Raw genomic sequence first — 115,343 nt, 5'->3', positions numbered from 1 at the left:
CAACGACGTTCGGGTGATCACCATGCCACTCGTCGTCGCCGGCCAGGTTCCGGGCAGCAGCCCGGTCCTGGTCCAGGACGCGTCCTTCCTCGTGGCCATCCCCCTGAAGGGCACCCAGGCCACCCTCAACGACCTCGCCCTCGTCCTCCTCCTCGTCTCGGGCATCGGAGTCGTCGGCGCCGGAGCCGCCGGCCTGGCCGTCGCCCGCGCGGGTCTGCGCCCGGTGGACAAGCTCACCGAGGCCGTGGAGCACGTGGCGCGCACGGAGGACCTCTCCGTCCGCATCCCCGTCGAGGACGACAGCGAGGACGAGGTCGCCCGCCTCTCCCGCTCCTTCAACTCGATGACCGAGTCCCTCGCCAACTCCCGCGAGCTGCAACAGCAGCTCATCGCCGACGCGGGCCACGAGCTCCGTACGCCGCTCACGTCACTGCGTACGAACATAGAGCTCCTCACCCGCAGCGAGGAGACGGGCCGCCCGATCCCCCCGGCGGACCGCAAGGCACTGCTGTCGTCGGTGAAGGCGCAGATGACGGAGCTGGCGGCGCTGATCGGCGACCTGCAGACGCTGTCGCGTTCGGACGCGGGCCAGTCGGGCGACCGCATCCAGGTGGTCGACCTCCAGGAAACGGTCGAGGCAGCCCTCCAGCGCGCCCGCCTGCGCGGCCCCGAGCTGACGATCACGGCGGACCTCCAGCCCTGGTTCGTACGGGCGGAGCCGTCCGCGCTGGAGCGGGCGATCGTGAACATCCTCGACAACGCGGTGAAGTTCAGTCCCGAGGGCGAGGCCATCGACGTCATCCTCAAGGGCGGCGAACTGACCGTCCGCGACCACGGCCCCGGCATCCCCGCCGAGGAACTCCCGCACGTCTTCGACCGCTTCTGGCGCTCCCCGTCCGCCCGCGCACTGCCGGGCTCGGGCCTGGGTCTGTCGATCGTGGCCAGGACCGTGCAGCAGTCCGGCGGCGAGGTGTCCCTGCAACCGGCGCAGGGCGGCGGAACGGTGGCGACACTGCGGCTGCCGGGCGCGCCCACGCCGCCTCCCGAGGCTCCATAGGCCCACCGTCTCCACAGGTTCCGTAAGCCCTCCGACAGCGCCGGGCACCGCGCGCCCCCGTCCCTCACCGGACGGGGGCGCGTTCGCGTTGCTTCACCGCAGCAACCTTTCCTCCCCCGGTGGCGACTGCCTCGTGACGGACGCCCTCCACAGCACTCGAACGGGACCACCACGTGACTGAGATCCGCAAGGCGCGCCACCGCAGACGCAGAACCGCCCTCGTCGTCGGTGTGCCGCTGGCCCTGACCGCCGCCGGAGCGATGGCGTACGGCACGGTGTTCGGACTCTTCGGCGACGACGCCCAGCCGAAGGCGTCGGCCGCGACGAACACCCCGGCCTGGGCCACCGAGGCCGCCGACGGTTTCGCCTCCGTCCACGCCATGGGGCAGAACGGGACCTACGGCGGGCGCGACGGCAGGACCGTCACCGTGAAGACCCTCGCCGACCTGGAGAAGTACGCGACCTCGGCCGACCCGTACGTCATCGTCGTCGCCGCGACGATCACGATGGACCCGGTCGGCAAGGAGATCAAGGTCGCCAGCGACAAGACGATCGTCGGCTCCGGCACCGCCGGGCAGATCGTCGGCGGCGGCTTCTTCCTCGGTCAGGGCGTGCACAACGTCATCATCCGGAACCTGACCATCCGCGACGCGTACCAGGGCATCTGGAACGACAAGGAGCACGACTTCGACGGCATCCAGATGGACGGCGCCCACCATGTGTGGATCGACCACAACGACATCCGGCACATGGCCGACGGGCTCATCGACAGCCGCAAGGACACCACGTACCTGACGGTCTCGTACAACAGGCTGAGCAACGAGAACAAGGCCTTCGGCATCGGCTGGACCGCCAACACCACGGCGGACATCACGATCCACCACAACTGGATCCGCGAGACCGAGCAGCGCAACCCGTCCACGGACAACGTCGCCCACGCCCACCTCTACAACAACTACCTGGAGGACGACGCGGGCACCGCCATCACGTCCTCGTACGGCAACTACGCGCGCGGCAAGACCAACATGGTCCTGGAGAACAGCTACTTCCAGGGCATGAACAACCCCGTCATCCGGGACAGCACCGCGACCCTCGTGCAGCGCGGCAACGTCTTCTCCGGCACCACCGGCCGCAACGAGAGCGGCGGCAGCGGTACGCCGTTCGACCCGAAGACGTACTACAAGTACACGCTGGACAAGGCCGCCGACGTGCCGGCGCTCCTCAAGTCCCTGGCCGGGCCGCGGACTTCGCTCGGCACCACGTCCGCCACGCCGACCAGCAGTACCCCGACCGTCACCGGCAAGGTCCTCACCGTCGCCCAGGACGGCTCCGGGCAGTACAGGACCGTGCAGGCCGCCGTCGACGCCGTACCCTCGAACAACACCGCGCGCGTCACGATCTCCGTCGAGCCGGGCACGTACCGCGAGACGGTGAAGGTCCCCTCGAACAAGCCGCACATCACCCTCCAGGGCTCGGGCGGCAGCCGCAAGGACACGGTGATCACCTTCGGCAACGCGGCCGGTACGAAGAAGGCCGACGGATCCACGTACGGGACCACCGGCAGCGCCACCGTCGCCGTCGAGGGCGACGACTTCCAGGCCCGCAACCTCACCATCGCCAACGACTTCGACGAGGCGAAGAACCAGAGCGTGCTCGGGCACCAGGCCGTGGCCCTGCGCACCGGTGCCGACAAGGTCGTGCTCGACGGTGTCATCGTCAGCGGCGACCAGGACACCCTGGAGATGGAGACCCCCGGCTCGGACAAGCCCGGCCGGGTCTACGTCACCAACTCCTACATCACCGGCAACGTCGACTTCGTCTTCGGCCGCGCCACCGCCGTGATCAACAAGTCGGTCATCAACCTGAAGAAGCGCTGGGACGGTTCGTCCGCCGGTTTCGTCACCGCGCCCAGCACGCAGGCGGACCGCAAGGGCTTCCTGATCACCCACTCCACGGTGACCGGCGATGTCGCCGCGGGCTCCTTCTCCCTCGGCCGCAACTGGCACGCGGGCGGCGACGCCGCCCTCAGGCCGCAGACGACCGTCCGTAACTCCACGCTCAGCGCCGCGATCCGGTCGAACCCGTGGTCCGACATGGGCGGCTTCTCCTGGAAGAACGACCGCTTCGCGGAGTACAAGAACAGCGGCGCCGGCGCGGGGGCCGCGAGCGGTGAGCGGCCGCAGCTGACGGACGCGCAGGCCGCGGGCCAGTCGATCGCCGACTGGCTCGGCGACTGGACGCCCACCGCGTCCTGACGTCCACCGGGACCTCGTGACGTCCCTCGCTGCTTCTTGACGTCCATCGCTGTCTCCTGACTCCCCGGGAGGCCGGAGGGCCTCCTGGGGAAGGCCGGGTCTTCCCGGCCGGGGAGGCTGGGCGCGGACACCGCCCAGCCTCCCCACACCCCTCTCCAAGCCCTCCCACAGCGCCCCGTTACACGTTGGGGGGATGGCGCGGAAGATCCTGCTGGCCGATGACGACGAGGCCGTACGTGAGGGGCTCGACCGGCTGCTCAGGTTCGAGGGGTACGAGACCGTCCTCACGGGGGACGGCCGCGAGGCCTTCGAACTGGTGGCCGGAGTGGACGAGCGGCCCGACCTGGTGCTGATGGACGTCACCATGCCCGGCCTCGACGGGCTGGCCGCGACGCGCCGGATCAGAGCCTCCGGGTCCACCGTCCCCATCCTCATGATCACCGGCCGGGACGCGGTCGGCGACCGTATCGTCGCCCTCGACAACGGCGCCGACGACTACCTCATGAAGCCGTTCGCCGCCGAGGAACTCCTCGCCCGGGTCAGGGCCTTGCTGCGCCGCAGCCCGCAGCCGAAACAGTGCGCTCCCCGTCTCGACGACCGGCTCGCCTTCGCGGACCTCGCCATGGACCGACCCACCCGCACCGTCACCCGCTCCGACCGCCCCCTCGACCTGACCAGGACCGAGTACGCCCTGCTGGAGTATCTGCTCCGGCATCCCGCCAAGGTCCTCAGCCGCGCCCAGATCCTCAAGGAGGTCTGGGGCTTCGACTTCGAGCCGACGTCGAACACACTGGATGTGTACGTGATGTACCTGCGCCGGAAACTGGAGAGCCGCGGCGAACCGCGGCTCATCCAGACCGTGCGGGGGCTCGGCTACACGCTCCGCGCCGCCAAGTAGTCGAGTTCCGGTGTCGCGAGCCGGGCGTACGCCCCGCCCCACGCCATCAGCTCGTCGTGCGTGCCCGCCTCCACCAGCCGGCCGCCGTCCACCACCAGGATCCGGTCGGCGTCGGGGGCGAGGCTCAGATCGTGCGTGATCATGATGGTCGTACGGCCCGCCATCAGCCGCCGCAGCGGCTGCACCACCCGGCGTGCGGCGATCGAGTCGAGCCCGGCGGTCGGCTCGTCGAGGACCAGGACGGGCGCGGCGCGCAGCATCGCGCGGGCGATCGCGATCCGCTGGAGCTGGCCGCCGGACAGGGTGGCGGTGCCGGGCGCGATCTCGGTGTCGTATCCGTCGGGCAGCGCGCTGATGAAGTCGTGCGCGACCGCGTCCGTCGCCGCCCGCTCGATGTCCGCCTGGGACGCGCCCGGCCTGCCGCACTCGATGTTCTCGCGGATCGTGCCGTGCAGGATCAGCGTCTCCTGGGGCAGCAGCGCCACGTTCTCGCGCAGGAACTCCAGGGACACGTCGGTCAGCGGGACGCCGTCCAGGCAGACCACGCCGGCCGTGGGGTCGTAGAAGCGGGTGAGCAGTTTGGAGAGCGTCGACTTTCCGGCGCCGCTCGGGCCGGTGACGATGACGAGTTCGCCGGGGCCCGCGGTGAAGGTCACATCGTGCAGGGACTCGCACTCGGCGCCGGGGTAGCGGAACGACGCGCCGTGGAAGCTGACCCAGCCGTGCACGGGCCAGTCCCGGACGGGCTCGGCGGGTTCGGTGACGGCGGGTTCGGTGTCCAGGATCTCCTGGATGCGTTCCGCGCCTGCGGTGGCGGCGGTGAGGGTGAGGCCGAGCTGCCCCAGATTGCGGATCGGCGGGTACAGGTAGCCGAGGAACGCGGCGAAGGCGAGCAACTGGCCCAGCGACATGCGCCCCTGCGAGATCTCCCAGGCACCGAGGCCGATCACCGCGAGCACGCACAGCGTCTCGACGACCTCGACGAACTGTTCGTACATCTCGCTCGCCCGTGCCCCGCGCACCGACGCCCGCATCCAGGCACGCGCCTCGCGGTCGAGCCGCTTCTCCTCGGCGCGGCGGCGGTTGTACGCCTGGGTCAGCACCACGTTGCCGAGGGACTCCTCGACGACCGAGGTGATCGCGCCGTCGGCGGCCCGCTCCTCCTGGGAGGCGGTCTTGATGCGGCCGGCGAACCGGCGGGCGGCGACGAGGAAGAGAGGGGCGAGGAGGAAGGTGACAAGGGCGAGATCCCAGCGCAGCCAGAGCGCGGCGGTGGCGTAGAAGACGGCGGAGAAGGCGGCGGAGACCGTCCCGACGACACCCGACACGACCATCTGCTCGATGGCTTCGACATCACCGGTGAGCCGTTCGACCAGGTCGCCCTGGCGGTGCTTCTGGAAGAAGTCGGGCGGCAGGTCCTGGACGTGCCGGAAGACACTCGCACGCAGGCGCAGCACGAATCTCTCCGCGGTCCACACGGCGAGCGAGTTGCCGAGGTAGCCGACGATCGCGCCGATCACGGCGACACCCAGCCAGGCTCCGGCCGGCTCCCAGAACGCGGAGAGCGAACCGGCCTTCAGGGCGTGGTCCGTGAGCTGTGCGAAGAGCAGGATCGAGGCCGTCTCGGCGAGCGCGGCCACGACCACGCAGCCGATGATCAGAAGCAGCCATTTGCGGTCGCCGCGCGTCAGCGGCCAGAAGCGTGCGAATGCCTCCCGTACTTCCCGCATATCAAATCAACTTCCCTTTCCGGTCCGGAACATGGCCGAGGCGGGGCCGCCGGAAACCGATAATTCCCGGGGACCCCGCCTCGTGCGTGCTGCTACTGGCCCTGACGGCTGACCGGGCGCTTCTTCGGAGCGACGGCCTTCTTCGCCACCGGGGCCGGCTCGGCCGGTCGGCGCTTCGCGACCGGGGCGGCCTTGTGGTGCTTCTTGACGGGGGCGATCTTGTGGAAGCTCATGAGTTTCCCTCTCGTAGCTTTGACTGATCCGCTGGTCGCGGGTGGATCTGTTAATCGGGGGTGGATCTTGCTTACTTGTTGCCGACAGGGCGGCGCCCGGGCTTCTGCGCGATCGGGGCCGGCTCCGCGGGCCGGCGCTTCGCGGGCTTCTTCGGGGCCGGAGCGGGCTTGTGGTGCTTCTTGACCGGGGCGATCTTGTGGAAGCTCATGGGTGTCTCCTTGTTCCCTGCGGGTGAATTCCCTTTGCCGTTTGCGCTGTTCGCTTTCGACATGGAAAACACTACGGGACTCCGGATCCTGAAATCGCCAATTCGGATAAGACCTCAATGAATTACAGCTGAAACAAATTTTCAGGTGGGCCGTGGAACCAATCCACTACTCACACAGAATTTAGGTCGAAAAAAGCGGGGCCGGTACGCGTCCGCGTACCGGCCCCGCCTGTTCCGTAAGGGACTACCGCACGACCGTGATCCGGTCCGCCGTCGGCACCGGGTAAGGCGCCGTGGCCGAGGAGTTGGCCGTCAGGTAGGACTCGAAGGCCGCCAGGTCGTCGCCGCCGACCAGGACGTCCGCGCCCTTGCCGAGCTCGGCGAAGCCGTCGCCACCGCCCGCGAGGAAGGAGTTCATCGCGACGCGGTAGGTGGCGGCGGGGTCGATCGCCGCGCCGTTGAGCTTGACCGAGTCGGCGACCACCCGTGCCGCGCCGGACTTCGTCAGGTCCAGCGTGTAGGTCAGGCCCTTGGAGATCTGCAGGATCTTCGGCGCGGCCTCGTTGGCCCCGCTGACCTGCTGCTGGAGTGCCGTGATCACCTGAGCGCCGGTGAGGTTCACCAGGTTGACGGTGTTGGCGAACGGCTGGACCGTGTACGCCTCCCCGTACGTCACCACCCCGTCGCCCTCACTGCCGCTCGCCGCGTAGGTGAGCCCGGCGCGGATGCCGCCCGGGTTCATCACCGCGAGGTCGGCCTCGGGGTCGACGGACTTGGCGTACGCGAGCTGCGCGTCGGCGATCATGTCGCCGAGCGGAGACTCGTTACCGGTGTTGCCGATCTCGCCCGCGATGTAACCGATGGGACGCGAGGCGATCGGGGCGGAGAGCGTCTTCCACTTGCTGATCAGGGAGGTCATGTCGGCGGCCTTCGCGACGTCACGGGTGACCACGTGGTTCGCCGACTTCACCGCCGTACGCGCGATGTCGCCGGTCCAGCGGTCGTACGTCAGCGTCGTGTCCGTGTAGAGGCGGCCGAAGGACGAGGCCGACGTCACCATGCGGGGCTTGCCCGACGGGTCCGGGATGGTGCAGGCGTAAGCCTGGTGGGTGTGACCGGTGACCAGGGCGTCCACGGCCGGCGTGACGTTCTTGGCGATGTCGACGATCGGCCCGGAGATGCCGTCACCGGCGCCGGGGCTGTCGCAGTCGTAGTTGTACGCCGTCGACGCGGGCGCGCCGCCCTCGTGGATCAGCGCGACGATCGACTTCACGCCCTGGCGCTGGAGCACCTTGGCGTACTTGTTGATCGTCTCGACCTCGTCGCCGAACTTCAGTCCCTTGACTCCGTCGGCCGACACGATGTTCGGGGTGCCTTCCAGCGTCACGCCGATGAAGCCGACCTTGACGCCGTTCTTCTTCCAGACCCAGTAGGGCTTGAGGATCGGCTTGCCGGTCTTCTCGTCGGTGACGTTCGCCGCGAGGTACGGGAAGTCGGCTCCCCGGAACTTCGCCTTCTTGTCGTAGCAGCCGTCCGTGGGGTGGCAGCCGCCGTTCTGCAGGCGGGCCAGCTCCTTGGCACCCTCGTCGAACTCGTGGTTGCCGACACTCGTCACATCCAGGTCGAGCTTGTTCAGCGCGTCGATCGTGGGCTCGTCGTGGAAGAGCCCGGAGATCAGCGGGGAGGCGCCGACCATGTCTCCGGCGGCGGCCGTGATGGAGTACTTGTTGCCCTTGCGGGCCTCGCGCAGATGCGTGGCGAGGTACTCGACACCGCCCGCGTCGATCGACTTCGTCGTGCCGTCCGCCTGGAGCTCCGTGACCCGGCCGGACGATCCGGCCGGCGGCTCCAGGTTGCCGTGCAAGTCGTTGAAGGACAGCAGCTGTACGTCCTGGTAGCGGCCGCTGCCGGGGTGGTGGTGCGGGGTCGACCTGTCCTGCCCGGCGCTCGCGGGCATCGCGGCGGCCAAGGCGCCGACCGTGGCCAGCCCAGCGGCGGCGGCGAGGATGCGATGGGTACGTCTGTGCCGGGGCGTCGGCGGCATGGGTTCCCCCCTGGGAGCTGTCGGAGCCGTCGGAGCTGTCTGAGCCGTGGGTGCCGCGAGAACGGCAAGAGCTGTGAGAGCTGTGGGACGGCTGTGGTTTTACGCGCACTTTAGAATCAACGCGCGTAGCGCAACAGGGGGTTCGGGGTTACAGACTGGTTGCCATCGCCTCACCACCACCTGACGGAAGCCCCTCCGCACCCCGCCACGAGCCACATCGACTCCGCGCAACTCCTTGTCCGCAAAACACCGCGCCGTACCCTCGTATCCATGACCAGCGACGACACCGCGCCCCACGCCCTCACCCGCTCCATCGAGACCCACACCGCGCTCTCCCCGGCCCAGGCCGAGGATGTGCTCCGGCTGCTCGCGGAGGCCGCCCGGGCCGACGGGCAGCAGGCGGTATCCGAGCAGGGCCGGCTCCAGCTGAAGGGCGGCGCCCGCGAGGGCGTGCGCCATCTGCTGCTGACCCTCGGCGACGAGCTGATCGGGTACGCGCAGCTGGAGGACACCGACCCGGTGGAGGCCCCGGCCGCCGAATTGGTCGTGCACCCGGCGTACCGCGGCCACGGCCACGGCCGGGCCCTGGGCTCGGCCCTGCTCGCCGAGTCCGGCAAGCGGCTGCGTGTGTGGGCGCACGGCGGTCACTCCGCAGCGCGGCATCTCGCCCAGGTCCTCGGCCTCACCCTCTTCCGTGAACTGCGCCAGCTGCGGCGGCCGTTGACCGACCTCGACCTGCCCGAACCGAAGCTCGCGGACGGCGTGCACGTCCGTACCTTCGTGCCCGGCCAGGACGACGCGGCCTGGCTCGCCCTGAACGCCGAGGCCTTCGCCCACCATCCCGAGCAGGGCTCCCTCACCCAGCGCGACCTGGACGACCGCAAGGCGGAGGTGTGGTTCGACCCGTCCGGGTTCTTCCTCGCCTTCCGCGGCGACGAACTCGTCGGCTTCCACTGGACGAAGGTCCACGCCGAGGAGGGCCTCGGTGAGGTGTACGTCCTCGGAGTCCGACCCGGCGCCCAGGGCGGCGGCCTCGGCAAGGCCCTCACCACGATCGGGCTCCGCCACCTCGCCCGGCAGGGTCTGCCGACCGCCATGCTCTACGTCGACGCCGACAACAAGGCGGCCGTGACCGTGTACGAGCGGCTCGGCTTCCGCACGCACGAGACGGACCTGATGTACCGAAGCGAGTCCTGACCGTCGGTCCGCTGTCCTTGTCGGTCCGGTGTCCCTGCCTGTCCGCGCCCGCGTCTTCAGGTCACCGGTGAGCGAAGACGGCGGGCCGCCACGTCCTCAGGGGTTCCACGCTGGACCACGCCCCGGCCAGCGCCGCCGTGACCAGGACCACCGCCCATGCCTGGTGTGCTCCGTCCCAGCGCGGGTCGGACGGAGCGGGGAAGAGCGTCCACCGGTGGGGGAGCAGCAGGGGTGCCAGCACCGCCATGGCCAGTAGTCCGACGCACACCGCGCCTCCCGGCTCGGCCCGGTTGGTGAACCGCACCATGACCGCCGCGGCCGCCGTCGCGAGCAACGCCGTGGCGGCGGCCTCCAAGGTCACGGCGCCCACCGGCGGCCGGGCCTGCTCCGGTATGAGAAACAGCGCGGCCGTCCACCAGAACACGGCCGACGGGGCGACGAGCGCCACCCGCAGGCCGACCCGCACGGGACGCCGGGTCGGCACCGCCGCGGTGATGTGCCGGGCCGGATCGTCCAGCAGGAAGGCCAGACCCAGAGCGAAGGTGAGCGCGGCGGCCCGCAGAAGGTTGAGGCCGGCCCCCGTGTCGAGCCGGAGGGAGAACAGCCGCGGCATCCCGGCGAGCAGCAGCCCCAGTACGGCACCGGTCACCAGCGCCCTCCGGGGGAGGGTGCGCCAGAGGGGACGGAGAAGGGCGCGGGCCACGGTGAACGGCCGCCCCGGGGACGGAATGCCGCCCGCGGTCACCCCACTTCCCACCGTTCCCACCGTTCCCGCCTTTCCGGCGTTCTCCGCACCCCCGGTGCCTCCGGCACTCTCCGCGCTTCCGGCCGTAACTGCGTCGTCGAGCACGGTCACTCCTCGCATGTCTTGACGTTCAGCGCGCCCGGGCCGGTCGGCGCCCGGACTCCCAGCAGCTCAGCCACCTGGGCCGTCGTCGCCTTGGGGGATGTGAGCTCCGCCCAGTGGGCCTTCACCTTGGGGATGACGCTGTAGCGGGGCTTGCGCAGCAACTCCTTGATCACCTCTGTCTGTGCGGCGTTCATGGAGACCGGGTTCGTGGGCGCGAGGGCGACCCCTCCGCCGTCGATGGAGTCGTCGATACGAAGATGGCGCAACACGGTCAGCGGGTGGGACTCCGAGCCCAACGCCAGCCACATGATGATCACCGCGCGGGCGTCGCACACTTCGCCGCTGGACGTCTCGTCCCCCGTCACCAGAACCGAGGCCACCCCCACAGCGAACTCCGGGATCCGGTTGCCGCCCCAGCGTGTAGTGACAGTCACCACCCCTGGCGCTTTGGCCGGGTCGAGCGCGGAGTCGCTCTCCAGGCCGTAGCCGGCGTTCACCCGCTGCCGTACGGTCAGCCGCTCGGCCGCGGCCGGGCCGCCCGCGAGGGACTGAACGCGCTGGACCACCTCGGCCCAGTCGGCGGTCTGGCCGGTCCACTCGGGGTAGGCGCAGTACGTCGACCTTTCGTGCGCGACGCAGGTCTGCACCTTCTCCGAGGTGGCGGACACCTTCGCGCGGGCCGCGATCAGCGCGGCCGAGTCACCCGGGGCCTGCCCCGCGATGCCCTGGGCCATCGCAGCGAGGGCGAGGACCGTGATCGCCTTGATCCTGGGCGTACGACCGCCGTTGATCAGCAGTGCGAGGCACAGCAGCAGCACGATGAGCCCCACCAGATACAGCACGTGCCAGGCGGCCGGGCGGCCCAGCAGGTCGGAGGGCAACGGGTGGGCGCCTTCCTCGGTGACCACCGGTGCCAGCCATCGCACCCAGTGCGTGCCCTGTGTGCTCGCGGACACGAGGGTCGTGATGACGTACATACCGATGATGAAGGGCGGGACGACGAACGCGAAGGGGATCGACCGTGCGACCAGGACGCCGAGGACACCGGCGAGGAGTATCGACAGCGGGCCCACGAGCAGTTCGGCGACCGAGCCGTGGCCGACCGCGCCGGGCTTCAGGGCCGCCCAGATGAACTCGAACCCCACGACCAGCGCGGTGAGGACCGCGAACGGCACGGCCGACAGGGCGTGGGCCAGCGAGCGCCGCCACGGCTCCATGACCAGCACCTCGAAGTGCTGGTCGGTGCCGTGCCGGCGGGAGCGGAGCACGGCGCGGTTGATGCTGACGAACAGCACGAGGGCGAGGAGCAGGGGGGCGCCCTGGGTGGAGCGGTCGACATCCTGGAGGACGGGATAGTCGTCCATGCCCTCCCGGCCGTTGAACATCCCCCAGCCGGTGTAGGCGACGTACAGGAGGAGGAAGACGAGTACCGGGATCTGCATCAGCAGTTCGCGTGCCTCGAAGCGGGCGAGGGCGATGACGGCCCTCGTCCTGTTCGGGTGCAGGTCCCGGGCGGGCGGCTCCACCCCCGTGGGGGCCGCCTCCTCCACGACCGTGCGGGTCACCAGCTCGCTCACGCCGCCACCTCCGCCGGCTCGCCGTCGAGAGTGAGCAAGTAGCCGTCCTCCAGCGTCGGTTCGAGGAGATCGGCGCCCTTGGGCGGGTCGCCGACATTGCGGAAGGAGCCCGTGCCCGTACGCCAGCCGGCTCTCGCGCCGGGGTCGCGGGCCGTACTGCTCCACACCCGCCCCGCCGCCCGCGCGGTCAGCTCGGCCGGGGTGCCCTCGAAGCGGATGCCGCCGCGGACCATGACGATCACGCGGTGGCAGAGCATCGCGACGTCCTCGGTCTGGTGAGTGGAGAGCAGGACCGTGCGTCCCATGCCCGCCTCGGCGATCATTTCCCTGAACCGCATGCGCTGTTCGGGGTCCAGGCCGACGGTCGGCTCGTCCAGGACGAGGAAGCCGGGGTCGCCGACCAGCGCGGCGGCCAGCCCGACCCGCTGGCGCATACCGCCCGACAGCCTCTTGATGCGCTTGCCCCGTACGTCGGACAGGTCCACGGTCTCCAGCACGCGCCGCACCTCCCGGTGCCGGGCGGAGCGGTCCGTCAGCTCCTTCAGGATCGCCACGTAGTCGACGAACTCGAAGGCCGAGAAGTCCGGGTGGAACGCCGGGGTCTGCGGCAGATAGCCCAGCGCGCGCCGCACGTCCAGGCGGCCCGAGGACGTGCCGGGGTCGTGCCCGAGCACCGTGAAGGCTCCCCGGTCGGCGGGCACGGCGGTGGCGAGCACCCGCAACAGGGTGGTCTTCCCGGCGCCGTTGGGCCCGAGCAGCCCGGTGACGCCCTCGCTCAGGCGCAGGGAGACGTCGTCGAGGGCGACGGTCCCGCCGTACCGGAGGGTGAGCCCGGAGGCGGAGACGGTGGGGGTCATGCGGCGCTCCTGTCGGAGAAATCGGAGTGGTCGGCGAAGAGGGTGTGCGCGGGGGAGAAGTCGAACCGGTCCCGCACGAGATAGAGCAGCCCGGCGGCCAGTACCGCGACCGCGCCGGCGACGCCCTGGCCGAGTGCCGTGAACGGCGCGAGGGTGCCGCCGTCGGCCTTCGCGTGGGCCACCATCAGCAGCGTGACCCACGCTCCGCCGACCAGGCAGGGCGGAAGGACCGGCCCCCAGCGGGCGGTCAGCGCGAGCCCCGTCCCGGTGAGGGCGAGGGCGGGCAGCAGCCAGGCCAGCGCGCGCAGCCCGTAGGCGGGGAGTGCGAGGGTCGCGAGGCCGTTCAGAACGAGGCCGGTGGTGAGCACGGCCACCGTGCGGATCATCAGCAGCCGGAATCCGTGGAGGGGTGACACCACGGCCATCTCGTACGTCGGGTCGAGCACCGGTCCGTAGGACAGCGCGACGCCGGCGAGCGGGAGCAGAGGAGCGAGGGCGAGGAACAGCGTGGGCGAGGGCGCGACCCGTCCGGCGTCGGTCGCCACCACCGTCATGAGGAGCACGAGGGCGACCGCGGCCAGCCAGGAGCGGCGCAGCACGGGCGTGGCCGCCAGCAGCCGTGCCGTGTGGTCGGCGACGCCGATCCGCACCAGCAGCGACTCGAGCAGCCGTGGTCGTGGCGCGTCCAGCTCGGCGTCGAGCCGCTCCCATCCGGCGTCCAGGACGACCGGATCGCTCACGGTGGCGAGCGCCTCCCGGCAGGGCGCGCATGCCACGAGGTGGGTGTCGACGGACCAGAGCCGGGGCGGCGCCAACTCGCCCCGCGCATAGGCCCGGAGGTCCTCGGCGTCCGCGTGCCAACGCCCGTCCGGGGAGCCGCCGGCGCCGGGCGCGGGCCGATCGGCGTCACACGCACCGGACGCGCCCCGACCGGCGGCCGGGTCCAACCCGCCACCGCCCGTGCCACCCGTACCGGATGCACCGCCCGTACCGGACGTGCCGAAGGTGGCCGCGTCCTCGTCCAACCCGCGCATGTTCTCTCCACCCCCATCCATGTCCCGGCGGTCTCCGCCGATGGCCTCGTCATCTCCGCCGCTCATGCCAGCTCCTCCCGCAGCTGCTTGCGCGCCCGCAGGGCCCGCGTCTTGACCGTGCCGGGTGGAATGCCGAGCAGGACGGCCGCTTCCCGGGTCGTGAGTCCGTCGATCACCGTGGCCTGGAGGACCGCGCGCAGCTCGGGCGAGAGCCGTATCAACGCGCCCGCGAGGTCGCCGTGTTCGACCCCGGCGAGGACGCGCTCCTCGGCGGAGGCCTCGTGCCGGTGGCGGAAGCGGGCCAGCGTCTGGCGCAACCGGCCGCGCGCGCCGTCGCCACGCAGTGTGTCGATCAGCCGCCGCGAGCCGATGCGCCACAGCCAGCCCGCCGCGTCGCCCTCCTCCCGGTAACTCGCGGTGCCGCGCCAGATGGCGAGGAAGGTCTCCTGCACGACGTCGTCGACGACCCCGGTATCGGCGCACCGGCCGCGCAGCCGCGCGGTCAGCCACGGCGCATACCGCCGGTACAGCTCCTCGAAGGCGCGACGGTCCGTGTCCGCCGCGATGGCCCGCAGCAGCTCCCCGTCGCTTCTCGTTTCCCTCACATCCCCTCATCGGACGAGCCCCGCCGATCGGTTCACGCATCCGGCATCGAATTTTCCGGGCCCGCCTCAGCGACTTCCCGGCTCCCCTCCGGGACGTCCCGGCTCCCCTCCGCGACGTCCCGGCTCGCCTCCGCGATGTTCGGGCTTGACTCCGGACACTCCCATGCACCACCCTTTCACTACTCAATTAGTGAAAGGGTGGTTGTCCGAGTGGTCGAGTACCGCATCGACCGGCGCAGCGGTGTCGCCACCTACGTCCAGATCGTCCAGCAGACCAAACAGGCCCTGCGTCTGGGCCTGCTGGAACCGGGCGACAAGCTCCCCACGGCCCGCGAGGTCGTGGAGGCCACGGCGATCAATCCGAACACCGTCCTGAAGGCCTACCGCGAGCTGGAGCGCGAGGGCCTGGTCGAGGCCAGACGCGGCCTCGGCACCTTCGTGAAGCGCTCGCTGGGCGCCGCCCCCGCCGACTCGCCCCTGCGCGCGGAGCTCGACGACTGGGCGGCCAGGGCCCGCGAGGCCGGGCTCGATCACGACGACGTGGCGGCGCTCTTCACCGCCGTACTGGAACAGTTCAGCAAGGGAGACAAGGAATGAGCGACACCGCCATGGAGGCGGCCGGCCTCGGCAAGCGGTTCGGGCGGCGAGGGGGCTGGGCACTGCACGAGTGCTCCTTCCGGCTCCCCGCGGGTCGCGTCTGCGCCGTCGTCGGACCCAACGGCGCGGGCAAGTCGACCCTGCTGGCCCACGCCGCCGGACTGCTCGCCCCCACCGAGGGCTCCCTGACCGTGCTCGGCAGCCACCCGGCCGCCGCCCGCGAACGCATCGCGTACGTCGCCCAGGACAAGCCGCTGTATCCGCAGCTCACGGTGGCCCAGACGCTGCGCCTGGGCCACGAGCTCAACCCCGCCCGCTGGGACGCCTCGGTCGCCGAGCGGATCACGTACGAGGTCGGCGGGCTGGACCCGAAGGCCAAGGTACGTACGCTCTCCGGCGGCCAGCGCACCCGCGTGGCGCTCGCCCTCGCGCTCGGCAAGCGCCCTGAACTCCTGCTCCTGGACGAGCCCATGGCCGACCTCGACCCGCTCGCCCGCCACGAGCTGATGGGCACGCTGATGGCCGAGGCCGCCCAGTACGGCACGACGGTCGTGATGTCCTCGCACGTCGTCGCCGAGCTGGAGGGCTCCTGCGACTACCTGTTGCTGATAGGCGGCGGCCAGGTGCGACTGGCCGGCGACCTGGACGACCTGCTGGCCGCGCACACCCTGACCACCGGGCCGGTCCGTGACCTCGCTCCGCACACCGTGGTCGAATCCCGCACCACAGGGCGTCAGTTGACCGCCCTGATCCGCCCGCAGGGCCCGTTCTCCGGCGGACTCGACGCTCGCACCACCACGCCCTCCCTGGAGGAACTGGTCCTCGCGCACCTGCGTAACCCCGAGGCCCCCGCGCTGATCCTCGCCTCCGCCCGCACCGCCGCCCAGGAGTCCGCCGCATGACCACGCTGACCGCCCCCGGCACCACGGCGACGCCCACGCGCCGCCCGTCCGCCACACGCGGCCTGGTGCGCACGATGCTGCTGCTGCATCGTCCGGCGCTCTACATCTGGGCCGGTCTGTTCGTCGCGCTCGCGGCCCTGTTGCTGTGGCTGTACGGCCCGGGGACGGACGCGGCCGCCGCGGCGTGGCGGGAGTACGACCGCTGCACGACGGCCACCTGCGCCTACGACCAGGACGCGATCCTCAGGTACAAGTCGTACTCCCTGTACGCCTCCCTCGCGCTGACCTTCCTGCCGTTCCTGGTCGCGGCCTGGGCGGGCGCCTCGCTGATCGGCCGCGAGATGGAGAGCGGCACCGCGCAGCTCGTGTGGACCCAGTCGGTCTCCCCGGTCCGCTGGCTGGCGGTGAAACTGGCCGTGCCGGCCGCGCTCGTCACCGTCGGGACCAGCGTGCTGGTGGTGCTGCACCGGCGGATGTGGGTGCGGAGCCAGGACCGGATCGACACCGCCAAGGGCTGGACCGACGTCTTCGTCTTCCACGCCAACGGCCCGACCACCGTCGCCCTCGCCCTGTCCGGCCTGGCCGTCGGCGCGCTCGCCGGCATCAGGCTGCGCGGTTCCCTGAACGCACTCGTCGTGTCGGTGGTGTGGACGGTCGGCGTCCGGTCGGCCATCGCGCTGGTCCTGCCGTACCTGTGGCCGACGGTGCGGACGGTCACCAGCCTGACCCACGACGGCCCCACCAGCCTCGGGATCACCGTCCACGCCGGTCTCCTCACCTCGACCGGCGCCCGGCTGCCCGACCCGCAGTGCGGCAGCAGCCACAGCACGGAGTGCAGCGCCCTGTACCACCGCCTCGACGCCGTCAGCTTCTACACCGACTCGCACCCCGAATCCCACTACTGGCCCCTCCAGCTGATGGCGACCGGCCTGGTGCTCGTCCTCACCGCACTGGTTCTCCTCGTCACCTTCCGGCTGTTGAAGCGCCTCACCGGTACCGCCCCGAAGGAGGCCCGCCGGTGAGCGCCGCCGTCAACGGCCTGCCATGGACCGTCCTCCGCCTGCACCGCGCGGCGCTGCTCGGCTGGGGCGCGTTCGTGGCCGCCGTCACCGGGCTCCTGCTGTGGGCGGTCGAGGTCAAGGAGGACGCCGCCCGCGCCGAGCTGGCCTACTGCTCACACCACGGCACCTGCACCATCACGGCCACGCTCGACTACGACGACACCATCGGCCTGGCCGCCCTCTTCCTGTGCTACTCCTTCCTCGCCGTCGCGGCCTGGGCGGGCGCCGCCCTGGTCGCCCGCGAGCTGGAGACGGGCACCGCGCAGCTCGTCTGGACCCAGTCGGTGACCCCCGTGCGCTGGCTGGTCGCCAAGCTCGCCCTGCCCGCGCTGCTGATCACCGTCGGCGGTGCGGTGCTGGTGCCGGTGTTCCGGCACGCCTGGTGGATCAACCCGGACCGGACGGACAGCAGCTGGGCCTCCGCCAACGTCTTCGTCGCCCGCGGCCCCACGATGGTGGCGTACGGCCTGTGCGCGCTGGCCGTCGGCGCGCTCGCCGGACTGGTGCTGCGCCGCTCACTGCCCGCGCTCGGTGTCTCCTTCGCTGTGATGCTCGTGCTCCACCAGCTCGTGCAGAGCTGCCGCACGGACCTGTGGCCCTCGGTCACCCGTACCGGCACCGCCCTGTTCACCCCGCCCGACACCGCCTGGCAGCTGGCCAACGGGGTGATCGTCCACGGACAACGCGTGGCGAACCCCGAGTACGGACACTGCAACGGCACAGGCACGAAGGCCACACAGTGCCTGGCCGACCACGGGATCACCGGGTACTACTCCGTCTACCACCCCGCCTCCCACTTCTGGCCCCTCCAGCTGGTGGAAACCGGCATCGTCCTCACCGTGACCGCCGCGGCCACCGCCGCCACCTTCCGGCTGCTGCGCCGCCGCACCGCATAGCTCCCCCCATGCCGGGGCCGCGTACGCCCCCCACGGGGGGCGGGGCGTACGCGGCTCCCCGGCATGTAGACGTCCGGGAGCCGCTCCCCGATATCCCGCACGTCATGTCGCCGTAACCATCGATTCAGACGGGCTTGCGACGCTCAGCCAATGAAGCCCGCCGTGCCAGAGCCGTCGCCTCCACCGGAGCACGAGACCTCTCCGACGACGGGGAGCAAGGCGGTACCGGGGACGCGGAACGGGAACATCCGCCTCACCCCGCTGCCGCTCGCGCTCTCCGACGCGCCGGTCTCGCTCCCGGCGCGGAAGAATGGGTCCATGAACCAGCCCAGCGCCCAGGCACCGGTGCAGCACCCGCAGCCCTCCGTCGGCTCCATCGCCGCGCACCGTCCGCACACCGTGGCGGCGAACGTCTCCGACCTCGAGCCCGACATCGACGCCGACCTCGACGCCTACGAGGACCTGGTGCAGGACGGCATCATGTTGCCGCAGGGCCGGTTCCTCGACCGCGAGCGCAGCTGGCTTGCGTTCAACGAGCGGGTGCTGGAGCTCGCCGAGGACCCGAGCACGCCCCTGCTCGAAAGGGCGAACTTCCTGGCGATCTTCGCCAGCAACCTGGACGAGTTCTTCATGGTCCGGGTGGCCGGACTGAAGCGCCGCATCGCGACCGGCGTGGCCACCAAGTCCGCCTCCGGCCTGCAGCCCCGCGAGGTCCTGGAGATGATCTGGGCCCGCTCGCGCGAGCTCATGGCCCGACACGCGGCCTGCTACCAGGAGGACGTCGCCCCCGCGCTCGCGGAGGAGGGCATCCACCTGGTCCGCTGGAGCGAACTGACGGAGAAGGAGCAGGCCCGCCTCTTCACCCTCTTCCGGCACCAGATCTTCCCGGTCCTGACCCCGCTGGCGGTCGACCCCGCGCACCCCTTCCCGTACATCTCGGGTCTGTCCCTGAACCTCGCGGTCGTCGTACGGAACCCGGTCAGCGGCCACCGGCACTTCGCGCGCGTCAAGGTCCCGCCGCTGCTCTCCCGCTTCCTGGAGGCCTCCCCCAACCGCTACGTCCCCATCGAGGACGTGATCGCGGCACACCTGGAGGAGCTCTTCCCGGGCATGGAGGTCCTGGAGCACCACACCTTCCGGCTGACCAGGAACGAGGACCTGGAGGTCGAGGAGGACGACGCCGAGAACCTGCTCCAGGCGCTGGAGAAGGAACTCATGCGGCGCCGCTTCGGGCCGCCGGTGCGCCTGGAGGTCGAGGAGTCCATCGACCGGTACGTCCTCGATCTCCTCGTACGGGAACTGAAGATCTCCGAGGCGGAGGTGTACCCGCTGCCGGGTCCCCTGGACCTCACCGGCCTCTTCGGCATCGGCGCCCTCGACCGGCCCGAGCTGAAGTACCCGAAGTTCATCGCGGGAACGCACCGCGACCTGGCCGAGGTCGAGTCGGCGTCCGCGCCCGACATCTTCGCCGCCCTGCGCGAGCGCGACGTCCTGCTGCACCACCCGTACGACTCCTTCTCCACCTCAGTGCAGGCCTTCCTGGAGCAGGCGGCGGCCGACCCGGACGTGCTGGCCATCAAGCAGACGCTGTACCGGACCTCGGGCGACTCGCCGATCGTCGACGCGCTGATAGACGCCGCCGAGTCCGGCAAGCAGGTCCTCGTCCTCGTCGAGATCAAGGCGCGCTTCGACGAACAGGCCAACATCAAGTGGGCGCGGAAGCTTGAGGAGTCGGGCTGCCATGTCGTGTACGGACTGGTCGGGCTGAAGACCCACTGCAAGCTGTCGCTGGTCGTCCGGCAGGAGGGCGAAACGCTCCGGCGCTACTCCCACGTCGGCACCGGCAACTACCACCCGAAGACCGCCCGGCTGTACGAGGACCTCGGCCTGCTCACCGCCGACCCGCAGGTCGGCGCGGACCTGTCGGACCTCTTCAACCGGCTCTCCGGCTACTCGCGCCGCGAGACCTACCGCCGCCTGCTCGTCGCCCCCAAGTCCCTGCGCGACGGTCTGATCGCGCGGATCAACAAGGAAGTCCAGCACCACACCGCCGGACGCCCCGCCTACGTCCGCATCAAGTGCAACTCGATGGTGGACGAGGCGATCATCGACGCGCTGTACCGCGCGTCCCAGGCCGGAGTGCCCGTCGACGTGTGGGTGCGTGGCATCTGCGCGGTCCGGCCGGGCGTCACGGGCCTGTCCGAAAACATACGCGTACGGTCCGTGCTCGGCCGCTTCCTCGAACACTCCCGCGTCTTCGCCTTCGGCAACGGCGGCGAGCCGGAGGTCTGGATCGGCAGCGCGGACATGATGCACCGCAACCTGGACCGGCGGATCGAGGCCCTGGTCAGGATCACCGACCCGGCTCACCGGGCAGCCCTCAACCGGCTGTTCGAGACCGGGATGTCCGACACCACCGCCTCCTGGCACCTGGGCCCGGACGGCGAGTGGACCCGGCACTCGACCGACGCGGATGGCCAGCCCCTGCGGAACGTCCAGGAGATGCTCATAGACGCCCGGAGGCGCCGGCGTGGCACAGCAACACCTTGAACCCCCCACCGACTCCCCTGCCGGGCCCATGTCAGGAGAAGCCCTCGCGGGCTACCTGAGGGCCCAGGCCACGGAGTTCCTCCGCTCCCTGCGACAGCACCGGGAGAACGGCACCGACGCGGGTACCTCCGCCCGGGCGAAGCCGAGAGCGGAGTCGCGCGTCGAGTCGCGTGCCGAGTCGCGAGACGTTTCACGAGACGTGTCGCGGGCGGGGGAGAACGGCTCGGGGGAATCGGTCGACGCGGCGCGCGCCCTGCGCCGCTCGGCCCGCCGCATCAGCGGCACCCTGCACACCTTCCGGCCGCTGCTCGACGCGGAGTGGTCGGAGGGCATGCGGCCCGAACTGGCATGGCTCTCGGGCACCCTGGCCCGTGAGCACGCCTACGCGGCCCGCCTGGAACGGCTGCTCGGCGCGCTGAACCGGCTCTCGGGCGCGGCCGGCTTCCCGGCACAGGCCGCGCAGAACACCGGGGCGCCGTCCAAAGGCAGTCTGACCGTCGGCGCCGCGAAGGCGGGCGCGCTGCTCGACCGCCAGCTGACGCTGGCCCGCACCCGGGCCCACTCGGCCGCGCTCCAGGCGCTCGGCTCCTCCCGCTTCCACGCCGTCGCGGACAGCGTCGCCGTGCTCGCCAGCGAGGTGCCGCTCACCCCGGCGGCCGCCACGGCCGACCTGCGCCCACTGGCCGCCGCCGCGACGGACCGGCTGACCGACGCGGTCACCGCGCTGCCGCTGGTCACCGCGGGCCACCCGTACAACGCCGAGGCCCTCGTGCACGGCCTCTCCGCGGACACCGCGCCCCATCCCCAGGACGCGCCCTGGCACCAGGTCCGGCTGCTGCTGCGCCTGCATCGCTACGCGTGCGAGGTCCTCTACGGGGAGGACGCCCCCATCGACGTACGACTGCTCCGTGCGGGTCAGGCCCTCAACCGGCACCGGGACGCGGCGGAGGCGGCCGCGGCCGCCGCGTCGGCGGCCCGCACCCCGCGCATCGCCCCGGCCACCGCGTACGCGCTCGGCGTGCTCCACGCCGACCAGCGGCACGAGGTGGAGGCGGCACGGTTCGCGTTCCAGCAGAACTGGCAGAAGGAAACCGTGCGCACCCCGTGAGGGAGGCCAGATGACCGAGGACACCTTCAAGGCCGTACGGGCGGCGGGCTGCGTCCTGTGGCGCCGCTCGCCTCTCGGCGGTGAGCTGGAGATATGTCTCGTCCACCGGCCGAAGTACGACGACTGGTCGCATCCCAAGGGCAAGCTCAAGCGCGGCGAGGAACCGCTCGCGGGGGCGCTGCGGGAGGTCCAGGAGGAGACGGGGTACACCGCCGCGCCCGGCGCCGCCCTGCCCACCGTCCGTTATCCCGTCGCCGGCCGCCCCAAGGAGGTCCGCTACTGGGCGGCCGAGGCGACGGACGGCCGCTTCGCGCCGAACGACGAGGTCGACCGCGTCCTGTGGCTCTCCCCCGCCGCGGCCCGCGACCGTCTGACCCAGCCCAGGGACGCCGATCTGGTTGACGCCCTGCTGAGCGTGCTTCACCTGACCTAGCCAAACCGCCCGGTCATATACGTACACACGCGGTCACATGCGGTTAGCTCGATCGGGATCCCACCGTGTCCTCGACGTAAGCGTTCCGTGACCTCACCGCACCGCCCACAGGGGTTCACCCTCCGTTCACTTACGGCCATCGACGCCTTCACCTGATCTGCCTAATTTCGGCCTTACCCGGTGCGGAACGCCTCCTGCGTGTGGCCTCCGCATCACACAGACCTCGCACGCCGCCAACCAGACGGCGGCTCCTGGAAGGAACACCCCAACAGTGAAGCTTCAGCGCAAGAACCGGCTTCGCGCCCTTTCGCTCGGTGCAGTCGCCGTCTCCGGCGCCCTGGCCCTCACGGCGTGCGGCTCCGACGACACCGGCACCAAGAGCAGCGCCACGGGCGGCTCGACCACCGGCTCCGCCAGCTCGATCAAGTGCGACAACGCCAAGGGTCAGCTGCTCGCCGACGGCTCGTCCGCGCAGAAGAACGCGATCGACGCCTGGGTCAAGGAGTTCAGCGCCGCCTGCTCCGGCGTGCAGATCAACTACAAGGGCGGCGGCTCCGGCGCCGGTGTCACCGCGTTCACCCAGGGCCAGGTCGCCTTCGCCGGCTCGGACTCCGCGCTGAAGCCCGAAGAGGTCACCGCCTCCAAGAAGATCTGCACCGGCGGCGGCCAGGGCATCGACCTCCCGATGGTCGGCGGCCCGATCGCGGTCGGCTTCAACGTCCCGGGCGTCGACAAGCTGGTCCTGAACGCCTCGACGATCGCCAAGATCTTCGACAGCAAGATCAGCAAGTGGAACGACGCGGCGATCGCGAAGCTGAACCCGGGCGTCCACCTGCCCGACCTCAAGATCCAGGCGTTCCACCGCTCGGACGAGTCCGGCACCACGGACAACTTCACCAAGTACCTGATCGCCGCGGCTCCCTCCGACTGGAAGTACTCCGGCGGCAAGGCCTGGCAGGCCAAGGGCGGCCAGTCCGCTCCGCAGTCCTCCGGTGTCGCCCAGCAGGTGAAGCAGACCTCCGGCGCCATCGGTTACATGGAGCTGTCGTTCGCCAAGGACGGCATCAAGGCGGCCAGCATCGACACGGGCGCCAGCGCCCCGGTCGACGCCACCGTCGACAACGCCACCAAGGCCATCGCGGACGCCAAGGTCGTCGGCACGGGCAAGGACCTCTCCCTCTCGCTGAACCGCGCGACCAAGGCCGAGGGCGCCTACCCGATCACCCTGGTCACGTACGAGATCGTCTGCGACAAGGGCAACAAGTCGGACACGCTGGCCGCCACGAAGTCGTTCCTGACCTACATTGCGAGCGAGGACGGCCAGAAGGTCCTCTCCTCCATCGACTACGCGCCGATCCCGGCCGACATCATCGCCAAGGTCCGCACCACCATCGCGGGCCTGAGCTGACCTAAGTGTGCGGCCCGGCCCCGAACCGGGGCCGGGCCGCACCGTCCGGTGCACCGCCGCCAGGAGCCGCACACCAAGTACGGCTCTGCAGACCGGAGATCCCGATGGACATATCGACACAGAACACAGACGAAGCGCCTCCCCCCACCCCCCAGCCTTCCGTGGCCGTGCAGAAGCGCGCGAGCCGCGGCGCCACCCGACCCGGTGACCGGATCTTCCTCGGTCTCTCCCGCGGGTCGGGCATCTTCCTGCTGGTGATCATGGCCGCCATCGCGGTCTTCCTCACCTATCGCGCCTCGCTCGCGATCAGCAAGGACCACGGCAACTTCCTCACCACCTTCGAGTGGAACACCAACACCATCCCGCCGGTCTTCGGCATCGCCGTCCTGGCCTTCGGCACGGTGGTCTCCTCGATCATCGCCATGGCCCTGGCGGTCCCCGTCGCGGTCGCCATCGCGCTGTTCATCACGCACTACGCACCGCGCAGGCTGAGCGGCCCGGTCGCCTACGTGATCGACCTGCTCGCCGCCGTGCCGTCCATCGTCTACGGCCTGTGGGGCGCCCTCGTCCTGGTGCCGCACATGAACGGCCTCTTCGGCTGGCTGGACAAGTACCTCGGCTGGACCGGCATCTTCAGCTGGCAGGGCGGCGCGCCCCGCTCGATGCTCACCGTCAGCATCCTGCTCGCGATCATGATCCTGCCGATCATCACCAACGTGAGCCGCGAGGTCTTCCGCCAGGTCCCGCAGATGCACGAGGAGGCCGCGCTGGCCCTCGGCGCCACGCGCTGGGAGGTCATCCGCATGTCGGTGCTGCCCTTCGGCCGCTCCGGCGTCATCTCCGCGTCGATGCTGGGTCTCGGCCGCGCGCTCGGTGAGACAATGGCCGTCGCCACGGTCCTCTCACCGACCTTCGACATCAACGCCAGCCTGCTCGACCCGGGTGGCGGCACCTTCGCACAGAACATCGCCAGCAAGTTCGGCGAGGCGACCGCGGACGGCCGTGACGCGCTGATCGCGTCCGGTCTGGTCCTCTTCGTCATCACCCTGCTGGTCAACGGCGCGGCCCGGGTCATCATCGCCCGTCGCGCGGAGTACTCGGGGGCCAACGCATGAGCCACTCAGCACCCGTCGCGGACAAGCGTCCCAGCACCCTGCGCGGCGCGACCCTGCCCAAGTGGTCCCCGTGGGCGATCGCCGCCGGCGCCGTCGTGGTCGCCGTGCTCATCGGCCTTGTCGGCGGTCTCGACAGCAAGGTCCAGTGGGGCCTGATCGCCGGAATCCTCTTCGTCCTCGGTACGTACGGCATCGCCGCGCGCGTCGAGGGCCGCCGCCAGGCCAAGGACCGCATCGCGACCAGCCTCGTCTGGGTCTGCTTCCTCATCGCCGTCGTCCCGCTGGCCTCCCTGATCTGGACCACCGTCAAGCGCGGTGTGAAGGTCTTCGACGTCTACTTCCTGACCCACTCGATGGGTGTGGTCGCGGACTCCGAGCCCGGCGGTGGCATCTACCACGCCATCGTCGGCACGCTGGAACAGGTCGGCCTCGCCACCCTGATCGCGGCGCCGATCGGTGTACTCACCGCGGTCTACCTGGTGGAGTACGGGCGCGGCAGGCTCTCCACGGCCATCACCTTCTTCGTCGACGTGATGACGGGCATCCCCTCGATCGTCGCCGGTCTGTTCATCCTGAGCCTGATGCTCATCCTGGACCTGCAGCCCTTCGGCTTCGCCGGTTCGCTGGCCCTGGCCATCCTGATGATGCCCGTCGTGGTCCGCTCCACCGAGGAGATGCTCAAGCTCGTACCGAACGAGCTGCGCGAAGCCTCCCTGGCGCTCGGCGTGCCCAAGTGGCGCACGATCCTCAAGGTGGTCCTGCCCACCTCGATCGGTGGCATCACGACCGGCGTCATGCTCGCCGTCGCACGCATCACGGGCGAGACCGCCCCGGTGCTGCTGCTGGTGTGGGGCACGAACTTCATCAACACCAACCCGTTCTCCGGAGCGCAGGCCTCGCTGCCGCTGTACATCTACCAGCAGTACGCGAACAGCGCCGGTTCGAACGCGGCGTACGACCGCGCCTGGGCGGCGGCACTCGCCCTGATCGCCTTCGTGATGATCCTCAACCTGGTGGCCCGCGGCATCGCCCGCTGGAAGGCACCGAAGACAGGTCGCTGACGCGGCCATATCAGCGACCAGCAGCATCCCCCTCGAAAGAAGCAGTGATTGACATGGCCAAGCGAATCGACGTAAGCGGTCTCACCGCCTACTACGGCTCCCACAAGGCGATCGAAGACATCTCGATGACGGTCGAGCCGCGCTCGGTGACGGCGTTCATCGGCCCCTCCGGCTGCGGCAAGTCGACGTTCCTGCGCACGCTGAACCGTATGCACGAGGTCACCCCCGGCGGCCGGGTCGAGGGCAAGGTCCTCCTCGACGACGAGGACCTCTACGGCCAGGGCATCGACCCCGTCGCCGTGCGCCGCACGATCGGCATGGTCTTCCAGCGCCCCAACCCCTTCCCCACCATGTCGATCTTCGAGAACGTGGCGGCGGGTCTGCGTCTGAACGGCTCGTACAAGAAGTCCGAGCTGAACGACGTCGTCGAGAAGTCCCTCAAGGGCGCGAACCTCTGGAACGAGGTCAAGGACCGCCTCAACAAGCCCGGTTCGGGTCTGTCGGGTGGTCAGCAGCAGCGTCTGTGCATCGCGCGGGCGATCGCGGTGGAGCCGCAGGTCCTCCTCATGGACGAGCCCTGCTCGGCCCTGGACCCGATCTCGACCCTCGCCATCGAGGACCTGATCGGCGAGCTGAAGGAGCGCTTCACGATCGTCATCGTGACGCACAACATGCAGCAGGCCGCGCGCGTCTCCGACCGCACCGCGTTCTTCAACCTGGCCGCGGTGGGCCAGCCGGGCCGACTCATCGAGATCGACGACACGGAGCGCATCTTCTCCAACCCGTCGGTGCAGGCCACGGAGGACTACATCTCCGGCCGCTTCGGCTGAGCCGTTTCCCCCATACCCCTCGCGGTGCTGCATGGCGGTGCCACCGCGAGGACGAGAAGGGCCCGCCCCTGGCTCCCGGGGGCGGGCCCGCTCGTCTTCGACGAACACCAAGTCCGCCGCAAGCCTTCCGGCTACGGACCGACAGGGACTTGCCACGCAGGTCCTGCGACTACCGGCCGGTGGGGGCTTGTCGCGCAGTTCCCCGCGCCCCCTGAAACGGGGCTTCGCCCCGAATCCCCCACCCACCCAGAGACCTTCGGCTGCCGGCCGGTGGGGGTTACTCGCGCGGTTCCCCGCGCCCCTGAAGGAGCGCTCCGCGCGTCTCCGGCCCATCCGGCATTTGAGAGCGAGCCCGCCCAGGCCGATGCGGAGTCCTGCGGGGGGGCTGGGGCGGCAGCCCCCGATGGGGTTCGGGGGCGGAGCCCAACGGGGGGCTAGGGACAGTACCTCCCCGGGGGCGGCAGCCCCGTAGGAGGTCCGGGGCGGCAACTCCCGATGGGGTGCAGGGGCGTCGCCCTGCGGGGGGCCGGGGGCAGAGCCCCGTAGGAGGCCCGGGGACGACGTCTCCCGATGGGGTGCAGGGGCGGCAGCCCCGCGGGGATCCGGGGGCGGAGCCCCGTAGGGGTCCGGGGGCAGACTCCCGCGCGGGGGCCCGGGGCGGAGTCCCCGGTGGGGTTGGAGGGGCGGAGCCCCTGGGATGGGGTGGGTTGGGGCGGCGGGGGCGAGGGGCGTTGGTGCGGCCGCGGCCTACAGGAACGCCAGGTCCACGATCCAGAAGCTCGCGGCAGCCACCAACGCCGCCGCCGGCATCGTGATGAACCACCCCATGACGATGTTCTTGGCGACGCCCCAGCGAACCGCGTTCACCCGCTTCGTCGCCCCGACACCCATGATCGCCGAAGTGATGACATGCGTCGTCGAGATCGGCGCCTTGAAGAGAAACGCCGTGGCGAACATGATCGACGCCCCCGTCGTCTCCGCGGCGAACCCCTGCGGCGGATCCAGCTCAATGATCTTGCGCCCGAGCGTCCGCATGATGCGCCACCCACCGGCGTACGTACCCAGCGACAGCATCACCGCACAGACGATCTTCACCCACACCGGGATCGGATCGTCCGACTTCTGGACGTCACCGATGACGAGCGCCATCACCACGACACCCATCGTCTTCTGGGCGTCCTGAAGACCGTGCCCGAGCGCCATCCCCGCCGCGGACACCGTCTGCGCGATCCGGAACCCCCGCTTGGCCTTGTGCGGATTGGCCCGCCGGAACAGCCACATGATCGCGCACATGACCAGATAGCCGACGATCAGACCGACGACCGGCGACAGGAACATCGGAATGATGACCTTGTCCACGACCCCGGACCACAGCACCTTCGTACCGCCCGCGAGCGCGGCCCCCACCAGCCCCCCGAACAACGCGTGCGAGGAGGACGACGGAAGCCCGAAGTACCAGGTGACCAGGTTCCAGACGATCGCCCCGACGAGCGCGGCGAAGAGGATTCCCATCCCCTTCGACCCCTCGGGCGTCGCGATCAGCCCCTTGCTGACGGTGTTCGCCACCCCGCTCCCGAGAAACGCACCGGCGAGGTTCATCACCGCGGCCATGGCGAGCGCGGCCCGCGGGGTCAGCGCCCGCGTGGACACCGACGTGGCGATGGCGTTCGCCGAGTCGTGGAAGCCGTTCGTGTACGTGAATCCGAGCGCGACCAGAATGGTCACGACCAGCGCAAAGGTGTCCACGAAGTTCAGGACTCCTTGACGGCGATGGTCTCCACCGTGTTCGCCACATGTTCGAACGCGTCGGCCGCTTCCTCCAGCACATCCACGATCTGCTTGAGCTTCAGGACCTCGATGGCGTCGTACTTGCCGTTGAAGAGATGGGCGAGCAGCTTGCGGTGGATCTGGTCGGCCTGGTTCTCCAGCCGGTTGACCTCGATCCAGTACTCGGTGAGGTTGTCCATCGTCCGCAGGTTCGGCATGGCCTCGGCCGTCAGCTCGGCGGCCCGGGCCAGTACCTCGATCTGCTGTTCCACACCCTTGGGGAGCTCCTCGACCTGATACAGCACAACCAGGTCGACGGCCTCCTCCATGAAGTCCATGATGTCGTCGAGGGAGGAGGCCAGGTTGTAGATGTCCTCGCGGTCGAACGGCGTGATAAAGGAGGAGTTCAGCTGGTGGAAGATCGCGTGAGTGGCGTCGTCACCGGCGTGTTCGGCGGCCCGCATGCGCTCTGCGATCTCGGCCCGAGCGGAGGCGTCCGCCCCGAGCAGTTCCATCAGGAGTTTCGAGCCCGTGACGATGTTGTCCGCGGAGGCGGAGAACATGTCGTAGAAGCTCGTCTCCCTGGGGGTCAGACGAAAGCGCACTTGAGGTCCTCGGGGTCCTTTTGTTCGGTCAGGCTGATGCTAGGCGCATCATCCGGCCACGGCTAACCGGCCGTCCCCCAGTGTCGCCCATCAGGCACAGTGATCAGCACAGGGTCCGGTCCCGGCATCCGGCAAGGGCCCTATACCCAGCAAAGTTCGTTACCATATACCCGCCAGGGGTATATATACCGGACCATCAGGAGGACGCGATGACGACCACCGAGGCCGGCGCGACGGCGCCCTCCGACAGGGCCGAATCGGCTCAGGACGTCCCGGACATTTCGAACATCCAGGCCCCCACCGAGACCGAGGAAGCCGGGAGCGACGGAGCCGGGAGCGAGGACGTCGCGGGCGGGGGAGCCGAGACCGGAGGCGTCGAGGCCGGAGGCGTCGTCACCGACCACGACCGCGGCATCCACGGCTACCACAAGCAGAAGGGCGAACACCTCAAGCGGCTGCGCCGCATCGAGGGCCAGATCCGCGGTCTGCAGCGGATGGTCGACGAGGACGTCTACTGCATCGACATACTCACCCAGGTCTCCGCCTCCACGAAGGCCCTCCAGTCCTTCGCACTCCAGCTCCTCGAGGAACACCTGCGCCACTGCGTCGCGGACGCGGCCCTCAAGGGCGGCGAGGAGATCGACGCGAAGGTCGAGGAGGCCACGAAGGCGATCGGCCGCCTGCTGCGCACATGACACACGCACACGGGGGATACCGAAGTGCGCACGTGAAGCGGGCCTACTCCCCCGTGCCGCTCCCCCGGGTGCGCTCTTCGGCCACCTTCAGTACCTCGTCGATGCTCTCCAGGCTGAGCCGCTCCTCGTGAGCGGCCGAGGCCGCGATGATCAGGTCGCCGCACAGCTCGATCTCGGCGAGGGCCACGTGGTCCTGAACTGCCGTACCGCCGACCGGAGCCACGTGCATCACCTCTTCCTGCCGTCACCGACTTCCTAGAGTAGGGAGCGGCCTACACACCGCGCATGGCACGGAAGGGCCATTTCCAGCCCTCAACTCCTCCTCGTACACGCACCGGCAGCCGCGCCGACGGACGGACGTCTACGGCTCCGCGATCTTCCCCGCGAAGATGTCCTCGGGTTCCGGCAGCCGTACGTGGGCGGGGACCCCGAAGTCGTACAGCAAGGTCGTCGAGGCGACCGCGACGGTGCCCTTCTGCCGCCCGTTGATGAAGCTGAACCGGTTCCGGAGCTTGCGGACGCGCCCCTGGTCGTCGAGGTAGGCGTCGAACGGGACTTCGGCAGTGGCGAACCCTTTCGCCGCCGCCGCGAGTGCCTTCCGGTTCCCCCACGAGGCGCTCCGCGCGGCGATGTCCAGATCGGCGGTCCCGCGATAGTGCCGCACCGGCGTCCCGGCCACCTCCGTCCTCCCCATGTACGTCACCGTCCGCGCGCCCCGCAACAACTCCGCCGCGGCGAAGGGGTCGGTGGCGCCGCCGGTCACGAGATTTCCGTCGGAGAGGGTGGCCGTGTCGACGCGGACCCATTTGTCGGCGGGCACACCGGCGCCGCGGTTCTTCATGAACAGGGCGCCCGGGGCGAGGAGTTCGGTGATCGGCCGGTGCTCGACGGCGCCCGCGGGATCCTGCGGCAGCAGCACCTTCAACTGCCCCAGCTGCTTCTTGAAGTCGTAGACACCCTGGCCGCGGATGGTGACCCGGGTCCCGCCGGTGGCCATCTCCATCGACGTGCGCGTCTTGGCGCTGCCGGCGCGCTCCAGGGTGGCGGCGGCCCGGTGCAGTACCTCGACGGAGGTGACGCCCTCACGCGCGTCCTCGGCACCGGCCCGGCCGGCGGAACATCCGCCGACGCAGACCATGAGCCCCGCCATCGCGACCGCGACGACGCCCGTGCCCGTCCGACTCTGCTGCTGCGCCACCATCGTCCGCCGACCCCCAGCCGGTCCGTCCCGGGCCTCCTGTCGTTCCGGTTAACGACGGGTAGGGACGGCCGTCACGCGGCGGCGATTCATTTGCTTGCCTTGGGTAACGTTGTCGGTGTGGCGCAGCCGGAGGAGACCCATCCCGTCCAGGAACACCGGACGACAACGATCGAGCAGGGTCGCTTCTGTCTGGCGCGCTGCACCTGCGGCTGGCGAGGACCGGCCCGCCGCGCCCGCAGCCTGGCCCGCACCGACGCCGAGGGCCACATGGAGAACACCCCGCTCGCATAGCGCCCCGTAAGCCGCGTGACCAACCTCTCGCCCAGCCTCGGCCGAAAAGACCCACCCCAGGTTCAGGATGGGGGCGAGATCCGCGCGGGATCACGGTCACGTCCCGGTTCCGTCCCGCGCCCGTCCGCCGCGGAACCCCCAGGACCCGGCACACGTCTCGTCCCACGCACGGGAAGCAACGGGAGGCGCACATGCAACGGCGTACGTTCATCGGTGGCGGCGCGGCCGCACTCGCGGCGGCGGCCACGGCCGGGTGCAACGGCAAGAGCGGCGGGGGCAGGGCGGCGGCCACGGAGACGGCCGGCACCTCGATACGCACGGCCACCACCAGCACGGGCACCGGCACAACCGCCCACGCCGCCGCCAACTGGACGGCCCTCGCCAAGGACCTCGACGGCGCCCTGGTCCGCCCCGGCGACCGCAGCTGGACGGCGGCCCACCAGCTGTACAACACCCGCTTCGACTCCCTGAAGCCCACCGCCGTCGCGTACGTCGCCCACGCGGACGACATCCGTACGACCATGGCCTACGCCCGCGCCCACAACATCCCGCTGTCGATCCGCAACGGCGGCCACTCCTATGCGGGCTGGTCCTCCGGAAACGGCCGGCTGATCCTGGACGTGTCCAAGCTCAACACCATCCGGGCGTCCGCGAACGAGGCGGTGGTCGGCGCCGGTTCCAAGCTGATCGACGTCTACCGGGCGCTCGCCGCGAAGGGCGTCACGATCCCGGCCGGCTCCTGCCCGACCGTCGGCGTCTCGGGTCTGACCCTCGGCGGCGGCCACGGCGTGGTGTCACGGGCGTACGGCCTGACCTGCGACAGCCTCACCCAGGCGACGCTGATCACCGCGGACGGCAAGCAGCTCGTGGCGAACGCGAGCGAGAACAAGGACCTCTTCTGGGCCCTGCGTGGCGCCGGCAACGGCAACTTCGGCGTCGTCACCGAGCTCCGCTTCAAGACGCACGCCGCCCCGCAGGCCGTGTCGGCGTACCTGACCTGGCCCTGGGCGAAGGCCGCCGCCGTGGTGAAGGCCTGGCAGGAGTGGGGCCCCAGCCAGCCGGACGAGATCTGGTCCTCGCTCCACCTGGAGAACGGCAGCGGCACCCCCACCGTCGCCGTGGCCGCCTTCTCCCTCGGCACGTACGGCGAACTCCAGAACGCCGTGGACCGCTTGGCCACCAAGATCGGCGCCCCCGCGCGCAGCGTCTCGCTCAAGAAGCACACGTACAAGGAGTCGATGGAGGCGTACGCGGGCTGCTCCTCCTTCCCCACCGAGGCCCAGTGCCATCTGCCGGGCTCGACGCCGGGCCGCTCCCCGCAGGGTGCCCTCAGCCGCGATACGTTCGCGGCCCGCTCGGACTTCTTCGACCGGTCCATCTCCGCGGCCGGCATCCAGACACTCCTGAACCAGATCTCCTCGGTCCGCGGCGGCGCCGGCAGCATCGCGCTCACCGCGCTGGGCGGTGCGGTCAACCGGGTCTCGCCGACCGCGACGGCCTTCGTGCACCGGCGTTCCCGGATGCTCGCCCAGTACTTCGCCTCCTGGGGCGCCGGGGCCTCCGGCACCACGGTCCAATCCTGGCTGACCTCCGCCCACTCGGCGATGGCCCCCTACTCCTCCGGTGCCGCCTACCAGAACTACACGGACGCGAGCCTCACCAACTGGCGCAAGGCGTACTACGGCGACGCGGCGACCCGCCTCGCGGCCCTGAAGAAGCAGTACGACCCGAACCGCTTCTTCACCTTCCCCCAGGCGCTCTGAGCGCCCCGTAGGGGAAGCACCCCGAGAACACCCTGTAGGGGAGCGCCTACGCCGCGAGGTCCGGCTCCTCGGGCCGCTCCGCCCGCGCCTCCGAAATCAGCGCCTCCTGCCCCGCACGCCCCGCGCTCCGCGCCCGGATCAGCCATCCGGCGCGCGGCGAGCGCTCCACGGCCTTCATCACCGGGGTCAGCAGGGCCATGGCGAGCGGGGACAGCAGCAGGGCGACGGCGGTGCCGAGGGCGAAGCCGCCGATGACGTCCGTCGGGTAGTGCACGCCCATGTAGACCCGGCAGAAGCCTTCGAGCAGTGCGATCCCTATCCCGACGAGCCCGAACTTCCGGTTCGCGACGAACAGCCCGACGCCGATCGCCATGGTGAGCGTCGCGTGGTCGCTCACGAAGGAGAAGTCGGTCTTGCCACTGACCAGGACGTCGAGCCCCTGGTGGTCCACGAAGGGGCGGGGTCTCTCCACGAAGCCCCGTATCGGCACGTTCACCAGCACCGCGACGCCGGCCGCGAGGGGTGCCCAGACGAGCGCGGCCACCGACGGGGCGGCGTTCTCGTCGCCGCGCCGCCGCACGGTCCACCAGCACCACAGCACCAGCAGGACCATGGCGAGCAGCAGCCCGTACTCGCCGACGAACTCCATGCCGCGGTCGAACCAGTGCGGCGCGTCCTTGGCGAGGCCGTTGATGTCGTACAGCAGGTCCACGTCGGGGTTCGAACCGGATTCGGCGAGTCCAGCCATGGTGCTGCGGCCCCTTCGTCGTCTTTCCGCGGGCGCAGCCTTTCGTGCGCCGCCCGATCCACCCCCGTGGTCGTAGATCAGCTCTACGTCAACAGGAACGCACATTCCCCCTCAGTACGTTCCACCCTCCACCGAATGATCACGCAGACGTTATCGAAGAGAGATACATCGCCGCAGCTCAGGGGTGGGATCAAACCGTCGTCGGCAACGCTTTCGCGCCATCTTCGGTCACGCGCGTGGCGCCGAAGTAGTCGGGGGTGTCGATGGGGTCGAAGCGGATGACGGCACCCGTTCGCGGTGCGTCGATCATGTACCCGCCACCCACATAGATACCGACGTGCCGAATGGCCCGCGAGTTGGTGAGGTCGTCGGAGAAGAACACCAGATCGCCCGGAAGCAGTTCCGCGCGCGCGGGGTGTGCTCCGGCGTTGTACTGGTCGTTGGCGACGCGCGGCAGGGTGACTCCGACGCTCTCGTACGCCGCCTTGGTCAGACCCGAGCAGTCGAAGCGTCCACCCTGGTCAGCGGTTCCGTTGCCGCCCCACAGGTAGGGCGTGCCGAGCTTCTTCTGTGCGTAGTAGATCGCCGCGGCGGCCTGCTGCGAGGGATCCACCCGGCTCACCGGCCGCGCGAAGCTCTTCTCCAGAGTTGTGATCGTCTTCACATAATTCTGGGTCTCCTTGTACGGCGGCACGCCCCCGTACTTGATGACCGCGTAGGCCCCCGCGTTGTAAGCGGCGAGCATGTTCTCCGTGACGTTCCCGGGCGCGTCCTTCACATAGGACGCGAGCTTGCAGTCGTAGGAGGCCGCCGACGGAATCGCGTCATTCGGGTCCCATACGTCGCGCTTGCCGTCCCCATTGCCGTCGATTCCGTGCGTGGCCCAGGTGCCGGGGATGAATTGCGCTATCCCCTCCGCCGCCGCCGGACTCTTGGCGTTCGGGTTGAACCCGCTCTCCTGATACAGCTGTGCGGCGAGCAGCGCCGGATTGATCGCGCCGCACAGATTGCCCCACTTCTGTACGAGCGTCTGGTACGCGGCCGGCACGGCGCCCTTGGCGAGACCGACCGATCCGCCGCCGACCCCGTTGGCGAGGTTCCCGGCCACCATGTAGACGCCGACGACCAGCGCCGACATGAAGGCGAGTCCCACCCCGGCGACGGCGGTCACCACGACCCACGTCTTACGCACCGTCAACCGCCCCTCGCCGCCCGGGAGTCCGCCGGACGTCAGTCTAGAGGCGACCCCCGCGCGAGGAAACGATCACACACGACAAGAAACGGGGGCGTGAAGTGCGCCCCGATCCCCTACCGCACACCCCGATCCCCTCCCGCACGCTCCGAACCCTCCCGTGCGCCCCCAACCCGCCCCGCGCGCCCCTAACCCGCCTTGCGCGCCGCCTTGTACAGCGTCGCGGCCTCTTTCCCGAGGACGATGCTGAACGAGACGTCGTCGGTGTCCCCGCCCGCCTCGTGGCCGCCGATGACCCCGACGACCGCCCCGTCGCCGTTCACCCAGGGGCTGCCGCTGGTGCCGCCGGCGAAGGCGGGGCACTCGATGCGCTGCTGGGTGCGGCTGTGGACGGTCGGTTTGTTCGTACAGGTGATCGGCGCGTCGAGGGTACTGGGATAGCCGGTGACCGTGACGGCGGTGGCCCCGGTCTCCCGCCCCGTGGCGAGGGCGTTCCCGCCGACGACGTCCTCGATGTCCTTCGCGCCCTGCTTGGCGACCTCGGCGAAGGCGACGTCGCTGTCCTCGTCCTGACCGCCGGTCCAGGCGTCACCGACGAAGGTCTTCTTGACGTCCCAGATCCCGTACGGCGCCTTGCCGTCCCGATAACCCGGGACAAACCGCAATTTTCCGCCCCCGTCAAGACAGTGTGCGGCGGTCACCAGGAGGTCCCGCCCCTCGCTGTGCACGACGGAGGCGGTGCAGAAGTGCCCGCTCAGGCCGTCACCCGCGCCGAACAAGGCGCCCACACGGGCGCTCGCCTTGTTCGTGTCGGCCTGCACGGTCACGCCGAACGGCCCGGGGCCGTCATCGGCGGACGCCACGGACGCGGACGTGACGGCCAGCATCACGACCACGACGAACAAAGCGTTCCGCCGGTTACCAGGGGGACGAGTGGTGCGCTTCATCGGTTCACACTCTGGCCCACGGAATTAAGAAAAATCCTGGAACCACACTGAGAATCTCCTATGAGTCACCGGTGGGAGCCAACGGAGTCACGACGGCAGGTCCACCGTACGGCCCATCTCCGGCCCTCGCACAGACACTCGACCCATCACATTGCCCCCCATATTGCCCACAGCCTGTGGACGAACATCGCCGAACCCGGCCGGGACTTGTGGATCCGATGGTTCGGACGGTTCGGAGGGGGGCGAGGCGCTCAGGTAAGAAGGTGGCGGCGAGCGGTAAACTCATTCACCGGTTTGCAGAGATCGGGTTCACTACCACTCGTGCGGACGACCGGTGACATCCAGGAGACGGAGGCGTCCGTGAGGAGCAACCCGACGGGTCGCCAACTCCGCTTCGGCGCGGAGCTGCGCAAACTCCGGGAACGCGCGGGCCTGACCGCCACCGGGGCCGGTCAACTCATGGGCATCAAGCAGACCCAGGTCAGCAACATGGAGGCCGGACGTGTGGGCGTGAGCGCCGAACGGGTGCGCGCGCTCGCCCGCCACTACGACTGCTCGGACAAGGCCCTCGTCGACGCGCTCAGCACCATGACCTCCGAGCGCTCGCGCGGCTGGTGGGAGGAGTACCGCGAGATCCTGCCCGCCGCGCTGCTGGACCTCGCCGAGGTGGAGCACCACGCCAGGCGGCTGCGTACCGCGGCCACGATGCACATCCCGGGCCTGTTGCAGACCACCGATCACGCCCGTGAGCTGTTGCGGCACGTCGTGCCCGAGCTCTCACCACCGGAGATCGAGCACCGGGTGTCGTTCCGCGTCAAGCGCCAGACCGTCCTCTTCGAAGACGCCCCGACCACTCTGGTGGCGATCATCCACGAGGCGGCCCTGCGCATGCGGTTCGGCGGCCTCACCGTGGCCAAGTCCCAGTTGCGGCATCTGCTGGACATGAGCGAGCGGGACCACATCACCCTCAGGGTGATCCCGTTCGCCACCGGATCCTTCCCGGGTTCCGGCCAGTCGGTCTTCTACGCCGGCGGACCGGTCCCCCAGCTCGACACCGTGCACCTCGACCAGTCCCACGGCCCGGTGCTCCTCGACGCCGAAGCCCAGTTGCAGATGTACCGCGCCCTCCTCGACCGGATGGAATCGGTGTCCCTCGCCCCCGAACACTCGCGAGACTTCATCCACAAGCTGATCCACGATCTGTGAAAGGGACCGAGACACTCACCGCCACGCCCGCCACCTCACCCCTTAAGGAAGCCCCCCGTGGCTGACGTCCCCCCGGACCTCCACTGGGTCCGCGCCGCCCCGGACGACGCGACCGGCCCCGGCCCCTGGATCGAACTCGCCTTCGGCGCCGACGACCTGGTCCACATCCGCGAAACCGGCGACCCCACCAACATCGTCACTACCACTCAGAAGAAGTGGGACGCCTTCGTCCTGGGCGTACAGGCGGGCGAGTTCGACCACTTCGTGGAAGGACTGGAGGACGAGAGATCTTAGGGACCACGACAACACGCCGCACCCTGCTCACCGCGGCCACCACCACCGCCGCCACCCTCGCGCTCGGCGCGGGACCGGCGTACGCGGAGGATCCCCGACACCGGGACACCCGCGCCCGGCTGCGAGAGCTGGAGGCGCGACACGGGGCGAGGATCGGCGCGTTCGCGTACAACCTGAGGACGAGGGCCACCGTGCGCCATCGCGCGGCGGAACGCTTCCCCATCTGCTCGGTGTTCAAGACGCTCGCGGCGGCGGCCGTGCTGCGGGATCTGGACCGGCACGGGGAGACACTCGCCCGGCGCATCCACTACACGGTGGCGGACCTCGCCGGGTACTCACCGAAGACGGGTGAGCCGGAGCACCTGGCAGGCGGCATGACCGTCGGGGAACTGTGCGACGCGGCGATCCGCTACAGCGACAACACGGCGGCCAACCTGCTGCTGCGCGAGCTGGGCGGCCCCACGGCGATCACGCGCTTCTGCCGCTCGCTCGGGGACCCGAAGACCCGCCTGGACCGCTGGGAGCCGGAGCTGAACACGGCCGAGCCCTGGCGAGTGGAGGACACGACCACCCCGGGTGCCATCGCCGGCACGTACGCCCGGCTCGTCCTCGGCGACGCGCTCCACTACCGGGACCGCGACCGTCTGACGACGTGGCTGCTCGGCAACACCACCAGCGGCGACCGTTTCCGCGCGGGCCTGCCCGAGGACTGGACGATCGCCGACAAGACCGGCACCGGCGACTACGGCACCAGCAACGACGTGGGCATCGCCTGGACCCCGGACGGAGCCCCCGTGGCCCTCGCCGTCCTCAGCACCAAACCCGCGCAGGACGCCGCCGCAGACAGCCCCCTCGTCGCCGCCACGGCCTCGGTCCTGGCCGCGGCCGTGGGCTGACGCGGGCCCCCGGGACTGTCGGCGGCCCCGTCGACACTCGGCCGGCGCCGCCCCCGTGTACCCCGCGGTCGTACGATCCGCGGCCCCACGGGCGGCGGCGTCCGCCGTCACCACCCGCGCCTCGCCCGATGCACACCGATCCGCGAAGCGAGTCAAGCCGACGTCAACTTCCAGCCATCGAGGAGCCATTGAGGGGTAACCCGATCACCCGGGTTCGGTATGGCGGAAGTCAGAATTCCAGATCTCCCTTGTTTGTCGCGTACTCAACAAGCGAGTGTCTACGCGGGTCACACGGCCCGGCCGCCGGGACACCACACCGACGGCAACAGCACCCGCACCGCCCCTGTCAACCTCTCTCAGGAGCTGTACGTTGCGTACTACACCCCCCATACCCCCCACACCCGGCAACAGATCGGCCGCACGCACCAATTGGCGCCGCATCGGCTCCGCGGCCGCCGCCACCGCCGCCCTCCTGGTGGCCGGTTTCGGCACCGCCGTCGACGCGAGCGCGGCGGCCGGGACGACCGCGACGAAGACCGTCGCGAGCAAGGCCACCGCCGCCACGGCCGGTTCCACCAAGGTCACCTGGACCCGTTCCTGTGCCGAGCCCAAGAAGAAGGGGGAGATGGCCTGCAACGCGCTGCGCGTGACCGGCGGCACGACCGCCTTCATGAAGGCCAACGCCCACGCGAACGCCGTCACCCCCAAGGCCGCCGCCGACTCCCCCACCGGCTACGGCCCCAGTGACCTCCAGGACGCCTACGGCCTGACCGACGCCGCCGCCTCCAACGGCTCGGGCGAGACCATCGCGATCGTCGACGCCTACGACGACCCGAACGCGGCCTCCGACCTCGCCGCGTACCGCTCGTACTACGGTCTGTCGGCCTGCACCGTCGCCAACGGCTGCTTCAAGAAGGTCAGCCAGACGGGCTCCACGACCTCCCTCCCCACCGCCGACAGCGGCTGGGCCGGCGAGATCTCGCTCGACCTCGACATGGCCAGCGCCGTCTGCCCCAACTGCAACATCACGCTGGTCGAGGCGAAGTCCTCCTCCATGGCCAACCTCGGCACCGCGGTGAACGAGGCGGTCAAGCTCGGCGCGAAGTACGTCTCCAACAGCTACGGCGGCTCGGAGTCCTCCTCCGACACCTCCTACGACAGCTCGTACTTCAACCACCCGGGCGTCGCCATCACGGTCAGCGCGGGCGACGAGGGCTACGGCGCCGAGTACCCGGCCGCCTCCAAGTACGTGACCTCCGTCGGCGGCACCGCCCTCTCCTCCAGCTCCAACAGCCGCGGCTGGACCGAGAAGGTGTGGAACACCAGCAGCACCGAGGGCACCGGCTCCGGCTGCTCCGCCTACGACGCGAAGCCGACCTGGCAGACCGACACCTCCTGCTCGAAGCGCATGATCGCGGACGTCTCGGCCGTCGCCGACCCGGCGACCGGCGTCTCGGTCTACGACACCTACGGCGACGGCACCGGCTGGGTCACCTACGGCGGCACCAGTGCCTCCTCGCCGATCATCGCGAGCGTGTACGCCCTGGCCGGCACCCCGTCCAGCGGCTCGTACCCGGCGAAGTTCCCGTACGGCTCGGCCGGCACGTCCGCGCTCAACGACGTGACGTCGGGCAGCAACGGCTCCTGCTCCACGAGCTACTTCTGCACCGCCAAGTCGGGCTACGACGGCCCGACCGGCTGGGGCACCCCGGAGGGGGTCTCGGCCTTCACCGGCTGATCGCCTCGCCCTCCGTACGGCACGGAGCCGCCGGGCGACGGATTAAGTGGGGATCCACCGGCGGCGCCTGAGACGGGCCGCGGCAGCCTGCCGCGGCCCGTTCGCCATCGTGTCCAGCCGGTCGGAAACTTTGGTAAATCCCTTGACCTACCTGTGAGTTGAGTCAAGCGGCGCTCAGCCGCAGTCCATCGAGCGGCCATCGAGGAGTAACGCGGCGGCCTCGTTCAGTAATGCGGAAGTCAGGATTCCAGACGCCTCTTGTTGTCACGTACTCAACAAGAGGATGGTCATCGGCGGGCCGCTCGGCCCTCCGCCGGGGACACCGCACCGGCGGCGCACCCGCACTGCCCCTGTCAAACACTCTCAGGAGGCTGTCCGTTGCGTACCTCGAATCCCCAAGAGCCCGCAAGACCCGCCATACGCGGCAGGTGGCGCCGTATCGGAGCGGCCGCCGCCGGCACCGCGGCTCTCGTCCTCGCCGGCTTCGGCGCCGCGGGCCCCGCGAACGCCGCCCCGGCCGCCAAGGCCACCTCCACGACCGCCTCCACCTCCTCCAAGGTGACGTGGAGCCCGGCCTGTTCCACCCCCTCGAAGGGCCAGATGGCCTGCAAGGCGCTGCGGGTCACCGGCGGCACGACCGCCTTCCAGAAGGCCAACGCCCACGCGGACGCCGTCACCCCGAAGGCCGCCGACGCCGCCACCCCGTCCGGGTACGGTCCGAGCAACCTCCAGAGCGCCTACGGCCTGACCTCCGCCGCCGCCTCCAACGGCTCGGGCGAGACGATCGCGATCGTCGACGCGTACAACGACCCGAACGCCGAGGCGGACCTCGCCAAGTACCGCTCGTACTACGGCCTGTCGGCCTGCACCACGGCCAACGGCTGCTTCAAGAAGGTCAGCCAGACCGGCTCGACGACCTCCCTGCCCTCCAGTGACGCCGGTTGGTCCGAGGAGATCTCCCTCGACGTCGACATGGCCAGCGCCATCTGCCCGAACTGCAACATCCTGCTCGTCGAGGCCACCTCCGCCACCATGGCCAACCTCGGCAAGGCGGTGAACGAGGCCGTCACCCTGGGCGCGAAGTACGTCTCCAACAGCTACGGCGGCTCGGAGTCCTCCTCCGACACCTCCTACGACACCTCGTACTTCAACCACCCCGGCGTCGCCATCACCGTCTCCGCGGGTGACTCCGGCTACGGAGCCGAATACCCGGCCGCCTCCAAGTACGTGACCTCCGTCGGCGGGACCGCCCTGTCCACCAGCTCCAACAGCCGCGGCTGGACCGAGAGCGTCTGGGAGACCAGCAGCACCGAGGGCACCGGCTCCGGCTGCTCCTCGTACGACGCGAAGCCGACCTGGCAGACGGACACCGGCTGCTCGAAGCGGACCATCGCCGATGTCTCGGCCGTCGCCGACCCTGCCACCGGCGTCTCGGTCTACGACTCCTACGGGGTCACGGCCGGTTGGTACACCTTCGGCGGTACGAGCGCGTCGTCGCCGATCATCGCCGGCGTGTACGCCCTCGGCGGCACCCCCTCCAGCAGCTCCTACCCGGCGTCCTTCCCCTACGCGTCGGCCGGCACCTCGGCCCTCAACGACGTCACCTCCGGCAGCAACGGCAGCTGCGGCTCCAGCTACCTGTGCACCGCGAAGTCGGGCTACGACGGCCCGACCGGCTGGGGCACCCCGGAGGGAGTCTCGGCCTTCACCGGCTGACCCACCGGAGACACGGAAAACCCCCGAAAGCACGGGAAAGCGGGGGGAACTGCCGGGAAAGCGGGGGAACTGCCGGGGAGGACGTGGGGATCCTCCGGCAGTGCGGGGAACGGGCCGCGGCAACCAGCCGCGGCCCGTTTCCATGCGCCACGGCGACGGGGATAGCCTTCAGGCAGCGGCCACGCGTCCACATCGGGCGGACGCGCGACCCGGAGAACATCGGCTCGACGACCCGTCAGAAACGCGACGGGCACGCAGGGATGCTGCGAGGAGCGGCGGGGCGACCGCCCCGCACTCGTCGTAGAAGGGGTTAACGACGGAACCACACCACAGGTTCCGGTTCGACTTCATTGCCCGGCGTGACCAGCCGTGATACACAGAGTGACCATACGACTCTTTGCATACCGTCGCACGCCTCCCGAAAGGGGCCCGCGTACGCCGGCGACAAGGGATTCGTACGAAAACCGCCAATCAATGACGCCAAGTCGACATACGACAGCGGCATTGTCGGCGAGAATGGGCCCGACCTCTGCGCACAGTGGCAGGGGGTGCAGAACTACCCACTAGGGGCGGTGACTTACATGCTTTTCGCAGCCGACAAGGGCGACATCACCACAATCATCGGCGGAATCGCCCCGGACTGGGGTCCCTTCGGCAGCCTGGGCAACGAGGCCAAGACGATGATCCAGGTCGTGATGGCCGTCGCCATCCTGCTCTGCCTCGGGATCGCGATCTGGGGAGCGGCGAAGCAACGCATCGGAGCGACGGCGCTCCGCGACACGTTCAGCGCCGAACAGGGCAAGGGTCTGATCATCGCGGGCCTCACCGGAGTCTTCATCATCGGCTCCCTCGGCACGCTCTTCACCATCGTGTACGGCATGGCCGTCTAGCTTCGGCCGGGCACCCGGCTCCTCACCTCATCTCCTCCTTTCCTGTCCGACCACCCGTCCGTCGTGCCCACCGGCTGAGGTTGCGTTTCCCTGATGTCGAGTCACCACACCGCGTCCGCGCGGAAACCAGCACGGCTACCGTCGTACTACGCGGTTCAGGAAGAGGTTGAGGGGGCGTACGCGACATGAGTCTCGGTGACGAACCCGGATACGGGGACGGCTCCCGCGGCGACGACGGCGGATACGGGGGGACGGGCCAGACCCGGACCCGCCTCCCCGACCGCCCCGGAGACGTCTACGGCGGCGCCCGCCGCGGCCGATCCTCCTCGCGGAGCCTGGTGACGGTGGTCGGCGTCGTCGTCCTCCTCATCGCGGCCATCGCCTTCGCGAACCGTGGAGGAGACGATTCCTCTTCCTCCTCCGGAACCGGCAACGGAGGCGGCAACGCCACCAGAACCTCCCCCACGGCCCCCTCGGGCCAACGCCCGGTGGACACGAACACGGGGGGCATCCCCACGGGGTACAGACACGATGTGCAGGGTGCGCAGAGCGCGGCAACGAACTACGGGGTCGCGCTCGGATCGACCGGCATGTTCGACACCAACCAGCGGCACGCCATCGTCAACACGGTGTACGCCCCTGAAGTCGCCGCCGCCCGGCAGTCGGATCTCGACAGCGCCTACTCCAGCGAGAAGTTCCTGACCAACATCGGGCTGACCAAGGACGGCAGGGCGCCCGCCGGCCAGACCTTTGTCTCACGGATCATCCCTGTAGGCACCAAGGTCACGTCCTCCAGCACCGACAGCGCCACGGTCGAGCTCTGGTACACGTCGCTCTTCGGCCTGTCCGGCAACGGCTCCACGAACCCCGTGTCGGAAAGCTGGTTCACGACGACGTATCAACTGAAGTGGATCAGCGGGGACTGGAAGGTCGCCGACTTCACCCAGAAGGACGGGCCGGTCCCGGTCGGACGCGACCAGAAGGCCTCCACCGCCGACGACATGACCAAGGCCGTCGAAGAGTACGGAGGGTTCACCTATGCCCGCTAGCCGCCGAGTACTCAAAGTCGCCGCCGCTGCAATGGCCGTACAGACCATGGCGGTGCTGCTGGCCACCCGCGCCATGGCTGCCCCTGCACCGTCACCGTCACCGTCTTCATCACCGAGCAAGGACGCCTGCGCCCTCATCCGCGGTCCCGCGAAGGACTACTGCGAAAAGGGCAGCACCAACGGCGGTACCACCGACCCCGGTACCACCTCCACGCTCGACCCCCTCTCCTCGCTGGCCAAGGGCTGCGCCGAGGCCGCGTCCTGGACCATCGACAAGCTCTCCGCGGCGGTCAAGGACACGGCGAACGTCGACTTCACGAACCAGAAGTTCCTCCAGCAGTACGCCGTGGTCTTCGCGGCGTCCACCATCCTCACCCTCCTCCTGTGGCTGCTGGCCGTGGCGAAGCGGGCGGTGCGAGGCGTCCCCCTCGGCACCGCGATCTCCGAGGCGATCGGCTTCCTCTGGCTCACGGTGCTGGCGTCGGCGTTCACCCCGCTGATCCTCTACACCGTCGTCTCGGCCAGCGACGGCGTCACCGACGTCCTCGCCAAGACCACCGGCAACCAGACCGACACCTTCTTCGGCACCTTCTCCGGCGCCCTCGCCAAGGGCGAGAACATCGGCGGCGGCCCGATCATGCTGATCGTCGTCTCCCTGGTGTCGATCCTGGCGGCAGGCGTCCTGTGGCTGGAGCTCGTCATCCGCGCCGCCCTGCTGTACGTCGGCGCCCTGCTCGGCACCGTCGTCTACGCCGGGCTCGTCGACAAGAACCTGTGGGGCCACGTCCGCCGCTGGGCCGGCATCATGATCGCCGTCATCCTGGTCAAACCGGTCATCGTGATCGTGCTGGGTCTCGCCGGCGCGCTGTCGACCAACGGCGGCCCGGACTCCTTCTCCGCCGTCGTCTCCGGCCTCGCGATCATCCTGCTCGCCATCTTCGCCAGCGCGATGATCTACCGCTTCGTGCCCGGCTTCGGCGACGAGATCGCAGGCGGCCGCAACAACCGCATCATGCAGGGCGCCGAAGGCAAGGCCGCGGCCGTGATCAGCTCCCCCGCCACCCTGGTCGCCCAGGGCATCAAGACCCACAGCACCCGCGCCGACAACAACGGCGGAGGCGGTGCAGGCGGCGGCAACAGCCAGCCGCGCCCCGCGAACCCCGTCTCCGGAGGCGTGTCCGCCCACAGCACCCGTACACCGAACGGAGGCGGCGGATCTGTCCCCTCCGCCGCACCCCCACCACGTACCGGCAACACCCGCAACAGCAGCAGCAACCGCACGGGAGGTGAAGGGCGTTGACGACCGATTCCCACGTGTCCCATCCGGTCACGCCCCGCCGTACATATCTGATCGGCCGTGCCCGGCCGAACGCGATCGTCGGCCGGAACCGCGAGTCCGGCGAGATCGCGCTCATCATCGCGGGCGCGTTCCTCGGCATGATGTGCGGCTTGCTCGTCCCCGTCCTGTCCCTGCGGATCGTGCTGCTGATGGGCTTCCCGCTGGTGGCCATCGCCGCGGTGTACGTCCCGTACAAGCGCCGCACGTTCTACAAGTGGTTCGAGATCAACCGCAGTTACAAGCGCAACCTGCGCCGCGGCACGGCGTACCGCAGCAGCGTCCAGGAGGCCGGTACACGCCTCGACGGCAAGGAGGTCGAGATCGGGCCGCCGCCCGGAATCGGCCGGATCTCCTGGCTCGCGGCCCCCTTCGGCCCCGACGAGATCGCCGTACTCCTGCACGCCGACCGCCGCACCGTCACCGCCGCGATCGAGATCGAGGGCCCGGGCGTCGGCCTGCGCGACAGCGAGGACCAGGAGGCCCTCGTCGACCGCTTCGGCACGCTGCTCAAGCACGTGGCGAACGGCGACGGCTTCGTCACCCGCCTCCAGATGCTCGCCCGCACCCTCCCCGCCGACCCGGACGCCCACGCCAAGGACGTCTCCCAGCGCGGGGACGAGAAGGCACCGGCCTGGCTCCAGCAGTCCTACGACCAGCTCCAGTCCATGGTGTCCACCAGCAGCGAGCAGCACCGCGCCTACCTCGTCGCGTGCATGCACTACAACCGTGAACTCGCCGCCGAGGCCCAGGCCATGGCGCGCGCCGCCCGTCCCCAGGGCGGCAAGAAACTGGACCGCGACGCCGGGCTCGCCGTCGTCATGGCCCGCGAGCTGACCGACATCTGCTCGCGTCTCCAGGAAGCCGACATCCGCGTACGCCAGCCGCTCGGTCAGGGGCGTTTGGCCTCCCTCGTGCACTCCATGTACGACCCCGACCACCCGATCGACCACATCCAGGCGATGACGAAACGTAATGCCTGGCCCGCCGAGCTCGACGCCATGGAACCCACCTACCTCCAGGCGAAGACCCGCGAGTCCTCCACCCGCGCCCCCTGGTGCCACGCCACGGCCTGGGTGAAGGAATGGCCGATGACCCCGGTCGGCGTGAACTTCCTGGCCCCGCTCCTGGTCCACACCCCGGACGTCATCCGCACCGTCGCCGTCACGATGGATCTCGAACCCACCGAGGTCGCCATCGAGCGCATGCTGACGGAGAAGACGAACGACGATGCCGAGGCCAGCCGCCAGTTGAAGATGAATCGCACGGTCGACCCCCGCGACATCGCCTCCCACAACCGCCTGGACCAGCGCGGCGAGGACCTCGCGAGCGGCGCGGCGGGCGTCAACCTCGTCGGCTACATCACGGTCAGCTCCCGCTCCCCGGAGGCCCTCGCCCGCGACAAGCGCACCATCCGCGCCTCCGCCGGAAAGTCGTATCTGAAGCTGGAGTGGTGCGACCGCGAGCACCACCGTGCCTTCGTCAACACACTGCCGTTCGCCACCGGAATCCGCAGGTAGGAGCTGATGTTCTGATGCGGGATCCGCTGTCCGCCGCGACAGACGCCTTCACGGGCTTCCTCTTCGGCAAGGTCGAGACGACCCGCCTGCCGGTGCGCACCTCCACGGGCCAGGCCCAGGCGGTCTACCTGCCGACCGCCGCACCCGGCCTCGGCGACTCGGGCGTCATCATCGGACGCGAGGTGTACTCCGGGAAGGGCTACATCTACGACCCCTTCCAGCTGTACGGCCAGCAGCTCCCCGCGCCGCACTGGCTGGTGCTCGGCGAGTCCGGCAACGGCAAGTCGGCGCTGGAGAAGACCTACGTCCTGCGCCAGCTGCGCTTCCGCGACCGCCAGGTCGTCGTGCTCGACGCACAGGGCGAGGACGGCGTCGGCGAGTGGAACCTCATCGCGGAAGAGCTGGGAATAACGCCCATCCGCCTGGACCCGACAGCGGCCCTGGACATGGGCATCCGCCTCAACCCGCTCGACCCGGCGATCACGACGACCGGCCAGCTGGCCCTGCTGCGCACGATCATCGAGGTCGCGATGGGCCACGGCCTCGACGAGCGGTCCGGCTTCGCCCTCAAGGTCGCGCACGCCTTTGTCAACGAGACGATCGTCGAGCGCCAGCCCGTACTGATGGACATCGTCGAGCAGCTACGGCACCCCGAGCCGGAGTCGGCCGAGGCGATGAACGTCGCCATAGACGACGTACGGGCGTGGGGCCTGGACGTCGCCCTGGTCCTCGACCGTCTGGTCGACGGTGACCTCAGGGGCATGTTCGACGGCCCCACGACGGTGGGCATCGACCTCGACGCCCCGCTCATCGTCTTCGACCTGTCCCACATCGACCGCAACTCCATCGCCATGCCTATCCTGATGGCGATCGTCGGCGTGTGGCTGGAACACACCTGGATCCGCCCCGACCGCAAGAAGCGCATCTTCCTGGTGGAGGAGGCGTGGCACATCATCAACAGCCCCTTCGTGGCCCAGCTCTTCCAGCGCCTGCTGAAGTTCGGCCGACGCCTGGGTCTGTCCTTCGTGGCGGTGGTCCACCACCTGTCCGACGTGGTGGACGGCGCGGCGGCCAAGGAGGCGGCCGCGATCCTGAAGATGGCGTCCACCCGCACGATCTACGCCCAGAAGGCGGACGAGGCACGGGCGACGGGCCGGGTGATCGGCCTGCCCCGGTGGGCCGTCGAGATCATCCCGACCCTGACCCCCGGCATCGCCGTCTGGGACGTCAACGGCAACGTCCAGGTGGTCAAACACCTCATCACCGAGACCGAACGTCCCCTCGTCTTCACCGACCGCGCCATGACCGAGTCCTCCGCCGACCACCTCGCCGACGACGCGCTGCGTGCCGCCGAACTGGAGGCCGAGGAACGCGCCGCGGCCTTCGTGGAGCAGCACCTCGCCGATCTCGACGGTTCGTCCGAGTCCACGGTGGCGTGAGATGAGCCGGGACGGGCGGGACCGCCGCAAGGCGGAGAGCGAGGGCGGCATCCCGGACGGCCTGCTGGTCGGGGTGCTCGCCTTCCTGCTCGGCATGACCTTCCTGATCTGGTCGGCCACGGGGCTCGCCGGCTGGTTCGCCCACGGCGCCTGGCCGAACACGGTCACCTTCGCCCGTACGCCGCTGGCCCTGCGGCACCTGATCGGGCACCCGCACGACGTGACGGGCGCCTGGCCGGACACCCCCGCGGACCAGCTCTCGGGGTACGGGCTCTTCTGGGGCCTGTTCATCGGTCAGCTGATGGTGCTGGTCGTGCTGACCATCTTCGTGATGGGGACGTGGGCACGGTGGCGTACGGTCCGGGCGAGACGGAAGGCGGGGGCGTACGCGAGACCGGCGCCGGCGCCGATCCCCGCTCCGGTACCTGAACCAACCCCGGCGCAGCTTGAGGTTCCGGTGCAGCGCCCAGCGCCGGAACCGACGGAGCTGCCACCCGCAGAGACGGAACCACAGCAGCCCGCCTCGGCCACCTTGGCAGCGGACAGTAAACGGGTGGCTGGGTGGGAAAGAAATCGCGCCACAGCCGCGCTCATCCTCGCACCACCAGCAACCCGCCACACCACCGCAACTCAAGCCGTAAGAGACGCGGACGGCCCCGCCCTGGTGGTCACCTCCGACCCCGCCATCTGGTCGGAGACCAAGGACGCCAGAGCCAAACTCGGCCCTGTCCTCCTCTACGACCCCTCCCACCTCTGCGACACCCCGGCCCGCCTCCACTGGTCCCCCTCCACCGGCTGCGAGGACAAGGCGACGGCCGCGTCAAGAGCCACCGCCCTCCTCGGCCCGGTCCGCCCCACCGCCAAGGTCGACCAGGCCATGGCAGACGTCGCCGAAACGCTCCTGCGCAGCTATCTGCACGCCGCCGCGGTGGAGGGCAAGGCCTTCCGCCACGTCCACCGCTGGGCCCAGGGCAGCCAGGTACAGGACGCCGTACGAGCCCTCCGCACGAACCCCAAGGCCGCCTCCGGCGCGGCGGGCGAACTCGAGGCCGCCCTCACCTCGCACCCGGAACGCCGCGACATAGCACAGGAGTTGACGGCCCGCGCCCTGTCCGTACTCTTCACGGTCAACGTTCGCGAATCCTGCACCCCGAACCGAAGTGACTCCCTCACACTGGATTCCTTCGTCAACGAAGGGGGCACGCTCTATGTGGTCGGTGAACCCATCGAGGACCCCAAGGCGCACCCCGGCGCGATGCCGCTCCTGACGGCCCTCGCCTCAAGCGTGGTCGAGCGCGGCCGGCGCATGGCCGAACGGTCATCCTCCGGTCGCCTCGACCCACCACTTACGCTCGTCCTGGACGACGTCGCCGCGGTGGCCCCGCTCCCCCAGCTCCCGGAGCTGCTCGCCACCGGAGCCGACCAGGGCCTGCCCACCCTGGCCCTCCTCCGCTCCCAGGAACAGGCCAGGGCCCGCTGGCCCCAGCACGAACTCCCGGTCTGACGACGACGCATAGGGCTGACGACACCCAGGACCTGGCGGCACCTACGGCCTGGCGATCACAAACTCCAGATCCCGGGTCCCCTCGTTCCCCTCGGATGCCACAGATCCCCCGGTCGGCACGAACCCCGCCTTGCGGTAGAAGGCCTCGGCGCGCCCGTTCTTCTCGTGCACGAACAGCCGTACACGCTCAAGCCCACGCTCCCAGGCCCAGGTGAGAGCGCCGTCGACAAGCGCGTCCGTCACACCGCTCCCCCGGTGCTCGGCCCGCACGAAGACACCCACCAGATGCCCCTGCTCCTGCTCGATCACGGCATCGAAGAAGTCCCGCTGCCCGGCCTTCTCGACCAGCATGACCACGGAACCGCTCCACGCCCCGTCCGGTCCGACCGCGACGAACTGCCGCGCCCCGTCCCCCACGGCGGCCCCTGCCGCCCGCTCCTGCCAGAACGAGTCGGGCCGGGCCGCCGCCTGCTCGTAGGTCTCCAGGAACGCGAGATACGCCACGGGGTCCTTCAGGGCTGCAAGCCGCAACTCCTTGACCGCGGGCCACTCGTCGGCGCCTATAGAGCGAATTACATGGTTCATGGAGCCCACCGTAGTCTCCGCGTCCGACGTCGCTCATCTCAATTCCACCCTGCCGATCCCCGCCGTCCGGGACCCCGTCATGCTCTTCCCTGTACTCACATTGATCCCAGGGGAGAAAGCCGCATGACCAAGGTCCAACTAGAGGAACTCCGCGAGGTCATTCACCCCGCGGGCAAGCTGGAGAGCAGGGCGGAACACTGGGCCGGCCGCCTTTACATGCGATCGCTCTCCCTGCGGGTGACCCGCCAGATGCTGGGCACCCGCGTCTCGCCGAACCAGATCACGACGGTCATGGTCTTCGCCGGCGTACTCTCCGGAGTCGCCCTGGTCGTCCCCGGCCTGGGCGGCGCCGTACTGTCCGTCCTCTTCATGCAGTTGTATCTGCTGCTGGACTGCGTGGACGGCGAAGTGGCCCGCTGGCGACGCCAGTTCAGCCCGCTCGGCGTCTACCTGGACCGCCTCGGCGCCTACCTGGCCGACGCCGCCGTCATGGTCGGCATGGGCATCCGCGCCGCCCAACTCGGCCTGAACCTCTACCTGGTGGCCGGCCTGGCGGCCGCGATCGGCGTGCTGCTCCTGAAGTCGTCCTCTGACCTCGTCCACGTGGCCCGCTCCGACAGCGGCATGGAGAAGGCCACCGACCAGTCCGTCGTTCCGCGCTCCAGCGGCCTCGCCCGGGTCCGCCGCCTCACCTCGGCGGTCGGCCTTCACCGCCTGGTCAACGGCATCGAGTGCACCATCCTGCTGCTCGTGACGGCGATCGTCGACCTGGCGCTCGGCGACCTGACGGCGACGAAGATCGTGACCGTGGCCGTGACGGCGATCGTCTGGCTGCTCGTTCCCGCGCACATCGTCTCGATCGTCGCGTCGTCCCGCCTGAAGTAACCGAGCGAGGGGCACACAGGGCCGAACAACAGCCCCGTGTGCCCGTCGCGGATGCGTATCTGGCACTCAAGGCAGCGGGACGGCTGTAACCGCCACAAAAAAGGGGGCCTCTCGAATCGAGAGGCCCCAAAAAATGATCCCGAACGCAGAAAACCCCCGTACCGATTTCCCGGTACGGGGGTTCTCCCTACAATGAGTTCGGCGGCGTCCTACTCTCCCACAGGGTCCCCCCTGCAGTACCATCGGCGCTGTGAGGCTTAGCTTCCGGGTTCGGAATGTAACCGGGCGTTTCCCTCACGCTATGACCACCGAAACACTATGAAACTGTCACTACCGCACCATGCCCAGTGGCCCTGGGAATGGGGTTGTTCGTGGTTTCAGAACCAACACAGTGGACGCGAGCAACTGAGGACAAGCCCTCGGCCTATTAGTACCGGTCACCTCCAGCGGTTACCCGCCTTCCAGATCCGGCCTATCAACCCAGTCGTCTACTGGGAGCCTTAACCCCTCAAGGGGGTGGGAATACTCATCTCGAAGCAGGCTTCCCGCTTAGATGCTTTCAGCGGTTATCCCTCCCGAACGTAGCCAACCAGCCATGCCCTTGGCAGGACAACTGGCACACCAGAGGTTCGTCCGTCCCGGTCCTCTCGTACTAGGGACAGCCCTTCTCAATATTCCTACGCGCACAGCGGATAGGGACCGAACTGTCTCACGACGTTCTAAACCCAGCTCGCGTACCGCTTTAATGGGCGAACAGCCCAACCCTTGGGACCGACTCCAGCCCCAGGATGCGACGAGCCGACATCGAGGTGCCAAACCATCCCGTCGATATGGACTCTTGGGGAAGATCAGCCTGTTATCCCCGGGGTACCTTTTATCCGTTGAGCGACGGCGCTTCCACAAGCCACCGCCGGATCACTAGTCCCGACTTTCGTCCCTGCTCGACCCGTCGGTCTCACAGTCAAGCTCCCTTGTGCACTTACACTCAACACCTGATTACCAACCAGGCTGAGGGAACCTTTGGGCGCCTCCGTTACTCTTTAGGAGGCAACCGCCCCAGTTAAACTACCCATCAGACACTGTCCCTGATCCGGATCACGGACCCAGGTTAGACATCCAGCACGACCAGAGTGGTATTTCAACGACGACTCCACAACAGCTGGCGCTGCCGCTTCAAAGTCTCCCACCTATCCTACACAAGCCGAACCGAACACCAATATCAAACTGTAGTAAAGGTCCCGGGGTCTTTCCGTCCTGCTGCGCGAAACGAGCATCTTTACTCGTAGTGCAATTTCACCGGGCCTATGGTTGAGACAGTCGAGAAGTCGTTACGCCATTCGTGCAGGTCGGAACTTACCCGACAAGGAATTTCGCTACCTTAGGATGGTTATAGTTACCACCGCCGTTTACTGGCGCTTAAGTTCTCAGCTTCGCCACCCCGAAGAGTGACTAACCGGTCCCCTTAACGTTCCAGCACCGGGCAGGCGTCAGTCCGTATACATCGCCTTACGGCTTCGCACGGACCTGTGTTTTTAGTAAACAGTCGCTTCTCGCTGGTCTCTGCGGCCACCCCCAGCTCAGAGTGCAAGACTCATCACCGGTGATGGCCCCCCTTCTCCCGAAGTTACGGGGGCATTTTGCCGAGTTCCTTAACCATAGTTCACCCGAACGCCTCGGTATTCTCTACCTGACCACCTGAGTCGGTTTAGGGTACGGGCCGCCATGAAACTCGCTAGAGGCTTTTCTCGACAGCATAGGATCATCCACTTCACCACAATCGGCTCGGCATCAGGTCTCAGACTATGTGCCAGGCGGATTTACCTACCTGACGTCCTACACCCTTACCCCGGGACAACCACCGCCCGGGATGGACTACCTTCCTGCGTCACCCCATCACTCACCTACTGCAGGTCTGGTCCGTCGGCTCCACCACTCCCCTTTGCCCGAAGGCTCCGGGGCGGCTTCACGGACTTAGCATCGCCTGGTTCAATGTTTGACGCTTCACAGCGGGTACCGGAATATCAACCGGTTATCCATCGACTACGCCTGTCGGCCTCGCCTTAGGTCCCGACTTACCCTGGGCAGATCAGCTTGACCCAGGAACCCTTAGTCAATCGGCGCACACGTTTCTCACGTGTGTATCGCTACTCATGCCTGCATTCTCACTCGTGAACCGTCCACCACTGCCTTCCGGCGCGGCTTCACCCGGCACACGACGCTCCCCTACCCATCACAGCCGCCGTTGGGCGTATTGCTGCAATGACACGACTTCGGCGGTACGCTTGAGCCCCGCTACATTGTCGGCGCGGAATCACTAGACCAGTGAGCTATTACGCACTCTTTCAAGGGTGGCTGCTTCTAAGCCAACCTCCTGGTTGTCTCTGCGACTCCACATCCTTTCCCACTTAGCGTACGCTTAGGGGCCTTAGTCGATGCTCTGGGCTGTTTCCCTCTCGACCATGGAGCTTATCCCCCACAGTCTCACTGCCGCGCTCTCACTTACCGGCATTCGGAGTTTGGCTAAGGTCAGTAACCCGGTAGGGCCCATCGCCTATCCAGTGCTCTACCTCCGGCAAGAAACACACGACGCTGCACCTAAATGCATTTCGGGGAGAACCAGCTATCACGGAGTTTGATTGGCCTTTCACCCCTAACCACAGGTCATCCCCCAGGTTTTCAACCCTGGTGGGTTCGGTCCTCCACGACCTCTTACAGCCGCTTCAACCTGCCCATGGCTAGATCACTCCGCTTCGGGTCTTGAGCGCGCTACTATGTCGCCCTATTCGGACTCGCTTTCGCTACGGCTTCCCCACACGGGTTAACCTCGCAACACACCGCAAACTCGCAGGCTCATTCTTCAAAAGGCACGCAGTCACGACGCACTGAGTAAACTCAATGCGCGACGCTCCCACGGCTTGTAGGCACACGGTTTCAGGTACTATTTCACTCCGCTCCCGCGGTACTTTTCACCATTCCCTCACGGTACTATCCGCTATCGGTCACCAGGGAATATTTAGGCTTAGCGGGTGGTCCCGCCAGATTCACACGGGATTTCTCGGGCCCCGTGCTACTTGGGTGTTTCTCAAACGAGCCGTTGACGTTTCGACTACGGGGGTCTTACCCTCTACGCCGGACCTTTCGCATGTCCTTCGCCTACATCAACGGTTTCTGACTCGTCTCACGGCCGGCAGACCGTGAAAGAGAAATCCCACAACCCCACATACGCAACCCCTGCCGGGTCTCACACGCATATGGTTTGGCCTCATCCAGTTTCGCTCGCCACTACTCCCGGAATCACGGTTGTTTTCTCTTCCTGCGGGTACTGAGATGTTTCACTTCCCCGCGTTCCCTCCACTTGCCCTATGTGTTCAGGCAAGGGTGACAGCCCATGACGACTGCCGGGTTTCCCCATTCGGAAACCCCCGGATCAAAGCCTGGTTGACGACTCCCCGGGGACTATCGTGGCCTCCCACGTCCTTCATCGGTTCCTGGTGCCAAGGCATCCACCGTGCGCCCTTAAAAACTTGGCCACAGATGCTCGCGTCCACTGTGCAGTTCTCAAACAACGACCAACCACCCATCACCCCCGGTTACCACCGGAGTTCACTGGGGCCGGCACTGAAGGCAGCCAACAATCGGCCGTACCCTCAGACACCCAACAGCGTGCCCGACACCCCCGCCACTCATGATCAGCTTTCCACGCCCCGAAGAGCAGTACTCACAGCCTGAGATGACTGAAGATGCCGAATAATCAACGTTCCACCCATGAGCAACCACCGTCGAACGTGTGCCGACGTAATGGCCCTGGACCACCAAGCAAGCTTGGCGGCCTAGATGCTCCTTAGAAAGGAGGTGATCCAGCCGCACCTTCCGGTACGGCTACCTTGTTACGACTTCGTCCCAATCGCCAGTCCCACCTTCGACAGCTCCCTCCCACAAGGGGTTGGGCCACCGGCTTCGGGTGTTACCGACTTTCGTGACGTGACGGGCGGTGTGTACAAGGCCCGGGAACGTATTCACCGCAGCAATGCTGATCTGCGATTACTAGCAACTCCGACTTCATGGGGTCGAGTTGCAGACCCCAATCCGAACTGAGACAGGCTTTTTGAGATTCGCTCCGCCTCACGGCTTCGCAGCTCATTGTACCTGCCATTGTAGCACGTGTGCAGCCCAAGACATAAGGGGCATGATGACTTGACGTCGTCCCCACCTTCCTCCGAGTTGACCCCGGCAGTCTCCTGTGAGTCCCCATCACCCCGAAGGGCATGCTGGCAACACAGAACAAGGGTTGCGCTCGTTGCGGGACTTAACCCAACATCTCACGACACGAGCTGACGACAGCCATGCACCACCTGTACACCGACCACAAGGGGGCGACCATCTCTGGCCGTTTCCGGTGTATGTCAAGCCTTGGTAAGGTTCTTCGCGTTGCGTCGAATTAAGCCACATGCTCCGCTGCTTGTGCGGGCCCCCGTCAATTCCTTTGAGTTTTAGCCTTGCGGCCGTACTCCCCAGGCGGGGAACTTAATGCGTTAGCTGCGGCACCGACGACGTGGAATGTCGCCAACACCTAGTTCCCACCGTTTACGGCGTGGACTACCAGGGTATCTAATCCTGTTCGCTCCCCACGCTTTCGCTCCTCAGCGTCAGTAATGGCCCAGAGATCCGCCTTCGCCACCGGTGTTCCTCCTGATATCTGCGCATTTCACCGCTACACCAGGAATTCCGATCTCCCCTACCACACTCTAGCTAGCCCGTATCGAATGCAGACCCGGGGTTAAGCCCCGGGCTTTCACACCCGACGTGACAAGCCGCCTACGAGCTCTTTACGCCCAATAATTCCGGACAACGCTTGCGCCCTACGTATTACCGCGGCTGCTGGCACGTAGTTAGCCGGCGCTTCTTCTGCAGGTACCGTCACTTTCGCTTCTTCCCTGCTGAAAGAGGTTTACAACCCGAAGGCCGTCATCCCTCACGCGGCGTCGCTGCATCAGGCTTTCGCCCATTGTGCAATATTCCCCACTGCTGCCTCCCGTAGGAGTCTGGGCCGTGTCTCAGTCCCAGTGTGGCCGGTCGCCCTCTCAGGCCGGCTACCCGTCGTCGCCTTGGTGAGCCACTACCTCACCAACAAGCTGATAGGCCGCGGGCTCATCCTTCACCGCCGGAGCTTTTAACCCACCCGGATGCCCGGGCAGGTGTTATCCGGTATTAGACCCCGTTTCCAGGGCTTGTCCCAGAGTGAAGGGCAGATTGCCCACGTGTTACTCACCCGTTCGCCACTAATCCACCCCGAAGGGCTTCATCGTTCGACTTGCATGTGTTAAGCACGCCGCCAGCGTTCGTCCTGAGCCAGGATCAAACTCTCCGTGAATGTTTTCCCGTAATCGGGACGACACCACGAGAGCGGAACCAAGGAGAGGAATAATCCCCTCGGTTCACAGCGTCCTCGCTGTGCGCCTACCGGACAGTGCCCGGCAGGACTTTTTCAAAGGAACCTCGTCCCAGCCGATCGGCCGGAGACGGGGTATCAACATATCTGGCGTTGATTTTTGGCACGCTGTTGAGTTCTCAAGGAACGGACGCTTCCTTTGTACTCACCCTCTCGGGCTTTCCTCCGGGCGCTTCCCTTCGGTCTTGCTTTGTTCTTGCGTTTCCGACTCTATCAGACCGTTTCCCGATCCGATTTCCTCGGTGCTTTCCAGGTTCCCGCTCTCGCGTTTCCCTTTCCGGCGGTTCCGACTCTATCAGATCCTTTCGGGCCTGATTCCCAGTCAGTGGGGCTTGCCTTCCCGGCTGTTGGGCCGTTCCGACGTCCCAAACTTTAGCGGATCCTCTCGGCAGTTCCTAATCGGACCGCCGCGCCCCAATCGAATTGAATTCGGGCACACCGAATTCACCCGTCTGGGAGATCGTGCTGGTGGTTTGGGTGCCGCTACCGCGGCGGAGGTGTTACCGCAGAACCGTTACGGCCCCGTGGCAACTCGAAGAACCTTACGGATCCAGCAGGGTGATGTCAACCATCCCTGTCAAGATCTTTTATTCGAGGTCGCTGAGCCGGCCGCCCGCGTCGGGCTGGGCGTGCTCCACGCGTCGTAGAAGACGCGTCAGAACTTCGCCGAGGACACCACGCTCGTCGGCGGACAGGTCCTGGAGGAGGTCCTCCTCGAAGACCGTGGCGAGGCGCATGGCCTCCAGCCACTTCTCGCGCCCCTCGTCCGTGAGCTCCACGATCACGCGGACACGGTTCGACTCGTCGCGCTCCCGGGTGACCAGACCCTCCGCGACCATCCGGTCGATGCGGTGGGTCATCGCGGCCGGGGTCAGGCCGAGCCGCTTGGCGAGGTCGCTGGGTCCCATCCGGTAGGGCTCCCCCGAAAGGACGAGGGCCTTGAGGACCTCCCACTCGGCGTTGCTGATGCCGAGGGTGGCGGTCTGACGGCCGTAGGCGACGTTCATACGGCGGTTGAGGCGGCCGAGGGCCGCCACGATCTTCTCGACCTGGGGGTCGAGGTCCCGGAACTCGCGCTGGTAGGCGGCGATCTGTTCGTCGAGTGTCGGCTCGGTTGTCGGCGCAGTGAGGCCGGGGGTGTCGCCCATGTCCGAAGTATCGCACGGGCTCGCTTGGCGTTGAAGTCCTTCAAGCTGTACAGTTCAACATCTAACTTTAGCTTCGAAGTCTTCAGGTCTGCATCCATGCACGCCGAAGCTTCACTACCAAGGCAGGTGAAAGTGACCAGGGCGATGGGCGCAGCGATGCGCCGGATCCACGTGGGCAACGCACTCGGAGCGTTCGGGCTCGGCTTTACCGTCCCCTTCCTCTATGTCTATGTGGCGCAGGTACGGGGACTCGGCTCCATGACGGCGGGCCTCGTGCTTGCCGTCTTCGCCGTGGCCGCTCTCGTGGTGCTGCCGTTCGCCGGGCGGGCCATCGTCCTGCGCGGCCCACTGCCGGTCCTGCTCACCGCCCTGGTCACCGCCGCCTTCGGGGCGCTGAGCCTGGGGCTCGCGAGCAACGCCACGGCCGTACTGCTGTCGGCGGCGGCGCTCGGTGCGGGACAAGCGGTCATGCAGCCGGCGCTGGCGACGATGATCGTGGACTGCTCGACGGCGGACACGCGGTCGCGCGCCTTCGCGACGCAGTTCTTCCTGCAGAATCTCGGGCTCGGCGTGGGTGGCCTGATCGGCGGCCACATCGTCGACACGACCCGCGCGAGTTCGTTCACGCTGCTGTTCGCGATCGAAGCGGCGATGTTCCTGGTGCTGGTCGTGATCATGGCGACCGTACGGGTGCCGCACGCGCCGCGGATCAAGGGAGACACGCCGCAGGCCGAGGGTGGCAGCTGGAAGCAGCTGCTGGGCAACCGGGCCATGGTGCAGCTGTCCGTGCTGGGCTTCGTGCTGTTCTTCGCCTGCTACGGGCAGTTCGAGTCGGGGCTGTCCGCGTACGGCGTCGAGGCGGCCGGGATCTCGACCTCCGCGCTCGGTACGGCGATGGCGGCGAACACGGCGATGATCGTGGTGGCGCAGTTCGCGGTGCTGAAGTTCGTCGAACGCCGGAAGCGGTCGCGGGTGATCGCGGCGGTGGGCCTCATCTGGGCCGTGGCGTGGCTGACCGCCGGGTACGCGGGGCTCGGACACGGCAGCCGGACGATGGCCACGGCGGCGTTCGTCTCGACCTACGCGCTGTTCGGACTCGGCGAGGCGATGCTGTCGCCGACGGTCGCCCCGCTGGTCGCGGATCTCGCGCCGACGGGACTGGCCGGCCAGTACAACTCCGCCTTCGCCCTGGTGAAGCAGCTCGCGCTGGCCGTCGGTCCGGCGGTGGGCGGTCCGATGGGGGCCTCGCTGCACGGTCCGTACGTCGTGACGTTCCTGCTCTTCTCCCTCGGCATCACGTTCCTGGCGCTGCGGCTCGGGCGGCAGCTCAGCCCCGTACAGAACCAGCCGTGGCTGGCGAAGAGCCGGGTGGTGGCTCAGGGCGGGGCGGCTCCTGCGGAGCCGGTACGGGCAAGCGCCTGACTGTGGTCTGTTCGACGTTCGCACGACGGCTGCCACCACGTTTCACCGTGGTGGCAGCCGTTTCCTGTTTCTCGAGGAACACACCTGGGGGCAGGGGTCAGCCGACGGTGCGTGGGAGGGCGAACTCGCACCAGACCGCCTTCCCTCCCCCGGGTGTACGCCGCGACCCCCAACCGGAAGCGATCGTCGCGACGATCGCGATACCGCGCCCGGCCTCGTCGGCGGGCTCGGCGCGACGCCGCCGCGGCAGATGGTCGTCGCCGTCGGTGACCTCGATGATGAGGCGGCGGTCGGTACGGCGCAGCCGGAGGCGCATCGGCGGGGTGCCGTGCTGGAGGGAGTTGGCGACCAGTTCGCTGGTGGCGAGGACGCCGAGGTCATGGAGGTCGGACGGGAAACGCCAACTCGTCAGCACGCCGGAGGCGAAGGCACGCGCGCGGGGAGCCGCTTCCACCCCGCCCAGCAGCTCCAGGGCCGCGTTGCGGAAGAGCTCGCCGTCGGGGCCCGTACGGGCGGGGTGCTGGAGGACAAGGACGGCTACGTCGTCGTCGTGGTCGGCAGTGACGCCCGCGGAGCGCACGAGGCGGTCGCAGACGACCTGGGGAGTGCCCGTCGCCCCCGCGAGGGCGCGCTCCAGGGACGCGATCCCCTCGTCGAGGTCCTCGTCGCGGCGCTCGACCAGGCCGTCGGTGTAGAGGACGGCCGTGGAGCCGGGTCCCAGCGGGACCGAGCCGGAGGCATGCATCCAGCCGCCGGTGCCGAGCGGCGGCCCGGTGGGTTCGTCGGCGCGGACCACGGTGCCGTGCTCGTCGCGGACGAGGATCGGGAGGTGGCCCGCGGAGGCGTAGACGAGCCGCCCCTCATTGGGGTCGTGGACGGCGTACGCACAGGTGGCGATCTGGTTGGCGTCGATCTCCGTGGCGAGTCCGTCGAGGAGTTGCAGGACCTCGTGCGGGGGCAGGTCGAGGCGGGCGTACGCGCGTACGGCGGTGCGCAGTTGCCCCATGACGGCCGCGGCCCGCACTCCGCGGCCCATCACGTCGCCGATGACGAGTGCGGTGCGTCCGCCGCCGAGGGTGATCACGTCGTACCAGTCGCCGCCGACCGCGGCCTCGGTGCCGCCGGGCTGGTAGGTGGCGGCGACGCGCAGGTCGTCGGGTTCTTCCAGCTCCTGGGGGAGCAGGGAGCGCTGGAGGGTGACGGCGGTCTCGCGCTGACGGCGCTCGCTGGCGCGCAGTCGCTCGGCGGCCTCGGCGTGGTCGGTGACGTCGGTGGCGAAGACGAGTACGCCGCCGTCCTGGCCGTCCGGGGTGGCGTCGACAGGCGTGCAGGTGAAGGTGTACGAGCGGCCGCCGGGTGCTTTGCGGGACTTGACCGTGCGCGGCTTGGCGCTGCGCAGCACCTGGTCGAGGAGCGGGAGCAGGCCGATCTCCGCGAGCTCGGGCAGCGCCTCGCGTGCGGGTTCGCCGACGGGTCGGGCGCCGAAGGCCGCCACATAGGCGTCGTTGACGTACGCCACGCGGTGGTCGTGGCCGTGCACGAGGGCGACGAGGGCCGGGACGCGGTCGAGGACCTCGCGCACGGGCAGGTCGTCGACGGCGGGGACGGGTGGCGCGTCGTCGGTCAGCTGCTCGGCGCGGGCCGCGGGCACGGAGCCCTCGCCTCGACGGTCCGGGGAGGCCGTGTGTTCGGTTCGCGCCGCGGCGCGGCGCTGCGTTCCGGGGAGCCGGGCGCTCCAGCGGGTGAAGTTCACCGAATCCTTGCCTCGTGATTGTCGTCTCCGGTCGGCTCCGGATCCGGCCGGGGGTCCGGCCCGCGGCCGGAGCCACTGGAGCGCTGCCTCCCTGATCGGAACCCGGGAAATGCGGCGCTGGGGAAGAAGCCTGTGGGTGCGATGAGCGAACCGTCGGCCCGCCCAAGGTCGGGACCAGTCTGGCCGACCGGACCGACATCCGTCAGACGCCTGCCTGATCGGTGGAGTTCCTGGGTCCGGTCAGGACGACCCCTTCGGGTCGAGCTTCGGGTCGATGGGATGCTTTCCACCGGCCGCGAGTTCGAACTCCGCTCGAGGATGTTCGAGCGATCCGAGGGACACGATCTCCCTCTTGAAGAGCCCCGCCAAGGTCCATTCGGCGAGCACGCGGGCCTTGCGGTTGAAGGTCGGGACCCTGCTCAGGTGGTAGACGCGGTGCATGAACCAGGCAGGATAGCCCTTCAGCTTGCGCCCATAGACGTGTGCGACACCCTTGTGCAGCCCGAGGGACGCGACCGAGCCGACGTACTTGTGGGAGTACGTCTCCAGGGGCTCGTCGCGCAGGGAGTGCGCGATGTTGTCGCCGAGGACCCCGGCCTGGCGCACCGCGTGCTGGGCGTTGGGCGCGGTCTCCTTGCCGGGCTCCTCGGCGGTGACGTCGGGGACGGCGGCGGCGTCTCCCGCGGCCCAGGCGTGTGGGGCGCCGTCGACGGTCAGCTCGGGGGTGCACTTGAGGCGGCCGCGCTCGTTGAGGGGGAGGTCGCTGGCGGCCAGGATCGGGTGCGGTTTCACGCCGGCGGTCCACACGATCGTGCGCGTGGGGAAGCGGGCGCCGTCGCTGAGGACGGCGATCCGGTCCGCGCAGGAGTCGAGGCGGGTCTCGAGGCGTACGTCGATGTTGCGGCGGCGCAGCTGGGTGACCGTGTACTTGCCCATCTCCTCGCCGACCTCGGGAAGGATGCGGTTCGAGGCCTCGACGAGGATCCACTTCATGTCGTCGGCGTTGACGTTGTGGTAGTAGCGGGCGGCGTAGCGGGCCATGTCCTCGAGTTCGCCGAGCGCCTCCACGCCCGCGTAACCGCCTCCCACGAAGACGAAGGTCAGGGCGGCGTCACGGATCGCGGGGTCCCGGGTGGAGGAGGCGATGTCCATCTGCTCGATGACGTGGTTGCGCAGCCCGATGGCTTCCTCGATGGTCTTGAAGCCGATGGCGTAGTCGGCGAGTCCGGGGATCGGGAGGGCACGTGAGACCGAGCCGGGGGCGAGGACGAGTTCGTCGTACGTGATCTGTTCCGTGCCCGCGCCCTCCTCGGCGGTGGCGAGCGTGCTGAGCGTCGCGGTGCGCTTGGCGTGGTCGATGCTGTGGGCCTCGCCGACCAGGATCCGGCACCCGTCGAGGACCCTGCGCAGCGGGACCACCACGTGGCGCGGCGAGATCAGGCCCGCGGCGGCCTCGGGAAGGAACGGCTGATAAGTCATATAGGGGTCGGGGGAGACGACGGTGATCTCGACCTCGCCCCGATTCAGTTCCGGCTTCAACCTTCGCTGGAGGCGCAGGGCGGTGTACATCCCGACGTAGCCGCCGCCGACGATGAGAATGCGCACAGGTTCCTTCACCATCCCATGACGCACCCCGCTCTTGAGTTTGTCCACAGGCTCGACAATTTGTGTGACCGACGGCCGGGGGCCCGAGGGGTTGGCCGGTTTGCCGGAGTGTGGGAAGAGTGCGCAGGTCAGCGGGGGTGCTCGAGGGGTTCGGAGGGGGCGTAATCGGGAGGTAACCGACCCGTACTCCGATCGGGGGGCGCTCCGTGCGGAACCTGCCCCTTCTGAATTGACCCCCACTCAACTATGTTCGTGTGTCGACGGGGTGTAGGGGGATGCGCTCGACGAGTCCGCACGACGGGTTCGTGAATCAAGCTTGTTCCGCACGCTCCGGCTTCCAATGGCGGGGAGAGTCTCCGGGGGGAGACGTCATTACCGGGGGAACGCTTATGCACATTCAGGATGCTCATTGGTCTTCCGCGTCTGCCATCGCGTCCGGTGGCACGGTCGGCGCGGCAACGGGCGGCAATGGCCGCGGTCCGGTCGACGGATCGCGGACGACGCCGCTACGGGTGGACGCACAGCGCAATCTGGAGCACGTACTGCGCGCGGCGCGCGAGGTCTTCGGCGAGCTGGGGTACGGCGCGCCGATGGAGGACGTGGCGCGGCGCGCCCGGGTCGGCGTCGGCACGGTGTACCGGCGCTTCCCGAGCAAGGACGTCCTGGTCCGTCGGATAGCCGAGGAGGAGACCTCCCGGCTGACCGACCAGGCGCGCGCGGCGCTCGGTCAGGAGGACGAGCCGTGGTCGGCACTCTCGCGCTTCCTGCGTACGTCGGTGGCCTCGGGTGCCGGGCGGCTGCTGCCGCCGCAGGTGCTGCGGGTCGGCGTCGCGGAGGAGGGGCCCTCGGCGGACGAGGCGCGGGTGCCGCAGCAGCGGTCCCAGCTCGCCCCCGAGCTCCGGCTCGTCGGGCAGCGGTCGTCGCCCGAGGAGGAGGCCATGGCCGCGGTGGCCGACGACGCCGGTGCGGCCGCGCTGCTCGACGTGGTGGGCCGGCTGGTGGATCGGGCCCGCGCGGCGGGCGAGCTGCGGGCGGACGTGACCGTGGCGGACGTACTGCTGGTCATAGCCACGGCGGCGCCCTCGCTGCCGGATGCCGCCCAGCAGGCCGCGGCCTCGGCCCGACTGCTGGACATCCTGCTGGAGGGGCTGCGCTCGCGGCCGGCGTGACGGTGGCCGGGGTGACGGAGTCCGAGGGGACGGAGCTCGGGGTCCGCACATTCCGGCCATAACGCAACTGCCTTATGGGGGGCGTTTATTGACTATTCCCCAAACGAGTGACCACTAGTGCTGTCGTGTGGCAAGTCCCCACGGACGAGTGGTTGGTCCGTGCGGTGGGGTTCCGCCCCTGAAGCGTGTGACACTCTGTCCCGGTATTCGGGTCCGAGTGTGCAGGCGGGGGCTTTCCGCGATGAGCGTTGACGGGCGGGACGAGTCACTCGGTGACGGTGGCGCGGAGGCCGGCGGGTCGCCCTCGCGGCAGGTACCGAGCCAGGGCGGCCCGTCGGGCATCACCTCGGAACCCTCGGGTACGCCGGGTGTTTCAGGCGCATCGGGTGGTTCAGGCGCTTCGGGCGCTCCAAGGGACCCCAGTGTTCCGGCGCAGCGCGACCGGTTCGACCGGCGGGACGGCGGGAACGTCCTGCCGCCCCCGATCGAGCTGCCGCCCTCCGACGCCGATCTGATCGGGCGGATGCGCGCGGGCGACGACACGGCGTACGAGGAGTTGTACCGCCGTCACGCCGAAGCCGTCCGTCGCTATGCCCGCACCTGCTGCCGGGACGCGTACACCGCGGACGACCTCACCGCCGAGGTGTTCGCCCGCATGCTCCAGGCGGTCCGGCGCGGCCACGGCCCCGAGCACGCCGTACGCGCGTATCTGCTCACCACGGTCCGCCGCGTCGCCGCGAGCTGGACGAAGTCCGCGAAGCGAGAGCAACTGGTCGACGACTTCGCGGTGTTCGCCGCGCAGTCCTCCCGCACCTCCGAGGTGTCCGACGACGACACGCTGGACCTGGGCGCCGACGTACGGGCGATGCACGAGGCCGAGCAGTCCATGGCCATGCAAGCGTTCCGGTCGCTGCCGGAGCGCTGGCAGGCCGTGCTGTGGCACACGGAGGTCGAGGACGAGTCCCCGAGCGAGGTCGCCACGCTCTTCGGGCTCGACGCCAACGGCACCCGCGTCCTGGCCAGCCGCGCCCGCGAGGGCCTCAAGCAGGCCTACCTCCAGGCACACGTCAGCATCACGCTCACCATGGACGACGAGTGCGCGCGCTACGCCGACCGGCTCGGCGCCTACGCCCGGGGCGGCCTGCGCACCCGGGCCGAGCGCGGACTGCGCAAGCACCTGGAGGAGTGCGCCAAGTGCCGGCTGGCCGCGGGCCAGATCAAGGAAGTCGCCAGCGGGATCCCCGCGGTCGTGCCGGTCGCGGTCATCGGTTGGTTCGGTGCCGCCGGGTACGCGAAGGCCGTCGCGCTCATCGCCGGTGGCGCCGGAGCGGGCGCGGCCGGAGCGGTGGGGGCCGCGGCGGCGAGCGGCGGCTCGGGCGGGGCGAGCGCCGGGGGCGGCGCGGCCGCCTCCCAGGGGCTCGGCGCGCCGGTCAAGGCCGGTATCGCGGCGGGAGTCGTCGCGGTGGCCGCGGCGGCGGTGGCACTCGCCCTCGTCGGCAACGGCAGCCCGGTCAAGAAGCCCGAGGCCAAGCCGCCGGCGACCTCGCCGGTGGTCGAAGCGCCACAGCCGCAGCCGACGCCGACTCCGTCGAAGAAGCCCGCGCCACAGTCCCCGGTGATGGCCCCCGCACCGACGCCCAGCCCGACCCCGACTCCCACTCCCCGGCCCACCCTGAAGCCCACGCCCACGCCCACGCCGTCCCCCACCCCGACGCGGGCGAATCCGAAGCCCACCCCTACTCCGACTCCCACTCCGACGCCCACCCCGCCGCCGCCTCCCGCACCGGTCGTCTACCAGTGGAACGAGTTGAAGTACGGCGTCACCGGTGACCACACCAAGCCCGAGATGCGGCTCGGCGAGAGCAGTTGGGTGTGGCAGCGGTGGGGGGTGTCGATCGCGGGTCAGCGGTACACCCACGGCGTGACCGTGCACGGCGAGTCCTCGGTCACCATCGACCTCAACCGCAGTTGCTCGGCGTACGACGCGCTGGTCGGCGTGGACGACCTGACGCTGGGCCTCGGCCAGGTGAGCTTCTCCGTGTACGCCGACGGAGCTCGCCTGTGGCAGTCGCCACTGGTCAAGGGCGGCGACCCCGCGATCCCCGTGCATGTGAGCCTCAACGGCCGCAAAACGATTCGGCTGGCCGTCGAACCGCACACGAGATTCGACGCGGTGGCCCTGGCGGACTGGGCGGAGTCCACGTTCCAGTGCCGGTGAGGCGCGTCGAAGTGAGGTGCGGCACTCCCTCGCCGCCTACTCGTACTCCTTACTCGTAACCCTTACTCGTATTCCTTCAGCGCCTCCGCGAGCTCCCGCAGGGCGTCGGCCTGGGTGAAGCCCGCCCCCGTCGTCCGCTCGGACTCATGGCGGACGGGACCGAGAGCGGCACGCGCGGCGGTCTCCGTGCGCTCGGCGCCGGTGCGCTCCTGGATGGGACGGGGAAGACCGCCGCGCCAGGAAGTACCGGCGGCGAGCAGACGGGCCGCTCGGGGATGGTCGCCGAGCTCGGACAGCAGGCCCGCCGCACTCTCGACGAAGCTCGCCGTCACCACGTCGGCGCACCGCCCCGTCACCGCCGTGGCCAACGCGTCGACCATCTTGCGCAGGCCGGGCTCCGGACCGGACTCGGCGGCCGTCACGAGCGCCTCGACCCAGTTCAGCGCCGCCATGAACTGCGGCGGCGGGGTGCCGCGGGCGGTCATCTCGCACGCCTGCTCCCACTGTTCGCGCGCGAAGGCGACCTCTCCGTCGTCCAGGGCCAGCTGGGCGCGGAGCAGACGGACGAAGGCGCCGGAGTCCGTGATGCTGTACCGCTCGGCCGCGGCGTTCGCCTCGTCCAGAGCGGTCAGCGCCTGCGAGCGCTCGCCCGCGCGGTAGGCGAGCTCGGCCAGCCGCGCCATGAGGAAGGGCGTCTCGGCGTACGCGCCGACCTCGAAGGCCAGCCGCAATGCCTCCTCGTACTCGCCCTTGGCCTCGTCGTAGAGACCGCGCGCCATGGCCGCCTCCCCCGCGGCGCTGCACACCTGGGCGCGCACCCAGCGGTCGCCCACGCGCCGGCTGAGCACCCGCAGCTCCGCGAGGTCGTCGTCCACGCCCTGCATGCCGCCCGGGGCGTCGACGACCATGTGCGTACGGAACATCAGGGTGACGCCGATCTCCCACTCCCCGCCGTACGCTCGGCAGTTGGCGAGCGCCGCGTCCATCGACGGACGCACGTCGTGCCAACCGCTCAGGAAGAAGGCGGTCAACGGCCAGACGATGCCCGGCATGGTCGCCGCGTCCGGACCGCCCTTCTCGAAGAAGTCCCGCACCCGCACGATGTACTCCGGAATCCACGGATACGCCCCTGCGTCCAACGGATCGGTCTCCACCAGCATGAACAGGTGCAGCATGCGCGCCCGCATCCGCATTCCGTGCAGCGGATGGGACTCCTCGTGGTCCGGGGTGGCGAGGAAGGCTGCCAGCGGATCGAAACGGTCCAGGTCGGCGAAGAGGACACCACCGCCGCCACCGTCACGGCCCTCGCACCCGTCGCCACCGTCGCCACCCTCCCCGCCGTACGACCGGTTCGCCTCGGACACGACGCCCCTCGCGTCGAGCGTCGCGCCCAGCCGCAGCAGGCGGTCCGTCCATTCCCCGCCTTCGCGGCGGAAGTTGCGCAGCCACCAGAACCAGCCCATGGCGAGGACGATCGCGCCGGCGTCCTCCTCCGCACCGGCGACGATCGCGCGGTGCAGGGCCGCCCGGATGTTGTCGAGCTCTGTCTCCAGGCGGTGGATCCAGGGCAGCTGCGCGGCGGAGCGCAGCAGCGGCTCGGCCTCCTCGACGAGGTCACGCGCCCACGCGCGGTGGTGCCGCTCGGCGGCGGCGCGCAGCTCGGGGACTTCGGCGGCGCGCTCGGTGGCGTACTCGTGGATCGTCTCCAACATGCGGTACCGCATGCCGCCGCCGACGCCGTCCTCGTCGCAAGGGGCGGCGGACGGGGTCGCGACGATCAATGACTTGTCGACGAGCGCCCCGACGAGTTCGGCCACGCCACCGGCGACCGGACCGGTGATCGCACCGGTGCAGACGGCTTCGGCGGCCGTGAGGTCCCAGCCGCCCGCGAAGACGGACGCCTCGCACAGCACGGCCCGCTCCCGTTCGTCGAGCAGGTCCCAGGACCAGTCGACGACGGCGCGCAGGGTCTGCTGGCGGGGCAGCACCGTGCGGCTTCCGGAGGTGAGCAGCCGGAAGCGGTCGTCGAGCCGGTCGGCGATCTGGCGGGGTGTCAGCAGTCGCAGGCGCGCGGCGGCCAGCTCGATGGCCAGGGGCAGGCCGTCGAGCCGTCGGCAGATCTCGTCCACCGCCTCGGAGTCGTGGAGCGCGGCGTCGGCGTCGGGACGTACGGCCGCCGCGCGCTCCATGAACAGCCGGCGCGCGGGGTCGGGCGGCAGGGGCTCGACCGGGCGCACCAGCTCGCCGGGGACGCCGAGGGGTTCACGGCTGGTGGCGAGGATGGTGAGCCCCGGGCAGCGGGTGAGCAGGGTCTCGGCGAGTTCGGCGGCCGCGCCGATGACGTGCTCGCAGTTGTCAAGGATCAGGAGCTGGCTGCGCGGGGCGCAGTACTCGACGAGCAGGCCGAGCGGGTCGTCCTGGCCGACCATCGCCATCTCGTGGGTCATCAACACGGTCTCGCGCAGACCGAGGGCGCTGACCACCGCGCCCGGGACCGCCTCGGGCCGGTCGAGCGGGGCCAGCTCGACCAGCCAGGCCTGCGGGAGCCCGGCGGCGGCTTCCTCGGCGAGGCGGGTCTTTCCCGAACCGCCCGGTCCGGTCAGCGTGACCAGGCGTGCCCTCTGCACATCCGAACGGATCGCGTCGAGTTCGGGTTCCCGGCCGACGAAGGAGTTCAGGCGGGGGCGGAGGTTGCCGGTGCGTTCGGGGTCGAGGCGTGGGTGGAGGTGTCCGTCCTCGGTCGGGTGCGGGGTCGGTCGCTCTTCGGAGGAGTCGGAGGAGGCGGTGTCGACGCGCCGACCGCCGGAGGCGGCCGCCTCCGCCCCGTCCCCTTCCCGCCGTACGCGATGGTCGGCACGTACGGGTATGGGCCCCGGCCCGCCCGCTCCCGCCGGGGTGAGCAACTCCGCGTGCAGTCTCCGCAGTTCCCCGCCGGGATCCGCACCCAGGCCCTCCTGGAGGGCGCGGCGCACCCCTTCGTACGCGGCCAGCGCGTCCGCGCCGCGGCCCGCGTCGCGCAGTGCGCGGATGAGCAGGACGTGCAGGGCCTCGTCGTACGGGTGGGCGGTTGTCAGCTCCTTCAACTCCGGTACGACGTCGGGGGCGCGGCCCAGTCGCAGGTCCGCGCCGATGCGGGTGCGCGTCGCCTCCAGGCGGAGCGCGTCCGGGCGGGTGGCGGCCTCCCGGTCGGGGAGGTCCGCGAGGGCCGGGCCGTGCCACAGGGCGACGGCGTCGCGCAGGGTGTGGGCGGCGGTGGACGCGTCGCCGCGGTCGAGGGCGGCCTTGCCCTCTCGTACCTGCCGCTCGAAGACGAACAGGTCCACGTCGTCCTTGGTCGCCCGCAACCGGTAGCCGCCCGTCTCCGAGGCGACCGCGTCCTTGCCGATCGCCCGGCGCAGGCGGCCGACCAGGGCCTGCAACGCCGCCGGGGCGTCCAGTGGGGGGTCGTCCGCCCATACCTCGTCGATCAGGGTCTGGGGGGCGGTCGTGCGGTCCGCTCGTCGGGCGAGCGCCGTGAGCAAGGCGCGTACCCGGGGGCCGCCCAGCGCGACCGGGGCCCCCTGATCATCCTCCGCCTGGGCGACCCCCAGGATTCTGTACCGCACCCGCCTATTCTCACCTCGCCCGGTGCGTAGGGCCGAGGCTTTCCCCGGCGGGCCTACGCCCAGGTTCGCCCAGACACGAGCCAGGGGCGACCCGACCGCTAGCCCCGTCCCCCGGCCCCCGCCCCCAACGCCCGCCCCTGCGGCACGATCCCCGCGGGTACGGCCCGTTGGCGGGCGGGTGTGCCAGTCCAGCAGGTGCCGCGGCGGGCCAGCAGGCGGCGCAGCCACAGTTCCAGGGAGACCAGATCCGCCAGCCCGTCCAGCGGCAGCGGCTCCCCCGCCGCGGCCGCCCGCAGGGCCTTGCGGACGACCCGTGCCTCGACGAGCCCCGCCTGCGCCAGCAGAGGAGTGTCGAACAAGGCGATCAGGGAATCCGCGGCCACCCGCAACCCCGTCCGCGCTGCCGCCGCCGAGGACGCGTGCGACGGCGCGCCCCAGCCGGGCGGCAGATCGGCCACCCCTGCGCCCTCCAGGACGGTCCGCAGGATCGCCGCGCGCGCCCCGGGCTGGACCCGCAGCGCCTCCGGCAACTCACGGCACGCGCGGACGACCTGGTTGTCCAGGAACGGCGCGTGCAGCCGCTGGAAGCGAATCTCGGCGGCCTGCTCCAGGACGCGAAGATCGGCGGCGTGGCGCGCGAGCGCCGCCCGGGCGCGGAAGTCACCGGGCCGCTGCCCGGGACCGACCGCCCCCGTCCGACCTGCGGCTCCTTGTAGGCGAACCGATACTTCAGCCAGCGCCTCACCGGTCAGCCAACGCGCCGCGGGACCAGGCCTGGCCCAGGTGAGCGCAGCGAGTGACGCACCCACCGCGCCTCCCGGTTCGTCGAAGCGACGGTGCAGCAGCCGGTCGGCGAGGACGTCGACGCCGGTCCGGTACGGCGTACGGGCGAGTTTGCGCGCGGCGCCGTACACGCGCGCGGGAACCATGACGGAACCGTCCGCCTTCGCCAACGCGGCGACGGGCCGGACCAGATGGCGTCTCTTGCGGTCCATCAGCAGGTCGGCCAGCCGCGCGGGGTGCGCGTCCAGGACCTGCCGGGCCCCGTATCCCGTGAAGTGGTCCGCGCTGCCGGAGGACAGCCGCGCACGGTGCCGCGCCGCCGTCACCAGCGACGGCCCCGGCTCGTCCGTCAGCGGGCCCTCCAGGTCGGCGTACGGAAGCGTCTCCTCGCCCCCGGCGACGACCACATGGTGCAGCCGGGGGTTCGCGGCGAGCGTCCCGGCCCGCTCCACCTCGGCCTCCCGTCCGCGGACGGCGAGGTCGTTGAAGGTGACGGCGAGGAGCCGCTCACCGGCGCCCGTGCCGTGCCCAAGGACCGTGCCGGGCGCCCCCGGCAGCCCCGCCGCGAGCAGGGCCAGCGTCCCGGAGGCGGGCCCTCCGGAGAGGTCGGCCCCGATTCCCGGTACGGGCATCCCGCGCGCCGCGCGCCGCTCCGCGGGCCCCATCCCGGGTACGGGCCCGGGGTCGATGTCGGTCCCGGGTACGTGCCGGGGAGCGGCGAGGCGCGCGCGTACCGCCTCCACGAGGGCGTCCCGGACGCCGTCCACCGCGCTGTCGGGGTCCGCGGTGGGCGCGGCGACGGCGAGGGAGGCGACGGGCTCGTAGCCGGCGACCTCTCGGGCACCCGCGCGCAGGATCAGCGCGTGCCCCGGCGGAATGCGTCGTACGCCGTCGTACGGGGTCGAGTCGTGGACCGCGGCCGGTACGTCGGGGGCGGCGAGCAGGGCCGCCAGGTGCCCGAAGTCGAGGTTGGCCTCGATGAGGTCGGCCAGTGGCAGGGCGGCGGTCGCGTAGGCCGTACCGCCCGCCCAGGGGGTGTGGAAGACGGGCCGCGCGCCCGCGAGGTCGCCCGCGACGGTGGTGCGGCGGCCGACCTGGACGACGGCGGTGTAGCTGCCGGACCAGGCGGTGAGGTGGCGCAGTGCGCCGCCGCGCGCGGCGAAGAGGCCGACCTTGAGTTCTTCGTCGCTCGCCCCGCAGGTGCCGAGGACGGCGATCCGGTTCTGCGCGTCGGCCTTGATGACGCGGACCTCGTCGGGGCGCCAGTCGCCGACCGCCCAGAGCGGATCGGGGTCGCCCCACAGGAGTTGGGAGCCCACCGGGTGCACGGTCTCGCCGTCGCTTCCGGTGGCGCCCGCCAAGCCGATCTCGGGCGCTCTGGCGGCGGTACTGCTCCACCCCACCAACCACCGCATCGACGCCTCCACAGGCTGTGGACAACCAGTGCACCGTACGAACTCGGCTCCATGCTGCCACGAAGACCGCGAACGGGAGGGCCCCTGCGGCGGCTTGCGCCCCCTGGAATGCGCCCCCGCGAATACGTTCGCGCCGTTGGGAGGCCGCTGCAAAGCCGATCCGAAGCAGATGCGAACACCCGCCCGAAGCAAGGCGATCACGAGAGATTCACCGGGAACGGCGAGTGGGAGGGGGTGGATCGGCGACGCGAATGCGCCCCCGATACGCTCCCCGAAAGCACCTCATGCGCCCTCAAGTGGCGTGGTAGGAGCGCTATTTGCCCGCAAAGGCCACCGTCGATTTTCGGCCAAATCGGCTGCGGGCGGACAGGCGCGCACACGCTCCGTACAGGACCTGCACACCGCTCCGACAACGCACAGTCCGGGAGGCGGAGTTCGCCTCCCGGACCGGTCCGCCGCCCGCGGGGATGTAGGCGGCGGTGTCCCCCAGCCCACTGGATCCAGTACAGCGGGCCGACCCACGCGTGATCCATGGAAGCGCTCCCCCGGTGGCCGGAGAAGAGCGCACGGACGGGCGCACAGCCACACAGCGGGAGCACGATGCAACCGTCCGTACTTCCGTACGGACCACAATCCCGCCATCCGGAACAACGCCCCTTAACGCTTGGGATGCGGCGAACTACGCTGGGTTTACGAATGCCGCATGGTTATGCCAGCGCGGCAGCCGTCTGTGTCGAGGGGTGGCGCATGTCCAGGGAGCAACGCGGGCCGAACGAAAAACTCGGCGCCGTTCTCGCCCTCGCGGGAATCAGCAACGCAGGACTCGCGCGGCGCGTCAACGATCTTGGCGCCCAACGCGGGTTGACTCTTCGCTACGACAAGACGTCGGTGGCGCGCTGGGTGTCGAAGGGAATGGTGCCGCAGGGTGCGGCGCCGCATCTCATCGCGGCCGCCATCGGTCAGAAGCTCGGCCGCCCGGTGCCGCTCCACGAGATCGGCCTGGCGGACGCGGATCCCGCGCCCGAAGTGGGCCTCGCCTTCCCCCGTGACGTCGGGCAGGCGGTGCGGTCGGCCACCGAGCTGTACCGCCTCGACCTCGCCGGCCGCCGGGCCGGCAGCGGCGGCATCTGGCAGTCCCTGGCGGGATCCTTCGCAGTGAGCGCTTACGCGACTCCCGCCTCACGGTGGCTGATAACCCCGGCCGACAGTTCGGTGGCGCGGGACGTGAACCCTTCCGAGGGCTCCGGGGCACCACTGAAAGTCGGCCACAGCGATGTGCAGAAGCTCCGCGAGGCAGCAGAGGACGCCAGGCGCTGGGACTCCAAGTACGGAGGTGGCGACTGGCGTTCGTCGATGGTGCCGGAATGTCTGCGGGTCGAGGCGGCACCGCTGCTGCTCGGCGCCTACTCCGACGAAGTGGGCAGAGCTCTCTTCGGGGCGAGTGCCGAGCTGACCCGCCTGGCGGGCTGGATGGCCTTCGACACGGGCCAGCAGGAGGCCGCCCAGCGCTACTACATCCAGGCCCTGCGCCTGGCCCGAGCCGCCGCCGACGTCCCCCTGGGAGGCTACGTACTGGCCTCCATGTCCCTCCAGGCGACCTACCGCGGCTTCGGCGACGAGGGCGTCGACCTCGCCCAGGCCGCCCTGGAGCGCAACCGGGGGCTCGCCACCGCCCGCACCATGAGCTTCTTCCGCCTCGTCGAGGCACGCGCCCATGCGCGCGCGGGTGACGCCCAGGCGGCCGGCGGGGCCCTGAAGGCCGCCGAGGGCTGGCTGGAGCGGGCCCGGGACGGCGACCACGACCCGAGCTGGCTCGGCTTCTACTCGTACGACCGTTTCGCGGCCGACGCGGCCGAGTGCTACCGCGACCTGAAGGCGCCGCGCCAGGTGCGCCGCTTCACCGAGCAGGCGCTGTCGAAGCCGACGGAGGAGTTCGTACGCTCCCACGGCCTGCGACTGGTGGTGTCGGCGGTCGCCGAGCTCGAGTCGGGCAATCTCGACGCGGCATGCGAGCAGGGCGTACGGGCGGTGGAGGTCGCCGGGCGGATTTCCTCCGCGCGCACGACGGAGTACGTGAAGGACCTTCTGCACCGTCTGGAGCCCTACGGCGACGAACCGCGTGTGGTGGAGCTGAGGGAGCGGGCGCGGCCGCTGCTGATGGCCCCGGCGTAGTCGCTCCGCTGGAGGACCGGTACGACCGCGGGTGGTTCGGCCGCGGGTCGTTTGTGGCTGGTCGCGCAGTTCCTCGCGCCCCTGCGGGGCTCGGGGAACTGCTTCCGGCGCTTCGCGGGTTTGAGGGCGTTGTCAGTGGCGCAGTGCACTCTTGAAGCCGGGAGGTGGAACAGGTGCGGGTCGCTTATGACTGCGATGTGCTGGTGATCGGCGGCGGGATCGTCGGCCTGGCGACGGCGTACGCGATCACGCGCGCCGCGCCGGGCACGCGGGTGACGGTGCTGGAGAAGGAGCGGGGCCCCGCCCGTCATCAGACGGGGCGCAACAGCGGGGTGATCCACAGCGGGATCTACTACCGGCCCGGCTCGCTGAAGGCGCGGTACGCCGTGCGGGGCGCCGCCGAGATGGTGAAGTTCTGCGCGGAGTACGACATCGCGCACGCGGTCACCGGAAAGCTGATCGTCGCCACGGAGAAGGCGGAGCTGCCCCGTCTGCACGGGCTCGTGCAGCGCGGCCGGGAGAACGGGATTCCGGTGCGGGAGCTGGGCCCCGCCCAGATAGCGGAGTACGAGCCGCAGGTGCGCGGGCTCGCCGCGATCCACGTCGGCACGACGGGGGTGTGCGACTTCGTCGCCGTGGCCCGGCAGCTCGCCGAGTCCTCCGGGGCGGAGATCCGGTACGGGGCGCAGGTCGTCCGCATCGACCGCCGGCCCGCACTCGGTGTCGCCGTCCGTACGGCGGACGGGGCGATCGTGCGGGGACGGGTGCTGGTCAACTGCGCCGGGCTGCACTGCGACGAGATCGCACGCCTGGCCGGGGACGAACCCGGCATGCGGATCATCCCCTTCCGCGGCGAGTACTACTCCCTGGCGCGCCCCGAGCTGGTCCACGGCCTGGTCTACCCGGTCCCCGACCCCGCCTTCCCCTTCCTCGGTGTGCATCTCACCCGGGGGGTCGACGGAGACGTCCACATCGGGCCCAACGCGGTGCCCGCGCTCGCCCGGGAGGGGTACGGGTGGGGGGTCGTCCGGCCCCGTGAGGTGGGTGCGGCCGTGGCGTGGCCCGGTTCCTGGCGGATGGCGCGGCGGCACTGGCGGTACGGGGCGGGTGAGCTGCGGCGGTCGGTGTCCAAGGCGGCGTTCACCGGCGCGGTGCGGCGGCTGCTGCCGGCGGTGACGCCGGACGACCTGATCCCGGCCTCGGCGGGTGTCCGGGCCCAGGCCGTCCTGAGGGACGGCACCCTGGTGGACGACTTCCTCATCGAGGAGGGCCCGCGGACCGTACACGTCCTGAACGCGCCGTCGCCCGCCGCCACGGCGTCGCTCCCTATCGGGCGTGAGATCGCGCGCAGGGCGCTGGGGGTGCTGGCGGGGACGTGACGGGGTGACGGGCCGGGCCCGGTGGGTTCTTCGTCCGCGGGCCGGTGGGGGCTGGTCGCGCAGTTCCCCGCGCCCCTGAAAGCCCCGGTCGGCCGGTGTAACAGAGCTCGCGCCCTTGGCGGGGGTGAGGGGGCAGGAGGCTGCTCCCGGGGCGCCGTAAAATCGCTTCACTGTGTCTGACTCCATTGACTCCCCCGAAGAGCCCCGGTCCAGCTCCGTCGCCGGAGGTGAGCCCTATCGGCGTGCCCGGGCCAAGGGGGAGCCCCGGTTCCCCGATGGTCCGAAGGCCGACCCCGCCGGATCGCACTTCGAGCGGCGCATCCGGAGTTTCCAGCCGCGGCGCAGCCGGGTCACCACGGGCCAGGCGGACGCGCTGCAGCGGCTGTGGCCCAAGTGGGGGCTCGACATCGACGGGCAGCGGGTGATCGATCTCTCCGAGTTGTTCGGGGGCGAGCGGCCCGTCGTGCTGGAGATCGGGTTCGGGATGGGCGAGGCCACCGCGCGGATGGCGGCGGAGGACCCGAAGACGGGGATCCTTGCCGTCGACGTGCACACGCCGGGGCAGGGCAACCTGCTCAATCTCGCGGACCAGAACGGGCTCACCAATGTCCGCGTCGGCAACGGCGACGCGATCATTCTGCTCAGGGAGATGCTCACGCCGGATTCCCTGAGCGGGCTGCGCGTGTTCTTTCCCGATCCATGGCCCAAGAAGCGGCACCACAAGCGGCGGCTGATCCAGCCGGAGTTCCTCAGCCTCGCCGCGACCCGCCTCAGGCCCGGCGCCCTCGTGCACTGCGCGACCGACTGGGAGCCGTATGCCGAGCAGATGCTGGAAGTGCTGAGCGCACACCCGGACTTCGAGAACACCCAGCCGGACGGCGGTTACGCGCCTCGTCCGGACTTCCGGCCGCTGACCCGTTTCGAGGGTCAGGGACTGGAGAAGGGTCATGTGGTGAACGACCTCCTGTTCCGGCGCGTACAGCACCGAGACCAGGACACATCCGGCGACTGAAGACCCGCGGACGAACACCACCAGGCGCCGTCGCGGGCAGCGCCCCTCCCTCGTTAGGGTCAATGCCGTGGCCACCTTCCCCCCGTACCCGACGTCTCCCGGCGGTCCCACCGGTGGGCCGGCCGACGGTGCGCTGCGGCACGCGCACTGGTGGCAGCGGAAGTGGGTGCGCTACGGCGCGCTGATCACCCTGCTCGCGCTCTCCGGCCTCGTCATCCTGGCCCTGGTCCGCCAACAGACCGGCACCGAGGGTTTCCTGGTCGGGCTCGGCCTCGCCGTGCTGCCCGTGCCGCTCCTCGTCGCCGCGTTCCGCTGGCTGGACCGGGTGGAGCCCGGCCCCTGGCGCAACCTGCTCTTCGCCTTCGCGTGGGGCGCCTGCGCGGCGGCGCTGATAGCGATCGTCGCCAACAGTTTCGCGACCAAATGGATAGCGACCGCCACCGCCGACCCGACCAGCGCCGACACCCTCGGCGCGACCGTCATAGCGCCGATCGTGGAGGAGTCCGCGAAAGCCGCCGCCGTGCTCCTGGTGTTCCTCTTCCGCCGCCGGGACTTCACGGGGATCGTCGACGGGGTCGTCATAGCCGGAGTCACCGCCACCGGCTTCGCCTTCACCGAGAACATCCTCTATCTCGGCACCGCCTTCGGCACGGACCAGCTCAACGGTGACCGCGGCCTGGCCTCCGTCACCGCCGCCACCTTCTTCGTCCGCGTCGTGATGTCGCCCTTCGCGCACCCCCTGTTCACCGTGCTCACCGGCATCGGCTTCGGCATCGCGGCCCTGTCCGCCGAGCGCCAGCACGTGCGCCGCGTCCTGCTGCCCCTGACCGGACTGCTGCTCGCGATGGGCATGCACTCCACGTGGAACGGCTCGTCGAACTTCGGGGAGTACGGCTTCTACGCGGTGTACGGGGCGTTCATGGTGCCCGCGTTCGGCCTGCTCACCTTCCTCGTCATCTGGACGCGGCAGCGGGAGCTGAAGACCGTACGGACCGAACTTCCGGCGTACGCGGCGGCCGGGTGGCTCACCCCGCCCGAGCCGTACGTGCTCGGCTCGATGCGGGCGCGGCGGCTGGCCCGCGAGTACGCCGCCCACCACTTCGGCAAGGCGGCGGCGCGCTCGGTCGCGCAGTACGAGGCCTACGCGACCTCGCTGGCGTTTCTGCGGCACCGGGGGCGCAGTGGCCGCGCCAACGCCGACTTCGTCGTACGGGAGCGGGAGTTGCTGCACGAGCTGTGGCGCCGCCGGGAGGTCGCCCGCCCCTCCCTCGCGTACGCGGCCCACACGGCGGCCCCGGCCCTACCCGTGCCGCCTCAGGTACCGCCGCCGTGGCCCGGGTACGGCTACGCGCCGGTGCCCGGCCAGGCGAACCCCGCCGGCGCGCCCCCGTACCCCACCGGTGCGACGACGCCGTATCCCGCCCCGGCGACGCCGTACCCCGCGTACAACCCCTACCAGTCGTAGACCTCAGGCGGACGCTTCCGTCAGCCTGGCCACCTCCGCGTCCGTCAGGGTCAGGTCGGCGACCGCCAGCAGGGCCGGCAACTGCTCGACCGTCCGGGCGGAGGCGATGGGCGCCGCGACCGTCGGCCGGGCGGCGAGCCAGGCGAGGGCGACCGTGGCGACCTCGGCGTCATGGGCCCCGGCGACCTCGTCGAGAGCGGCCAGGACGCGGATGCCGCGCTCGGTGTCGAGGTGCTTGCCTGCGCCCTCGGCCCGCGCGGAGTCGACGGTCGTACCCGGGCGGTACTTGCCGGTGAGGAAGCCGGACGCGAGCGCGAAGTACGGGACGGCGGCCAGGCCGGTCCGGGAGGCGACCTCCTGGAGCGGGCCCTCGTAGGTGTCGCGCGAGACGAGGTTGTAGTGGGGCTGGAGGGCGACGTATCGCGCGAGGCCCTCGCGGTCGGAGAACTCCACGGACTCCGCGAGCCGCTCGGCGGAGATGTTGGAGGCGGCGATCTCCCGGACCTTGCCGGCCCGCACCAGTTCGTCCAGCGCGCCGATGATCTCCTCGACCGGCACCGAGGTGTCGTCGAAGTGGGTGTAGTAGAGGTCGATGTAGTCCGTGCCGAGGCGGCGCAGCGAGGCGTCGGCGGCGGCCCTGATGTTCGTCGCGGACAGGCCCTTGTACTCGGGGTGGGTGCTGACCTTGGTGGCGAGGACCACGTCGGAGCGGTTGCCGCGCGCGGCGAACCACTTGCCGATGATCGTCTCCGACTCACCGCCCGTGTGGCCGGCGATCCACGCGGAGTAGCCGTCGGCGGTGTCGACGAAGTTGCCGCCCCCGGCCGTGTACGCGTCGAGCACGGCGAAGGACTGCGCCTCGTCGGCTGTCCAGCCGAAGACGTTGCCGCCGAGGGAGAGCGGGAAGACCTCGAGGTCGGAGGAGCCGAGCTTGCGGAGAGAAGTCATGCTTTATTTCAGCAGCCGTACCGGACTGCCGTATTCCGCACACGGCCCCCGGGAACGATCAGGGGTTGATGCCCTTGCTCTGCAGCCACGCCATCGGGTCGATCGCGCTGCCGCCGCCCGGGTGAACCTCCAGGTGCAGATGCGGCCCGGTCACGTTGCCGGTCGCGCCCACGCGCCCGATGACGTCGCCGGTGGCCACCTTCTGCCCCACGCTGACGCTGATGGACGACTGGTGGCAGAACCACAGCTCCGTGCCGTCGTCGAGGGTGAGGATGGTGCGGTAGCCGTACGAGCCGGCCCAGCCCGCCTCCGTGATCGTGCCGCTGTGGATGGCCTTGATCAGCGTGCCGGTGGGGGCCGCGAAGTCGAGGCCGGTGTGGTACCCGGAGGACCACATGGAACCGGCGTCACCGAAGCGGGAGGTCAGGGTGTACGAGGAGGTGGGCAGCGAGTAGCTCTTGGCGAGCTCGGCGAGGCGCGCGGCCTCGGCCTTCTGCTTGGCGTCCTCGTCCGCCTTCTTCTTGGCGGCGGCGACCTTGGCCTCGGCGTCGTCCTTCTGCTTGGCGGCCAGCGCGACCGCCTTCTTCGCCGCGGCGGACTCGGCTGCGGCCTGGGCCGCCTTGTCGACCTGGTCCTGCTGCGACTCGGCCTGCAGGATGATGCGGGCGCGCAGTGCCTCGCCCGCGTCCTTGTTGCCCTGCGCGGCGTCGGCGCTGGTCACACCGGCGCTGGTGAGCGGGGTGGCGGAGCCCTTCGGCGTGCTGGAACCGCCGTCGGATATCAGCGCCTTGGCGGACTGGGTGACCGAGGAGAGATCGGGCAGCGAGATGGACACCGGCGGCTTGCCGGGCGCCGCGGTGGCCATGCCGCCCGCGCCGACGGCGGCGATGACGCCGACGCCCAGGACCGTGGAGCTGCGGGCGAGTCCCCCGCCGCGCTGCTTGGAGACGCGGTGCCGGCCGCGGAGGGGACGGAGCGAATCCTCGGTCGGGTTCCACTCCTCCCAGGGGCCCTCGTCCTTGCCGTAGGCGTAGCCAAAAGTCTGGGTCTCGTTCGGCGGGAACGAAGTGGGCTGGGCGGGCCGGTTGGACGCCACGTGGGCGTGCTCCTTTCCTTCCTTCTCGCCTACCGGGTTAGCTGACGGGTTCGGAGCAGGAAGGTCTCCTACGCGCGTCAACCCACGGTGTCTCCACCGTGAAAGACGCTCGATTCACCCCAAGTTGGTGGTTCCCCGGTTCCCTTGCGGGATTCGGCGCGTGCGCACGGAGCCGACTCTTGTGACGGCTGGGACGACCGCGCTGCGTTATCGAACGTTAATAGACACGGGTACCGGATTCCAAGCTGTTCGTACTGATCATTAACCACTTTTGGCCAGGACTTACCGACCATGAGCGGCGGAAATCGGGCGAGTTGGCCGCACCCTTCTACCCGGCGGTTATGTGACAGTGCGTCAGTTGTTATGCGGAGGGGCATCGGCCGATCACCCCTCGTGACAACGATCAAGAACGCCCCTTCCCGTGACTACGGCCGCCGTACGGCGAGCAGTGCCATGTCGTCGGTCAGTGCTCCGCCCGTGTGCCGCCGGACCTCCTCCGAAAGGGTGGCCAGCAGGACGTCGGGGCCGGGGAAGGTCCGTCCGGCCAGGCGCGCGGCCGGATCGTAGAAGCGCCCCTGCGCGTCGCGGGCCTCGGACAGTCCGTCCGTGTGGAAGAGGAGCGTGGCCCCGTGCGGGAACTCCGCCTCCTGCGCACGGTCCGGCCAGCTGCCCAACTCACCCATGCCGAGCGGCAGTGCGGGGTGCGCGGCTGCGAGCGTGACCAGCGTTCCGTCCGCGTGCAGGAGCAGCGGCGGCGGGTGGCCGCGGTTGACGAACCGTACGAGGCCGCCCTCGTGCGTGATCTCCGCGAGGACGGCGGTGGTGAACCCCTCGAAGGCGTCGAGGCCCTTGCGCCGGATGCCCTCGCGGGCCAGCGCCCGCTCCAGCCGCTGCGCGACCGCCTCCGGCGTGGCCTCCTGCTCGGCCGCCTCCCGGAACGCCCCGATGAGCACCGCGACGGCGGCCACCGCTTCCATGCCCTTCCCGCGTACGTCGCCCACCGCCAGCCGTACGCCGTGCGGGGAGTCCTGCACCGCGTACAGGTCGCCGCCGATGAACGCGCCCGCCTGCGCGGCCTCGTAGCGCGCCGCGACGTCGAGGCCGCCGATCCGCCGGTCGGGTTCCGGCAGGACGGCACGCTGGGCCGCCTCGGCGATCCGGTGGGCCGAGGCGAGTCGTTCGTCGGTGCGACGGACGAGGATGTTGATGAGCACGGCCAGCACGCCGACGGTCGCCACGGTGGCGACCTCCGTGAGCGCGTCCACCTTGGAGACGATGCCGAGCCGGATGTGGATCGTGAGCACCGAGACGAGCGCCGCGATGCCGGTGAGCACGGTGCCGCGCAGCGAGAAGAGCGGGGCGGCCACGAGCGGCGCGGCCGTGAAGAGGGGGCCCGCGGTGAAGGCCATCGGGGTGAAGTAGTCGTAGAACGCGCCGACCAGGATGAGCAGCGCGGGCAGCACCCGGACGAGGTTTCGCGCGCAGGAGATCCGGCTCAGGTCCGCCTCGGCCGGGCGGGGCATCGGCTCGTCCCCCAGCCCCGGATCAGGCACGGGGTCCCCGGGCAATCGCCCACCGGACCGGTCGTACGGCCAGTCGTTCGGCTCGTCGTTCGGCTCCTCGGCCCGCTGCACGCCTCCTTGCTGCTGCCCCACCCGTCCAGGCTTCCCGGCGCGGGGGCGGGGGGCGAGTGGTGAGGGGCCGACCGGGGGATGCGTCAGTCCGAGCCCGACCACCGGACGCCGCCCGCTCCGCCGTGCCCGTGGTGGTGCCCGGCCGGGGCGACGACGGTCCCGCCGTCCGGCACGAAGCCATGACCGCCGTGGCAGACCCCGAAGAACAGCGCGCACGCGGCGAGCAGCAGCGCGAACGCCGGCGCGCACCGGACCAGCCACCGAGGACGACTCATAGTGAGCGGAAGACTACAGAAAGTCGGGTCGGCAGGGAAAACCGGGGCGGGACGGCAAACGGGAAAGCCGGGCGGGAGGAAACCCGGACGGCAAGAAATCTGGGACGGCAGACGGGAAAAACCAAGGGCCGGAACTCGTTTCCGAGTTCCGGCCCTTGGCCTTCAGTAGCGGGGACAGGATTTGAACCTGCGACCTCTGGGTTATGAGCCCAGCGAGCTACCGAGCTGCTCCACCCCGCGTCGTTGAAATTAGTGTACGCCATCCGCGGGGCCCGATTCACCAGGCTTTTCGCGGACGCCCGCGAGGCCGCCCCTACCCGGCCGCGAGAAGGTGCCGATTGGGCGCCACGGCCTGCTCCTCGAACTCCGGCAGTACGACGACATCCGCCCCCGCGGCCACGAGCAGACCGTTCCCGTCGGCCCCCGTCACGAACGTGTCGGGCTCGCGCCACGCGGTGACCACCCGCCGTACACCCGCGTCGAGGATCAGCCGCGCACAGGGCGCGGGCCGGGACGCCCTCCGCGCGCAGGGTTCCAGGCTGCTGTACACGGTGGCGGAGCGCAGCCGCGGATCCGCGGCATCGATCTTCGCGAGCGCCGCCTCCTCGGCGTGCACGACGGGGTCGTCGCCCTCCCGCGAGTGCCCGCGCGCCAGCTCGGTGCCGTCGGCCGCCACCACCACCGCCCCCACACTGAACGCCGTCTCCGAGGGCGGGCACAGCGCCGCCAGCTCGCAGGCGACGCCCAGCCAGTGCCGGTCCGCGGCGGAGGCGAGAGCGCCCGCCCCGGGTGCGGTGGGGACGTAGCGGACGAGGACGACGTCCCCGACCGGCCGTGTCTCCACCAGCAGCATCCGGCCCGGCGGATATCCCCCGGGTCCGAACAGCCGTGGCGCGTCCGGCTCCCCCACGAAGAGCGGCGCGACGGCGAGCTGCAGCTCGTCCGCCAGCCCCTGCGCCATCAGCTGGGTGTGCACGCGCCCCCCGCCCTCGACCATGAGCCGCCGCACCCCGCGTACGTCGTGGAGGTGTTCGAGCACGACGCGCCAGTCCAATTCGGCGCCGGTCGGGACCACGGCGACGTCCAGTCCGCGCAGGGCGTCGGTGGCGCGTCCGGCACCCTTGTCCGTCGTGTAGACGACCTTCTCGCCGCCCGTGTGCCAGAACTGGGCGTCCGGGTCGAGGTCGCCGGAGCCGCTGACGGTGACCTTCAGCGGGTACTCCGGGCGTCCTGCGGCGATCCGCGCCGCCCGGCGCTCGGCGGAGTTGACCAGCAGCCGGGGGTTGTCCGCGCGGATGGTGCCGGCGCCGATCAGGATCGCGTCGCTGGACGCCCGCACCTCGTCGACCCGGTCGAAGTCGGCCGGGCCCGAGAGCAGCAGGCGGTCGGGGCCGGTGTCGTCCAGGAAGCCGTCGAGGGAGACGGCGGCGGACAACAGGACATAGGGGTGGGGCATGGGGCGCACTCTCCAGCTCCGAGCGCAGGGCTCCTAGTGGTTCAAGTTTTAAACAATACCTAGACTGGCGGCATGACGACCCGCTGGCTCTCCCCCGCCGAGCAGCGCGCCTGGCGCGCGTACAACGCCGCCACCTCGCTCCTGGAGGACACGATCGACCGGCAACTCCAGGCCGAGACCGGCATGCCCCACCTTTACTACTCCATCCTGGCCATGCTGTCCGAGGCACCGGACCGGCGGCTGCGGATGACCGACCTCGCCGAGATCCTGAAGATCACCCGCAGTCGGCTGACGTACGGCGTCACCCGGCTGGCGAACGACGGCCTGGTGCGCCGGGAGGGCTGCCACAGCGACAAGCGCACCCAGGTCGCGGTCCTCACGGACGAGGGCATGGACGTTCTGGAGCGGGCGGCGCCGGGTCACGCGGAGCAGGTCATGAGGGCGGTCTTCGACCGGCTGACCCCGGAGCAGGTGGGACAACTGGAGGAGATCTGCGGGGCCATCACCCGCGGCATCCAGGGGGAGAATCCCGGGGCCTGCGGGGAAGATCTGCCATGGCGACGGCGTTCTTCGTGAGTCGGCGACGGCGTTCCTCGTAGTCGGCGACGACATTCCTCGCGAGCCGTACGACAGCACTCTTCGTGAGCCGTACGACACGGAATCGAGCAAAGCCGTTGCTTGAACTTTAAAGCACCGTGTACTGTCTGCCTCCGAGGCAGTGCTTCAAAACTGAAGCACCACCGGCACAACTCGCACCACACCCGCTGGACCGGAGAGACAACATGCGCGATTTCCCCACCGCCACGGTGCGCACCCGCGTCACTGTGCCCCTGCGTTTCGGCGACGGCTACTCGGTCGACGCGGAGTTGGTCACCTTCCACGGCCTCGCCGACGACAAGGAGCACCTCGCCGTCGTGCTCGGCAAGCCCGGCGCGACCCCGCTGGTGCGGCTCCACTCCGAATGCCTGACCGGTGACGTCTTCGGCTCGGCCCGCTGCGACTGCGGCCCGCAGCTGCGCGAGGCGGTGGAGCAGATCGCGGAGCGCGGCGGAGTGCTCCTGTACCTCCGTCAGGAGGGCCGCGGCATCGGCCTCTACAACAAGCTCGACGCGTACGCCCTCCAGGACCAGGGCCTCGACACATACGCCGCAAACGCCGCGCTCGGTCTGCCCGAGGACGGCCGCGACTACACGGCGGCGGCCCAGATGCTCCAGGCCCTCGGCATCGACGACCTGGACCTGCTCTCCAACAACCCGGACAAGGCCGAGCAGCTGCGCGACCTCGGCGTCACGGTCTCCCACCGTGTCCCGACGGGCGTCTTCACCACCGCCCACAACGTGCGCTACCTGCGCGCCAAGGTCCTCCAGACCCAGCACACGCTCCCCCTGCCGGAACTCACGGCGGGCTGAGCCATCGGGCCCCACACTCCCCAAGCACACCGAAGCCCCAGGTCAGATTCCCTCTGACCTGGGGCTTTTCGGTAGACCCTGTGGGACTCGAACCCACAACCAATGGATTAAAAGTCCACTGCTCTGCCAATTGAGCTAAGGGTCCACACGCCGGCCCGGATCGATCCCGTGCCGATGCATCCCCGAGCATAGCCGGACGAGGCCAGGACTCCGATCGGGTATCGGCGTCCCGGCCACGCCAACAGCGAACAGCCCTATGGATCAACCGGTTCGGGCGCTTCCTTGCGCGCCGCCACGCGGGCGACCGTGCGGGCGTGGTCGGGGTTGAGGAACCAGTGGCGGGCCGAGGCCAGCCACCAGGTCGCGGCGAAGCCGAGGACGACGAGGACCGCGACCGGGGCGTAGTTGAAGGTCTCCCAGGTGACCGGCGAGACCTGCGGCAGCATGAACAGGACCGTGATCACGACGACCCAGGCGACCGAGACCACGCCGATCGCGCGCGACCAGCGGCCCAGGTGCCACGGCCCCCGCTCGAACGCCTCCCCCTTGCGCAGCCGCAGCAGCGTCGGGATGACGTACGCGATGTAGAGCCCGATCACAGCGATCGACGTCACGGCCGCGTACGCCGTCACATTGATCAGGTACGGCAGCCCCAGCACGAGCGCGCCCAGTGCCGCCAGCCACACCGCCGCGACCGGCGTGCGGGTGCGCGGGCTCACGGTGTGCCAGACGTGTGAGAACGGCAGCGCGCCGTCCCGCGAAAACGCGTAGATCATGCGGCTGTTGGCGGTGACGGACGCCATCCCGCAGAAGAGCTGCGCGCCGATCACGACCAGGAGCAGGAGCTTGCCCGCCGTCGCCCCCAGCGCGTCGAGCAGGATCTGCGCCGGCGGCGCGCCCGTCGCCGAGCCCAGCTCCTTGTCGTACGACTGGATGGCGAAGGTGAAGCCCAGCAGCAGCACGAACCCGGCTATCCACGAGGTCCAGATCGACTGCACGATGCCCTTCGGGCCCGCCGTCGACGCGTCGTGCGTCTCCTCGGTCATATGGGCGGAGGCGTCGTACCCGGTGAAGGTGTACTGCGCCATCAGCAGGCCGATGAGGACGACGTACACGCCGCTGCCCCAGCCCGTGTTGTTCACGAAGTGCGTGAACACGAAGGACGCCGACTGATGGTGGTCCGGTACGAAGGCCAGCGCGCCCACGATCACCCCGACACCCAGCACGTGCCACCACACGCTGATGTCGTTGAGGAGGGCGACGATCCGGACCCCGAAGGTGTTCAGCAGCCCGTGCAGGACGAGGATCCCGGCGAAGAGCAGGATCGTACGGCCCGGCGTGATCGTGAAGTCGAACTGCAGGTTCAGATACGCGCCCAGGAAGGACGCCGCGCCGAAGTCGATCCCGGCAGTCACCGCGACCTGCCCGAGGACGTTGAACCACCCCGTGAACCAGGCCCAGGCGGCGGCCGACCTCGCGGGCGCCAGCCGGTGGGCCCAGAAGTACAGCCCCGCCGAGGTCGGATAGGCCGAACAGATCTCGGCCATCGACAGCCCGACGAACAGCGTCATCAGTCCGACCGCGACCCACCCCCACGTGATCACGGCGGGGCCGCCGGTGTTCATGCCGAACAGATACAGCGTCAGGCACCCCGAGAGAACCGAGATGATCGTGAACGAGACCGCGTAGTTGGAGAACGCCGACATACGGCGGGCGAGAACCTGCGTGTAGCCGAGCTGGGCAAGCCGTTCTTCGTCCGACAGCCCACTCGCCATGGCGTCATCTGTCATGCCCCAGCGATTCCCTCGCTGGGGGATCGACATGCACCGATCAAGTCGTCGGGTTGGCTAGAAAAGGCCCTTGTAGCCCTGCCAGCCGCTCCCGATCTTGACCCGCGCCGCGAACGACCCCTTGCCGGTGCCGTTCTGACGGTACAGATTGCCCGCGGTGTCCCGCGCGACCAGATCCGCCCTGCCGTCGCCCGTGATGTCCCCGGCGCCGACGACGACGTCGTACGACCCGCCCCAGCCCGCGAACACCTTCGTCCGCCCGCCGAACGACCCCTTGCCGGTGCCGTAGTAGCGGTACAGGGTGTTGGTCTTGTCCTGGGCGAGCAGGTCACCGATGCCGTCGCCGTTCAGGTCACCGACGCCGACGACCTTCTTGTACGTCTTCCAGTTGGCGTACAGCTTCACGCGCGCGGACAGCTTGCCCGTGCTCGTGCCCTTGTAGAGGTACACCGTGCCGGTCGCCGTGTTGCGCGCGATCAGATCCGGGCGGCCGTCGCCGCTGATGTCGCCGGGCGCGGTGAGGACGTCGTACTGGTTCCAGCCGCTGGTGCCGAGCGAGGTGTACGCCGTCGACGGCTTCAGCCTGCCGTAGCAGTCCGGCTTGTACGCGCGCAGTGCCCCGCTGGTCAGCCGGACCAGGACGTCGTTGCAGCGGTCGCCGCTCAGGTCGCCGAACGGCACCACCTTGTTGGTCGTCGTCCAGCCGCTGCTGGTGCCGAGGTTCACGGAGAACGTGCCCTTGCCCGAGCCCTGCCGGAAGCCCAGCGTGCCCGAGGAGCTGAGGGTGAGCAGGTCGCCGACGGAGTCGCCGCCGCCGATGTAGTCGTGGCGAGCCGGCGCGGCGTCGAACAGGGCGACCGTGCCGCTCGCCGTCACCGGGGCACCGACGCCGTCGGCCGGTGTGACGGACAGCGTCCAGTCGTACGACCCGTTCGTCAGGAACGCCCCCTTGGCGTCCGTCCCGAACCAGCCGACCTTCACCTCGCCCCGTGTCGCACCGCCGTCCCGCGTGTCCACGACCTTGCCGGTGGCGCGGCTGCGCACGGTCAGCCGCCAGCCCGCGGCCGGCTTCGACAGCAGCACGGTGGTCAGCGTGGACGGCGTCGTGTCGATCTCATGCGCGACGAGGATGGACGCCGAGTCGACCGGGGCCAGCAGGCGCAGCGGCTGCTGGGTGACGCCGGTCGGCACGAGGTGCACGCGCTCCTGGTCGTCGACGTAGGCCACGTTTCCGGTCGACTCGTCGACCGTCCAGCGCACGTCGCGCTGGGAGATTCCGGTGTCGGGCAGTGCGCCGATCACGCGGCTCACGGGTGTGCCGTCCGCGACCGTCGTGAGGACCAGTTGTCCGGCCTGTCTGTCGTGCGTGACGACGAATCCGTCGCCGAGTTCCGCCTCGCCGGCCGGGACGGGCACGGACTTCTTCGCCGTACGGTCGTAGACGCCGGCTGTTCCGTCGGCGCAACTCCAGTACAGCCAACGGCCGTTGGCCCGCAGTTCGGTGGGTGCGCAGCCGGCGTCGGTGGTGAGGGTCTCGGTGGTCTTCTTCGTGGTGAGGTCGTACGCCGTGACGGTGCCGGGGGTGGTGCCCCGGGTCCACAGGGTGTCGCCGGAGAGGGCGGCGGCGCCGGGCGTGCGGGTGAGCGCCGGGGCGCCGTCGTTGCCGATCTTGTAGACGCTCTGCGCGGTGTCCGTCGTGTGGATCAGGTACTGGCCTGACACGTCGGTGATCCGGCCACCGGCGGGGACACTGCGCTCCCAGAAGGTGTACGGGGCCGGCCCGTTGACGCGAATACGGTCGCTGGTCGCGCTGTCCTTCGTCACCCAGGCGGCGCGACCGTCGGCCGTGCCATGGAGCTGGGAGCAGCCGACCTCCGTCGCCGGGCAGGTGCCGAGGTTCAGGTCGGTGCCGTCGAACGACGAGCGTGCGCCGAACTCGGGGGTGCCGGTCACGGCGACGGTCCGTACGTAGTCGTCGCGGTGTCCGCCCGGGCCGCCGGTGTCGGCGACGAGCAGCCGCCCCTGTTCCAGGGACAGTCCCTGGATCTTGATCGGCGGCTTGGGCAGAGCCCTGACCTGGGTGACGACCGGACTGCCGCCCGGGCCCGGCTGGATGCGCTGGACGCCCCAGTCGTCGGCGGTGGTGCGGCCGATCAGGACGGCGGTGCCGTCGGAGACGGCGGAGGAGTAGACACCCGACGAGGGCATCAAGGTGACCGCGGGGCCACCCGCGATCGGTTTGGCGATCACCGCCGTACCGCCGCTGGGCCGGTGGACCAGCCAGTCGCCGACGACGGCGAGGTCCTGCGCGGGGTTCACGCTGCCGCTGCCCGACAGCGTGACCTCGGTCGGGGCCGCCGACAGGTCGGAGCGGGAGAACACCTGCACGGCGGTCTCGTTGACGTTGAACAGGACCACGTGCTCGGCGGTGACCTGGGCCCTGAGGTAGACCTTGGAGCGCGGCGGGGTCCAGTCCCGCACCTGCCCCGTCCGCCGGTCGACCATGACCGACAGGTACTGCCCGTCCTTCGAGGCCTGGAACAGCAGCCCGTCGGCGTCACCGCCCACGGGCGCTCCGAGCTCCACGCCCGCGGGCACTCCGCCGACCGGCACGTCACGCGTGCTGCCGTCGGCCTCCGGGAACAGCAGGTGCATCTCCCGCCAGGCCCTGCCGTTCTCGTCCTTCACGCCTCGGTAGGCGACCGCCAGGTCGCTGTACGCGGTGAGCAGCGTCAGGCCCGAGGGTGTCTGGAGGGTGTGGGTGGTCCCGTCGACCGCGTTCCACAGGTCGACCCGGCCCCCCGCGTAGCGGTACGCGAGGACGTCGCCGCCGGTCCCCCAGGTACCGGTGATCCCTGCCGGCCGCGTCACGGGCACCGACGTTCCGTCCGCGTACCGCGTCCAGACCAGCCCGGACCCCTCCAGCGTGTGGAAGACGCCCTGCTGTCCCGCGCCGTCGTGGCCGCCGGCCGTCGACCCGCTGTAGAGCTCGGCCGAGGTGTAGGTGCTGCGCAGTGTCGCCGGCACCACCGTCTCCTGCGGCGCGTCCGCGACCGCCGTCGGCGACGGCAGCAACGGGCTCAGGCCGGCCGCCAGCACCGCGGAGGCGGCGACGAGACGCAGGCGCACGAAGGCATGACGAGTCAAGAAGACCCTCCCCGAAAAACGAGACGGGACGCGCACCGCTTCTCGATGCCCCCCGGCCCCCCGGCCGTCGCATCCGTCTCAGAAGTCGGCTGATCGTACAGCGAGTTCAAAGTCTCGGGAAAGTCTTTTCGAATGGTGCGGGGGCGCGGGCACGGGCACGGAAAACGCCGTGGCCCCCACCGGATCGGTGGGGGCCACGGCGTTCAGTCAGCAGTCGCGGACGTCAGCGGACATCAGCCGTTGCGCTTCCAGCGGGGCTTCTCGTCGCGGCGGCCGAAGGAACCGGTGCCGGTACCCGTGCCGGTGCCGCGGTGGTCGTCGCGACGGCCGTACGGGCGGTCGTGGCTGCCGGCGCGGAAACCGCTGGAGGGACGGTTGTCCTGGCGGTCGCGGTTGAAGGGACGGTCGCTGCCACGGTGGCCGCCACGGTCGTCGCGACGCTCGAAGGTACGGCCGGCGGCACCACGGTCGTTGTCCCGACGGAAGCCGGAACCACCGCGGTCGTCACGACGCTCGAACGAACGACCACCACGGTCGTCCCGACGGTCGTTGTCCCGACGGAAGCCAGAGCCACCGCGGTCGTCACGACGCTCGAACGAACGACCACCACGGTCGTCCCGACGGTCGTTGTCCCGACGGAAGCCGGAACCACCGCGGTCACCGCGGTCGTTGTCGCGACGCTCGTAGTTGCCCCGCTCGTCGCGGCGCTGACGCGGCTCGTAGGACGAACGCTCGGCGACGGGCTGCTCGGACACGGCCGGCGTCTCGGCCGGGGCCTCGGCCACCGCCTGCTCCGCCAGGGCCTCCGCGGCTGCGACGACCGCCGCCTCCGGGTCCTCGCCCCGCTCGCGCGCGGCACGGGCCACCAGACGGTCGGCCTCCCCACGCAGCTCGACCGCACGACGCTGCGCGCGCTCCAGCTCCTTGGTGAGCTGCGAGACCTCACGCTCGGCCTGCTGCGCGGCGTCGCCGGCCGACTGGGCCTGGACCTCGGTCATCGACCGGGCGCCGGTGATCTCGGCGACCTCGGGCTCGAAGGCCGTACCGGAGTTGATGATGTGACGCGCGGCGTCGACGCCCGCGTCCTCCATCAGCCGGAAGATCTGACGGCGCTGGTGCGGCAGGGAGAGGGACACCACGGTGCCGCTGCGGCCCGCGCGGGCCGTACGGCCGGAGCGGTGCAGGTAGTCCTTGTGGTCACCGGCCGGGTCCACGTTCAGGACCAGGTCGATGCCGTCGACGTGGATACCGCGGGCGGCGACGTCGGTCGCGACGAGCGCGTTGACGTAACCGTCCTTGAAGTCGGCCAGCGTCCGGGTCCGCGCGCCCTGGGTCATGCCGCCGTGCAGCGCGTCGGCCTTCACACCGGCGTCGCGCAGCTGCTCGGCGATACGGTCGGCGCCCAGCTGAGTGCGGACGAAGATGATCGTGCGGCCCTTGCGGGAGGCGATCGCGGCGGTGACCGGCGCCTTGTCCTTGGGCTTCACGATGAGGATGTGGTGGGACATCGTCGTGACGTTGCCCTGGGCGCTGTCGACCTCGTGCGTGACCGGGTTGGTCAGGTAGCGCTTGACCAGCGTGGAGATCTCGTTCTCCATCGTGGCCGAGAACAGCATCCGCTGGCCGCCGGCCGGGATCTGGTCGAACAGCTCGGTGACCTCGGGCAGGAAGCCCAGGTCGGACATCTGGTCGGCCTCGTCGAGAACGGCCACCTGGACGTTCTCCAGCGAGCAGGCGCCACGGTTGATGATGTCGCGCAGACGGCCCGGGGTGGCGACGAGGACGTCGACGCCGCGCTCCAGGGCGTAGATCTGGTTGCCCATCGACGTACCGCCGCAGACGACCTTCATCTTCAGGCCGAGGACGTCGCCGTAGGGCTGCAGCGCGTCGGCGACCTGCATGGCCAGCTCACGGGTCGGCGTGAGGATGACGGCGCGCGGCTTCTTCTTCTCGGTGTGACCGCCGGCGAGTCGCGCCAGGGTCGGCAGACCGAAGGAGAGGGTCTTGCCGGAGCCGGTGCGGCCACGGCCGAGGATGTCCTTGCCGGCCAGGGCGTCCGGGATGGTCGCGGCCTGGATCGGGAACGGGGTGGTCACACCGTTCTGGGCGAGCTTGCGGACGACGCCCTCGGGGAGGCCGAGGGAGTCGAAGGTGATCTCGGGGGCGGCCTCGACGGTCTCGACCGTCTCCACGGTCTCGACGGCGGCCTGGATGCCCTCGTTGTTGTCGTTCTCGTTGTTCTCGGGCACGACGACGTGATCAGTACTGGAAACAGACATGCGAAATGCGAACCTTCCGGAGTTCTTCGGCACGCGCCCAAACTCCGTGAAGTCGCAATCGACCGCCTCTATGCGGTCCGGCCACGGCAAGGGAGAGTACGCGCCACACGCGGCGCTCTCTGCAATGGCGCCGGGCAAATGGGATCAAACGATCTACCACCATACGCACCCCCAACCCCTGAAGGCAAACTGACCCCCAAAGGGGCAGGTCAGGCACGTAGGGGAGGTCTTACGTCTGCTGGCAAGGGTTCCAACACCAGCGGTGGTCGAGCGTATTCCCGCCCCCTCCGCCGACTTTCCCACCGCCTCTCCACTCGTCGGCCCTCCGCCCCTCCCCACCGCCCCGCTCACGCCCCACCGCCCCGCTCACGCCGGTTGGCCCGCCCGCGGTGCCGGCTCCCGATCCACCAGCTGCGTGGTCTGCTCATGCGCCGAGGACGAGGGCTCCGCCGTGGTCGGATCGGGCGTCGACGTCACGGGCGGTGGCGGGGGAGGGGGCGGCGGAGTCGGGTCGGACGTGGCGTGCGTGGGACTCGACACCCCGTTCGACGGCGGGGGCTGCTCCGGCTGCCCCTTGCCGTCCCCCTTGCCCGTCGCCCTGGCGGACGGCTTCGCGCCGCCGGAGGCCGACGCGGACGCGGACGCCGACCCGGAGGCCGACTCACCGGGCTTGGCGGAGGCACCGCCCTTCGCACCCGTCCCCCCGTGGAACCCGCCACCGCCCCCGCCCCCCGCGGACCCCCCGTCGGGAGCCTGGCCGCCGTGGCGCCCCGCCGAGTGCGCGGGCCCGGGCCGGCCCGCGTCGTCACCCACGCTCATACAGCCGGCGGCGGACGCGACGAAGATGACCGTGGCGGCCAGACGGACGGGTACGTACAAGGCGCGCACGGGCAGCCACCTCCGGAGGGGGTCTCCCCTGCTCGGCGAGGCCGAGAGCCTGGGGATGGATCGGGGAGTCCCCCTGCCCAACTCCCGCCGCCCACAAGAGGACACGCGGGAACATGACACACGTCCCGAGCCCCGGGCGCGTCAGCCCCCGTCACCCACTCTCCGCTCGCTCACCCGTAGCCGAGCGCGTGCAGCCGTTCGTCATCGATCCCGAAGTGATGCGCGATCTCGTGCACCACGGTGACCTCGGTCTCCGCGACCACGTCCTCCCGCGTCTCGCACATCCGCAGGGTCGGCCCCCGGTAGATCGTGATCCGATCCGGCAGCACCCCCGCGTACCACTCCCCGCGATCGGTCAGGGGAGTTCCCTCGTAGAGCCCGAGCAGCTCGGGATCGGCGGGGTCGGGCTCGTCCTCGACGAACACCGCCACGTTGTCCATCAACCGCGTCAGCTCCGGCGGAATCCGGTCCAGCGCCTCGGCGACCAGTTCCTCGAACTCCTCGCGCGTCATCTCCAGCACACGGCCATTGTCCGGTACGACCGCCGCGCAGGAGAGTCGACGACAACCCCGTACGCCCCGCATACCCACCCCCGCACTTGGGCATACGGGACCAATGGCCCGCGTCCCCGCTGCCGTCACCACCGTCATATCCGCCGTCACCACCACCCTGACCCGCAAGCACCACACCCTCCGCTCCCGCCACCTCCGCCGCACCCGCCGCTTCCGCCCCGTCACCGAGGAACTCGTCCAGCAGCCGAACCCGTACACCCGGGCGCTCGGCCTACTGGCGGTCGTCCTCCTCGGCGCCTGGCTGGGCCTGCTGATCGTGGGCAATGTGCGCGTCCCGGTCGGCCCCATGAACACCACGATGACCCTGCGCCCCTCGGTCACCGGCGGCACCAAGATCAACGTCTCCCCGCTCGGCGCCCTGGAGCTGAACAGCCACATCGCCCCGGTCCGCCTCGACGTGAACGTCGACCAGCTCGACCCGGTCCGTGCGCAAGCCCTGGTCGACCACCCCGAGCGGCTCTCGGGCCTGCAGGACGAGGTCGCGCACGACGTCGAGCACGGCACGCTCGACCTGGCCGTACGGTCCTGCGTCGCGGTCGTGTCGGGCGCCACGGCCCTCGGCCTCGCGGTCTACCGCCGCCCGCGCCGCGCCCTGGCCGCCGGCGGCCTTGCCCTCACCCTGCTCACCGCCTCGGGTGCGACGGCCTTCGCCACCTGGAACCCGAATTCGGTGCTGGAACCGAGGTTCTCCGGACTGCTCTCCTCCGCCCCCTCCCTCGTCGGCAACGCCCGCAACATCGTCAGCGAATTCAACGTCTACCAGGAGGAGTTGGCACGCCTGGTGACGAACGTGACGAAGCTCTACGACGTCACGTCCACGCTCCCGACGTACGAGCCGGACCCGTCCACGATCCGGGTCCTGCACGTCTCCGACATCCACCTCAACCCCGCGAGCTGGAAGATCATCGCGTCGCTGGTGAAGCAGTACTCGATCAATGTGATCGTCGACTCCGGCGACACCATGGACCACGGAACGTCGGCCGAGAACGGCTTCCTGGACCCCATCCCCGACCTGGGCGCGCCCTACATCTGGGTGCGCGGCAACCACGACAGCCTCGTCACCCAGCGCTACCTGGAACGCCTGAAGAACGTGCACGTCCTGGACGACGGCCGCGCGATCACGGTCGCGGGCCTGCGCTTCGCCGGTATCGGCGACCCCCAGTTCACCCCCGACCGCTCGGTCGCCCCGGGCGGCGACGCGGCGGAGGATCTGGCCGGCGCCCGCCTGGCCTCCGCCCTCCGCGACCAGCGCTCGGCAGGCACCCCCGTCGACATCGCCATCGCCCACGAGCCGTCGGCGGCCCGCGGGACGGACGGCGAGGTGCCCCTCGTCCTGGCCGGTCACCTCCACCACGAGCAGATGGAGGTCATGAAGTACGGAACCCGCCTGCGCGTCGAGGGCTCGACGGGCGGCAGCGGCCTGCGCGCGATCGAGGGCAAGTACCCGGACCCCATCGAGGCCTCGATCCTCTACGTCAACCGCGACACCCGCCGTCTCCAGGCCTGGGACGAGATCAAACTGGGCGGCCTGGGCCTGACGACGGCCGAGGTCAGCCGCCACCTCCCGAAGGAGAACCAACCGGGCGCGCCCCAGTCCTCCTCCCCCTCGCCGACCACCCCCACGACCACCCCGTAAACCGTTTTGGCGATACCTCCCGCCATCCCATATGCTTCTCACGTCCCCGACGCGCTGAGAAGCGCCCAGGCGGGCCGATAGCCCTCATCGTCTAGCGGCCTAGGACGCCGCCCTTTCAAGGCGGTAGCACGGGTTCGAATCCCGTTGGGGGCACGCAACACCGTGTGCGACACTGTTTTACGCGTCGCACGCAACAGCTTGGTCCTGTGGAGCAGTTTGGAGTGCTCGCCACCCTGTCAAGGTGGAGGCCGCGGGTTCAAATCCCGTCAGGACCGCTGAGGTTTCACATGAAACCTCGTGGCTGGGTAGCTCAGTTGGTACGAGCGATCGCCTGAAAAGCGATAGGTCGCCGGTTCGACCCCGGCCCCAGCCACAGGAACGAAAACCCCCTCCGGGTCAACTGGAGGGGGTTTTCGTCGCTCGCGGAGCCTTGGGGGGTTCTTGAGACATATCGCCAGAGGACTGGTGACGGCCGGCGCCGTCCTGGTAGGCACCTTCGCGATACCCGGCACGGCCCACGCCGCGGGGCCGAACGTCGAGAACGCGTACAGCGACCAGGCCGACTGGTCGGTCCTCGACGTCCGCCTCAACTACAGCGGCTCGGTCGACAAGATCACGGCCGAGCTCCGCCCGGCCGGCAGCGCCGAGTCGGACGCACCGGTGGCCACGATCACCGACTTCACGCGCAAGTACGACTACAGCTCCTGGGACAGCACCTGGGCCTCCCAGCCCATCCACCTGGACACTCTGGGCGACTACAAGATCGACATCGAGGCCACGGACTCCTCGGGCGAGACCACCGTCCAGCAGAACGCCGGCACTCTGCACTACCAGAAGCAGCCCGTCATCACCGGTTACTCGGTCACGCCGACCGAACCGGACATCGAGCACAAGACGGTCACGGCCATCGGTGACATGGCCGTCCGCGACCCCAGCACCCGCGAGACGGTGCCACTGCCCGGCGCCACCGTGGACCTCACGTTCGACGGGAACGACGAGACGACCGCTGTCACGGACGACGCCGGCCACTTCTCCGCCTCCCACGAGGTGGTGGACGGCGGCTGGACCTTCGCCCAGTACAACGGCGACCTGGGCTTCGCCGCCGGCCCCTGGGTAGAGGTCAGGCCGAAGACCGCGCCGACCCGGATCGTCCTGGACAAGAGCAGCCTCCACGTCACCGCGAACGACAAGTTCAACGTCACCGGAGCGCTCCAGTACCAGAGCGGCACGGAGTGGAAGCCGCTGGCCGGCATCGCGCTGCAGATGGACTACAAGGACTGCACCACCTGCAGCCCCGTCCAGTCGACCACCGACGCGAACGGCCGCTTCTCCTTCTCGAAGTACGCGTACGGCAGCAAGGTGGTCTACGAGGTCGGCTTCCCGCCGTACCCGTACAACCCCTTCATCCAGCGCACCACGAAGGCCGACGTCACCGTCGCGGCCACCGCCACGACGAAGTTCACCGAGTTCACGGCGCGACTGGACGAGTACGCACAGCTGGACATCACCGGCATCGTCGACCTGGTCGGGCGGGAGACCGACGACCGGATCGCCGTCGACATCCAGTACTCGCCCGACGGCAGGACCGGCTGGAGCACCAAGGAGACGGTGCAGACCACCAACGGCTCGCAGTTCATCGTCGAGAAGCTGCCGGGCTACACGGACGGCTACTGGCGGCTGCACTACGCAGGCTCCACCGCCAAGGACATCAAGGGCGGCGTCAGCGGCAGCCTGCGCAGGAACCGCGCCCTCACCCGGATCAAGGACGCCAACGCGTCCCCCGAGCCCGTCTCCAAGGGCCGGACGATCACCGTCAAGGGCGTGCTCCAGGAGCGCAAGGCCGGCACCACCTCCTGGAAGGCGTACGGCGCCAAGAAGGTGGAGATCCTCTTCCGGCCCAAGGGCAAGAAGACCTGGTACCTGATGTCCACCGTCACCACGAAATCGAACGGATCCTTCAGCAAGGGCTTCAAGGCCCAGCAGGACGGCACCTGGGTACCCGTCTTCCTGTATCCCGACAGCAAGCACTTCGTGGGCGACGGCACGGAGGACTACGTCGACGTGCGATGACACCCGCGCGGACAGCTGAGGAGGGGCGGACCCGAAAGGATCCGCCCCTTTCTTCGCGCCGGGACGGGCGCGACCGGTGACGGCGGCTCGCTTGGCACCGGCGCTCGGCCGCCGCTATGTTCTGGCCGGTCCAGCAGGTTTCTTCGGGGCGGGGAAGACATGAGCCGGAACGTGGCCAGAGTGATTCAGGACACCGAATTGGAGAAGGAACGGGCCCGGTACGGGTTGTTGGCCGTGGTCGTCAGCATTCTCGCGATCTCGGGCGTCGCGATCTTCGGCGTCTGGCGGCTCGACGGCGACAAGGCCGTGATCGTCGGCGTGCTCACCGCCGCGTTCACCGCGGTGAGCAGCATGACCACCGCCTACCTGGGCATCAAGGCCGTCTCCAACACCGCCCAGTCCATGGCCCGGGGAGACCGTCCCCGCCGGGAGTCCGCGCCCGCCGCCACACCGGCGCCCTCTGCCACGCCCGAGCCCGCCCCCGCCGCCTCCCCCGAGCCTCCGGCGCAGCGCACCCCCTGACCTGTCCCCACGCCCCGCCCAAAACCGCTCGCCAGTAATTTCGGCGAGGTGAGATCCTGGACGGCGTATGTCTACGCATCCTGCCCCCGTCCTCGGCGACCTCGCCCCCCGCCTGGCCGAGCTGACCCTGCGCGACGCGCACCGGCTCGGCCGCAGGCTCGAGGGCGCGCGCCGGATCCGCAAGCCCGAAGCCCGCGCCGCCGTGCTCGCCGAGATCGACGCGGAGGTCACCAAGGCCGAGGCCCGCATGGCCGAGCGCCGCACCCGTGTGCCCGCCGTCACCTACCCCGAGCAGCTCCCGGTCAGCCAGAAGAAGGCCGACATCGCCGACGCCATACGCGACCACCAGGTCGTCATCGTCGCAGGTGAGACCGGCTCCGGAAAGACCACCCAGATCCCCAAGATCTGTCTCGAACTGGGCCGCGGCGTCCGCGGCATGATCGGCCACACCCAGCCCCGCCGCATCGCCGCCCGCACGGTCGCCGAACGCGTGGCGGAGGAGCTGGACACCCCCCTCGGCGAGGCCGTCGGCTGGAAGGTCCGCTTCACCGACCAGGTGAACCCGGACGGCACCTTCGTCAAGCTCATGACGGACGGCATCCTGCTCGCCGAGATCCAGACGGACCGCGAGCTGCGCGCGTACGACACGATCATCATCGACGAGGCCCACGAGCGCTCCCTCAACATCGACTTCCTGCTCGGCTACCTCGCCCAGCTGCTCCCCAAGCGCCCGGATCTCAAGGTCGTCATCACCTCGGCCACGATCGACCCGGAGCGCTTCTCCCGTCACTTCGGCGACGCCCCGATCGTCGAGGTCAGCGGCCGTACGTACCCCGTGGAGGTCCGCTACCGCCCGCTCCTCGAAGAGGACGGCGACGACGCCGACCGCGACCAGATCACCGCGATCACGGACGCGGTCGAGGAACTGCAGGCCGAAGGCAAGGGCGACATCCTCGTCTTCCTCTCCGGCGAACGCGAGATCCGCGACACGGCGGACGCACTCACCAAGAAGCAGTACCGCTTCACCGAGGTCCTCCCCCTCTACGCCCGCCTCTCCCACGCGGAGCAGCACCGCGTCTTCCAGCCCCACACCGGCCGCAGGATCGTTCTGGCGACCAACGTCGCCGAGACCTCGCTCACCGTCCCGGGCATCAAGTACGTCATCGACCCGGGCAATGCCCGTATCTCCAGATACAGCCACCGCACCAAGGTCCAGCGCCTGCCCATCGAGCCGGTCTCGCAGGCCAGCGCCAACCAGCGCAAGGGCCGCTGCGGCCGTACGTCGGACGGCATCTGCATCCGTCTGTACTCCGAGGACGACTTCGACACCCGCCCGGAGTTCACGGACGCGGAGATCCTCCGTACGAACCTGGCGAGCGTCATCCTCCAAATGACGGCGGCCGGCCTCGGCGACATCGAGAAGTTCCCCTTCATCGACCCGCCGGACCACCGCAACATCCGAGACGGCGTCCAGCTCCTCCAGGAACTGAACGCACTCGACCCGTCCGAAAAGGACGTACGCAAGCGCCTGACGGAGACCGGCCGCAAGCTCGCCCAGCTCCCCGTCGACCCCCGGCTGGCCCGCATGGTCCTGGAGGCCGACAAGAACGGCTGTGCGCGCGAGGTCATGGTGATCGCCGCGGCGCTCTCCATCCAGGACCCGCGCGAGCGCCCCGCCGACAAGCAGACGCAGGCGGACCAGCAGCACGCCCGCTTCAGGGACGAGACGAGCGACTTCCTCGCCTTCCTCAACCTCTGGCGTTACGTCCGCGAACAACAGAAGGAGCGAGGCTCGTCGGCCTTCCGCCGTATGTGCAAGCAGGAGTACCTGAACTTCCTGCGCATCCGCGAGTGGCAGGACATCTACACCCAGCTGCGCACGGTCGCCAAGCAGATGGGCATCCACCTCAACGAGGACGACGCGGCAGAGCAGAGCGTCCATGTCTCCCTTCTCGCCGGCCTGCTCTCGCACGTCGGCATGAAGGACGTGAAGGAGACCGGGGGCGAGAGCGGCGGGCGCAGCACGGGCAAGAACGAGTACCTGGGTGCCCGCAACGCCAAGTTCGCGATCTTCCCTGGCTCGGCCCTCTTCAAGAAGCCCCCGCGTTTCGTGATGTCGGCCGAGCTGGTGGAGACCTCCCGTCTCTGGGCCCGCGTGAACGCCAGGATCGAGCCCGAGTGGGTCGAACCCCTGGCGGAACATCTCCTCAAGCGCACCTACAGCGAACCGCACTGGGAGAAGGACCAGGCGGCCGTGATGGCGTACGAGAAGGTCACCCTCTACGGCGTCCCGATCGTCGCCCAGCGCAAGGTCAACTACGGTCGTATCGACGCCGAGACGAGCCGCGACCTCTTCATCCGCAACGCCCTCGTGGAGGGCGACTGGCGCACGCACCACAAGTTCTTCGCCGACAACCGCAAGCTCCTGACCGAGGTCGAGGAGCTGGAGCACCGTGCCCGCCGCCGGGACATCCTGGTCGACGACGAGACGCTGTTCGACTTCTACGACCAGCGGGTGCCGGCCCACGTCGTGTCCGGCGCGCACTTCGACTCGTGGTGGAAGCACAAGCGCCATGACGAGCCGGAGCTCCTCGACTTCGAGCGCTCGATGCTCATCAACGAGCGAGCCGGTGACGTCAGCAAGGACGACTACCCCGACTCGTGGCGTCAGGGCCGCCTGAAGTTCCGGGTGACCTACCAGTTCGAGCCGGGCGCGGACGCCGACGGCGTCACGGTCCACATCCCGCTCCAGGTCCTGAACCAGGTGACGGACGAGGGCTTCGACTGGCAGATCCCGGGCCTGCGCGAGGAAGTGGTCACCGAGCTCATCCGCTCCCTCCCCAAGCCCATCCGCCGCAACTACGTCCCCGCCCCGAACTTCGCGAAGCGGTTCCTCGACCAGGCCGTGCCCCTTCAGGAGCCGCTGCCGACGACCCTCGCCCGCGAGCTCAAGCGGATGGTCGGTGTGCCGGTCACTGCCGACGACTTCGACTGGTCCCGCGTCCCCGACCATCTGAAGATCACCTTCCGGATCGTCGACGAGCGGCGCCGCAAACTGGCCGAGGACAAGGACCTGGAGACCCTCCAGCTCCAGCTGAAGCCGAAGGCGCGCAAGGCGATCTCGCAGGCCGCGGCGGCGACGGCGGAGCGCGAGGGCGGCGAGTCCCTGGAACGTACGGGCCTCACGGACTGGACGATCGGCACGCTGACGCCTGTCTTCGAGACGCGCCGGGCCGGCCAGCCCGTGAAGGCGTACCCGGCCCTGGTCGACGACGGCCCGACGGCGAACACCGTCTCCGTACGTCTCTTCGACACGGAGGCCGAGCAGGCGCAGGCCATGTGGAAGGGCACCCGGCGGCTGATCCTGCGCAACATCCCGGTGAACCCGGGCAAGTTCGCCTCGGACAAGCTCACCAACGCCCAGAAGCTCGCCCTGTCCGCCAACCCGCACGGCTCCGTGCAGGCCCTGTTCGACGACTGTGCGACGGCGGCGGCGGACAGGCTGATCGGCGACTTCGGGGGCCCGGCGTGGGACGAGGAGTCGTACCGGAAGCTGTATGACAAGGTGCGCGCCGAGATCGTCGACACGACGGTCCGGACGGTGAGCCAGGTGCAGCAGGTCCTCGCCGCCTGGCAGGCCTGTGAGCGCCGCCTGAAGGCCACCAGCAGCCCCACCCTGCTGGCAAACCTCACGGACGTACGGACGCAGCTGAACGCCCTGGTGAAGCCCGGCTTCGTCACGGCGACCGGCCTGCGCCGCCTCCCGGATCTGATGCGCTATCTGGTCGCCGCCGACCGCCGCCTGCAGCAGATGCCGACCGGCGTCCAGCGGGACACCACCCGCATGGAGAAGGTCCACGAGATGCAGGACGAGTACGCGTGGCTCCTGGAGCAGCTGCCGCAGGGCCGGCCGGTCCCGCAGCAGGTCCTGGACATCCGCTGGATGATCGAGGAGCTCCGGGTCAGCTATTTCGCCCACGCGCTCGGCACGGCGTACCCGGTCTCCGACAAGCGCATCGTGAAGGCGATCGACGCGGCGGTGCCGTAACGGGACCTGCACGGTGGGTGAGTTCGACCCCGGGCTCACCCTCCTGTACAGTCTCTTCTCGCAGCACAGCGCAAGAAAGTGACTGCGAAACCTGGTCCTGTGGAGCAGTTTGGAGTGCTCGCCACCCTGTCAAGGTGGAGGCCGCGGGTTCAAATCCCGTCAGGACCGCAGTAGATACGAGAGCCCGGGTCTTCGGACCCGGGCTCTCGTGCGTACGCACTCCGCGCAGCCACCCGAACTCACGGACCCCTCGCGCATCCGGACTCCCGGACCACCCGCGCGCGGACCACCCCGCGCGGCGCGAACCCCCGGCAGCGCACGTTCGGTCCCCTAGGCGCGTATCCAGGGACTCCGGGCGCCGTACGCCCCTTCACGCGCCCCGTGCGCCCCCACCCCCACACGGCCGCCCCCCAGGCCCTCCCACCGAACGCCGGACGCAGCCCCGCCCGACCGGCGGAGCCCCCCGCACCTTGACGCCGTCACATTCGGCGGGTACCCCGGAATCCAGGGCACTCGACCTCGTGGAGGTGGTCCATGGCGGCGTCCGCTCGGCACGAGACGCGCGCGCTGCTCCGCGCCCATCTGTCGGCCGCCTCCGAGTACCGCCATCTGACGCGGCACTGCCCGATCTGCCACCAGCTCCTGAGACTGGCCATGGAGCCCTCCGCGCACGGCGACGAGGACGAGACGACGGCCGAGGACGAAACCCCCGCCAAGGCGTGACCCTCGCGCGAGGGTACATTCGCCCAACTCCTTTAGCGCAGACGCGCCACAGGCAACAAGGACTCTGGTGTGTGACGGGTGTCACCGCATAAGTTTTCAGAAGGGCGGAACTTACACCCCACCTACAACTTGTCAATTTAATATGTGCAATTGCACTACTCTCCGAGGACTCCCACAGGAGATCCGACACCCCTCCCCAGACTCCGACAAGGCCGCTCACAGGCCCACCTCACGGCCCACAGCCGCGCCCCTTCGGCGCCTGGGCAGGGCACAAAAAAATCGCGCTGGACCCGGCGGAGTCCAGCGCGATCGACGACGCACCCTTGTCGCATGTGTAACTGGGTCGGGCGTGAGCCCTGTTGGGGCAGGACCCGCGTCGCTTGGAGCTGTGGTTGGGCGTCTTGACAGGTTGGGGGACCTACCGAATTGCCCGGTTATGCGGTTGTTCAGGCCTCGCTGCGCTGCTGCGGGATACCCGCGAGTAGCGCGCGGACCTCAGCCTCGCGGTAGCGGCGGTGCCCGCCGAGCGTGCGGATGGATGTGAGCTTGCCGGCCTTCGCCCACCGCGTGACCGTCTTGGGGTCGACGCGGAACATCGTGGCGACCTCAGCCGGGGTCAGCAGCGGCTCGGCATCAGGGGTGCGAGCGGTCATGAGCGGCCTCCTCGGGAGAACCGAACCTTCTCGGTTCTTTCCTCTAAATTCTGCACCTTGACCCGCGTTGCCCGAAATGGCGGACGCGAGTCGAGTCGGTTATAGGACGAACGGCTTGTCCTCGGCACTACAACTACACCATCCGTCCAGCCGCGTCGGCCAAACCGATGGAATTGCCCTCCCAGGTGTTCATCAGCGACGGAAGCCGATGGACCATGCCATAGCGGACAGTCACGCCGCTGTGACGATCAGTCACAGGACGATCAGGAGTCATCAGACCCCCCATAGCGCGCAATGCCGAGATTCCCGCCCAAACATGGACGGATGGAGCCCTCCCCCGGGCTCCTTGTCCTATTTTGGCACGAGGAGGGGCAAGCGATGCAAGGGCCAGGTAAGTGCCATCCGTCACGCTTGACACATCGTCGACACAAAAGACCGGATCGGGACCTAGGTCCCGCCCTGCGCGATCTTCTCCCGCAGTGAGGGTTCTTCAGCGTGCGAGGACCATACGTCAGTTCGGGCGAACACCAGTGAGAAGCACATCACACTTCTCGTGCGGCTGGCCCGCCCCCGCCGGCCCGGGACACTCAGACACCCCACAGGCACTCAGACACCCCACAGGTCCCACAGGTCCCACAGAACCCACGTGCCACACGGGACCCACGCGCCCCACAGGCCCAAAGGCCCTGGAGTCCCCTCAGTTCGCCGAGCGCCGGTCCCGGACCGAGCGCCAGCGCTCCACGAGCCGCCCGTACGCCTCGCCCGCCGCCGCCCCGTCCCCGTGACGCAGCGCCTCGATGCCCTCGGCCACGTCGGCCGCCGAGTGGTCGTCCTCGAGGTGCCCGGCCGGCAGGGCGTGCACGAGCCCGCCGTAGTCCAGCTCGACCAGCGAGCGCGGATGGAACTCCTCCAGCCAGCGCCCCACGTCCACCAGACCGTCGATGAGGGGCCCCTCGTCCAGGGTGTCCCGCAGGGTCTTCAGTGCGCGTGCCGTCCGCCGCCGCGCCTGCACCATCGGTGTCCGGTAGCGCAGCACCGGCGCTGCCCCGTCACCGCCCGCCCCCTTCTCGTACCGCCGCTCCTCGTCGGTGACGAGCACGAACCAGTTCAGCGGCACCTGCCAGGTCGAGGTGCGGATCCACGGGCGGGCGTCGGGGTTGCGGGCGAGCCAGCGCTCGTAGTCAAGGGCCGCCTGGCGGCGTACGAGCGGCGGCAGGACCGCGTCCAGAACGGACGAGGGCAGTTCGTCGGCCAGTTCCTCCAGCGCCTGCCAGCCGCGCAGCCGGGTGCGCCAGGGACAGACGCAGAGCACTCCGTCGGCGCTCAGCACGAACGCGTCCGCGCTCTCGTGCACCGGCACGGGGATCGGCGGGGTGGGCAGCAGATCGGCCAGCGAGCGGCGCAACTCGTCCTGGTACGACGGGCGCTCGGCGCGCCGCGCGTAACGCGCCCAGTGGGTGCGCTCCGGCTCCGGGAAGGCGGCCAGCGGTTCGTACACGCGCAGATAGGACGCGTACGGGACGATCACCGAGGACACCTTGGGCACCCCTGCTCCCTCCCCAACGGACCGGACCCGAAACCCGGGCGGGAATCCCGGGCGAGCGGCGCGCGGGCGACCGGGAAATCACTCCAAATCGTCCCACGACCGTGCGGAAACGTACTCCGGGAGGAGGTGATCCTGAACACTGCGCGGATGGCGACCGGGCACAGGCTCTAATCTCATGCCCACGGAAGCCCGCCATCCGCACGGGCACCGTCCACAACCGCCGCTACTTACCTGGGAGTCACCACAGTGACCGACGTAACCGACGGCGTCCTGCACACCCTGTTCCACTCGGACCAGGGGGGTCATGAGCAAGTCGTGCTCTGCCAGGACCGGGCCAGCGGCCTCAAGGCCGTCATCGCCATCCATTCCACCGCTCTGGGCCCCGCCCTCGGCGGTACGCGCTTCTACCCGTACGCGAGTGACGAGGAGGCCGTCGCCGACGCGCTGAACCTCTCGCGCGGGATGTCGTACAAGAACGCCATGGCCGGTCTCGACCACGGCGGCGGCAAGGCCGTGATCATCGGGGACCCCGAGCAGATCAAGAGCGAGGCCCTGCTCCTCGCCTACGGCCGGTTCGTGGCCTCGCTCGGCGGGCGCTACGTCACCGCGTGCGACGTCGGTACGTACGTCGCCGACATGGACGTCGTGGCGCGCGAGAGCCGCTGGACGACGGGCCGCTCGCCCGAGAACGGCGGCGCCGGCGACTCCTCGGTCCTGACCGCCTACGGGGTCTTCCAGGGCATGCGGGCGAGCGCCCAGCACCTGTGGGGCGACCCGACACTGCGCGGCCGCAAGGTCGGCATCGCGGGCGTCGGCAAGGTGGGCCGCCACCTGGTGGACCATCTGCGCGAGGACGGCGCGGAGGTCGTGATCACGGACGTACGCGACGAGTCCGTACGGCAGATCCTGGACAAGCACCCGACGGGCGTCACGGCCGCCACGGACACCGAGGCGCTGATCCGCACCGAGGGTCTGGAGATCTACGCCCCCTGCGCGCTGGGCGGGGCGCTGAACGACGCGTCCGTGCCGGTGCTCACCGCGCGGATCGTGTGCGGAGCCGCCAACAACCAGCTCGCGCACCCGGGCGTCGAGAAGGACCTCGCGGACCGCGGGATCCTCTACGCGCCCGACTACGTGGTGAACGCGGGCGGTGTCATCCAGGTCGCCGACGAGCTGCACGGCTTCGACTTCGACCGGTGCAAGGCGAAGGCCACAAAGATCTTCGACACCACGCTGGCCATATTCGCACGTGCGAAGGAGGACGGGATTCCGCCGGCTGCCGCGGCCGACCGGATCGCCGAGCAGCGGATGGCGGAGGCGCGCCACCGCGGATAGCGGAACCTTCCATTCCGTCGCATTTCCGCGCGTGTCTCGACGCTTGTCAGGGACCCGCCGAGGGGACACTTCGAGAGAACTCTCACTCCCGTCGGCGGGTCGTCCGCCAAGAAGAGGTTAAAATCGCGGTTGACCAGCGGGGACAGGGCACCTCGCAGGTTCTGGGCCTAGGCGCGTCCTGCGGGCGACGTACCGTATGGGCGCGGGCTCAGGTACCGTGGAAGCCCTACGGACCGGTCTCTCCACGGAGAGCCCGTTCCAGATCATGAACGCGTGTCAAGACTCTGGGGCCACCGAGCCCCGTATCCGAGGGGGTCGAGCCATGGGGCGCGGCCGGGCAAAGGCCAAGCAGACGAAGGTCGCCCGCCAGCTGAAGTACAGCAGCGGCGGGACTGACCTCTCGCGTCTGGCCAATGAGCTGGGCGCTTCGACTTCGAGCCAGCCGCCGAATGGCGAGCCGTTCGAGGACGACGACGAGGAAGACGACCCGTACGCCCAGTACGCGGATCTCTACAACGACGACGATGAGGATGAGGACGACCAGTCCGGTCCGCAGTCTCAACGTCGCGGCGCTTGACGCACCAGCGTCCCTCGCGGTTTCCGCGATCTCTCGTAGCACTAGCCGTGAGTAGATCTCTGTTGGCGGATTTCTCGTAGCAACCGCACTTCACCCGGTCCGGGGCCTCAACGCCGGACCGGGTTTTGTGCTGCCCCGAGGGCCTCAGCTCGCGTAGTCGCCGATCAGGGCCGCGCCCGTCGCGTGCTCGCCGCGCTCGGTGATCTCACCGGCGATCCAGGCGTCCACGCCGCGGTCCGCGAGGGTGGCCACCGCCACGTCCGCCGATTCCTCGGGGACGATCGCGATCATGCCCACGCCCATGTTCAGCGTCTTCTCCAGCTCCAGACGCTCGACATTGCCGGTCCTGCCGACGAGGTCGAACACCGGGGCCGGGGTCCAGGTCTCGCGGTCCACGATCGCGTGCAGCCCGTCCGGGATCACCCGGGCCAGGTTGGCCGCGAGCCCGCCGCCGGTGATGTGGCTGAAGGCGTGCACCTCGGTGGTCTTCGTCAGCGCCAGGCAGTCCAGCGAGTAGATCTTGGTGGGCTCCAGGAGCTCCTCGCCGAGCGAGCGGCCGAACTCCTCGACGTGCTGATCCAGGCTGAGGTTCGCCCGGTCGAAGAGGACGTGCCGGACGAGCGAGTACCCGTTCGAGTGAAGACCGGACGCCGCCATGGCGATCACCGCGTCACCCGTACGGATACGATCCGGGCCGAGCAGCCGGTCGGCCTCCACCACGCCCGTACCGGCCCCCGCGACGTCGAAGTCGTCCGGACCGAGCAGGCCCGGGTGTTCGGCCGTCTCGCCGCCCACCAGGGCGCAGCCCGCGAGCACACAGCCCTCGGCGATGCCCTTCACGATGGCCGCCACGCGCTCCGGGTGGACCTTGCCGACGCAGATGTAGTCGGTCATGAAGAGCGGCTCGGCGCCGCACACCACGATGTCGTCCATGACCATCGCGACCAGGTCGTGGCCGATGGTGTCGTACACGCCGAGCTGCCGGGCGAGGTCGACCTTGGTGCCCACGCCGTCCGTGGCGGAGGCGAGCAGCGGACGCTCGTAGCGCTTGAGGGCGGAGGCGTCGAAGAGGCCGGCGAAGCCGCCGAGGCCGCCGAGGACCTCGGGGCGCTGCGTCTTCTTCACCCACTCCTTCATCAGCTCTACGGCGCGGTCGCCCGCTTCGATGTCGACGCCGGCAGCCGCGTAGGAAGCACCGGAAGCAGTGCCCGTCGCCGGAGGTGACTGATCAGACACAGAAGACATTGCCTGGAATCTTTCGGGTTGGTGAAACGGGGCTCTGCGGCGCTTACGGGCGACGGATGGCGTCAGCCGCGGCCGTGGCTGCGGGACCCGCGGCCAGCTCGGTCTCCAGAAGCTGCTTGCCGAGCAGCTCGGGGTCGGGAAGCTCCATCGGGTACTCGCCGTCGAAGCAGGCGCGGCACAGGTTCGGCTTGGCGATGGTGGTCGCCTCGATCATGCCGTCGATGGAGATGTACGAGAGGGAGTCGGCGCCGAGCGAGGTGCCGATCTCCTCGATGGTCATGCCGTTGGCGATCAGCTCGGCGCGGGTCGCGAAGTCGATGCCGAAGAAGCAGGGCCACTTCACGGGGGGAGAGGAGATCCGGATGTGGACTTCGGCCGCACCCGCCTCGCGGAGCATGCGCACCAGGGCCCGCTGGGTGTTGCCGCGCACGATCGAGTCGTCGACGACGACCAGGCGCTTGCCCTTGATGACTTCCTTCAAGGGGTTCAGCTTCAGACGGATGCCCAGCTGGCGGATGGTCTGTGAAGGCTGGATGAAGGTCCGGCCGACGTACGCGTTCTTGACCAGGCCGGCGCCGAACGGGATGCCGCTGGCCTCCGCGTAACCGATCGCGGCGGGCGTCCCGGACTCCGGGGTCGCTATCACCAGATCAGCCTCGACAGGGGCTTCCTTGGCGAGCTTGCGGCCCATCTCGACACGCGAGAGGTACACGTTCCGGCCGGCGATGTCCGTGTCCGGACGGGCCAGGTACACGTACTCGAAGACACAGCCCTTGGGCTTCGCTTCCGCGAATCGGGACGTACGCAGGCCGTTCTCGTCGATGGCGACGAACTCGCCCGGCTCGATCTCACGGACGTAGGCCGCGCCGCAGATGTCGAGGGCGGCGGACTCGGAGGCGACGACCCAGCCGCGCTCCAGGCGGCCGAGGACCAGCGGGCGGATGCCCTGCGGGTCGCGGGCCGCGTACAGGGTGTGCTCGTTCATGAAGACGAGGCTGAAGGCACCCTTGACCTGCGGGAGGACCTTCGCGGAGGCCTCTTCGACGGTCAGCGGCTTGCCGTCGTCGTCGACCTGGGCCGCGAGGAGCGCGGTGAGCAGGTCGGTGTCGTTGGTGGCGGCCACGCGGGTGGTGCGGCCGTCCTGCTTGGGGAGGTCGGCGACCATCTCGGCGAGCTGCGCCGTGTTGACGAGGTTGCCGTTGTGGCCGAGCGCGATGGAGCCGTGCGCGGTGGCACGGAACGTCGGCTGGGCGTTTTCCCACACGGAGGCGCCAGTGGTCGAGTAGCGGGCGTGACCGACCGCGATGTGACCCTGGAGCGAACCGAGCGAGGTCTCGTCGAAGACCTGGGACACGAGGCCCATGTCCTTGAAGACGAGAATCTGGGAGCCGTTGCTTACCGCGATCCCCGCGGATTCCTGGCCCCGATGCTGGAGGGCGTAGAGCCCGAAGTAAGTGAGCTTGGCGACCTCTTCACCCGGGGCCCAGACTCCGAAGACGCCGCAAGCGTCCTGGGGGCCTTTCTCGCCGGGGAGCAGATCATGATTGAGTCGACCGTCACCACGTGGCACGCCACCGAGTGTAGGCGAGATCGACCACTGGTCCGAATTGGGGATACGGATCTTTGACGGATCACTCGTCGGCGACGGCTTGGAGGGTCTTACCGTTTGTGCTGGTCAGCGCGATGGCTCGGTGGTTCAACTCGTATCCGACCGTGCTGTCGAAGAAACCCAGCAGGGTCCTCTCGGTGTCCATGAGTGAGCCGTCGCACATCATCCGGGTGGTCCTGGCGGTGCCGAGGGTGATATGTCCGTCGCGGACGGTGGCCTTGGCGGTGACCTGGTTGCAGCCGAGGCGGCCGGAAAGGGTGCCTTTCGCCTTGTCGAGGGTGAAGTGGGCGTCGGCCCCCTCGGGAAGGGACTGGGCCACGGCACCGTCCCCGAGAGAGATGACCGTCCACTTCGTGCCGTACAGGGGCGCGTCCGGCTCCTTGGTCAGATTGACGCGGTCGCCGCCGTCGGTGGTGAGCGTCAGCTTGTCGCCCTTGACCTCGCTGGTGAACGTGCCGTCGACGAAGGCGCGGCTGAGGCTCTGCTCGAAGCTCATGGGGTCCTTCTGGCAGCCCATGTCGGTCGCCTCGATCTTCCCGAAGTCGACTCGGTCACCCTTCAGGGTGACGGTCGAGCCGAAAGTGTTGCAGCCGAGGTTGCCGCTGACGCGACCGTCTTCGCCGATCCGCAGATACGCGCTGTCCGGCGCCTGCCGGGTCCGGCCGTGCGTGGTGAGGGTGTCGACACTCCAGTGAACGCCGGTGACCGGCGACGATCCGCTCCCCACGGAACCGCCGCCCGCCGTCTCGGTGCCGCAGGCCACGGCGAGCGGAAGCAGGGTCAGGACACTGAGGGTCAGTCGCTGCTTGTCCATGACGGTGTGACGGGAGGGGTGGGGTGGCCGGTTCCCCTCCGGGGCGGTGCGGGTGGAGTCAGCGGCGAGGTCGGCGGGTGGAGCCCAGCGGGTGGAGCCGACGGTGAAGCCCAGCGGGTGGAGCCGACGGTGAAGCCCAGCGGGTGGAGCCGACGGTGAAGCCCAGCGGGTGGAGCCGACGGTGAAGCCCAGCGGGTGGAGCCGACGGTGAAGCCCAGCGGGTGGAGCCGACGGTGAAGCCCAGCGGGTGGAGCCGACGGTGAAGCCCAGCGGGTGGAGCCGACGGTGGAGTCAGCGGGTCGGCTCAGCCCATCAGGGGCAGCAGTCCGCCGAGGTCGGCCCGCTCACCGCTCGCGCTGACCTTCGCCTCGTCCAGCGCGGTCTTCCACTCCGTACGTCCCGTCGCCAGCCGGATCCAGGTCAGCGGGTCGGTCTCCACGACGTTCGGCGGTGTGCCCCGGGTGTGCCGGGGGCCCTCCACGCACTGCACGACGGCGTACGGCGGGATCCGCACCTCCGTCGACGCGCCGGGCGCCTTCACGGCGAGCGCGTCGGCGAGCAGCCGGGTGCACGCGGCGAGGGCCTGGCGGTCGAGGGGGATGTCGAAACCCGGCACGGCGGCGTTCAGGTCGTCGGTGTGGACGACGAGTTCTACGGTGCGGGTGACGACACAGTCGGCCAGCGGCATCGCGCCCGCGCTGGTGGCGAGCAGCCGGGTGCCGGGGTAGGCGTCGAGGTGGGCCGTGAAGTCCCGCTCCACGTCGGCCAGGAAGGCCACCAGGTCGGGGTGCTCCTCGGCCAGTCGGTGGGCTGTGTCCGCGATGGCCCCGGAGTTGGCGGAGGTCGCGAACGGCCAGTCGAGGACCGTGGCGTCCCGCTTTACGGGCTCCGGCTGGTCGAGGAGCCGGGTGACACCTTCGAGAGTCGTGCCGACGTGCGCGACCAGTTCACGCACCGTCCAGTCCCCCAGCCGGGTGGGCAGCGCGAGCCGCTCGGGCGTGAGGACGCGGACGGCCTCCCGTATGTGCCCGAACTGTGCGAGAACCGCGGCGCGCGTCTTGGCGGGATCGTACGTCCGTATGCGCTTCTTGACCGGGGGCATAGAGGTGAGCCTATGTCTCACGGTGCTCGTTCAGGCCCAGCGCACGGTCCACCAGGACACAAGGCCGGGTCAGAAGACCAGGGGCAATGACCCGTGAGTGTGATCGACGGCCAAAACCGCCCCGCACTGCCGGACCCGGACAACACTGGCCTTCGCCTGGAAGGAAGTGCAACATGACGGTTATGGCCGAGCACACGTCTCAGATGTCGGTGGAGGAGTTCGAAACGATCGCCTCCGCCGCTCCCGAGACCGTCACGTTGGAGTTCATCAACGGACGGATCGGAGTCAAGAAGGTGACGGACGGAGACCACAACACCATCGTGACCTGGCTGGCCCGACGCTGTATGCAGACCAGGCCTGACCTGGACCTGTATCAGGGCCAAGGGCTCCGCGTGGAGACGTACCGAGAGGGCAGGGCGAAACCGGATGCGGTGCTCGCGCCCGAAGCCCACTTCGCGGGACACGGCGAGTGGGCCGACCCTGCCGGGACGCTCTTGGTCGTCGAGGTCACCTCGTACGACTCGGACACCGACCGGCGAGACCGGCACGAGAAGCCCGCCGCATACGGCCAGTCCGGAATTCCCTTGTACCTCCTGATCGACCGGGACTCCTGCACGGTCACGGTGCACAGCACTCCGGACCGGAAGGTCGGAGGCTACCGCGACATCCACACCGCGAAGTTCGGTGAGAGGGTGCTCATCCCTGACCCGATCGGCATCGAACTCGACACGGAGATCCTCAAGAACTACGTCCGATGAGTCGAGGAAGGCCCCGCCCGGAAACGTGACTCCGGGCGGGGCCTTCCTCGTCGTACGACCGGCGACGGTCAGGCGAGGAGCGCCGGGATCGTGCCCTCGTGGGCCGTGCGGAGCTCGTCCAGCGGGAGTGCGAACTCGCCCTGGACCTCGACCGCGTCTCCGTCCACGACACCGATACGGGTGACGGGCAGACCCCGCGCACCGCACATGTCGTTGAAGCGGAGCTCCTCCGAGCGCGGGACGGCGACGACCGCGCGGCCCGCCGACTCCGAGAAGAGGAAGGTGAAGGCGTCGAGACCGTCGGGGACGACCAGCCGGGCGCCCTTGCCGCCGAGCAGCGCCGACTCGACCACGGCCTGGATCAGACCGCCGTCGGACAGGTCGTGCGCCGAGTCGATCATGCCGTCGCGGGACGCGGAGATGAGGATCTCGCCGAGGAGGCGTTCGCGCTCCAGGTCGACCTTCGGGGGCAGGCCCCCGAGGTGGTCGTGGACGACCTGCGACCAGGCCGAACCGCCGAACTCCTCACGGGTGTCACCGAGCAGGTAGAGGAGCTGGCCCTCTTCCTGGAAGGCGACCGGCGTGCGGCGGGCGACGTCGTCGATGACGCCCAGCACGGCCACGACCGGGGTCGGGTGGATGGCGACCTCGCCCGTCTGGTTGTAGAGCGAGACGTTGCCGCCGGTCACCGGGGTGCCCAGCTGCTGGCAGGCGTCGGCGAGACCGCGGATGGCCTCGGCGAACTGCCACATGACGGCCGGGTCCTCGGGCGAGCCGAAGTTCAGGCAGTCGGAGACGGCGAGCGGCTTGGCGCCGGTCGTCGCGACATTGCGGTAGGCCTCGGAGAGGGCGAGCTGTGCGCCGGCGTACGGGTCCAGCTTGGCGTAGCGGCCGTTGCCGTCCGTGGCGATGGCGACGCCGAGCCCGGTCTCCTCGTCGATGCGGATCATGCCCGAGTCCTCGGGCTGCGCCAGCACCGTGTTGCCCTGCACGAAGTGGTCGTACTGGGAGGTGATCCAGGACTTGGAGGCCTGGTTCGGCGAGCTCACGAGCTTGAGGACCTGGTCCTTGAGCTCCTCGCTGCTCGCCGGGCGCGGCAGCTTGTTCGCGTCGTCGGCCTGGAGGGCGTCCTGCCACTCGGGGCGGGCGTAGGGGCGCTCGTAGACCGGGCCGTCGTGGGCGACCGTGCGCGGGTCGACGTCGACGATCTTGCCGCCGTGCCAGTAGATCTCCAGACGGTCGCCGTCGGTGACCTCACCGATGACGGTGGCGATGACGTCCCACTTGTCGCAGATCTCCAGGAACCGGTCGACCTTCTCCGGCTCGACGACCGCGCACATGCGTTCCTGCGACTCGCTCATGAGGATTTCCTCGGGAGAGAGAGTCGAGTCCCGCAGCGGTACGTCGTCCAGGGTGACGCGCATGCCGCCGGAGCCGTTGGAGGCCAGCTCGGAGGTGGCGCAGGACAGACCGGCCGCGCCGAGGTCCTGGATGCCGACGACCAGCTTCTCGGCGAAGGCCTCGAGCGTGCACTCGATGAGCAGCTTCTCCTGGAAGGGGTCGCCGACCTGGACCGCGGGCCGCTTCGACGGCTTGGCGTCGTCGAAGGTCTCACTCGCCAGGATGGAGGCGCCGCCGATGCCGTCGCCGCCCGTGCGGGCCCCGTAGAGGATGACCTTGTTGCCGGTGCCGGACGCCTTCGCGAGGTGGATGTCCTCGTGCTTCATGACACCGATGGCACCGGCGTTGACGAGGGGGTTGCCCTGGTAGCAGGCGTCGAAGACGACCTCGCCGCCGATGTTGGGCAGACCGAGACAGTTGCCGTAGCCGCCGATGCCCGCGACGACGCCCGGCAGGACGCGCTTGGTGTCGGGGTGGTCGGCGGCGCCGAAGCGCAGCGGGTCGACGACGGCGACCGGGCGGGCGCCCATCGCGATGATGTCGCGCACGATGCCGCCGACGCCGGTGGCCGCTCCCTGGTAGGGCTCGACGTACGACGGGTGGTTGTGCGACTCGACCTTGAAGGTGACGGCGTAGCCCTGGCCGACGTCGACGACACCGGCGTTCTCGCCGATGCCGACGAGCAGGGCGTCGGACTGCGGGGCCTTCTCGCCGAACTGGCGGAGGTGGACCTTCGAGGACTTGTACGAGCAGTGCTCGGACCACATGACGGAGTACATGGCGAGCTCGGCGCCGGTGGGCCGGCGGCCGAGGATCTCGACGACGCGCTCGTACTCGTCCTTCTTCAGGCCCAGTTCGGCCCAGGGCAGCTCGACGTCGGGGGTCGCGGCCGCGTTCTCGACCGTGTCCAGAGGCGTGCGGCTCATGCGTTGACCAGCTTCTTGAGGATCGAGGTGAAGAAGGGAAGGCCGTCGGTACGGCCGGACCCGACCAGGGTCTCGACGGCGTGCTCGGGGTGCGGCATGAGACCGACCACGTTCCCGGCCTCGTTGGTGATGCCCGCGATGTCCCGGAGGGAGCCGTTGGGGTTGAAGTCGACGTACCGGAAGACGACCCGGCCCTCCGCCTCCAGCATGTCGAGCGTGTGCTCGTCGGCGACGTACCGCCCGTCCATGTTCTTCAGCGGGATGTGGATCTCCTGGCCGGACTCGTAGTCGGCCGTCCAGGACGTCTCCGCGTTCTCCACCCGCAGCTTCTGGTCGCGGCAGATGAAGTGGAGGTGGTTGTTGCCGAGCATCGCGCCGGGGAGAAGGTGCGCCTCGGTGAGGACCTGGAAGCCGTTGCAGATGCCGAGGACGGGCATTCCGGACTTCGCCTGCTCGATCACGGTCTCCATCACGGGCGAGAAGCGCGAGATGGCACCGGCCCGGAGATAGTCGCCGTACGAGAAACCGCCGGGCAGCACCACGGCGTCGACCTGCTTGAGGTCCTTGTCCTTGTGCCAGAGGGCGACGGGTTCGGCGCCGGCGAGCTTGATCGCACGCTGCGTGTCCCGGTCGTCGAGGCTGCCGGGAAAGGTGACGACTCCAATACGAGCGGTCACTTTCCTGCCTCCGCGACTTCCTCGACCTTGACGGTGAAGTCCTCGATCACGGTGTTGGCGAGGAAGGATTCCGCCAGTTCATGGATGCGGGCGAGCGCGGCGTCGTCCACCGGCCCGTCCACTTCCAGTTCGAATCGCTTTCCCTGACGTACGTCGGAGACACCTTCGAAACCGAGGCGCGGCAGTGCACGCTGCACCGCCTGGCCCTGGGGGTCGAGGATCTCCGGCTTGAGCATGACGTCGACTACGACGCGTGCCACTGGCACTCCCGGTGTGTGGTGCTGAGCAGGTCGCTTCAGACTACCCGCACAAAATTTCTACTCGCGTAGATTCGTAGAATCCTACGTGAGCCCGATCACGATCCCGCATCGACGCGGGGGCCTGCACGGAAAATCCTGGGAAAAATCGCAGAAGAGCGGCGGGGCCCCATTACCTTCGGACACGCGGAAGGTTTTAGTCGGGCTTCACAATGCAATGCCCGGCACTGTACAAAGGAATTGGCAATAGCCGATACTTTGCCCAATAACAGCCGGACAGTCGACATCTCCCCGACAACTCCGTGACGTCCACGCACGTCATGGGGTGTGATCGCAGAGGTGCCGCACGAAGGGACCGATATTCGTGGCGCAGCGTGTCGTGGTCACTCTCTTTGACGACATCGACGGCTCGGAAGCGGCGGAGACGATCGCCTTCGGACTCGACGGCAAGTCGTACGAGATCGACCTCAATCCAACCAATGCCAAGAAACTGCGTAAGGCCCTCGCGCCCTACCTCGAGGCCGGCCGCAAGCAGTCGAAGTCCGGGAAGGCGTACACGCACACCGCGTTGACCCCCGACC

At 69.5% G+C, this 115,343-nt stretch carries 89 protein-coding genes, 6 tRNA genes, 3 rRNA genes and 1 riboswitch (2 of these 99 only partly in view); of the genes, 52 read left to right on the top strand and 46 right to left on the bottom strand.

The window, feature by feature from the left end; translation table 11 throughout:
- From SMIR_RS20015 to SMIR_RS20005, 3 genes are all read left to right on the top strand, one after another.
- On the top strand, window positions 1-1,057 hold the 3' portion of the coding sequence (locus SMIR_RS20015) for a HAMP domain-containing sensor histidine kinase (RefSeq protein WP_168493069.1). 410 nt of this gene lie to the left of the window's left edge; only the last 1,057 of its 1,467 coding nucleotides appear in the window; the start codon falls outside the window, past its left edge; its stop codon occupies window positions 1,055-1,057.
- Window positions 1,058-1,230: 173 nt separating this feature from the next.
- A complete protein-coding gene (locus tag SMIR_RS20010; RefSeq protein ID WP_248002992.1) occupies window positions 1,231-3,312 on the top strand; it encodes a pectinesterase family protein in 2,082 nt (693 codons plus the stop codon).
- A 193-nt stretch (window positions 3,313-3,505) separates the two neighbouring features.
- Window positions 3,506-4,210, top strand: coding sequence for a response regulator transcription factor (locus SMIR_RS20005; RefSeq protein WP_212727202.1), 705 nt, complete (start codon window positions 3,506-3,508; stop codon window positions 4,208-4,210).
- Here SMIR_RS20005 and SMIR_RS20000 read toward each other — a convergent pair.
- The 4 genes from SMIR_RS20000 to SMIR_RS19985 form a co-directional block, all read right to left on the bottom strand.
- Window positions 4,186-5,940: an ABC transporter ATP-binding protein gene (locus SMIR_RS20000; RefSeq protein ID WP_212727201.1), complete on the bottom strand. Its 1,755-nt coding sequence runs from the start codon at window positions 5,938-5,940 to the stop codon at window positions 4,186-4,188. The genes SMIR_RS20005 and SMIR_RS20000 overlap by 25 nt on opposite strands.
- Window positions 5,941-6,032: 92 nt before the next feature.
- Window positions 6,033-6,173: a hypothetical protein gene (locus SMIR_RS19995; RefSeq protein WP_168493071.1), complete on the bottom strand. Its 141-nt coding sequence runs from the start codon at window positions 6,171-6,173 to the stop codon at window positions 6,033-6,035.
- 71 nt (window positions 6,174-6,244) lie between these two features.
- Window positions 6,245-6,382: a hypothetical protein gene (locus tag SMIR_RS19990; RefSeq protein ID WP_168493072.1), complete on the bottom strand. Its 138-nt coding sequence runs from the start codon at window positions 6,380-6,382 to the stop codon at window positions 6,245-6,247.
- Window positions 6,383-6,626: 244 nt separating this feature from the next.
- On the bottom strand, window positions 6,627-8,426 hold the full coding sequence (locus tag SMIR_RS19985) for a bifunctional metallophosphatase/5'-nucleotidase (RefSeq protein WP_212727200.1): 1,800 nt from the start codon (window positions 8,424-8,426) through the stop codon (window positions 6,627-6,629).
- A gap of 270 nt (window positions 8,427-8,696) precedes the next feature.
- Between SMIR_RS19985 and mshD the strand changes: the two genes are divergently transcribed.
- Window positions 8,697-9,623 (top strand): mycothiol synthase, encoded by a 927-nt coding sequence (gene mshD, locus SMIR_RS19980; RefSeq protein ID WP_168493074.1) that lies wholly within the window; start codon window positions 8,697-8,699, stop codon window positions 9,621-9,623.
- A gap of 61 nt (window positions 9,624-9,684) precedes the next feature.
- Here mshD and SMIR_RS19975 read toward each other — a convergent pair whose 3' ends face one another.
- The 5 genes from SMIR_RS19975 to SMIR_RS19955 all read right to left on the bottom strand — a co-directional run bounded on the left by SMIR_RS19975 (window position 9,685) and on the right by SMIR_RS19955 (window position 14,546).
- Window positions 9,685-10,488: an ABC transporter gene (locus SMIR_RS19975; protein ID WP_249938443.1), complete on the bottom strand. Its 804-nt coding sequence runs from the start codon at window positions 10,486-10,488 to the stop codon at window positions 9,685-9,687.
- Window positions 10,476-12,050 carry an ABC transporter permease gene (locus SMIR_RS19970; protein ID WP_249938442.1) on the bottom strand — a complete coding sequence of 525 codons (1,575 nt, stop codon included), beginning with the start codon at window positions 12,048-12,050 and terminating at the stop codon, window positions 10,476-10,478. The genes SMIR_RS19975 and SMIR_RS19970 overlap by 13 nt, the downstream gene beginning before the upstream one ends.
- Window positions 12,047-12,907 carry an ABC transporter ATP-binding protein gene (locus SMIR_RS19965; protein WP_101404254.1) on the bottom strand — a complete coding sequence of 287 codons (861 nt, stop codon included), beginning with the start codon at window positions 12,905-12,907 and terminating at the stop codon, window positions 12,047-12,049. Before SMIR_RS19965 ends, SMIR_RS19970 begins: the two co-directional genes overlap by 4 nt.
- A complete protein-coding gene (locus tag SMIR_RS19960; RefSeq protein WP_249938629.1) occupies window positions 12,904-13,722 on the bottom strand; it encodes a zf-HC2 domain-containing protein in 819 nt (272 codons plus the stop codon). Before SMIR_RS19960 ends, SMIR_RS19965 begins: the two co-directional genes overlap by 4 nt.
- Window positions 13,723-14,003: 281 nt before the next feature.
- On the bottom strand, window positions 14,004-14,546 hold the full coding sequence (locus SMIR_RS19955; protein ID WP_168493076.1) for an RNA polymerase sigma factor: 543 nt from the start codon (window positions 14,544-14,546) through the stop codon (window positions 14,004-14,006).
- A gap of 210 nt (window positions 14,547-14,756) precedes the next feature.
- Here SMIR_RS19955 and SMIR_RS19950 point away from each other — a divergent pair, with 210 nt between their 5' ends.
- From SMIR_RS19950 to pstB, 11 genes are all read left to right on the top strand, one after another.
- Window positions 14,757-15,143 carry a GntR family transcriptional regulator gene (locus SMIR_RS19950; RefSeq protein WP_168501138.1) on the top strand — a complete coding sequence of 129 codons (387 nt, stop codon included), beginning with the start codon at window positions 14,757-14,759 and terminating at the stop codon, window positions 15,141-15,143.
- Entirely contained in the window at window positions 15,140-16,045 is a 906-nt protein-coding gene (locus SMIR_RS19945) for an ABC transporter ATP-binding protein (protein WP_168493078.1), read from the top strand. The genes SMIR_RS19950 and SMIR_RS19945 overlap by 4 nt, the downstream gene beginning before the upstream one ends.
- Window positions 16,042-17,067: an ABC-2 membrane transporter-related protein gene (locus SMIR_RS19940; protein WP_212727199.1), complete on the top strand. Its 1,026-nt coding sequence runs from the start codon at window positions 16,042-16,044 to the stop codon at window positions 17,065-17,067. Before SMIR_RS19945 ends, SMIR_RS19940 begins: the two co-directional genes overlap by 4 nt.
- Window positions 17,064-18,002 carry an ABC-2 membrane transporter-related protein gene (locus tag SMIR_RS19935; protein ID WP_168493082.1) on the top strand — a complete coding sequence of 313 codons (939 nt, stop codon included), beginning with the start codon at window positions 17,064-17,066 and terminating at the stop codon, window positions 18,000-18,002. The genes SMIR_RS19940 and SMIR_RS19935 overlap by 4 nt, the downstream gene beginning before the upstream one ends.
- A 318-nt stretch (window positions 18,003-18,320) precedes the next feature.
- On the top strand, window positions 18,321-20,552 hold the full coding sequence (locus SMIR_RS19930) for an RNA degradosome polyphosphate kinase (protein WP_168493084.1): 2,232 nt from the start codon (window positions 18,321-18,323) through the stop codon (window positions 20,550-20,552).
- A gap of 28 nt (window positions 20,553-20,580) precedes the next feature.
- A complete protein-coding gene (locus SMIR_RS19925) occupies window positions 20,581-21,660 on the top strand; it encodes a CHAD domain-containing protein (protein WP_422664449.1) in 1,080 nt (359 codons plus the stop codon).
- Window positions 21,661-21,670: 10 nt separating this feature from the next.
- Window positions 21,671-22,093, top strand: coding sequence for an NUDIX hydrolase (locus SMIR_RS19920; RefSeq protein WP_168493086.1), 423 nt, complete (start codon window positions 21,671-21,673; stop codon window positions 22,091-22,093).
- Between the two features lie 271 nt (window positions 22,094-22,364).
- Entirely contained in the window at window positions 22,365-23,501 is a 1,137-nt protein-coding gene (gene pstS / locus SMIR_RS19915) for a phosphate ABC transporter substrate-binding protein PstS (RefSeq protein WP_168493088.1), read from the top strand.
- A gap of 104 nt (window positions 23,502-23,605) precedes the next feature.
- A complete protein-coding gene (pstC, locus tag SMIR_RS19910) occupies window positions 23,606-24,616 on the top strand; it encodes a phosphate ABC transporter permease subunit PstC (protein WP_099921876.1) in 1,011 nt (336 codons plus the stop codon).
- Complete coding sequence (gene pstA, locus SMIR_RS19905; RefSeq protein ID WP_212727197.1) at window positions 24,613-25,677, top strand: phosphate ABC transporter permease PstA; 1,065 nt, start codon at window positions 24,613-24,615, stop codon at window positions 25,675-25,677. Before pstC ends, pstA begins: the two co-directional genes overlap by 4 nt.
- A gap of 53 nt (window positions 25,678-25,730) precedes the next feature.
- The gene (gene pstB, locus SMIR_RS19900) at window positions 25,731-26,507 is read left to right on the top strand and encodes a phosphate ABC transporter ATP-binding protein PstB (RefSeq protein WP_212727196.1); all 777 of its coding nucleotides are present in this window, start codon (window positions 25,731-25,733) and stop codon (window positions 26,505-26,507) included.
- Between the two features lie 747 nt (window positions 26,508-27,254).
- Here pstB and SMIR_RS19895 read toward each other — a convergent pair.
- Both SMIR_RS19895 and SMIR_RS19890 read right to left on the bottom strand, forming a co-directional pair.
- Window positions 27,255-28,253 (bottom strand): inorganic phosphate transporter, encoded by a 999-nt coding sequence (locus SMIR_RS19895; RefSeq protein ID WP_168493092.1) that lies wholly within the window; start codon window positions 28,251-28,253, stop codon window positions 27,255-27,257.
- Window positions 28,254-28,258: 5 nt separating this feature from the next.
- Window positions 28,259-28,879 (bottom strand): DUF47 domain-containing protein, encoded by a 621-nt coding sequence (locus SMIR_RS19890; RefSeq protein WP_054232360.1) that lies wholly within the window; start codon window positions 28,877-28,879, stop codon window positions 28,259-28,261.
- Between the two features lie 209 nt (window positions 28,880-29,088).
- On the opposite strand from SMIR_RS19890, the gene SMIR_RS44320 reads away from it, so the two are divergent.
- Entirely contained in the window at window positions 29,089-29,574 is a 486-nt protein-coding gene (locus SMIR_RS44320) for a metal-sensitive transcriptional regulator (RefSeq protein ID WP_168493094.1), read from the top strand.
- 43 nt (window positions 29,575-29,617) lie between these two features.
- Here SMIR_RS44320 and SMIR_RS19880 read toward each other — a convergent pair whose 3' ends face one another.
- Together SMIR_RS19880 and SMIR_RS19875 are read right to left on the bottom strand one after the other, a co-directional pair.
- A complete protein-coding gene (locus SMIR_RS19880) occupies window positions 29,618-29,803 on the bottom strand; it encodes a hypothetical protein (RefSeq protein WP_067371445.1) in 186 nt (61 codons plus the stop codon).
- A 132-nt stretch (window positions 29,804-29,935) separates the two neighbouring features.
- Window positions 29,936-30,775: an SCO4651 family lipoprotein gene (locus SMIR_RS19875; RefSeq protein ID WP_168493096.1), complete on the bottom strand. Its 840-nt coding sequence runs from the start codon at window positions 30,773-30,775 to the stop codon at window positions 29,936-29,938.
- A gap of 117 nt (window positions 30,776-30,892) precedes the next feature.
- On the opposite strand from SMIR_RS19875, the gene SMIR_RS19870 reads away from it, so the two are divergent.
- Window positions 30,893-31,066 (top strand): hypothetical protein, encoded by a 174-nt coding sequence (locus SMIR_RS19870; protein WP_168493098.1) that lies wholly within the window; start codon window positions 30,893-30,895, stop codon window positions 31,064-31,066.
- A gap of 191 nt (window positions 31,067-31,257) precedes the next feature.
- Complete coding sequence (locus SMIR_RS19865) at window positions 31,258-32,829, top strand: FAD-binding oxidoreductase (RefSeq protein ID WP_168493100.1); 1,572 nt, start codon at window positions 31,258-31,260, stop codon at window positions 32,827-32,829.
- A gap of 46 nt (window positions 32,830-32,875) precedes the next feature.
- On the opposite strand, the gene SMIR_RS19860 is transcribed toward SMIR_RS19865, so the two are convergent.
- The 3 genes from SMIR_RS19860 to SMIR_RS19850 form a co-directional block, all read right to left on the bottom strand.
- Complete coding sequence (locus SMIR_RS19860; protein ID WP_168493102.1) at window positions 32,876-33,577, bottom strand: phosphatase PAP2 family protein; 702 nt, start codon at window positions 33,575-33,577, stop codon at window positions 32,876-32,878.
- Window positions 33,578-33,767: 190 nt separating this feature from the next.
- Window positions 33,768-34,769 (bottom strand): C40 family peptidase, encoded by a 1,002-nt coding sequence (locus tag SMIR_RS19855; protein WP_101407987.1) that lies wholly within the window; start codon window positions 34,767-34,769, stop codon window positions 33,768-33,770.
- 188 nt (window positions 34,770-34,957) lie between these two features.
- The gene (locus SMIR_RS19850; protein ID WP_168493105.1) at window positions 34,958-35,716 is read right to left on the bottom strand and encodes a trypsin-like serine peptidase; all 759 of its coding nucleotides are present in this window, start codon (window positions 35,714-35,716) and stop codon (window positions 34,958-34,960) included.
- Between the two features lie 321 nt (window positions 35,717-36,037).
- On the opposite strand from SMIR_RS19850, the gene SMIR_RS19845 reads away from it, so the two are divergent.
- From SMIR_RS19845 to SMIR_RS19795, 11 genes are all read left to right on the top strand, one after another.
- Complete coding sequence (locus tag SMIR_RS19845) at window positions 36,038-36,922, top strand: helix-turn-helix domain-containing protein (protein ID WP_249938441.1); 885 nt, start codon at window positions 36,038-36,040, stop codon at window positions 36,920-36,922.
- Between the two features lie 57 nt (window positions 36,923-36,979).
- Entirely contained in the window at window positions 36,980-37,216 is a 237-nt protein-coding gene (locus SMIR_RS19840; protein WP_168493109.1) for a DUF397 domain-containing protein, read from the top strand.
- On the top strand, window positions 37,210-38,112 hold the full coding sequence (gene bla / locus SMIR_RS19835; protein WP_168501139.1) for a class A beta-lactamase: 903 nt from the start codon (window positions 37,210-37,212) through the stop codon (window positions 38,110-38,112). The genes SMIR_RS19840 and bla overlap by 7 nt, the downstream gene beginning before the upstream one ends.
- A gap of 370 nt (window positions 38,113-38,482) precedes the next feature.
- Window positions 38,483-39,850, top strand: coding sequence for a S53 family peptidase (locus SMIR_RS19830; protein ID WP_249938440.1), 1,368 nt, complete (start codon window positions 38,483-38,485; stop codon window positions 39,848-39,850).
- A gap of 378 nt (window positions 39,851-40,228) precedes the next feature.
- Entirely contained in the window at window positions 40,229-41,566 is a 1,338-nt protein-coding gene (locus tag SMIR_RS19825) for a S53 family peptidase (RefSeq protein WP_168493111.1), read from the top strand.
- Window positions 41,567-42,147: 581 nt separating this feature from the next.
- A complete protein-coding gene (locus tag SMIR_RS19820; protein ID WP_054232206.1) occupies window positions 42,148-42,456 on the top strand; it encodes a DUF8827 family protein in 309 nt (102 codons plus the stop codon).
- A 185-nt stretch (window positions 42,457-42,641) separates the two neighbouring features.
- The gene (locus SMIR_RS19815) at window positions 42,642-43,505 is read left to right on the top strand and encodes a DUF8175 domain-containg protein (RefSeq protein ID WP_168493113.1); all 864 of its coding nucleotides are present in this window, start codon (window positions 42,642-42,644) and stop codon (window positions 43,503-43,505) included.
- Entirely contained in the window at window positions 43,495-44,805 is a 1,311-nt protein-coding gene (locus tag SMIR_RS19810) for a hypothetical protein (RefSeq protein WP_168493115.1), read from the top strand. Before SMIR_RS19815 ends, SMIR_RS19810 begins: the two co-directional genes overlap by 11 nt.
- Window positions 44,806-44,819: 14 nt before the next feature.
- On the top strand, window positions 44,820-46,361 hold the full coding sequence (locus tag SMIR_RS19805; protein ID WP_101407984.1) for an SCO6880 family protein: 1,542 nt from the start codon (window positions 44,820-44,822) through the stop codon (window positions 46,359-46,361).
- A gap of 14 nt (window positions 46,362-46,375) precedes the next feature.
- Window positions 46,376-47,800: an ATP-binding protein gene (locus tag SMIR_RS19800; protein WP_168493117.1), complete on the top strand. Its 1,425-nt coding sequence runs from the start codon at window positions 46,376-46,378 to the stop codon at window positions 47,798-47,800.
- A gap of 1 nt (window position 47,801) precedes the next feature.
- Window positions 47,802-49,304: a type IV secretory system conjugative DNA transfer family protein gene (locus SMIR_RS19795; RefSeq protein ID WP_168493119.1), complete on the top strand. Its 1,503-nt coding sequence runs from the start codon at window positions 47,802-47,804 to the stop codon at window positions 49,302-49,304.
- Between the two features lie 42 nt (window positions 49,305-49,346).
- Here the strand turns inward: SMIR_RS19795 and SMIR_RS19790 are convergent, their stop codons facing one another.
- Entirely contained in the window at window positions 49,347-49,889 is a 543-nt protein-coding gene (locus SMIR_RS19790) for a GNAT family N-acetyltransferase (RefSeq protein WP_168493121.1), read from the bottom strand.
- A 123-nt stretch (window positions 49,890-50,012) separates the two neighbouring features.
- On the opposite strand from SMIR_RS19790, the gene SMIR_RS19785 reads away from it, so the two are divergent.
- The gene (locus SMIR_RS19785; protein WP_168493123.1) at window positions 50,013-50,774 is read left to right on the top strand and encodes a CDP-alcohol phosphatidyltransferase family protein; all 762 of its coding nucleotides are present in this window, start codon (window positions 50,013-50,015) and stop codon (window positions 50,772-50,774) included.
- A 196-nt stretch (window positions 50,775-50,970) separates the two neighbouring features.
- Here the strand turns inward: SMIR_RS19785 and rrf are convergent.
- The 4 genes from rrf to SMIR_RS19765 all read right to left on the bottom strand — a co-directional run bounded on the left by rrf (window position 50,971) and on the right by SMIR_RS19765 (window position 57,371).
- Window positions 50,971-51,087, bottom strand: a 5S ribosomal RNA gene (gene rrf / locus SMIR_RS19780).
- Window positions 51,088-51,181: 94 nt separating this feature from the next.
- Window positions 51,182-54,304, bottom strand: a 23S ribosomal RNA gene (locus tag SMIR_RS19775).
- A 315-nt stretch (window positions 54,305-54,619) separates the two neighbouring features.
- Window positions 54,620-56,145: ribosomal RNA gene (locus SMIR_RS19770) — 16S ribosomal RNA — on the bottom strand.
- The 16S, 23S and 5S rRNA genes sit together here, the layout of an rRNA operon.
- Before the next feature lie 665 nt (window positions 56,146-56,810).
- The gene (locus SMIR_RS19765; RefSeq protein WP_168493125.1) at window positions 56,811-57,371 is read right to left on the bottom strand and encodes a MarR family winged helix-turn-helix transcriptional regulator; all 561 of its coding nucleotides are present in this window, start codon (window positions 57,369-57,371) and stop codon (window positions 56,811-56,813) included.
- 144 nt (window positions 57,372-57,515) lie between these two features.
- On the opposite strand from SMIR_RS19765, the gene SMIR_RS19760 reads away from it, so the two are divergent.
- Window positions 57,516-58,793, top strand: a complete 1,278-nt coding sequence (locus SMIR_RS19760; RefSeq protein ID WP_212728377.1) for an MFS transporter — start codon at window positions 57,516-57,518, stop codon at window positions 58,791-58,793.
- A gap of 97 nt (window positions 58,794-58,890) precedes the next feature.
- On the opposite strand, the gene SMIR_RS19755 is transcribed toward SMIR_RS19760, so the two are convergent.
- Both SMIR_RS19755 and SMIR_RS19750 read right to left on the bottom strand, forming a co-directional pair.
- The gene (locus tag SMIR_RS19755) at window positions 58,891-60,546 is read right to left on the bottom strand and encodes an ATP-binding SpoIIE family protein phosphatase (protein ID WP_168493129.1); all 1,656 of its coding nucleotides are present in this window, start codon (window positions 60,544-60,546) and stop codon (window positions 58,891-58,893) included.
- A 240-nt stretch (window positions 60,547-60,786) separates the two neighbouring features.
- On the bottom strand, window positions 60,787-62,166 hold the full coding sequence (locus tag SMIR_RS19750; RefSeq protein ID WP_168493131.1) for an NAD(P)/FAD-dependent oxidoreductase: 1,380 nt from the start codon (window positions 62,164-62,166) through the stop codon (window positions 60,787-60,789).
- A 374-nt stretch (window positions 62,167-62,540) separates the two neighbouring features.
- Here SMIR_RS19750 and SMIR_RS19745 point away from each other — a divergent pair, with 374 nt between their 5' ends.
- Together SMIR_RS19745 and SMIR_RS19740 are read left to right on the top strand one after the other, a co-directional pair.
- Complete coding sequence (locus SMIR_RS19745) at window positions 62,541-63,320, top strand: TetR/AcrR family transcriptional regulator (RefSeq protein WP_168493133.1); 780 nt, start codon at window positions 62,541-62,543, stop codon at window positions 63,318-63,320.
- A gap of 241 nt (window positions 63,321-63,561) precedes the next feature.
- Complete coding sequence (locus tag SMIR_RS19740) at window positions 63,562-65,538, top strand: sigma-70 family RNA polymerase sigma factor (protein ID WP_168493135.1); 1,977 nt, start codon at window positions 63,562-63,564, stop codon at window positions 65,536-65,538.
- A 62-nt stretch (window positions 65,539-65,600) separates the two neighbouring features.
- Here SMIR_RS19740 and SMIR_RS19735 read toward each other — a convergent pair whose 3' ends face one another.
- Both SMIR_RS19735 and SMIR_RS19730 read right to left on the bottom strand, forming a co-directional pair.
- Window positions 65,601-69,143 carry an AfsR/SARP family transcriptional regulator gene (locus SMIR_RS19735; RefSeq protein ID WP_212727194.1) on the bottom strand — a complete coding sequence of 1,181 codons (3,543 nt, stop codon included), beginning with the start codon at window positions 69,141-69,143 and terminating at the stop codon, window positions 65,601-65,603.
- A 98-nt stretch (window positions 69,144-69,241) separates the two neighbouring features.
- Complete coding sequence (locus tag SMIR_RS19730; RefSeq protein ID WP_212727193.1) at window positions 69,242-71,341, bottom strand: asparagine synthase-related protein; 2,100 nt, start codon at window positions 71,339-71,341, stop codon at window positions 69,242-69,244.
- A gap of 747 nt (window positions 71,342-72,088) precedes the next feature.
- Between SMIR_RS19730 and SMIR_RS19725 the strand changes: the two genes are divergently transcribed.
- The 4 genes from SMIR_RS19725 (at window position 72,089) to SMIR_RS19710 (ending at window position 77,369) form a co-directional block, all read left to right on the top strand.
- On the top strand, window positions 72,089-73,513 hold the full coding sequence (locus SMIR_RS19725; protein WP_099921857.1) for an NsdA family TPR-like regulatory protein: 1,425 nt from the start codon (window positions 72,089-72,091) through the stop codon (window positions 73,511-73,513).
- A 173-nt stretch (window positions 73,514-73,686) separates the two neighbouring features.
- Window positions 73,687-74,892, top strand: a complete 1,206-nt coding sequence (gene lhgD / locus SMIR_RS19720) for an L-2-hydroxyglutarate dehydrogenase (protein WP_422664448.1) — start codon at window positions 73,687-73,689, stop codon at window positions 74,890-74,892.
- Window positions 74,893-75,064: 172 nt separating this feature from the next.
- A complete protein-coding gene (gene trmB / locus SMIR_RS19715) occupies window positions 75,065-75,904 on the top strand; it encodes a tRNA (guanosine(46)-N7)-methyltransferase TrmB (protein WP_168493142.1) in 840 nt (279 codons plus the stop codon).
- Window positions 75,905-75,971: 67 nt separating this feature from the next.
- A complete protein-coding gene (locus tag SMIR_RS19710) occupies window positions 75,972-77,369 on the top strand; it encodes a PrsW family intramembrane metalloprotease (RefSeq protein WP_168493195.1) in 1,398 nt (465 codons plus the stop codon).
- A 3-nt stretch (window positions 77,370-77,372) separates the two neighbouring features.
- Here SMIR_RS19710 and SMIR_RS19705 read toward each other — a convergent pair whose 3' ends face one another.
- The 6 genes from SMIR_RS19705 to SMIR_RS19680 all read right to left on the bottom strand — a co-directional run bounded on the left by SMIR_RS19705 (window position 77,373) and on the right by SMIR_RS19680 (window position 82,778).
- Window positions 77,373-78,317, bottom strand: a complete 945-nt coding sequence (locus SMIR_RS19705; RefSeq protein ID WP_168493197.1) for an aldo/keto reductase — start codon at window positions 78,315-78,317, stop codon at window positions 77,373-77,375.
- A gap of 58 nt (window positions 78,318-78,375) precedes the next feature.
- Entirely contained in the window at window positions 78,376-79,413 is a 1,038-nt protein-coding gene (locus SMIR_RS19700; protein ID WP_168493199.1) for a M23 family metallopeptidase, read from the bottom strand.
- An 11-nt stretch (window positions 79,414-79,424) separates the two neighbouring features.
- A riboswitch (cyclic di-AMP (ydaO/yuaA leader) is annotated at window positions 79,425-79,582 on the bottom strand.
- Between the two features lie 256 nt (window positions 79,583-79,838).
- Complete coding sequence (locus SMIR_RS19695) at window positions 79,839-80,936, bottom strand: PP2C family protein-serine/threonine phosphatase (RefSeq protein WP_168501141.1); 1,098 nt, start codon at window positions 80,934-80,936, stop codon at window positions 79,839-79,841.
- A 194-nt stretch (window positions 80,937-81,130) separates the two neighbouring features.
- On the bottom strand, window positions 81,131-81,322 hold the full coding sequence (locus tag SMIR_RS19690; RefSeq protein ID WP_168493201.1) for a hypothetical protein: 192 nt from the start codon (window positions 81,320-81,322) through the stop codon (window positions 81,131-81,133).
- A 166-nt stretch (window positions 81,323-81,488) separates the two neighbouring features.
- Window positions 81,489-81,562 (bottom strand) — tRNA-Met (locus SMIR_RS19685).
- Window positions 81,563-81,635: 73 nt separating this feature from the next.
- Window positions 81,636-82,778, bottom strand: coding sequence for a dihydrofolate reductase family protein (locus tag SMIR_RS19680; protein ID WP_168493203.1), 1,143 nt, complete (start codon window positions 82,776-82,778; stop codon window positions 81,636-81,638).
- Between the two features lie 72 nt (window positions 82,779-82,850).
- Between SMIR_RS19680 and SMIR_RS19675 the strand changes: the two genes are divergently transcribed.
- Both SMIR_RS19675 and SMIR_RS19670 read left to right on the top strand, forming a co-directional pair.
- Entirely contained in the window at window positions 82,851-83,354 is a 504-nt protein-coding gene (locus tag SMIR_RS19675; RefSeq protein ID WP_168493205.1) for a MarR family winged helix-turn-helix transcriptional regulator, read from the top strand.
- Between the two features lie 206 nt (window positions 83,355-83,560).
- A complete protein-coding gene (locus SMIR_RS19670; protein WP_054230267.1) occupies window positions 83,561-84,187 on the top strand; it encodes a GTP cyclohydrolase II in 627 nt (208 codons plus the stop codon).
- Window positions 84,188-84,259: 72 nt separating this feature from the next.
- Here the strand turns inward: SMIR_RS19670 and SMIR_RS19665 are convergent.
- The 6 genes from SMIR_RS19665 to SMIR_RS19640 all read right to left on the bottom strand — a co-directional run bounded on the left by SMIR_RS19665 (window position 84,260) and on the right by SMIR_RS19640 (window position 92,812).
- Window positions 84,260-84,332, bottom strand: a tRNA-Lys gene (locus SMIR_RS19665).
- A gap of 109 nt (window positions 84,333-84,441) precedes the next feature.
- Window positions 84,442-85,977, bottom strand: coding sequence for an amino acid permease (locus SMIR_RS19660; protein ID WP_168493207.1), 1,536 nt, complete (start codon window positions 85,975-85,977; stop codon window positions 84,442-84,444).
- A gap of 57 nt (window positions 85,978-86,034) precedes the next feature.
- Complete coding sequence (locus SMIR_RS19655; RefSeq protein ID WP_168493209.1) at window positions 86,035-89,124, bottom strand: FG-GAP-like repeat-containing protein; 3,090 nt, start codon at window positions 89,122-89,124, stop codon at window positions 86,035-86,037.
- 233 nt (window positions 89,125-89,357) lie between these two features.
- Entirely contained in the window at window positions 89,358-91,403 is a 2,046-nt protein-coding gene (locus SMIR_RS19650; protein ID WP_212727192.1) for a DEAD/DEAH box helicase, read from the bottom strand.
- 366 nt (window positions 91,404-91,769) lie between these two features.
- On the bottom strand, window positions 91,770-92,291 hold the full coding sequence (locus SMIR_RS19645; protein ID WP_212727191.1) for a hypothetical protein: 522 nt from the start codon (window positions 92,289-92,291) through the stop codon (window positions 91,770-91,772).
- A 170-nt stretch (window positions 92,292-92,461) separates the two neighbouring features.
- Complete coding sequence (locus tag SMIR_RS19640; protein WP_067377126.1) at window positions 92,462-92,812, bottom strand: metallopeptidase family protein; 351 nt, start codon at window positions 92,810-92,812, stop codon at window positions 92,462-92,464.
- A 94-nt stretch (window positions 92,813-92,906) separates the two neighbouring features.
- On the opposite strand from SMIR_RS19640, the gene SMIR_RS19635 reads away from it, so the two are divergent.
- The 9 genes from SMIR_RS19635 to SMIR_RS19595 all read left to right on the top strand — a co-directional run bounded on the left by SMIR_RS19635 (window position 92,907) and on the right by SMIR_RS19595 (window position 101,862).
- Window positions 92,907-94,499: a metallophosphoesterase family protein gene (locus SMIR_RS19635; RefSeq protein WP_168493216.1), complete on the top strand. Its 1,593-nt coding sequence runs from the start codon at window positions 92,907-92,909 to the stop codon at window positions 94,497-94,499.
- Window positions 94,500-94,579: 80 nt separating this feature from the next.
- Window positions 94,580-94,652: transfer RNA gene (locus SMIR_RS19630), tRNA-Glu, on the top strand.
- Window positions 94,653-94,699: 47 nt separating this feature from the next.
- A tRNA-Asp gene (locus tag SMIR_RS19625) sits at window positions 94,700-94,774 on the top strand.
- A 24-nt stretch (window positions 94,775-94,798) separates the two neighbouring features.
- Window positions 94,799-94,872, top strand: a tRNA-Phe gene (locus SMIR_RS19620).
- Between the two features lie 92 nt (window positions 94,873-94,964).
- Window positions 94,965-96,569, top strand: coding sequence for a hypothetical protein (locus SMIR_RS19615; protein WP_168493218.1), 1,605 nt, complete (start codon window positions 94,965-94,967; stop codon window positions 96,567-96,569).
- Window positions 96,570-96,740: 171 nt separating this feature from the next.
- Complete coding sequence (locus SMIR_RS19610) at window positions 96,741-97,091, top strand: hypothetical protein (protein WP_248002996.1); 351 nt, start codon at window positions 96,741-96,743, stop codon at window positions 97,089-97,091.
- A gap of 67 nt (window positions 97,092-97,158) precedes the next feature.
- Complete coding sequence (hrpA, locus tag SMIR_RS19605; protein WP_168493220.1) at window positions 97,159-101,139, top strand: ATP-dependent RNA helicase HrpA; 3,981 nt, start codon at window positions 97,159-97,161, stop codon at window positions 101,137-101,139.
- Window positions 101,140-101,232: 93 nt separating this feature from the next.
- Window positions 101,233-101,307: transfer RNA gene (locus SMIR_RS19600), tRNA-Asp, on the top strand.
- A 366-nt stretch (window positions 101,308-101,673) separates the two neighbouring features.
- Window positions 101,674-101,862: a DUF6274 family protein gene (locus SMIR_RS19595; protein ID WP_168493222.1), complete on the top strand. Its 189-nt coding sequence runs from the start codon at window positions 101,674-101,676 to the stop codon at window positions 101,860-101,862.
- Between the two features lie 446 nt (window positions 101,863-102,308).
- Here SMIR_RS19595 and bldC read toward each other — a convergent pair whose 3' ends face one another.
- Entirely contained in the window at window positions 102,309-102,515 is a 207-nt protein-coding gene (gene bldC / locus SMIR_RS19590; protein ID WP_003949541.1) for a developmental transcriptional regulator BldC, read from the bottom strand.
- Window positions 102,516-103,212: 697 nt separating this feature from the next.
- A complete protein-coding gene (locus SMIR_RS19585; protein ID WP_168493224.1) occupies window positions 103,213-104,061 on the bottom strand; it encodes a DUF8083 family protein in 849 nt (282 codons plus the stop codon).
- Between the two features lie 246 nt (window positions 104,062-104,307).
- Here SMIR_RS19585 and SMIR_RS19580 point away from each other — a divergent pair, with 246 nt between their 5' ends.
- The gene (locus tag SMIR_RS19580; protein WP_168493226.1) at window positions 104,308-105,396 is read left to right on the top strand and encodes a Leu/Phe/Val dehydrogenase; all 1,089 of its coding nucleotides are present in this window, start codon (window positions 104,308-104,310) and stop codon (window positions 105,394-105,396) included.
- 322 nt (window positions 105,397-105,718) lie between these two features.
- Entirely contained in the window at window positions 105,719-105,973 is a 255-nt protein-coding gene (locus tag SMIR_RS19575; RefSeq protein WP_037615441.1) for a DUF3073 domain-containing protein, read from the top strand.
- Window positions 105,974-106,117: 144 nt separating this feature from the next.
- Here the strand turns inward: SMIR_RS19575 and purM are convergent, their stop codons facing one another.
- The 4 genes from purM to SMIR_RS19555 all read right to left on the bottom strand — a co-directional run bounded on the left by purM (window position 106,118) and on the right by SMIR_RS19555 (window position 110,743).
- A complete protein-coding gene (gene purM / locus SMIR_RS19570; RefSeq protein WP_180362430.1) occupies window positions 106,118-107,218 on the bottom strand; it encodes a phosphoribosylformylglycinamidine cyclo-ligase in 1,101 nt (366 codons plus the stop codon).
- Between the two features lie 43 nt (window positions 107,219-107,261).
- Window positions 107,262-108,788: an amidophosphoribosyltransferase gene (gene purF / locus SMIR_RS19565; protein ID WP_075031373.1), complete on the bottom strand. Its 1,527-nt coding sequence runs from the start codon at window positions 108,786-108,788 to the stop codon at window positions 107,262-107,264.
- Between the two features lie 61 nt (window positions 108,789-108,849).
- Window positions 108,850-109,641 carry an META domain-containing protein gene (locus tag SMIR_RS19560; protein WP_168493228.1) on the bottom strand — a complete coding sequence of 264 codons (792 nt, stop codon included), beginning with the start codon at window positions 109,639-109,641 and terminating at the stop codon, window positions 108,850-108,852.
- A gap of 304 nt (window positions 109,642-109,945) precedes the next feature.
- Entirely contained in the window at window positions 109,946-110,743 is a 798-nt protein-coding gene (locus SMIR_RS19555; protein ID WP_168493230.1) for a maleylpyruvate isomerase family mycothiol-dependent enzyme, read from the bottom strand.
- A 173-nt stretch (window positions 110,744-110,916) separates the two neighbouring features.
- Here SMIR_RS19555 and SMIR_RS19550 point away from each other — a divergent pair, with 173 nt between their 5' ends.
- The gene (locus SMIR_RS19550) at window positions 110,917-111,501 is read left to right on the top strand and encodes a Uma2 family endonuclease (RefSeq protein ID WP_101404196.1); all 585 of its coding nucleotides are present in this window, start codon (window positions 110,917-110,919) and stop codon (window positions 111,499-111,501) included.
- A gap of 68 nt (window positions 111,502-111,569) precedes the next feature.
- Here the strand turns inward: SMIR_RS19550 and purL are convergent, their stop codons facing one another.
- From purL to purS, 3 genes are read right to left on the bottom strand one after another with little or no spacing between them, the layout of a single operon-like run.
- The gene (gene purL, locus SMIR_RS19545) at window positions 111,570-113,828 is read right to left on the bottom strand and encodes a phosphoribosylformylglycinamidine synthase subunit PurL (protein WP_168493232.1); all 2,259 of its coding nucleotides are present in this window, start codon (window positions 113,826-113,828) and stop codon (window positions 111,570-111,572) included.
- Window positions 113,825-114,505 carry a phosphoribosylformylglycinamidine synthase subunit PurQ gene (gene purQ / locus SMIR_RS19540; RefSeq protein ID WP_101404194.1) on the bottom strand — a complete coding sequence of 227 codons (681 nt, stop codon included), beginning with the start codon at window positions 114,503-114,505 and terminating at the stop codon, window positions 113,825-113,827. Before purQ ends, purL begins: the two co-directional genes overlap by 4 nt.
- Window positions 114,502-114,765: a phosphoribosylformylglycinamidine synthase subunit PurS gene (gene purS / locus SMIR_RS19535; RefSeq protein ID WP_005482678.1), complete on the bottom strand. Its 264-nt coding sequence runs from the start codon at window positions 114,763-114,765 to the stop codon at window positions 114,502-114,504. Before purS ends, purQ begins: the two co-directional genes overlap by 4 nt.
- A 361-nt stretch (window positions 114,766-115,126) precedes the next feature.
- Between purS and SMIR_RS19530 the strand changes: the two genes are divergently transcribed.
- On the top strand, window positions 115,127-115,343 hold the 5' portion of the coding sequence (locus SMIR_RS19530; RefSeq protein ID WP_101404193.1) for a histone-like nucleoid-structuring protein Lsr2. The gene runs 101 nt beyond the window's last position; 217 of the gene's 318 nt are visible here — the first part of the coding sequence; its start codon is at window positions 115,127-115,129; its stop codon lies off the right edge, out of view.

This window comes from Streptomyces mirabilis, from assembly GCF_018310535.1.
In the GTDB taxonomy this organism is placed as follows: Bacteria; Actinomycetota; Actinomycetes; order Streptomycetales; family Streptomycetaceae; genus Streptomyces.
Note: the sequence above shows the minus strand (reverse complement) of the source record. Positions and strands in the feature narration are given on the sequence as shown.

Coding starts and splice junctions, on each gene's coding strand:
- SMIR_RS20005 (WP_212727202.1), top strand. CDS start 3,506: ATGGCGCGGAAGATCCTGCTGGCCGATGACGACGAGGCCGTACGTGAG.
- SMIR_RS20000 (WP_212727201.1), bottom strand. CDS start 5,940: ATGCGGGAAGTACGGGAGGCATTCGCACGCTTCTGGCCGCTGACGCGC.
- SMIR_RS19995 (WP_168493071.1), bottom strand. CDS start 6,173: ATGAGCTTCCACAAGATCGCCCCCGTCAAGAAGCACCACAAGGCCGCC.
- SMIR_RS19990 (WP_168493072.1), bottom strand. CDS start 6,382: ATGAGCTTCCACAAGATCGCCCCGGTCAAGAAGCACCACAAGCCCGCT.
- SMIR_RS19985 (WP_212727200.1), bottom strand. CDS start 8,426: ATGCCGCCGACGCCCCGGCACAGACGTACCCATCGCATCCTCGCCGCC.
- mshD (WP_168493074.1), top strand. CDS start 8,697: ATGACCAGCGACGACACCGCGCCCCACGCCCTCACCCGCTCCATCGAG.
- SMIR_RS19975 (WP_249938443.1), bottom strand. CDS start 10,488: ATGCGAGGAGTGACCGTGCTCGACGACGCAGTTACGGCCGGAAGCGCG.
- SMIR_RS19965 (WP_101404254.1), bottom strand. CDS start 12,907: ATGACCCCCACCGTCTCCGCCTCCGGGCTCACCCTCCGGTACGGCGGG.
- SMIR_RS19945 (WP_168493078.1), top strand. CDS start 15,140: ATGAGCGACACCGCCATGGAGGCGGCCGGCCTCGGCAAGCGGTTCGGG.
- SMIR_RS19940 (WP_212727199.1), top strand. CDS start 16,042: ATGACCACGCTGACCGCCCCCGGCACCACGGCGACGCCCACGCGCCGC.
- SMIR_RS19930 (WP_168493084.1), top strand. CDS start 18,321: ATGAACCAGCCCAGCGCCCAGGCACCGGTGCAGCACCCGCAGCCCTCC.
- SMIR_RS19925 (WP_422664449.1), top strand. CDS start 20,581: ATGTCAGGAGAAGCCCTCGCGGGCTACCTGAGGGCCCAGGCCACGGAG.
- SMIR_RS19920 (WP_168493086.1), top strand. CDS start 21,671: ATGACCGAGGACACCTTCAAGGCCGTACGGGCGGCGGGCTGCGTCCTG.
- pstC (WP_099921876.1), top strand. CDS start 23,606: ATGGACATATCGACACAGAACACAGACGAAGCGCCTCCCCCCACCCCC.
- pstA (WP_212727197.1), top strand. CDS start 24,613: ATGAGCCACTCAGCACCCGTCGCGGACAAGCGTCCCAGCACCCTGCGC.
- pstB (WP_212727196.1), top strand. CDS start 25,731: ATGGCCAAGCGAATCGACGTAAGCGGTCTCACCGCCTACTACGGCTCC.
- SMIR_RS44320 (WP_168493094.1), top strand. CDS start 29,089: ATGACGACCACCGAGGCCGGCGCGACGGCGCCCTCCGACAGGGCCGAA.
- SMIR_RS19880 (WP_067371445.1), bottom strand. CDS start 29,803: ATGCACGTGGCTCCGGTCGGCGGTACGGCAGTTCAGGACCACGTGGCC.
- SMIR_RS19875 (WP_168493096.1), bottom strand. CDS start 30,775: ATGGTGGCGCAGCAGCAGAGTCGGACGGGCACGGGCGTCGTCGCGGTC.
- SMIR_RS19865 (WP_168493100.1), top strand. CDS start 31,258: ATGCAACGGCGTACGTTCATCGGTGGCGGCGCGGCCGCACTCGCGGCG.
- SMIR_RS19860 (WP_168493102.1), bottom strand. CDS start 33,577: ATGGCTGGACTCGCCGAATCCGGTTCGAACCCCGACGTGGACCTGCTG.
- SMIR_RS19850 (WP_168493105.1), bottom strand. CDS start 35,716: ATGAAGCGCACCACTCGTCCCCCTGGTAACCGGCGGAACGCTTTGTTC.
- SMIR_RS19820 (WP_054232206.1), top strand. CDS start 42,148: ATGCTTTTCGCAGCCGACAAGGGCGACATCACCACAATCATCGGCGGA.
- SMIR_RS19815 (WP_168493113.1), top strand. CDS start 42,642: ATGAGTCTCGGTGACGAACCCGGATACGGGGACGGCTCCCGCGGCGAC.
- SMIR_RS19810 (WP_168493115.1), top strand. CDS start 43,495: ATGCCCGCTAGCCGCCGAGTACTCAAAGTCGCCGCCGCTGCAATGGCC.
- SMIR_RS19800 (WP_168493117.1), top strand. CDS start 46,376: ATGCGGGATCCGCTGTCCGCCGCGACAGACGCCTTCACGGGCTTCCTC.
- SMIR_RS19795 (WP_168493119.1), top strand. CDS start 47,802: ATGAGCCGGGACGGGCGGGACCGCCGCAAGGCGGAGAGCGAGGGCGGC.
- SMIR_RS19790 (WP_168493121.1), bottom strand. CDS start 49,889: ATGAACCATGTAATTCGCTCTATAGGCGCCGACGAGTGGCCCGCGGTC.
- SMIR_RS19785 (WP_168493123.1), top strand. CDS start 50,013: ATGACCAAGGTCCAACTAGAGGAACTCCGCGAGGTCATTCACCCCGCG.
- SMIR_RS19765 (WP_168493125.1), bottom strand. CDS start 57,371: ATGGGCGACACCCCCGGCCTCACTGCGCCGACAACCGAGCCGACACTC.
- SMIR_RS19760 (WP_212728377.1), top strand. CDS start 57,516: ATGGGCGCAGCGATGCGCCGGATCCACGTGGGCAACGCACTCGGAGCG.
- SMIR_RS19750 (WP_168493131.1), bottom strand. CDS start 62,166: ATGGTGAAGGAACCTGTGCGCATTCTCATCGTCGGCGGCGGCTACGTC.
- SMIR_RS19745 (WP_168493133.1), top strand. CDS start 62,541: ATGCACATTCAGGATGCTCATTGGTCTTCCGCGTCTGCCATCGCGTCC.
- SMIR_RS19740 (WP_168493135.1), top strand. CDS start 63,562: ATGAGCGTTGACGGGCGGGACGAGTCACTCGGTGACGGTGGCGCGGAG.
- SMIR_RS19730 (WP_212727193.1), bottom strand. CDS start 71,341: ATGCGGTGGTTGGTGGGGTGGAGCAGTACCGCCGCCAGAGCGCCCGAG.
- SMIR_RS19725 (WP_099921857.1), top strand. CDS start 72,089: ATGTCCAGGGAGCAACGCGGGCCGAACGAAAAACTCGGCGCCGTTCTC.
- SMIR_RS19705 (WP_168493197.1), bottom strand. CDS start 78,317: ATGACTTCTCTCCGCAAGCTCGGCTCCTCCGACCTCGAGGTCTTCCCG.
- SMIR_RS19695 (WP_168501141.1), bottom strand. CDS start 80,936: ATGCCCCGCCCGGCCGAGGCGGACCTGAGCCGGATCTCCTGCGCGCGA.
- SMIR_RS19690 (WP_168493201.1), bottom strand. CDS start 81,322: ATGAGTCGTCCTCGGTGGCTGGTCCGGTGCGCGCCGGCGTTCGCGCTG.
- SMIR_RS19680 (WP_168493203.1), bottom strand. CDS start 82,778: ATGCCCCACCCCTATGTCCTGTTGTCCGCCGCCGTCTCCCTCGACGGC.
- SMIR_RS19675 (WP_168493205.1), top strand. CDS start 82,851: ATGACGACCCGCTGGCTCTCCCCCGCCGAGCAGCGCGCCTGGCGCGCG.
- SMIR_RS19670 (WP_054230267.1), top strand. CDS start 83,561: ATGCGCGATTTCCCCACCGCCACGGTGCGCACCCGCGTCACTGTGCCC.
- SMIR_RS19660 (WP_168493207.1), bottom strand. CDS start 85,977: ATGACAGATGACGCCATGGCGAGTGGGCTGTCGGACGAAGAACGGCTT.
- SMIR_RS19650 (WP_212727192.1), bottom strand. CDS start 91,403: ATGTCTGTTTCCAGTACTGATCACGTCGTCGTGCCCGAGAACAACGAG.
- SMIR_RS19635 (WP_168493216.1), top strand. CDS start 92,907: ATGGCCCGCGTCCCCGCTGCCGTCACCACCGTCATATCCGCCGTCACC.
- hrpA (WP_168493220.1), top strand. CDS start 97,159: ATGTCTACGCATCCTGCCCCCGTCCTCGGCGACCTCGCCCCCCGCCTG.
- SMIR_RS19595 (WP_168493222.1), top strand. CDS start 101,674: ATGGCGGCGTCCGCTCGGCACGAGACGCGCGCGCTGCTCCGCGCCCAT.
- bldC (WP_003949541.1), bottom strand. CDS start 102,515: ATGACCGCTCGCACCCCTGATGCCGAGCCGCTGCTGACCCCGGCTGAG.
- SMIR_RS19575 (WP_037615441.1), top strand. CDS start 105,719: ATGGGGCGCGGCCGGGCAAAGGCCAAGCAGACGAAGGTCGCCCGCCAG.
- purM (WP_180362430.1), bottom strand. CDS start 107,218: ATGTCTTCTGTGTCTGATCAGTCACCTCCGGCGACGGGCACTGCTTCC.
- SMIR_RS19560 (WP_168493228.1), bottom strand. CDS start 109,641: ATGGACAAGCAGCGACTGACCCTCAGTGTCCTGACCCTGCTTCCGCTC.
- SMIR_RS19555 (WP_168493230.1), bottom strand. CDS start 110,743: ATGCCCCCGGTCAAGAAGCGCATACGGACGTACGATCCCGCCAAGACG.
- SMIR_RS19550 (WP_101404196.1), top strand. CDS start 110,917: ATGACGGTTATGGCCGAGCACACGTCTCAGATGTCGGTGGAGGAGTTC.
- purL (WP_168493232.1), bottom strand. CDS start 113,828: ATGAGCCGCACGCCTCTGGACACGGTCGAGAACGCGGCCGCGACCCCC.